Consider the following 115343-nt stretch of genomic DNA (forward strand, 5'->3'; position numbering starts at 1 on the left):
CACCGTCGAGGCGCGCGCCAAATGGGCGTCGGTGCCGCTGATTGCGGTTTCCGGCGAGCTCACCTCCGAGCAGACCCGCGTGCTGGTGCGCATGAACGCGTCGGACTGGCTGCACAAGCCGCTCGACGCCAAGGAGCTGCTCAACGCCGTCACCTTCCACGACACCGGCAACCAGGGCACCAAGAGCCGCATCATCACCTTCATCGCCGCCAGCGGCGGCGCCGGCGCCACCACGCTCGCGCTGTCGGCGGCGGAATACCTAGCCTCGAAGTCGGCCGAGCGCGCGGCCTCGACCTGCCTGGTCGATCTCGATTTCCAGAGCGCCAATTGCGGCGCCTATCTCAACCAGTTCAACCAGTTCGACCTCTCGGGCATCATCGGCCAGCCGGAAAGGCTCGACGTCGAGCTGATGGACGTCATCAAACTGTCGCGCCCGTCGGGTCTCACGCTCTACTCCTTCGAGCGGCCGCAACTGCCGTTCGAGCCGCATGGCGCCGATTTCGTGTTCCGGCTGCTCGACCTCGTCGCCTACCGGTTCGACGACATCGTCATCGACCTGCCGAACATCGAGACGCCCTGGCACAATTCGGTGCTGCAGACGAGCGACGAGATCTTCATCGTTTTCGAGCTCAACGTCGCCTCGCTCAGGCAAGGCAAGCGGCTCTACAAGAAGATCCGCGAGTTGCGCGGCAACCAGGTCAACATCACGCTGGTGGCCAACAAGCACAAGCGCAAATGGTTCGGCAACCACTTCTCGCGCAGCGAGCTGGAGAAGATCTTCAAGGCGCCGCACATCAAATCGGTCGCGCTCGACAACGCGCTTTTGACCGACGCGCTGAATCGCGCCATTCTACCCTCGGAAGTCGACGGGCGGGCGCGCTTCAACAAGGACCTGAAGCTGATGTTCAAGGAGCGGCTCAGCGATGCCAGCCGCTAGAGCAATTCCAGGAAAAGTGCGCAGCGCTTTTCCGTCCGGAATTGCGTCAAAACAAATAGCTGGGGCGGGTCAGCGTTTCCATGAAACGCTGAACCGCTCCAGGCGGCATATCCTCCCCGCTCTCGCCGGCGCCTGCATCGCCGCGACCGCGCTTGTGTCGGGCCTGCCGGTCGCCGAGGCGCGGTCTGGGCTTGCCGACCGGCCGCCGCTGCCGGCCATGGGCCCCAGCCTGCGCAAAACGGTCGCCTTCCAGACCAGCGAACAGACCGGCACGATCATCATCCGCAAGGACGAGAAGGCGCTGTATCTGGTGACGAACCGGGGCCAGGCGCTGCGCTACCAGATCAGCGTCGGCCGCGACGGCTTCGGCTGGACCGGGACGGTCGAGGTCGGGGCCAAGACCGAATGGCCCGAATGGCGGCCGCCCAAGGAGATGCGCGCTCGCCAGCCCGAACTGCCGGCGATGGTGCCCGCCGGGCCCTACAACCCGCTCGGTGCACGCGCGCTCTATCTTTCACGCGGCGGACGTGACACGCTCTATCGCATACATGGCACCAACGATCCCAAGGGTGTCGGTTTCGACGGCACGTCAGGCTGCTTTCGCCTGACCAATACCGACGTGATCGATCTCTTCAAACGCGTCGCGGTGGGCGCAAAGGTGGTGGTGGAATGACTATGATCAGGGACCCGGACATTCCGGCGATCGAGCTCGGCGCCCAGGAAGTGGCCGTCGGCAAACCCAGCCGCAAAGGCACGATCGGCGTTGTCGTCATCGGCGCCGCGCTGGTCACCGCGGTTAACCTGACCGCAGCCGTCTACCTCTACCGCGGCATCAACGACCTGCGCACGTTGGAAGCGCGGCTGGAGCAGCTCGGCCAATTCGAGCAACGCATCAGCGCCCGTCTCGATACCGTCAACAACGGTTTCCAGAGCCGGTTCGAAAAGCTCGACGATCAGTTGCAGGCGAAGTTCAGCGAGGTCAATGGCGGCTTCGCCAGGCTCGAGCACGACCTGCCCGCCGCTGCCGACGAACGCATGTCGAGCGCTCCCGAGCCCACGGTGGTCCCGGCCGGCACGGAGGCCGAGCCGTCGGCCGTCGCCGAAAACATGTCGGAGGCGGAGTCCGTCGGAATGCCGCAGCTGCCGAGAAAGCGGGCTGCGCCCCCTGCCCCGAACCCCGCCTACCAGCGCATCCAACAAGCTGACGGCAAGGTCTACTACCGCAAAATCAACTGAGGTTGCCGGGCATTTTCGGGTGGCGCTAAGCCCAAAGCCTGTCGCAAAAAATGCGCGGCGCTCGCGGCGCGCCTTAGAGGTCCCGCTTCAGCGCGAGAATACGGATAGCGCGGGCTTCGGCGCGCTGCCTGGCTTCACTGAGGAAGGCGACGTGGCAATAGGCGCATGCAGCGACGCCGAGGATCAGCATCGCGCTGTTCTTGAAGGTGAAGTCGATCGCGAGCGAGAACGGGATTCCGCTGGGTGCGGTGAAGGCGGCGATCGTGCTCGCAGTCTCCGACTGGCTGCCGACGGCGATCATCAGCCCGGCAAACAAAAGCGCGACATGGTTGGACAGGAAGAAGAAGGCTGGCCGCCTTGCCTGGCACGCCATCCAGCAAGCGATAGCAGCGGCGGCGAGGATGGCGGCGTTGAGCGCGATCGAAGCGCCCAGATAAAGATCGACCTGCTGCCAGAACATGGTAGCCAGCGGACGCAGCTCCAGCCAGATCCGCCACATTTGCGGACTGGCGGGATAGGCGCCGAGCAGGAATGTCGCCGCCCGCTCAGCCGCCAGGATGAGCAGCATCAGGGCGGGAAATGCAAAGAGCAGTATCGGTTTGCGCTTCATGTTGTCCTCGACAATTCCGAGACCAGAATAAGCAAGAGAGATTGCGCAAGAATTAACGAAGCTTAACGCGACGCTTGCTTCGGCATCCTTCTTTCCCGTGCTATGTTGGGCCGCCGGGACGCAAACGCGGGTTCAGGTGGCCGAAGCCGTTTCATCGGGGGTTGAAAGGGTGCGCTCAAGCAGTTTGCCAAGTCGGCCTTTTGTTCGACAGCAAGCTCCGGGACATCGCCAATGAGCGGCGGCGACCCTGAGGCAAGGTCTGGCCGGGCGATCGCGTTAGGGAGTGTCGAGCTCCTGGCCGGGGTCCTACTGATCCTTCACGCCGGCACTTTGATTGGGGTCGACCGGGCCACGCAGGCATTGGACGTCGTCAGAAATCAGTCGCCGCCGACGGCATCACCTGTGATCGATGCCGGACCGTGGCAACCGGCACGCAAGATCGCACAGGAGCTGATCGCGCCGCCCGAATTCGGTGCGTCCCGGATCGAACGGGTCGAGCCCCGCCCGCCGCTCGGCGAGCTTGGCCTTGCATACTGGCCAAAGACGCCGATGCCGGATGACTGGCGCGAGATGCTGCTCTACCGGCCGATCGCCACCTCTTCGGCGACATTCGAGGCGATGGGCCGGACGGTGGCGATCAGCGGCACGCTCGCTGTCGGCCCCGACACGAGCTGTTCCTTCCACGAAGTCGCCTGGCCATGTGGCCAGCGCGCGCGGGCGGCCTTCAATGGCTGGCTGCGCGGCCGGGCGCTGAAATGCTTCGTGCCGCCGGATGTCGACCGCTTCACGATCGCCGCGCCCTGCAAGCTCGGCAAGCAGGATGTCGGCGCCTGGCTGGTCTCCAACGGCTGGGCCACGGCGCTGCCCGGCGGCAGCTACGGCAAGGCCGAGGCGACAGCCAGGAATGCCGAGATGGGCATATTCGGACCGCCTCGATAGGCCGACAGTATGTCATCCGGGCGGATCGCTCCAGGCCGCCGCCCGGCCAGCCCCAATTCTCACCGCCGATATTTCTTTTGTTAACCCTTACGGCGCAGCTTTCCTGGCGCGAGCCGGTTTGATCGGTCATTCCGCTGTTTGCATCAAATTGTAAGGGTCCTTGAAACCGAAATTGCAGCACACCGGCCTTATGCCAGCGCATCGGACAGGAGATTGGCCAGTGACGAAACCGACGGCGACCCCCTCTGCCCAAAGCTGGAAAGATGTCGCGTGGCTGACGGTGCTCGGGACGGCCGGCTGCCTCATTCTTTCGCTCGGCCTCAACTATCTGCTTTTGTTCAGCGAGGCGCTGACGCCGTTCGCGCGCAGCGTGATAACGGCAACGCTTCTGCCGCTGGCCATCGGCCTGCCGCTGTTCCTGCTGCTCGGCTCGAAGCGGGCCGAGATCCGCCGCTACCGGCAGGAACTCAACCGATCGGCGACCTATGACCGGCTGACCGGCTGCCTGAACGGACCCGTCTTCACCTCGATGGTGGACAGACGGGCCGCGAGACCGTCCGAGGACGGGCCCCGCTCCGGCGCCTTCCTGGTCATCCATCCCGAGCATCTCAAATCCCTCAACCTGCGCTTCGGCCTGGAGTGGGGCGACGAGGCACTGCGGCTCATCGCCTCGACGATCCAGTCGTCAGTTCGCAAGGAGGATCTGGTCGGCCGGATCGGCACCTCGATGTTCGGCGTCTTTCTGCCCGGCGCGAGCGAAAAGGACGCAAAGGATATCGGCGAACGCATCAAGGCGCGGGTGCGCGAAGTCTATTTCGCGCCCAAGGGAACGGAGGACGTGCTCGCGGTTCAGGTCGGCGGTGTGATTTTCGAGCACGAGCTTGCCTTCGAGGACATGTTCCGGTCGGCGGAAGAACGGCTGTCGGTCTCGCAGGGCCGTCTGGAGCTTTCGCATCTGGGCAATTGACCGCCGACGGCATCGCGGGTCAAACGCGGGCAGACAGCCCCCCTCAGCATTAATCGGACGTTGACTCGTTCGGTGCAATCTCCGCGGGATCGATGCAGCGATCTGCCGAATTCTGATCCTGCGTAGGGTTGGCCTACGAATGTGCGTGCCGTCGCGGGAATGAGCGGACCACTTCGTCACGGCCTGCCGGATGTCGGGGCCATCTCGTTGTTCGTGAGCGAACCATGTCGCGTTTGGTGATGATGCTTCACCCTATGCAACGCCTGCTGTCGCACGCGCTGGCCAAAATCGTCGTGGTTGCGGCTCTGTATTACCTGACCGGCCAGCTGGGGCTGCTTCTGGCCGTGCCGCCCGGTTACGCGACAATCATCTGGCCGGCATCCGGCATCGCCGTCGGGGCATTGATCGCCTACGGGCGCTCACTGTGGCCGGGGATCTTCGTCGGATCGCTCGCGCTCAACGCCGTGATCGGCGGCGGCTATTCAGCTGAGACCGGCTGGGCGTTCGACAAGCTCGCCATTGCCGCCGCGATTGCCGCCGGTTCGACCGCGCAGGCCCTGGTCGCGCGCTGGCTTGTCGGCCGCGTGGTCGGGATACCGATCGATCTCAGGGGCATGCGCGACATCATCGCGCCGTTGCTTGCCGCGGGTCCGGTCAGCTGCGTCGTCGCGCCCACGGTCGGCGTGACCTCCCTGTACCTCGCCGGCGTCGTTCCGTCCGCGGGCGTAGCGCACAACTGGCTTACATGGTGGAGCGGCGATGTTCTGGGCATCGTCATTTTCCTGCCAATCGTGCTCATTGCCCCCGGCGCCGAGCGCCAGCTCAGTTGGCGCGGCACACCGCTGGGCACATTGCCGATCGCCGCGATCCTTACGCTGCTTTTGCCTCTCGGCCTGACGTTCTATGGCTGGAAGGCAACCAACCAGTTCATCTACGATCGCAACAGCGCGATCTTCGCCTCCATGGCTATCGAAAACGAACAGGCGCTGATGCACCGCCTGGCGTCCTACGACCAGGCCTTGCTTGGGGGCGTCGATTTCTTCGAAGGATCAAGCTACGTCAGCGCCGACGAATGGCGCTCCTATGTCGACGTCCTCGACCTCAAGCGCAGCATGCCCGGCGTCAACGGCATCGGCTACATCGAGAACGTTCCGGCGGAAAAGGTATCGGACTTCCTTTTCCGGGTTCAAAAGGCGCAACCGCAATTCACCATCCATCCCGACGTTCCCGGCGGACCTCGCATTATCATCACCTATATCGAGCCGCTGGCGCCGAACCGTCCGGCGCTCGGACTCAACATCGCGTTCGAGAGCAATCGCCTGGAGGGCGCGACACTCTCGCGCGATACCGGCAAGCCGGCCATCACCAGGCGCATCGTGCTGGTGCAGGACCAGACAAAGAGCAACGGCTTCATCCTGCTCCATCCGATGTACCGCAAAAACGTGCCGCTCGGATCGGTCGACGAGCGACGCGCGGCCCTGACCGGCTGGATCTATGCGCCCTTCGTCGCGCAGAAATTCATGAGCGGGCTGACGACGAGCGAAGACCGTTCGCTGACATTGCAGGTCTATGACGGCGACGGCGAGGACGCCGATGCATTGATCTACCAAAGCGGTGAGCCCAACGCGTCCGCGCCCGCGCCTGCGTTTTCGATACGAAAGCAGGTCGACGTGATGCAGCAGCGTTGGACACTTTCGTGGCACAGCACGCCCGCGTTCGAGCAGAGCGTCGCCAGCCAGGAGCCGCTCCTCGTGCTCGCAAGCGGCATCGTCTTCACTGCCCTGTTCGGCGTCCTACTGTCCTTGTTCGCCCATCGTGCCGAAACCATCAAGGTGCTCGTCGATCGAAAGACAAGCGAATTGGCCGAGCGGGAAGCGCTCTATCGCCTCCTGGCCGAAAACACCTCGGACATGATCAGCCGCGTCGCCTTCGACGGGACGCGGCTCTACACCTCGCCCGCGTGCCTGCGGCTTCTCGGCTACACCGCCGAGGAACTTCAAAACTCAAATGCGTTTTCCGATGTCCATCCAAAGCAGCGATCTCGTCTCCAGGCCGAGTATGCAAGGCTGGCGCGCGGCGAAATCGACGAATCGAAAGGCGTGTTCACGCTGCACCGCAAGGACGATGACTGGGTGCAGGCGGAGATCACCCTGCAGTTGGTGCGCGACCGGGCGGGAAATCCTGCCGAACTGGTCGTCACCGAGCGCGACGTTACGCTTCAGGAACAGAGAGCCGAGGAGCTCAAGCTTGCCAGGGCCGAAGCGGAAGTCGCCAAGATGAATGCCGAGCAGGCGAGCGAGGCAAAGACGGCCTTCCTTGCCACCATGAGCCATGAAATCCGCACGCCGCTCAATGGTGTGATCGGCTATGGCGACCTCCTGCTTTCCTCCAACGAACTGTCCGAACAAAACAGACGCTACGCCGAGCGCATCGGCACGTCGGCCGCAGCCTTGCTGACCGTCGTCAACGATATTCTCGACTTCTCCAGGATCGAAGCCGGTCAGGTCGAGATCGACGCCCATCCGTTCTCGCTTGGCGCCTTGATCGACAATGCGCTCTCGATCGTCGGCGGCGTCGCGACGCGCAAGGGTCTTGCACTGGTCCGGCAGGTCGATCCGACCTTGCCGCCTCGCCTGGTCGGCGATCAGGACAGGCTGAGACAGGTCCTTCTCAATCTTCTGAACAATGCCGTGAAGTTCACCGCCACGGGAACTGTCACCCTGGCCGTCGACCGCATCGGCGACTCCGGTGCCGGACCGGTCGGGCTGCGCTTTGCCGTCCGCGACACCGGCATCGGCATCTCGGCTGAACAGCAGGATCGTCTGTTCCAGCGCTTCTCGCAGGTTGACGGATCGATCCGTCGCGAATTTGGCGGCAGCGGTCTCGGACTGGCGATCTCGAAGCGTCTTGTCGGGCTGATGGGTGGGCGGATCGGCGTTGACAGCACGGCCGGCGAAGGGTCGCTGTTCTGGTTCGAAGTCGCGCTTGCCGAGGCCACCTCGGACGCGGAACCCTCGCGATTTGTCGAGGCGATGAACGAGACGAGGGCGCCTGCCCGCATCCTGCTGGTCGAGGACATGGAGATCAACCGTGACATCGCTAGCGCGGTGCTTCGATCCCACGGACACGAAGTCGACATCGCGGTTGACGGCACGGAGGCCATCGCAGCCATCCAGAACCGGACCTATGACGTCGTGCTGATGGACGTTCAGATGCCGGTCATGGACGGGCTCAGCGCAACCCGGCATATCAGGGCGCTCAATCCCCCCGTACGGGATATCCCGATCGTCGCGCTGACCGCCAATGTGCTGCCGTTCCAACTCGCCGAGTTGCGGGCCGCCGGCATGACCGACCATGTCGGGAAGCCTTTCAAGCAGGCCGAACTGCTGGCGGCGATCGTCCGCAACACCGGCAGCGGGCCGGATCGGCACGTCGGCGAACCGGGTCCGGCCGCTACCGGCGGGCGGGACTTCAATGCCGATGTCTTCGGAAACCTCGAAACGGTGCTCGGCAAGAACAGAGTGGAAAAGCTGCTCGACAAGCTGGCCGACGTGCTCAGGACCCGGCTCGTGTCGATCTCGCCTGACACGATAGAGCTGGACGTCGTCCAGAGAGATGCGCACTCGCTGGTGTCGTCGTCGGGCATGCTCGGCTTTGAAGCCCTGTCCAATCTGTGTCGCGACATCGAGACGTCCTGCATCGCCGGCACCGACCTGATGCCCGCCCTGCAACGTTTCGAGCGCGCGCGTGACGCCGCCCTGAACAAGATCGAGGCGCTCAAATCCGCTGTCTGACCGTCTGGTCCGTCATTCGGCCACGCGCCTCCTGACGGCCAGCGTCGCGAGGACCTTCCTCGCGCAGCGTCGGAGCCGGTCTCAGATCACCGCTTCCTCCAGGAAGGGCTCGTTGCGCGGAATGCGCTCGTAGCAGAAGGGCGACAGGTCGAGCGTCTGGAAGGCGCCGTGGATGATCAGCTCCGACACCGCCCGGCCGACCGCCGGCGACTGCTGCAGGCCGTGCCCGGAGAAGCCGTTGGCGAACATGAAGTTCCTCACCTCGGGATGGAAGCCGACAATGCCGTTGTGATCGAGCATGTTGTATTCGTAGTGACCGGTCCAGCTGGTCTGGACCTTCAAGGCGTCGAAGGCCGGAATGCGGTGCCAGAGCGCCGGCCAGATATAGTCGTCGAACTCCTCGAAGTGCATTTCGAAATCGTCATAGTCGGCCGGGCCGTCGCCCTGAGGCGTGTTGCCGGTGAGGAAAAGCTCGCCTTCCGGGCGCACGAACGTGCCGGAAAGATCGATGACATTGGGCATGCGGCCGGGGATCGGATTGGCGCTGGCGAAGACGAAGCTGTAGCGCTTGTAGGGTGCGACGGGGATGGAAAGTCCGGCCATGGCGGCGACCTGCTGGGCCCGCGGGCCCGCCGCGTTGACCAATGTGCCGCAGGCGACCGTCTGGCCGGTCGCGAGGCGGACCGAGACGACCCGCCCATCAGCGAGATCCAGTGCGGTCACGGCGTTGTCGATATATTCGACGCCGCTGGCGCGGGCGGCGCGGCGGAAGCCGTTCATCATGCCCATGGAATCGAACCAGCCTTCCTCGCGCGATCCCCAGGAGCCGCCGCCGAGATCGTCGACATTCAGCCATGGAAAGCGCTCCTTCAGCGGGCCCGGCTCGAGGAAGACCGTATGGGCGCCGAGGCTGCGCTGCAGCTCGACGCGCTCGCGCGCCGCGTCCACGCCCTCGGGCGAGCAGCAGTAGAGATAGCCGTGCTCGCGAAAACCGAGATCGGGCGCCGGCTCGTCCTTGTAGAAGGGCTCCATGCGTTCCTGGAAGGTGCGGATGATCTCGATGCCGAACTGGCTGATCTTCACATTGATCGGATTGGAATATTGCTGCCGGATGGCGCTGGTCGAGAGCGCTGTCGAGGAAAACTCGTAGCTTGAGTCGCGCTCGACCACGAGGATCGAGGCGCCGCTGCCCAGCGCCTGGCTCAGCCAGTAGGCCGTCGACGAGCCGATCACGGCGCCGCCGACGATGACGATGTCGTAGGCCGAGCGCGACGGCGCTTTGTAAGCAGGGATTGCCACAGTCTGTCTCCGGTTTACTGGTTGAACGAAGCGATCAGGGCATCCGAACCCCGCGCCAGCAGGCCGAGGTCAGAGCCGACGGCAGCCATGGTAAAGCCGTCGGCGAGATAGCGGTCGGCGTCGGCCTTCACCGGCGCCAGGATGCCGCCGGCCTTGCCCGCCGCGGTGGCGGCCCTGCGCACCGAGGCAATCGCTTCTTGCACATGCGCCGCGCCTGGATTGCCCATCGCCCCCATGTTGGTCGAGAGGTCGCCGGGGCCGACGAAAAGCACATCGACGCCGTCGACCGCGGCAATCGCGGCGGCGTTGGCGACGCCGGTTTCGTCCTCGATCTGCACGGCAAGCAACTGCTGTTCGCGCGCTTTGGCGTGATAGCCGGCGATACGGCCGAAGGCGTTGGCGCGGTGACCGACCGAGAAGCCGCGAAAACCGCCAGGCGCATAGGTCATTGCGGCGACGTTTGTGCGCGCCTGATCGGCCGTCCGCACGTTGGGGATCATCAGGCTGCGCGCGCCGATATCCAGCGCCTGCTTGATCAGATTTGCATCATCTGACGGCAGGCGCACCACAGCTTCACAGGGAAATGCCGCCGCGACCTGCAGCTGCGCCATGATGCTGCGCAGATCGTTCGGGCTGTGCTCGCCATCGACCAGCAACCAGCCTGCTCCCGAGCCCGCGACGATCTCGGTCGTGAGGGCCGAAGCCAGCGAGCACCAGATGCCAATGTGAGCCCGGCCGGCCTGAATAGCGGCCTTCAGCGAATTGACGCGCTCTTGCATTTTGCCATCGATCTCCCATGAGAAGAAGGTGCATTGAAATTTGTATGATGTCCTATATCATATGGGTAGATTGAGCTGCAAGACGCTTGAACGCCGCACAGGAGTTGGCACATGAAAATCGGTGCTGGCGCTGACCCAGATCCTGGCGGCCGAGCTCGGCCCGCATGGCGTTCGCGTCAACGCGGTGGCGCCAGGCTACACGCTTTCCGACGGGCTAAAGGCCAGGATCGCCAAGGGCGAGCGCAACCCCGAAGCCATCCAGGCGACCACGGCGCTACGCCGCTTCGTCGAGCCTCGTGATGTCGCCGAGGCCGCCCTGTTCCTCTGCTCCGACCGCGCCGCCTCGATCACCGGCGTCACCTTGCCGGTCGATGCCGGCTGGCTGGTTCAGGCGCCTTACGCGCAGTACCTGCAAGGCAATCCCATTCGGCAGGCGCCGGCGATCTGACAAGGAAAATCCAGTGAGCGACATCCAGCGCTTTGACTTCGATACCCGCATCCATCACGGCGTCATCCACAACGGCACGCTCTACCTCACCGGTCAGGTCGCCAGGCCGGGCCAATCGGCGGCCGACCAGATGCGCGAGGTGCTTGGCAAGATCGATGCGCTGCTCGCCAGGGCGGGCACCGACAAAACCCGCATCCTTCACGTCCAGATGTGGCTGGACGACATCCGCGACTTCGACGAGGTCAACACGATCTGGGACGCCTGGATGCCAAAGGCACATGCGCCGGCGCGCTCTTCCGGCGAGGGCCGGATGGCGAAGCCCGGAATGCTGGTCGAGCTGATCGTCACCGCGGCGGTTTGAATGGTCTTGCCGGTTCGGGCATCATCCCGAATCTGCGGAGGGGAACTGATGACGAAGCGCAAGCCACTTTCGACAGTCGTGGCCGAAAGCTTGTCCGAAAAGATCCGTTCCGGTCGGCTGCCTCCCGGCGCGCAACTGCCGACCGAGGCGGAGCTTTGCGCGGAGTACGACGTCAGCCGCACAGTTGTGCGGGAAGCGGTGGCGCGCTTGCGTTCCGACGGCATGGTGGTGCCGCAGCAGGGACGCGGCATGTTCGTCAGCGAGACGCCGGCGCCGCGCAATTTTTCGATACCGGACGAGGCGCTCAGGACCTTGCCCGAGACGATCGCCCTGCTCGAGCTCAGGCTGAGCGTCGAGGTGGAGTCGGCCGGGCTCTGCGCGGAACGGCGGAGCGACGCCGAGGCCGGTGAAATCCGCGCCCTGATGGAGCAGGTCGACGCACAACAGGCGGATCCGGCCGTCGTCCAGATCCACTACGACTATGATTTCCATCTGGCGATCGCCAAGGCCGCGCGCAACGAATTCATCCACGGCTTCCTGGCCTATCTCCGGCCGATGATCGTGCCGCGCTTCCAGCTCGGCTATGTGGTCGAACCAGCGCTCAAGGACAGCTACTACGCGCGCATCCACAACGAGCACAAGACAATCGTCGATGCCATCGAAAGGCAGGACGGCCGCGCCGCCCGCCAGGCCATGCGCAAGCACCTGCACAACAGTCTCGGCCGGGTGCGCGCGCTCGCCCGTGCCTCGGGCGTCGAGGCGACGGAGGCCGAGCAGAAGGCGGCCGCGGCCTCGCTGTTCACCGAGATGAACAAGCCCGCGCCGACAGCCGGATAGGCTCCGCCGACTTCGACGCGGTCCGCATTCGTCGAGCACGGCCAGCCGGGCGTTCGCGAAAGCCATTTTTTTGCTCGACCGGCGGCCGAAAGCCCAAGTCCACACGCCGAAAGCTTTTCTTTGCCCAGGTTTGCAGCTTTCGTGGCCGCGCAGGCGTGCTGGAACATTCCAGCAGCCAAAAAGGCTTTCGAAAGTTTATCTTTCCTTTTTGCTGGTTTTCTTGGTTTCGCGGCATCGGTCGAAGCCGCACACTGGAAGCCAGGCAATCGGGGAAGCCCAGGTGACGACAGCCTTCATCACAGGTGCGACGAGCGGCATAGGGCGGGCCATCGCGGTCGCGTTGAGCGACGCGGGTTACGACGTCTATGCCGTCGGGCGCAGCCAGGCCGCGCTCAAGGAACTGCAGGCCGAGCGGCCCGGCATCGTGCCGATTGCCGTCGACGTTACCGACCGCGAGGCGCTGGAATCGGTGGTGGCGGATCTCACCATCGACGTGCTGATCAACAATGCCGGGATCATGCCGCCGCTCGGCAATTTCGCCGACATGAAGATCGCCGACATCGACACCGCGCTGGAGGTGAACGTCAGCGCCGCGATCCTGCTTTCCCGCCTCGTCGTGCCGCAGATGCGCGAGCGGCAGTCTGGGCACATTCTGTTCACCGGCTCCTCCGCCGGCCATGCGGCCTTCCCCAACGTCGCCGTCTATTCCGCCACCAAGGCGGCGATCGCCGGCTTTGCCGCCGCACTGCGCGCCGACCTGTCTCAATACGGCATACGCGTCACCGAGATCGTGCCCGGCCGCGTCGAGACGCAGCTCTACAAGGACATACTCGACGCCGAGACGCGGGCGGCCATGTATGCCGGCAATGCCGCCGTGCAGCCGGACGACGTGGCCAAAATGGTCGTCACCCTGCTCGGCCTGCCGGCATGGGCCGACGTGACCCGCTTCGACATCATGCCGACCCGGCCGACGAGCCCAAGCGGCAGCAAGCAAGGAAAATAGGATGAAGGATCTTTCCGTTCTCATCGTTGGCGGCGGCGCCGGCCTCGGCGCGCTTTTGGCTCGCATGGCTGTCGAGGCCGGCGCGGCAAAGATCGGCATCATCGACATCAACCAGGAGGCGGCCGAATCCGCGCTCGCGCCAGCCAAGGCCAAGGGCCTGCCGACCGCCGCCGCGACCTGCGACATCCAGGTCGGCCCGCAGTGCCATACCGCGTTCGACGCCATCGTTTCGAAGCTCGGGCGCATCGACACGCTGATCAACTGCGCCGCGATCTATCCCCGCCGCCCGCTGCTCGAAATCAGCGACGCCGATTGGGATGCCTCCAACGGCATCAACATCAAGGGCACCTACCACATGATGGTGGCGGCCGTCCGCCACATGCAATCGCAGGAGCCGAAAGCCCAGGTGCGCGGGCGCATCGTCAACCTGACCTCGGTCGACGCGTTCAAGGCGCATCCGCAGAATGCCCACTATGCGGCGACCAAGGCGGCCGTCGTCAGCCTGACGCGCTCCTTCGCCCATCACGTGGCGAAGGACGGGATCCTGGTGAATTCGGTGGCCCCGGCCGGCATGGCGACGGAGAAGGCAAAAGCCCTCGGCTTCCTCGAGGAACTGGCCAAGGCGAGCCCGCTCGGCCGCGGCGCCGAGCCCACCGAGATCGCCGAGTGGGTGCTCATGACCGGCGGTCCGAAGAATACCTACATGACCGGCGAAAACGTAATCGTTTCAGGCGGTTATATCTACGCCTGAGGTGACTTCCCGCAGCCGATGGCAGCGGCGATATGGCAGTGCATGATCGACGGAGTCCCAAGCAAGAGGAGGCGGAATTCACGATGACCGGCAAGCTTCGCCTTCCCTCGCTCAATGCGCTCAGGGTCTTCCACGCGGTCGCGCAGCACAAGAGCTTCAGGCAGGCGGCCGACGAACTGCTGGTGACGCCGCAGGCCGTCGGCCAGCAGATCAAGCTCCTGGAAGACACGCTGCAGGTGACGCTGTTCGAGCGCAAGGGGCGGTCGATCGAACTGACCGAGTCGGCGATCCTGCTGTCGCACTACGTCAAGGCCGGCTTCGACGAGTTTTCGGAAGGCGTCCGCCGCGTCACCAAGTCGAACTACCGCGACCGCATCAACCTCAATGCGAGCCCATATTTCGCCACCCACTATCTGCTGCCCAGGCTTTCGCTGTTCCGCGAGATCCTGCCGGGTGCCGACCTGCGCCTGACGACGATGGTCGACCTGCCGGATTTCGGGCGCGACGACATCGATATGACGGTGCAGTGGGGCTACGGCAGCTGGCCCGACTACGAGACGACGCTCCTGGTGCCGGACCCGAAGATCATCTGCTGCACGCCGGCGATCGGCGAGAAGATCAAGTCGGCGCAGGACCTGACGCGGTTCACGCTGCTCGACACGGTCAAGTCGAAGCGCCTGTGGCCGGACATATTGCGCCACCTCGGGGTGGAGCTGACGGATGGCGACCGCAGCATCAGCTTCGACGACGCCGCAACCATGCGCCGCGCGACCCTGCAAGGCATCGGCGTGGGCCTCGTCTCCGTCATCGACGCCGAGGAAGACTTCCGGTCGGGCGCGCTCGTTGCGCCGATCGGCCGCGACGCCATAGCCGACATGAAGCCGGAGGAAGTTCCCGGCTTCTACCTTGTCGTCCCGCGCGGGCATCTGCGTGTGAAGGCCGTGGCCGCGCTGCACCGATGGCTGGCCCAGCAAGATTGGCGGAGCGACCTCAAGATTTCCCTGCCGAAACCGACCCCGCTTTCCGACTAGGAGGCGGCTTGGCGACCGAGTTCCGAACGTTGTTTCGGACTCCAACAAAAACAAGAAACGGAACAACCTCAACAGTGGAGACAACAACATGAAAATGATGCAATGGGGGGCTGCGGCCCTGGCCGTTGGCCTGGTTCATTTCGCAGCGCCTGCCGAAGCCGCCGGCGGCAAGACGCTCGAAACCGTCAAGGCACGCGGCGTTCTGAACTGCACCGGCCATGACGGCTCCTATCTCGGCTTTGCCGAGGTGGACGACACGGGCAACTGGAAAGGCATGGACATCGACCTCTGCAAGGCGGTGGCCACGGCCGTGTTCGGCGACCCGGCAAAGCTGAAGGTCGTTCCGATCAGCTGGGCCCAGCGCTGGCCGTCGCTGCAGTCCGGCGATGTCGACATCATCATCAAGGCCTCGGGCGGCACGCTCAGCCGCGACACCGAGCTCGGCCTGCAGTTCTCCATGTCCTATTACCTCGGCACGACCAAGGTGATGGCGCACAAGGAACTCAATCTCAAGTCGCTCAAGGACGCCGATGGCGGCTCCATCTGCATTCCCGCCGGAACGACCATCGAGCAGCAGGTTGCCGCCTATGCGCAGAAGGTCGGGATCAAGCTGGAACCGGTCGTCATCGAAAAGACGGAAGAGCTCGAGCAGGCATACTTCTCGGGTCGCTGCGACATGTACGCCCAGTGGGGTCCGGTCCTTGCAATCGCGCGCGTCGCCAAGGGCAAGGTCGACGACCACGTCATCCTGCCCGACGTGCTTGCGGTCGAGCCCGAAGTCATGATCGTGCGGCAAGGCGACGACAACTGGGTCGACGTCGCCAACTGGACGCTGACCGCCCTGCTCTTCGCCGAGCAGGAAGGCATCACCTCCAAGAATGTCGACGAGATCAAGGCCAAGCCAACCTCGCCGGCGGTCGCCAAGTTCCTCGGCGCAGCACCTGGCATGGGCAAGGGTCTCGGGCTTGCCGACGACTGGGCCTACAACGTGATCAAGAAGGTCGGCAACTACGGCGAAATCTTCGATCGCGACCTCGGCAAGGACTCGCCCTACAAGATGGATCGCGATCTGACCAACCTGTGGAACAATGGCGGCGTCCTGTTCCCGCTGGTGATCGACTGATCCGTTCTTAACGCGTCCCGCTTTTAGCTCTGCCCGGCCTTTGCCGGGTGGAGCAAGCGGCAAATTCGGGAAGGTCGGTCAATGAGCAGCCTGCTGAGAAATCAGAAGGTCCGCAATACATTGTTGCAGGTCCTTTTTGTCGGTTCGATCGCGGCACTTGTGCTTGCCGGCGTCGCGATCGCCCGGCGCAACCTTGCTGAGCAAGGGATCACCTCGGGATTCGATTTTCTTCACAAGTCGACGGGCTGGGACGTAAGCTTCTCGCTGCTGCCCGCCACCGCCAATGATCCCTACTGGTGGTTCTTCCTCATCGGGATCATCAACACGCTGTTCCTGGGAAGCGTCGGGCTGATGCTCGCAACGACCGTCGGCACGATCGTCGGCCTGGCGCGCACCTCCTCGAACGAATTGGCGCGGCTGCTCGGCCGCACCTATGTCGACATCTTCCGCAACATACCGCTGATCCTCCAGGTCTTCTTCTGGTACGCCCTCATCACGCATCTGCCTCCGCCGCGCAGCGCACACGAAGCCTGGGGCATGCTGCTGACCAGCCGCGGACTCTATGTCCCGTTCCCGAATGTCGGCGGCGCGGCGATGGCATTGGCCCTGGCTGCCTTGATCGCCGCTATTGCGCTGCCTGTCTGGCTGGGTCGCACGTCACGCCTCAGCCAACCGGTCGGCGAACGGCTCACCTTCCAGCTTGCCGGCACGGCGGCGGCGCTCGCCTGCGCGGCCCTCATCCTGATCGTTGGTCGTTTGCCTGATGCGCCACTGATCGACTTCCCTGCCCTGCAAGGCCTCAACCTGAGGGGCGGCCTGCGCATTCCGCCCGAGTTTTCCGCGCTCGCCGTCGCCATCGCCATCTATGGCGGCTCCTACATCGCCGAGATCGTGCGCGGCGGCTTCAAATCTGTCGGCAAGGGTCAAGTCGAGGCGGCGCTGTCGCTGGGACTCAGCCCCTGGCGGGTCTTCACGCTGGTCAAGCTGCCGCTGGCGCTGCGCGCCATGCTGCCGATCCTCGCCAACCAGTATGTCTGGCTGATCAAGGCGACGACGATGGGGATCGCGGTTGGCTTCACCGATTTCTTCATGATCGTGGCGCTGACCATCAACCACTCAGGCCAGACGCTCGAGGCGATCGGCATCCTGATGGCGGGTTTCCTCACCATCAATCTCAGCCTCGCCGCCGTCTTCAATCGCATCAACAAGGCAATCGCCCTCAAGGGCAACCAACTGAGGGGATGAAAGATGGAGATGGTCGTTGTCGCGCCCCCTGCCCCCGGAAGGATCGAGGATCTGAGACGGCGTTTCTTTGCGACGCCGCTTCAGGCCTTGTTGTCGCTGGTCTCCCTGGCGGTCATGGTTTTTCTCGCCTGGAAGCTGCTCAACTGGGCGATCTTCTCGGCTGTCTTCACCACCAGCGGCGGACCGGAAGCCTGCCAGGCGGCGGCCGGAGCCTGCTGGTCGGTCATCGCCGCCAGGTGGCGCATCATCCTGTTCGGGCTCTATCCCTTCGAAGAGCAGTGGCGCTCGGCGCTGGCCTGCGTGACCGTGGTGGTGATGACGGTGCTGAGCTGTATCCCGGCCTTCTGGACGGGTCGCCGCATCGCGCTGGTTTGGGGAGCCGGAACAGCCCTCTACTACGTGCTGATGAAGGGCGGCGTGCTTGGCCTTGCCTATGTCGGCGAGGAAGCCTGGGGCGGACTGGCGCTGACCCTGTTCATCTTCGTGACCACCTGCCTGATCGGCTTCCCGCTGGCGATCTGCCTGGCCCTGTTGCGCCGGTCGGAACTGCCGTGGATATCGCGGACCACCGGCATCATCATCGACTCGGTCCGCTCGCTGCCGCTGATCTCGATCCTGTTCACATTCGCCATCGTCCTGCCGTTCGCGCTGCCGCAGTGGCTGGCAGGCGACAAGCTCTACCGGGTGATCCTGGGTTCGGCGCTGTTCTTCTCCGCCTATCAGGCGGAGATCGCCAGAGGCGGCATGCAAGGCGTTCCCGGCGGTCAGGAAGAGGCCGCTATGGCGCTCGGCATGAGCTATTGGCAGCGCATTGGCCGCATCCTGCTGCCGCAGGCCATGCGCAACGCGCTACCAGCGACGATCAACCAGTTCGTGATCTCGTTCAAGGAGACCTCGCTCGTGGTCATCGTCGGCTTCTTCGAGATACTGGCTTCCGGCAATGCCGCCTATGGAACCGGCGAGTGGCGCTTCGCCTATGTCGAGGTCTACGCCTTCATCGCCTTCATCTATTTCGTCTTCGTTTTCAGCCTGTCCCGCTACGGCGCGTTTCTCGAGCGCCGCATGTCGGTCGGCGAACGATAGGGAGGCCCGCTCGTGATCTCAGCCAATCCGGGCCAGTCCAGCGACCCCGCGGTGCGCATCGAAAACCTGGACAAATACTACGGGACATTCCACGCACTGCGGAGTGTGAACCTTTCCGTGAAGCGGGGCGAGAGGATCGTCGTCTGCGGCCCTTCCGGCTCAGGCAAGTCCACCATGATCCGCTGCATCAACCGCCTCGAGCAGCACAATGGCGGACGGATCACCGTGCTCGGCACCGAACTCGACGACGATGTCGGCAACATCGATGAAATCCGGCGCGAAGTCGGCATGGTGTTCCAGCACTTCAACCTGTTCCCGCATATGACGGTGCTGGACAACTGCATGCTTGCGCCGATGATCGTGCGCAAGCAGCCGCGCGCGGAAGCCGAGGCAACCGCGCGGCGCTATCTGGAGAAGGTCCGCATCCCCGAACAGGCGCTGAAGTTTCCCGGCCAACTCTCCGGCGGCCAGCAGCAGCGGGTGGCGATCGCGCGTGCCCTTTGCATGCAGCCGCAGATCATGCTGTTCGACGAGCCGACCTCCGCGCTCGATCCGGAAATGATCTCGGAGGTGCTGGACGCCATGGTCACGCTTGCCTCCGAAGGCATGACGATGATCTGCGTGACGCATGAGATGGGCTTCGCGCGCCGGGTCGCCGACCGGGTGATCTTCATGGATGCCGGCGAGATCGTCGAGGAGGCGCCGCCGGAGGAGTTCTTCGCTTCCTCGCGCAACGAGCGCACGCGGCAATTCCTGTCGCAGGTGCTGGGTCATTGAACGGCATTCTGGAAGATGCAACGTTTCGAAGCAGCACGCCGCCAGGTTCTCTCCCAGGTATCCCAATGACTAATCCCACCGCCAAGCTGAGCGAGATTCTCGGGCCGAAAGGGTGGCTTTCGGGCAGCGACGCCGAGCCCTATCGGCGCGATTGGCTCAACCGTTACGGCGTTGCCCCCCTGGGCGTCGCCCGGCCCGCCAACACCGCCGAGGTGGCGGCGGTCGTCAAGGTGTGCCGGGAGGCCGGGCTGGCGGTGGTGCCGCAAGGCGGCAATACCGGCCTTTGCGGCGGCGCTGTCGCGGAGCAGCCGAACGCGGTGATCGTCTCGCTGTCGCGCATGGCGGCGATCGGCGAAGCGGATCCGGACAGCGGCTCGATCGTCGTCGAGGCGGGCGTCGTGCTCGCCGCGCTGCATAAGGCGCTGGAACCGCGCGGCCTGATGTTCCCGATGCATCTGGGCGCCGAAGGCAGCGCCAGGATCGGCGGCCTGATCGGCACCAATGCCGGCGGCAGCGACGCCTTCCGATACGGCATGATGCAGGATCTGGTCCTGGGGCTCGAAGTCGTGACTCCTGACGGCGCCGTATGGGACGGGCTGCGCGCGGTGCAGAAGGACAATGCTGGCTATCAGCTCCGCAAGCTGTTCTGCGGCGCGGAGGGAACGCTCGGCATCGTGACGCGCGCCGCGCTGCTGCTCTATCCGACGCCAAGGCAGCAGGCAGGCGCGCTCCTGGTCCTACCGGACTTTGCCGCCGCCGTCTCCTTCGGCGCCTTCCTGCGCGGCGAGGCCGGTGAATTCCTGACCGGGCTCGAGTTCTTCTGCGATCTCGGCCTGGAGCTGGCGCTCAAGCATGTGCCCGATCTCGCCTATCAGTTGGAGACGCGAGGCGCTGTCTATCTGCTTGTCGAGCTGGCTTCAGGCTCGCCTCGGGTTCCCCTCGACGAGATCCTGAACTCGGCGCTGGAGTGGGGCATGGAGCAGGGCCTGGTCCTGGACGGCGCGCTGGCCACATCGGGCGCTCACCGGGCGCAGTTCTGGCGGCTGCGCGAGGAACAGCCGGAGGGGCAGCGGCTGGAGGGCGAGCAGCTGAAGCACGACATCTCGGTGCCGCCGGGCGCGATCGCCCGTTTCATCGAGGCGGGCGCCAAAGTCTGCCACGACATCCTGCCCGACGTGCGCATCAACCCGTTCGGGCATCTCGGCGACGGCAACATCCACTACAATCTGTCGCCGCCGCAAGGCCGTGGCGATTTCGACGGCAAGGCCGGGCAGTTCGCCGAGGCGCTGTCGGCGCTTGCCACCGAAATGGGCGGCAGCTTCGCGGCCGAGCATGGGCTTGGCCGCGCCAAGATCGCCATGGCCGATCGCAATCGCGGCGCGGTGGAGCGGGACCTCATGGCGCGGCTGAAGAGCGCGCTCGATCCAAAGGGCACGATGAACCCCGGCGTTCTGGTCCGCTCGCTATTGTAAAGAAAAACTTTCGAATGGACCGCATTTCTTGATTTCGTCCCGGCCTGCCAGCGTGCAGGTATAGATTTGAAAAGGCAGGCTCGGTCCGCTTGCCGCCAATCGTGAGGATGCCGAAGCATGATCCGCAATGGCGGTCGCCTTCTTGTCGAGTGCCTGATCGCGCTTGGCGCGACCAAGAGCTTCGGCGTTCCCGGCGAGAGCTATCTCGCCGTCCTCGACGCGCTGCACGACACCTACGGCAAGCTCGATTACGTGCTCTGCCGCAACGAGGGCGGCGCGGCCTTCATGGCCTCGGCCTACGGGAAGCTGACGGGATCGCCGGGCATCTGCTTCGTGACGCGCGGCCCGGGCGTGACCAATGCCAGCATCGGCGTCCATACGGCGATGCAGGACAGCTCGCCGATGATCCTCTTCGTCGGCCAGGTCGGTACCGACATGAAGGGACGCGAGGCCTTCCAGGAGATCGACTACCGGGCGGTGTTCGGGACTGTCGCCAAATGGGCGGTCGAGATCGACGACGTCTCGCGGTTGCCGGAGATTGTCGCGCGCGCCTGGACCACCGCCGTGACCGGACGGCCCGGCCCAGTCGTGATCGCGTTGCCTGAAGACATGCTCACCACCCTGACCGAGGCCGCGCCGCTCAGCGGGCCGGCGGCGATCTTCGAGCCGGCCCCATCAGCGGACGCGCTCGCTTCGGCGCTCAAGCTGCTGGCCCGAGCCGAAAAGCCGGTGCTGCTTATGGGCGGCGCCAACTGGACGACGGAGGGGGGCGCGGCGCTCCAGGTATTCGCCGAGGCCTCCGACATCCCCGTCGTGGCGGCCTTCCGCTATCAGGACCAGTTCGACAACCATTCGCCGGCCTTCGTCGGCGAGGCCGGTGTCGGCATGGTCGCGCATGTCAAGAAGCTAATCGGCGACGCCGACGTGATCCTGGCCATCAACGTGCGCTTCGGCGAGATGACCACGGATGGCTACACGCTGCTGTCCGTGCCGGTGCCGAGGCAGAAGCTGATCCATGTGCATGGCTCCGACCGCGAGATCGGCAAGATCTATGTGCCAACGATCGGCATCCATGCCGGCCCGAACGCCTTGGCCAGGGCGCTGAGCCCGGTGAAGGGCGGCTGGGCGGACTGGCGCGCGGCGGCGCGCAAGGCCTATGAAGGCACATTCTCAGCACCCGTCCAGCCCGGTCCGGTCGACATGGTGCAGGTTACCGCCTGGCTGCGCGAGACCCTGCCCGCCGACGTCATCCTCACCAACGGCGCCGGCAATTTCACGGTGTGGCCGAACAAGTTCTTCAAGTTCGGGCCGCAGGCGCGGCTGCTTGCGCCGCAGTCCGGCGCCATGGGCTACGGCCTGCCGGCGGCGATCGCCGCCAAGGTCGCGTATCCCCGGCGCACGGTCGTCTGCTTTGCCGGCGACGGCGACTTCCAGATGAATTGCCAGGAGCTCGGCACCGCCATGCAGGCGGGCGCGCAGCCGATCGTGCTGATCCTCAACAACGGCATCTATGGCACGATCCGCGCGCATCAGGAGCGGCACTATCCGGCCCGCGTTTCGGGAACCTCGCTCGAGAACCCCGACTTCGTCACCCTGGCGAAGGCCTATGGCTTCCATGCCGAGCGGGTCGAGTCGACAGGGGATTTCGCCGCCGCATTCGGCCGGGCGCTCAACTCCGCGACGGGCGCCGTTCTCGACATCGCCATCTCGCCCGAAGCGCTCACGCCCCGGCAGACCCTATCCCAGATGCGCGACGCCGCGCTCGCTTCCCAGAAGGCCAAGGCATGACCTCCAGAACAGACGACATCCGTCTCGGCGCGGACATCGGCGGCACCTTCACCGACATCGCCCTCGACATCAGGGGGGCGCTGTTCTCGACCAAGGTGCTGACCAACTACTCGGCGCCCGAACAGGCAATCCTCGACGGCATCGCCATCGTCACCCGCGATGCCGGCATCTCCCCTTCCGAGATCGGCATCATCATCCATGGCACGACGCTGGCGACCAACGCGCTGATCGAACGCCGCGGCGCGAGGACCGCGCTGGTCACGACCGAGGGGTTCCGCGACGTGATCGAGATGCGCACGGAAAACCGCTTCGAACAGTATGATCTCAACCTGCAACTGCCGACGCCGCTGATCCCGCGCGAGGACCGCTTCACGGTCAAGGGCCGCATCGGCGCCGAGGGGCAGGAACTGCAGCCGCTCGACGAAGCCGCTCTCGAAGCGATCGCAGGAAAGATCGCCGGTGGCGGCTTCGGCTCGGTGGCGATCGGCTTCATCCATGCCTACGCCAACGCCGACCACGAGCGGCGTGCCCGCGAGATCCTCGCCCGCAAGCTCAGCATCCCGATCTCGATCAGCGCCGAAGTCTCGCCACAGATGCGCGAGTTCGAGCGCTTCAACACGGTCTGCGCCAACGCCTATGTGCGTCCGCAGATGGCCGACTACCTCGCCCGTTTGCAGATCCGCCTGAAGGAAATGGGCGCCGACTGCCCGGTGTTCATGATCCATTCGGGCGGCGGCCTGATCTCGGTGGAGACCGCCTCGGAATTCCCCGTACGGCTGGTCGAGTCCGGTCCGGCGGGCGGCGCTATCTTCGCCGCCGACATCGCCCGGCGCTTCGGCCTGGAGAAGGTCGTCTCCTATGACATGGGCGGCACCACCGCCAAGATCTGCCTGATCGAGGACTATGCGCCGCGCACGGCAAGGACCTTCGAGGTGGCCCGCACCTACCGCTTCTGCAAGGGCTCGGGCATGCCAATCTCTATTCCGGTGATCGAGATGATCGAGATCGGCGCCGGCGGCGGCTCCATTGCCTGGGTCGACGCCATGGGGCGCATCCAGACCGGGCCTGAAAGTGCGGGATCGGAACCGGGGCCGGCCTGCTATGGCCGCGGCGGCAAGCGTCCGGCGATCACCGACGCCGACTTGGTGCTTGGCAAGCTCGATCCCGACAATTTCGCCGGCGGCGCGATCAAGCTCGATGCCACCGCATCCGAGCAGGCCATCCTGCGCGATGTCGGCGAGCGCCTGTCGCTCAATGCGATGTCGACCGCCTTCGGCATCTGTGAGGTGGTGGACGAGAACATGGCCAATGCCGCTCGCGTCCATGCTGTCGAGAACGGCAAGAACATCTCCGACAATCTGATGATCGCCTTCGGCGGTGCTGCGCCCCTCCATGCGGCAAGGCTCTGCGAGAAGCTCGGCATCGACCAGTGCATCGTCCCCAAGGGCGCGGGCGTCGGATCGGCGATCGGCTTCCTCAAGGCGCCATTCGGCTATGAGGCGCTGGCGTCGAAGCTGACGCGACTGTCGCGGTTCAAGCCAACCGAGGTGAACGCCCTGCTCGCCGATCTCAAGGCGTCCGCCGAAGGTTTCGTGCGGACCGGCGCCAGCGGCAGGATCGTCTGCGAGATCACCGCCTTCATGCGCTATGCCGGCCAGGGCTGGGAAATCCCCGTGCCGATGGCGGACGAGCCGTTCGGCGACGATGCCGCCGAGAAGCTCAAGGCGCTGTTTGAGACCAACTACCAGCGCTTCTTCGGCCGCGCCATCGAAGGGCTCGACGGGCTGGAGATTGAAATCGTCACCTGGTCGGTCAAGGCGACGGATGTTCGCCCCGCAGTCGCCAGGCACGAGCTCACCCCCGGCAAGCGGACCAGTGAGGCGGTCACGACCCGCGCCGTCTTCGATCCGGCCAACGGCGCGCCGCAGACCTATGGCATCATCGACCGCGAGACGCTTTGCGCCGGCGACCGGGTGGCCGGGCCGGCGGTCATCGTCGAGCGCGAGACATCCACCGTCATCACCACCAGCTTCGACGCCGTCATCCAGAGCGACGGCGCAATCCTCCTGACCCGCAAAGGCAGCCAGGCATGAGCGACATTGGCGAAATCCGCATGCAGGTGATGTGGAACCGGTTGATCTCGGTGGTCGAGGAGCAGGCGTTGACGCTGCTGCGCACCGCCTTTTCGACTTCGGTGCGCGAATCCGGCGACCTGTCGGCGGGCGTGTTCGATCCGCGCGGCCAGATGCTGGCGCAGGCCGTCACCGGCACGCCCGGCCACGTCAACACCATGGCCGAGGCCGTGCTGCATTTCATGAACGAGATCCCGCGCGAGGAGATGTACGAGGGCGATACCTACGTCACCAACGATCCATGGCAGGGCACGGGCCATCTGCACGACATCACTATGGTGTCGCCGTCCTTCCTGAACGGCGAGCTCGTCGCGTTCTTCGCCTGCACGGCGCATGTCGTCGATGTCGGCGGGCGCGGCTTCGGTGCCGACGGCAAGTCGGTCTACGAGGAAGGCATCCAGATCCCGATCATGAAGTTCGCGGAAAAGGGCAAGGTCAATCTCGACCTGGTCAGGATCCTGCGCGCCAATGTCCGCGAGCCCAACCAAGTGGTCGGCGATTTCTATTCGCTCGCTGCCTGCAACGAGGTCGGCCATCGCCGCCTCGTCGACATGATGAAGGAGATCGGCCTGGCGTCGCTGGACGGGCTGGGCGACTTCATCTTCTCGCGCACTCGCGACGCCATGCTCGACCGTATCAAGGCGCTGCCCAAGGGAAGCTGGTCGAACGAGCTGGTGACCGACGGCTATGACGCGCCGGTGAAGCTCGCGGCCAAGGTTTCGGTCCGCGACGACCACGTCGAGGTCGATTTCACCGGCACCGACCCGATGAGCCGTTGGGGCATCAACTGCCCGATCATCTACAGCAAGGCCTATGCCTGCTATGCGCTGAAATGCGTGGTTGCTCCGGATATCCCGAACAATGCCGCTTCGCTGGCCTTCTTCACTGTCTCGTCGCCGGTCAACATCCTGAACGCCGTGCGGCCGGCGCCGGTGGCGCTCAGGCATATCTTCGGCCACATGGTTCCGGACCTCGTGCTGGGCGCCATCTCCCAGGCCCTTCCCGGCAAGATCCTTGCCGAAGGTGCGGGCGCGCTGTGGAACATCCACATATCGGCGCGTCCGGTCGCCGGAGCATCCGGCCGCCGCGCCGAGGTGCTGATGTTCAATTCCGGCGGCATGGGCGCCCGCCCCGGCCTCGACGGCCTGTCGGCTACTGCTTTCCCGTCGGGCGTGCACACGATGCCGATCGAGGCGACGGAACATACCGGCCCGATCGTCATCTGGCGCAAGGAGCTGCGCCCGGACTCCGGCGGCGACGGCGAGTTCCGCGGCGGCCTGGGGCAAGTCATCGAGATCGAGGCGACCGACGGCCATGAATTCGACTTCTCGGCCATGTTCGACCGCGTCAATCACCCTGCCCACGGGCGCAACGGCGGCAAGCCGGGCGTCGCCGGCGTGGTCAAGCTCGACGACGGCACGAAGATGCGGCCGAAGGGCTGGCAACACGTTCAGGCCGGCCGCCGGCTGATCCTGGAATTGCCGGGCGGTGGCGGCTATGGCGATCCGTCCAAGCGCAGCCCTGACGCGCGGGCGAACGACCGGTCCAAGGGTTACATCTCGGAGAACGACCAATGAGCTATGTTGCCTCGCGCCTGTCAGCGGTGAAGCCTTCCGCTTCGATGGCGGCCTCGCAGGCGGCCAAGGCACTGCGCGCCAAGGGCATCGACGTGATCGATCTCGGGCTCGGCGAACCGGATTTCCCGACGCCCATGCACATCATCGATGCCGCCCATTTCGCGGCGAAGGCCGGCCAGACGCTTTATACGGGTGCCGCCGGCACGCCCGAGGTGCGCGAGGCCATTGCCGGCAAGTTCCGGCGCGAGAACGGTCTCGACTACACGGCCGACGACATCGTCGTCGCCAACGGCGCCAAGCAGATCATCTTCAACGCGCTGATGGCGACGCTCGAGAGCGGCGACGAGGCGATCCTGCCGGCGCCGTACTTCGTCTCCTATCCCGAAATGGTGAAGCTGCTCGGCGGCACGCCTGTCGTCGTCGAGTGCCCGGAGACTACAGGCTTCCGGCTGACGCCGGCCTTGCTGGAAAAGGCGATCACGCCAAGAACCAAGTGGCTGTTCCTCAACATGCCCGGCAACCCGTCAGGCGCCGTCTATTCGGAACCCGATCTCGAGGCGCTGGGCACGGTGCTGGCAAGGCACCCGCAGGTGCTCGTGCTTTCCGACGAGATCTACGAGCACATCCTCTTCGACGGGCGCGAATTCGTGTCCTTCGGCAAGGCCTGTCCCGACCTCAAGGACCGCACGCTGATCGTCAACGGCGTTTCGAAATCCTATGCGATGACCGGCTGGCGTGTCGGCTATGCGGCTGGCCCGGCGCCGCTTCTCAAGGCGATGTCGACGATCCAGAGCCAGTCCTGCACCTCCGTCTGCTCGATTGCGCAGGCTGCGACGGTCGCGGCGCTCAACGGCCCGCAGGACGAGGTGGCCCGCTTCCGCGGGGCATTCGAAGCGCGCCGCGACCTGGTCGTCGACGGTATCCGCAAGATCAACGGGCTCACGCTGTCGCCGCCGGACGGCGCCTTTTATGCCTATATCGGCTGCGCCAGCCTGATCGGCCGCAAGACCCCGAAGGGCGTCGTGCTCGAGGACGATGCGGCCGTGGCGAACTATCTTCTCAACGAAGGCCGGGTGGCGTCGGTGCCGGGCGTCGCCTATGGACTGTCACCCTATTTCCGCATCTCGACCGCGACCAGCGAAGAGGTGCTGACCGAAGCGATCGCGCGGATCAATGCCGCCGTCGCGCAAGTGGAGTAAACGATGCCGCACTACGAACGTATCCTGATCACCGGCGCCGCCGGCCGCCTCGGTTCGGAACTGCGCAAGGGGTTGGTGCCGCTGGCCAGAACCATCCGCCTGGCGGGGCGCGAGCCGTTCGGTGATCTGGCGACGCACGAGGAGGAAGCGGTCTTCGACCTCGCCGACATGGAGGCGACGATCGCGGCGACCAAGAACTGCGACGCGATCGTGCATTTCGGCGGCGCGCCGCTCGAATGCGAATGGCAGACGATCCTTGATTCCAGCATCCGCGGCTCCTATCACATCTATGAAGGTGCCCGGAAACACGGGGTGAAGCGCGTCATCTACGCTTCCTCGGTGCATGCCATCGGCTATCACGAGGTCGAGGCGCATATCGGCGTCGACGCGCCGGTGCGCCCGGACAGCCTCTATGGCGTGTCGAAGAATTTCGTCGAGAGCCTGAGCCGGCTCTACTGGGACAAGTTCGGCATCGAGACGGTGTGCCTGCGCATCTTCTCGTCTTTCCCGGAGCCGGCCGACCGGCGCATGCTGTGGTCCTACCTCTCCTTCGCCGACTGCGTGCGCCTGGTCGAGGCCTCGCTCACCGCGCCGCGCGTCGGCCACACGATCTCCTTCGGCATCTCCGACAACAAGGTGAAAACGGTCGACAACAGCGGCGCCAACCATCTGGGCTTCATCCCGCAGGACAGCGCCGAGCCGTTCCGCGCCGTCGTCGAGGCGAAAACGCCCGTTCCCGACCCGAAAAGGCCGTCGGTCAGATATCTCGGCGGCTGGTTCTGCGAACTCGGCCATCCGGACGACAAAGCCGAATAACGGTCAGCCGGGCCAACTCGCATCGGTCAAAGCGGTCTTGCTGCTCCTGAAAGGTTGAAGACCTTTCGAACAGCGAGCCGCGCAGGGCTGTTCCCACCAAGGCGATTGCGAACGCGCCGGGGCGTTCGCGCCTGTCCGTTTGTCGCGGGATCTTGTCGCGTCGGAACGGTCAGAAGACCTTGCCTGCCAAGGGTTTCGGCGATTTCAAGGAGATAGGCTGGTGCTGCGAGAGAGGATTGAACTCTCGACCTCTCCCTTACCAAGGGAGTGCTCTACCACTGAGCTACCGCAGCCGATGGCGGGGCTTCTGCCATAACGAACCGGCGAGCGCAAGGCCAAGAAAAACCTAAAGTGTCGCGTTTCATTGTCGCAAAACCGCTGGGCTGTTTTGGGCGGCATGCACGGCAGCGCCGCGGCTGTGGAAGCCGCCTTGCAACGGCTTTCCCGGACATGGCCGCGCCACAATGTTGGCTATCCCTCAACAGGGGTTGGCGGTCAGCCAGCCGGGACAGGACGATGATCGACAAGGCAAATCCACCGAAAAAAGGCGGCAGCGACCGCAAGGACCGGCTCGCCGAAGCGTTGCGCGCCAATCTCGGGAAACGCAAGGTGCAGTCGCGCTCGCGCCGCACAGGCGGCGCCGACGAGCGGCGCGCCGGCGAGCCCGACCAGCGGCCGGAAGGATTGCCGACTGCTGGAAAAATGCACAAGGACTAACCCAAACCGGCCACACTGCCCGGCCACACTTGGCCCAAGGGACCAAAAATCCTATTTCTTGAACCAAGCCGGCCAATGGTCTAGACGGGCCGATACTCAAACGATTGAAACCGGCCGTTCTGGCCGAGGGGACATTCTCTCATGGATCGCATCAGAATTGTCGGCGGCAACAAGCTGGCCGGAAGCATTCCGATCTCCGGCGCGAAAAACGCAGCATTGCCGCTGATGATCGCCTCGCTGTTGACCGACGACACGCTGACGCTGGAAAACGTGCCGCATCTGGCCGATGTCGAGCAATTGATCCGCATCCTCGGCAATCACGGCGTCGACTATTCCGTCAACGGCCGCCGCGAGAAGCAGCAGGAAGGCTATTCGCGCACCATCAATTTCTCCGCCCGCAACATCGTTGATACCACCGCGCCCTACGAGCTGGTGTCGAAGATGCGCGCCTCCTTCTGGGTGATCGGACCGCTGCTTGCCCGCATGGGCGAGGCCAAGGTGTCGCTGCCGGGCGGCTGCGCCATCGGCACGCGCCCGGTCGACCTGTTCCTGGAAGGCCTGCAGGCGCTCAGCGCCGATCTCGACGTCGATACCGGCTATGTCATCGCCAAGACCAAGAACGGCCGTCTCGTCGGCAACCGCTATGTGTTCCCGAAAGTGTCGGTCGGCGCCACCCATGTGCTGATGATGGCAGCCTCGCTGGCCAAGGGCGAAACGGTGCTGGAAAACGCCGCTTGCGAACCCGAGATCGTCAACCTGGCCGAATGCCTCAACGCCATGGGTGCCAGGATTTCCGGCGCCGGCACGCCGACCATCACTATCGACGGCGTCGAGGCGCTGTCGGGCGCCCGCGTGCGCGTCATCCCCGACCGCATCGAGACCGGCACCTATGCGATGGCGGTGGCGATGACCGGCGGCGACGTCGTGCTCGAAGGCGCCCGCCCCGAGCTGCTGCAGACGGCGCTCGACGTGATTTCGCAGACCGGCGCGGAGATCACGCCGACCAATTCCGGCATCCGTGTCCGGCGCAACGGCGCCGGCATTGCGCCGGTCGACGTGACGACGGCGCCCTTCCCGGCCTTCCCGACCGACCTGCAGGCGCAGTTCATGGGCCTGATGACGATGGCCAAGGGCAAGTCGCGCATCACCGAGACCATCTTCGAGAACCGCTTCATGCATGTGCAGGAGCTCGCCCGCCTCGGCGCCCACATCACGCTGTCCGGCCAGACGGCGATCGTCGACGGTGTCGCCAAGCTCAAGGGCGCGCCGGTGATGGCGACCGATTTGCGCGCCTCAGTGTCGCTGGTCATCGCCGGCCTTGCCGCCGAAGGCGAGACGACGGTCAACCGCGTCTACCACCTCGACCGCGGCTTCGAGCGGCTGGAAGAAAAGCTTTCCGGCTGCGGCGCGGTGATCGAGCGGATTTCCGGCTGACGGCCGCAAGCTGACCAATTGGAAGTCGACGCTACCATTGCCCCCTGCCTTCCGCGGTGGTGGTTGGCGAAGCCTGAAGCGGCATCTGATCTCCCCCTTTGCGGGGGAGATGTCCGGTAGGACAGAGGGGGGTGTGAAGGATCGCCAACCTTCGACCTAACCCACTACGAACGGGAAACTCGGGCGAGGACCTAGCTCCGATTGACGACAAGCCGGAGGGACAGCACCCCTCTCTGTCCTGCCGGGCATCTCCCCCGCAAGGGGGGAGATTGGCAGTTTCGCCGACGGCGTCTGTCTACTGATTGCCTTGGGCAGTATCCGTGTCGAGGTTGCACGGACCAGAAAGACCGCCTAACAGGAAGCTGAAACCAACCTTAGGTACAAATTCCGCATGGCTCTCAAGCTCATCGCGCTCGACGACCAGGACCTGGGCATCGTCTCGGCCCATGTCCAGGATGCCGTGATGAAGGTCTCGGACCTCGAATACCTGCCCGCGGCCAAGCGCTTCGTGCTGACCATGAACCGTTTCGTCTGGGAGGCGAAATCCGGGCTGTTCCGCCAGCACAATGAGCGGCGCCAGGCGGTGCTGCATTTCGACCGCGTGCTTGGCGCCAAGACCAATGGCATCCCCCGCGGCAAGCCGGCCGAAGTGCTGTCGCTTTTGGCGATCAGCTTCGTCGAAATCAGCAAGCCCGCCGGCATCGTCGAGCTTATCTTTTCCGGCGGCGGCACAATCATGCTCGATGTCGAATGCATCGAGGCGCGGCTTGCCGACATAGGCGGCGCCTGGGAAGCTTCCTCGCGTCCCGTGCACAGGGCTTGAGCGCAGCAGATGGCCATCACACTCAGCCAATCCGACGCCGATTTCGAGCAGCGTTTCGCCGCCTTCCTGACGACCAAGCGGGAGGTGTCGGCCGACGTCGACGCCGCGGTGCGCGAGATCGTCCAGCGCGTGCGCGCCGAGGGCGACAAGGCCCTCATCGACTATACGCTGAAGTTCGACCGCGCCGATCTCACCAGGCTCGGCATCGCCGTCTCCAGGGATGACATCGCCAAGGCCTATGCCGAGGCCGATCCGCAGACGGTCGAGGCGCTGCGCTTCGCCCGCGACCGTATCCGCTCCCACCATGAGCGGCAGAAGCCGAAGGACGACCGCTATACGGACGCCGCCGGCGTCGAGCTCGGCTCGCGCTGGACGGCGATCGAGGCGGTCGGCCTCTACGTGCCCGGCGGCACGGCAAGCTATCCGAGCTCGGTGCTGATGAACGCCGTGCCGGCCAAGGTCGCCGGCGTCGAGCGCATCGTCATCGTGGTGCCGGCGCCGGGCGGCGTCATCAACCCGCTGGTGCTGGTGGCCGCCGACATCGCCGGCGTCTCCGAAATCTACCGCGTCGGCGGCGCGCAGGCGATCGCGGCCCTCGCCTATGGCACGGAGACGATCAGGCCGGTCGCCAAGATCGTCGGCCCCGGCAATGCCTATGTCGCAGCGGCCAAGCGCCAAGTGTTCGGCACGGTCGGCATCGACATGATCGCCGGACCGTCGGAAGTGCTGGTGGTGGCCGACGGCAGCAACGACCCGGACTGGATCGCCGCCGACCTCCTGGCCCAGGCCGAGCATGACGTGTCGGCGCAGTCGATCCTGATCACCGACGATCCCGCCTTCGGCAAGGCGGTGGAGGAAGCCGTCCAGCGCCAGCTGCAGAGCCTGCCGCGCGCCGAGACTGCCGCCGCAAGCTGGCGCGATTTCGGCGCCATCATCCTGGTGCCGACCATCGAGGCCTCGCTGCCGCTGGTCGACCGTATCGCCGCCGAACATGTGGAACTCGCCATCGACGACGCCGAGGCCTTCCTTGCCAGGATGCGCAATGCCGGCGCCGTCTTCCTTGGCCGCCACACGCCCGAGGTCATCGGCGACTATGTCGGCGGCTCGAACCACGTGCTGCCGACGGCGCGCTCGGCGCGCTTTTCGTCGGGGCTTTCGGTGCTCGATTTCGTCAAGCGCACATCGATCCTCAAGCTCGGGCCGGAGCAGCTGCGCGCGCTGGCGCCGGCGGCGATCGCGCTCGCCAGGGCGGAAGGGCTCGATGCGCATGGCCGTTCCGTCGCGATCAGGTTGAACATGTAGCGATGTCCGACTACGACCGAACCCGCGCCAGGCTGATCGATGTCGAGCTCGACGAATCGATCGGCCGTTCGACGCCCGATGTCGAGCACGAGCGGGCGGTGGCGATCTTCGACCTGATCGAGGAAAACAGTTTCCAGCCGGTCAATGACGACGGCGCCGGACCCTACCGGCTCAAGCTGTCGCTGGTCGATTCCCGCCTGGTCTTCGCGGTGACGCGCGAGGATGGCGCCGGCGTCGTCACCCACATCCTGTCGCTGACGCCGCTGCGGCGGATCGTCAAGGACTATTACCTGATCTGTGAAAGCTATTACGACGCCATCCGCTCGTCGACGCCGAGCCACATCGAGGCGATCGATATGGGCCGGCGCGGCCTGCACAATGAGGGCTCGCAAACCTTGATGGACCGGCTTGCCGGCAAGATCGACATCGATTTCGACACGGCGCGCCGGCTGTTCACGCTGGTCTGCGTGCTGCACTGGCGGGGCTAGGCCCTGGCCTCGCTGCCTCATTCGATCCTGTTTCTGTGCGGCATGAACGCCGTGCGTTCGCCGATGGCCGAGGCGCTGGCGCGGCGCATGTTGCCCTCGGCCATTTTCGTCGCCTCGGCCGGCGTGCGCGCGGGCGAGCGCGACCCGTTCGTGGACGCGGTGCTGACCGAGGACGCGCTGTCTCTGGGCGAACGCCAGCCGAGGACCATGGACGAGCTGGAGGACGACTACTTCGACCTGATCGTGACACTGGCGCCGGAGGCGCATCACGCGGCGCTGGAGCTCACCCGCTCGCTCGCCGTCGAGGTCGAATACTGGCCGATGCCCGACCCGACGGATGCCGGCGGCACGCGCGAGCACATCATGGCCGCCTATCGCGACGTTCGCGAGCGGCTGAAGGCGCGCATTGCCAGACGTTTTCCTGCATCCGAGGCAAAAACGCCCGTGGATTAAGCGTGTTCACAAGCGGACGATTATCATATAGGTTCCGCCGAAATTCCGGCCGGGGCGCCGGAACCGAAATCCAAGCAAAGGTATCGAATGCCGAAGGAAGAAGTCCTCGAGTTTCCGGGTGTGGTCACGGAGCTGCTGCCCAACGCGATGTTCCGGGTGAAGCTCGAAAACGAACACGAGATCATCGCCCACACGGCCGGCCGCATGCGCAAGAACCGCATCCGCGTGCTGACCGGAGACAAGGTCCTGGTCGAGATGACACCCTATGACCTGACCAAGGGCCGCATCACCTACCGTTTCAAGTAACAGCCCGGCGCGACCCCAGATGAGCATCCTGCAGAAGCTCGTGCTTGCCTCGGGTTCGCCGCGCCGCATCGAGCTGTTGCAGCAGGCCGGCATCGAGCCGGACCGCGTGCTGCCCGCCGATGTCGACGAGACGCCGCTGCGCGCCGAGCATCCGCGCTCACTGGCCAAGCGCCTTTCCAAGGACAAGGCCGAGAAGGCGTTCGCCTCGCTGAAGAGCGAGGAGGATTACGCTCCGGGCTTCGTGCTGGCCGCCGACACGGTGGTGGCGGTCGGACGGCGAATCCTGCCCAAGGCCGAGACGATCGACGACGCCGTCAACTGCCTCGGCCTGCTTTCGGGCCGCTCGCACCGGGTCTACTCCGGGCTCTGCCTGATCACGCCTGGCGGCAAGCTGCGCCAGAAGCTGGTCGAGACAAGGGTGCGCTTCAAGCGATTGCCGCGCGAGGAGATCGACGCCTATGTCGCCTCCGGCGAATGGCGCGGCAAGGCCGGTGGCTATGCCGTGCAGGGGCTCGCCGGCTCGTTCGTCGTCAAGCTGGTCGGCTCCTACACCAATGTCGTCGGCCTGCCGCTCTACGAGACGACGGCACTGCTTGCCGGCGAGGGCTTCAAAGTGCATGCGAGCTGGCTGACCCCGCGACCATGAGCATGGACGACAAGGTCACGCCGCTGCGCCCCCGACGCCCCTGCCCCGAATGCGGCAAGGCGTCGGCGCGCGAGCATTATCCGTTCTGCTCGGTCCGCTGCAAGGACATCGACCTCAATCGCTGGCTGAAGGGCGCCTACGTCATCCCCGGCCGCGAGAGCGAGGAGGAGGAAAACGATGGACCGGGCCATGACCCGTCGCCCGGGAACGAGCCGTAAGCGCGCGACAAGCACGGTTTTCCAGCGGTTTTCTTTTCCCGGCTGAAATCCGTGCTTAGGCGCTGGACAGGCTGAATTCCCGTGCTATAACCCACGCGCTTTCAAGGGGCGCCGGCGGCGTCTTCTAGAAATCCGGCCTGCGAAATCTCGTTTGCCGGCGAGGCCCAGATAGCTCAGTTGGTAGAGCAGCGGACTGAAAATCCGCGTGTCGGTGGTTCGAATCCGCCTCTGGGCACCATCCCCTCTTCTCCCGACAGTCCCTTTCGCCGAAGCTTCTACTCTCCTGTCTCGGCAACTAGCTGAAATACTTACTGATTTCGCTGCCCAAAGCGCGGATGGTCGGGTTTCGTGGAATTTCGGCGCAGTTGGTCCAACGAGGCGGGGGGCTGGTATTTTCGCTGGTATTGGAGATCCTGATGGTATCGATGCAGCCAAATGGAGGTCCCGAAAATGGCTCTTTCCGACGTAAAATGCCGTAATGCCCGACCCGCTTCCAAGCTCGTGAAATTGTCTGACGGTGGCGGGCTCCAGCTTTGGGTGCAGCCTACCGGATCTCGCCTATGGCGCCTCGCCTATCGTTTTGGCGGCAAGCAGAAGCTTCTGGCGTTGGGCAGCTATCCCCTCATCTCCCTCGCTGAGGCACGCGAGGCGCGCGATACCGCCAAACGTCTCCTCCTACGTGGCATCGACCCCGCACAGGAGCGTAAGTCGCAAAAGGCTTCGGCGGAGGACACCTTTCGCTCAATCGCGGAGGACTATGTCGACAAGCTGAAGAAGGAGGGACGTGCCGACCGGACCATCACCAAGGTCAAATGGCTGCTCGACTTTGCCTATCCAACGTTTGGGGACAAAAGCGTTCGGGAGATCGATCCGGCCACAATTCTTGCCGCTCTCCGCAGCGTGGAGGTTCGTGGTCGATACGAGTCGGCCAGGCGAATGCGCTCCACCATCGGCAGCGTGTTTCGATATGCAATCGCAACCGCACGCGCCGATGTAGATCCGACGATCGCCCTGAGGGGCTCACTCGTCGGTCCGACGGTCACGCCCCGTGCCGCGGTTACCGATCCTAAGGCCTTGGGAGGCTTGCTGAGGGCGATTAATGCATTTGACGGACAGCCTACAACCCGAGCCGCTCTGAAGCTGATGGCCCTGCTATTTCCCCGCCCCGGCGAGCTGCGCGCGGCCGGATGGGACGAGTTCGATTTCGAAAGCTCGGTGTGGAGCATCCCTGAAGGACGCATGAAGATGCGACGGCCGCACCGCGTACCTCTTTCCACGCAGGCCGTCAGCGTCCTGACCTCACTTAGAGAAATCTCTGGTGGTGGATCGCTGTTGTTTCCTAGTGTTCGATCGGGTTCGCGTCCGATTTCCGACAACACGCTTAACGCCGCCCTTCGCCGTATGGGCTATGGCAAAGAAGAAGCTACCGCGCACGGCTTTCGAGCAACGGCATCAACTCTGCTAAACGAATGCGGCAAGTGGCACCCGGACGCCGTAGAGCGGCAGCTGGCCCACATTGAGAACAACGACGTTCGGCGCGCCTATGCCCGGGCAGAGCACTGGGAAGAGCGCGTCAGGATGATGCAATGGTGGGCCGATTATCTGGATGAACTCGAGAGCAAAAACTCGCGGGTGGTCTCAATCGGGGGACGCGAGGCAAGCCTGCTGTCCATACATCCTCGCGAGGGTCTAGTTTGGAAGCCAACAGCGACGGTTCGCCAAACGACGAGACGAACCTCCAATCTCCGAAAATCACACTGAACCCCGTCGAAAACACCGAAACTGGGCGACCAATGTTGCAGGCCCGGAGGGTCATCGTTTTCCACAGGAAATCAATTGGCCACACATTTCCTTCGTATTCTCTCGTATGGTCTGGCGAACCTAAGAGCCTGACCCGAAACTCTGGTTTGAGCGGGGAACTGGTTGAGTGGCCCCGTCCGTTGTGATTCGCTTGAGTTGTCTAGACTTGAGCGAGGTCACAACATGGGTTGGACGGAGGCCACCCGCCGGCAATATTGCCGCGCGGGGCAGCGGGATGCAAATGCATTGACGGACAAGGAATGGGCGCTGATCGAGCCGTTCCTGCCGGGAGCGAAGGCGACGGGACGACCGCGGACGACCGAATTGCGGGCGGTCGTGGACGCGCTCCTCTTTATCGCCTGGACGGGTTGCCAGTGGCGGGCATTGCCTGAGCGGTTCCCGCCGGTTTCGACGGTTCAACGCTATTTCTATGCCTGGCGGGACGATGGGCTGTGGAAGACCATCAACTTTCACCTGGTGGCGGCGGCTCGCGTCGCCCTCGGTCGCGAGGCGAGCCCCAGCGCCGGCGTCATTGACAGCCAATCGGCAAAGGCCACGGACGTTGCCGGTTTGCGTGGCTACGACGCCGGCAAGAAGATCAAAGGCCGCAAGCGCCATATCATCACCGACACCGAGGGGCACCTGGTCGGGCTGACGGTGCATACGGCCGATATCCAGGACAGGGATGGGGCAGTCGGCGTCATCGCCTCCATTCGACAGCTTTACCCGTGGTTGCGCCATCTATTCGCCGACGGCGGTTATGCCGGAGAAAAACTGACGCAGGCTCTGGCCGATTTGGGCACGTGGACCATCGAAATCATCAAGCGCTCCGACACGGCCAAAGGCTTTGAGGTGCTGCCGCGACGATGGGTCGTCGAGCGAACTTTCGCCTGGCTGGGACGTTGTCGCCGGCTCGCCAAGGACTTCGAGGCGACCATCGCCAGCGCCGAGGCGTGGATCTTCATCGCGTCGATCCGCCTCATGCTTCGCCGCATGGCAGCTCCGCGTCGTGCCTAGCCGGGTTTCGAGTCAGGCTCTAAGGACCAGGAGGAGGACTAGTATTCCCTCCGCGGTGTCTCGTCGTCCACAAGAAGGGTCGATTAACCCGTGACGAACGTGGCTGGTTTGGGGCCGTGTCCAGACGGTCCGGTTGCGGCAAACTCGCGGCAGTAAGCTGCCATTCCGCAGCCGACGCCATTGCGGTCATTTGCTCTTCTTCGGAACAACGACCGGGCCTAAAGTTGCCCCTTACATTGGGATTTGAGAAGTCGAAGGGTGTGAGAGCTGATGTGCCTACCTTGGCGCTGATCCTCGTGACCCGTCCTGACAATGGACAAGATTGCAGTCTTACAAATTTTTCTACAATCAGTCGTACCGAAAAACTATTGGATGCACTATTGGGAGATGCACTGCTAATGAGGATCATTTTTGCCTGCGACGAGTCAGGTGCGAAGGGGTACGCGGATCGCGACGAGGCATTCGACGGTGAAGTTGGCCTCTTCGCAGGTGTCATGGTGCCCGAAAGCCATCTTGCAGCGGTAGAGGCCGACCTGCAAATCGTCGTGCAGAGGTATCAGACTGACGCTCAGAAGCTGCATATCGCCGACTTACCGCCTGACCGACAGGGAGCTCTGCGCGATGACATCTATGCGGTCATTCGCAAACATCAACTTCCTTGCTTTTGGTACGCCATCCACGTCGCCGGCTTTCATGCCTGGCACCTCAGCCAGATCGAGGCACGCAAGCAGGCGAAGGCCCTGCCCGCCGCCGCTTCAAGCCAACCTCCGCGCTATAAGGGAGGCAGTCCAAGAGAAACCCCGGATTCGTTGCACGTCGCGATTTTTGACGGTCTCTACGCCCATCTTGTTGCCTTCCTCGAGGAGCGCGGCTGCAAGGATGTCGAGATCGAGGTGCGGACCGACCGTGTGGACAATCCTATTGTTAAGGATTTCATCGCGGTCGCCGAAAGACTATTGGGCGACATGACTTTCACTAGGACGTCCCGCCGCTTCGATACGGTTACCAAGACGTTGGTCGATAGGCAAATCCGCATCTGTACAGTTCTCCCTCCCGAGTTGCAGATTGAGCTGCAGGTGAGGAGCCTCGAGATCAACGCTGTCGATCACGACAGTGACGGTCTGGTGCTGGCTGCAGACGTGCTGGCAAACAGTCTCGCCTACCTTTTCAAACAGCGCATCGGCACCGAGAAGTACACTAGGCTGAACTGGCCCGATGCCGTGACCGGCCACCCCTTGGAGGAAAATCTACTGACCTTCAACAACTGGGGCGACGGCGACCTCGTCGGGGACGTTCTCTACCGGCATCCTAAGGCGGTTGCTGGCTAGACCTGCCACGGCGCGGGGGACCGCTACTGGCGCGCAGCAGTCGCTAATGCCTCTACATAGGACTCACCCCAGTCCGGCCGTAGGCGTCCGGCCGCCTTGCTGCACATTGGGAAATGGACGCTTCGAGCTTCCCGAGCGCTCCGATCGAAACTGAAGGATCTCAAACTGTATCAGCCGGCAGCGCCGTGAGGCTCGCGAACTTGCATCTCCACTTGCAAGCCGGCGGCAGCAGCCATGTTGACCAGTGCGTCGAGGCCGAACAGGTCGACTTTGCCGCGGGTAAGGTCTGAGATCCGCGGCTGGGTCACCCCAAAGACTTTGGCCGCTTGAGACTGACTTAAATGCGTGCGGGAAATATGCTCTTTGAGCGCCGTCATGAGCACCGCGCGTAACTTTGCGCTCTCGCTCTGTTGCGGGCTCGGCTCGGCAGGTGCCGCCGGCTCCAGATCCTTCACCGGGCCTGCAGACGATTCGCTATTCGCACCGATGTCCAGCAAGAATTGCTCGTTGGCGATACTGGCGATTTTCGCGGTGAGGCCGATCTTCTCTTCCGCCTTTGCGCGAGCATGATCCGACATGAAGGCGAGAAGGCGCTCCAAGCCACCCTTGTCCGATACGGTTACAAAATCCTTGTTCTTGTTCACGAAGACCACGGACTTCTTCTTTTCTCGAAGAAGCTCGATGACATTGCTTAGTGTGCCGGTGCTTTTGCAATCCCAGACCATGAGGCCATAGTCGCTGTTGCGCGCCATCTCCAGGTCTTTGGCGGTAAAATAGGCGCGCGTGCCAGCCTTCGCCTTCGAGACGACCCTGTGGACCGGCCATTCTGCGACATTGTTCCGGGGCGAATCGCCGGTGCAATACACAGTCACCTTTCTGGCTTGGTACTGCTGGAGGCATTCTTGAATTGAGGTATCGGCACCATCGGCATCTCCGACCACGACGTCGAAGTCTGAAGATACGATCTTGTTGATCCTATCCGCCACCTTCTCATGCAGGCGACTGATGGAGATTGATCCGGCGATGAAGACAGTGGTCATGGCATTACTTCCATGTGATCGAAGCGGCGTAGATATGGTTGATTTTCTTGTACGTGCGCAGCGTTTTGCAGACGGCGTCCATCGTGGCGCCCGTGTCGAAAAGGTCATCAAGGACAAGCGCGTTCCAACACCCTTCGTTGGTGATGGACGGGTTGATGCTGAACCGTCCCTCCAATGCGGCGTCCTTAGCCTCGCGGCCATGCAGATTCTTGAGCTGCGGGCTACCTTCCGGCGCTGGCGCCTTGACGATGATATCATCGAACACCGGCGTTTTCGTCAGTTTGCCGAGTTCGTTGGCGATCTCATTGACCGGCTGGCGCGCGCGCACCGTGGAGGCCGGCATCGGGATAATAAGGCCAATCTTGCCGAACAAAGGCAGCAAGGATTGCTGCACTTGCGCTGCGAGCGCTTGCACCTGATTCCAATCGGCTCGATATTTAAGCTGGTATAACGCCTCGCCGGGCTCTGAGCGCGTCGTGTCAAATCGAGGGTGGCCGTATTCGTCGTCGCCCAGGTAGACGCTCGACAGCGTATGCTTGTGCAGCGCGTAACCGAGATCCCAACTGCCTTCGAGCTTTCGAACCTGAACCTTCATGATGATGAGTATTCCTTGCAGGCCCTGGGAACGCCAACTGCGCGCCCACCTTATATATACAAAATATTGTATGAGACGCAATGGCCCCGGGGCGGCTCGTCAATGGCATCCGGAGCTCACGGCGCCAGCGTAGTCACGTCGGGGATTGACCAATTGCGTAAGGTTGCATAATGTTGCCGTATGTCACAGAATGATGCCCCCGATTTCCTGACCCTTGCCGAGGCCGCAGAGTATGTTGGCGTCTCGAAGGACACGCTTCGACGGTGGGATGCCTCGGGCAAGCTCAAGCCCGTGCGCCGTCCAGGGAGCGGCTATCGCTTCTATCGCCGGCCTGACCTTGAGCCCTTCCGCCTCGAGTACCGGCGCGCCGAACAGGCCGCCAACGAGCCGGACCATATGTTTCAGACCCTGACCGCAGATATTGAAGCGAACCCCAAGATACGCGAGCCGCAACAGGGCGCGCACCGGGCAGTGCGGACCCACTTCGAAGCCTCGAACGAGCCGGTGATCCTGCAGATACCCGTCGGATGCGGAAAGACTGGCGTCATCGCGACATTGCCCTTCGGCGTCGCCAAAGGGCGCGCGCTCGTCATCACACCGAACCTGACGATACGGTCGGGTGTCGCGGAGTCGCTCGACATCAGCAACCCGAAGAATTTCTGGCGGCGGACAGGGGCGCTCCACGATTTTTCCGCGGGGCCATTCCGCGCTGTTTTGGATGGCGTTGATGCCAATCTCCACGACTGCAACGCAAGCCAGTTCGTCGTGACCAACATCCACCAGTTGGCCAGCTCGGCCGATCGTTGGCTCCCGCAGTTTCCGCCGAACTATTTCGACATGATTATGATCGACGAGGGCCACCACAACGTGGCGCCGAGTTGGGCGAAGGTCTTCGACCGCTTTCCGAACGCCAAGGTCGTCAGCCTGACGGCGACGCCGTTCAGGGGTGACGGAACGCGGCCGGTCGGCAAGGTGATCTATCGCTACCCGTTCACTCGGGCGATGGTGAAGGGGTACATCAAGCAGATTCACTCTCGGAACGTCGCGCCGTCAGAGCTGTCCTTCACCTACCGTGACGACATGAAGCGGCACACACTGGAAGAGGTGTTGGCCTTGCGAGAACATGCCTGGTTCCGGCGAGGTGTCGCGTTGGCGCCCGAGTGCAATCGTCACATCGTTGATGCCAGCATCAAATATCTCCAGGAGCTGCGAGAGCGCAGCGGTGTCCGTCACCAGATCATCGCCGTTGCCTGTTCCGTCGACCATGCCCGCCAAGTGCGAGGGCTGTACGAAGAGCGGGGCCTGAAGGCGGCCGAAATCTATGGTGAGATGGATCGTGAAAAGCAGGACGTCGTTCTTGCCGATCTGCGCAGCGGCAAGCTCGATTGTATCGTGCAGGTGCAGATGCTCGGGGAGGGCTTCGATCATCCGCCTCTGAGTGTCGCGGCCATCTTCCGGCCGTACGCGAGCTTGTCGCCTTACATCCAATTCGTCGGGCGCGTGATGCGCGTCGTCCACGAGGCGAAGCCGGACCACCCGGACAACCACGCATTCGTGGTCTCCCATGTGGGCTTGAACACCGACGCCCATTGGGACGATTTCCGGGAGCTCGACTTCGACGATCAGGCGATGGTCAAAAAGTGGCTGGAGGCCGGTGACGAGAATGGCGATGGCGACGGCTCAGGAGAGCCCCGTCGCTTCGATATCGGTATGCTGGTCGATAACGAGATCGTCGGCTCATTCATCAATCGGTCGTTCCTTGATCCCGAAGACGATCGCGTCCTCGAAGAAATGCTGGATCATGAGATCGGCGCAGGCCTCCGCCTGCGCGACGTCATCGCGAAGGACAAGCTCCGGGAGACGCTGCGCCGAAAGCAAGCGGAGCTGTCCCAGGTCAGCAGTTCCGGTGACCTTCCGGTGCAGCCGCAGGCGCGGCGGGTCGGCGCGCGCAAGCGGCTTTCCGAACGCACAGGCTCCGTGGTCGCCCGCATTCTCAAGGACCTGAAGCTCTCGCCCGCCGGGCGCGAGGTCGGCCAGCGAGACAAGACCGTCGCGGGGCGTGACAACCGGGCCGCCGTTACATCGCTGCTGAACAAGGCGATCAACGAACATCTCGGGATCAAGTCCGGGAGCCGCAAGGCACCCGACGCGGGCGACAATGAGGACGCTTTGGCTGCGCTCGATATGCTGGGAGACAACGTGCGCGACGCCCTGAAAGGGAAGAACGATGGCTAAAGTCAGGGACATTCTAATCGACGTGAGGATCGAGCAGGCGCAGCGCCAGCGCAAATGTCGAAGGAACAGCTCCCACGTCATCCCGAAGGGCGAGTGGTGTCTCGTTGTTCGAACCAACGCGACCAACGATGACTACAGCTACAGCCGAGACGCTGCGAAACCCATGCTCGATGCGGCTTGGGCGAAGCTCAGGACCATCTACGAAGGACTCGGAATGTCACCGCCTGATGGCTAAAGGACGGGGGAATGAGCGACGGATACAACTTTCAGCAACTCAAGGCCGCGATTTTAGCGCTGAGCCGGGCCACTGATTGGGAAGTGGCCAAAAAGGAGTGGCGCCTCGTCGAGATTTCCGAAGCCGACGAGCCCGAGACCTGTCTGTGCGGCCATTTCCCAATCATCGAGTTGTGCACCATCTCCAATGCTACGACCCGAAAATCGGTGGACGTAGGCAACGTCTGCGTGAAGCGGTTCTTGGGTTTCCGCTCCGATTTGATTTTCCAGTCTCTGAAGCGTGTCCGAGCCGACCCAGATAAGCCGATCGGCCCGGATGCCACCGCGTTCTTTCACGAACGCGGGGTCATCAACGATTGGGAGTATCAGTTCCAGCAGAGCACCATGCGGAAGCGCAACCTGTCTCAACGGCAGTTGGCGACCAGGCGTTCGATAAATCAGAAAGTGATTGCGGCCGTGCGGCGTCGTGGTCTTTCATAATCCCGGGGCGACGCCGGCTCCCGGCCTCTCTCCTACGAGCCATAAGAGTGCGGCTGCAGGAACTCCGTCTCCTGCTTGGTCAGCACCCTCCAGAGGCCCGGCCGCGGTCACACCTTAGCAATAAGGTACAGCTCGACGTTGAATCCCAAAAATTGAAAGCCCTCCGCAACCGCGATTGGCGCACCACTCTCAAGCTGGCCGTGAGGTCTGGGCACAAGGGCGACTTCGGTCGTCGAGATGGCGTCGTACACCAAGCTGCTCGGACGGCGGCTTTCAGGATCGCTGGCTGGGGTTGGGAATGAGGGAAATCGAGGCGCTAAGCGGACGCTCCAGATAGGCTGCGCCGCCGTGCTGCAGGCCTGCAATTTGCTCGATACTTCAGTCAGATATGAGCAATGCCAAGAAGATTCTGTGGTCGCGTTCATAAGAATCAGATCAGATATTGTCTGGTGCGTAAGAATTAAGGACAAAAGGAGCACGCAAGCGCAAATGGCGAGGGCTCCCAGATACTTCGGCGCATGGGGCAACGTGCCCGTAGATGATGATGTGCGGCCGTTCAGCATGATCAATCCCGTGGGGAGCAATGCCAACCGGACCAACCGCCGACATCACTTTATCTCGGCCGTCTATATGAACGGCTTCGCGGATGACCGGGGCCGAGTGCTGGCCTATCTTTGCGAGGCGCCCGAAGACCCGCTGCCGCCAATGAATCCACGGGCCATTGGTTTCGAGCGAGACTACTATTCCCAGAAGCTGCCCGGGGGTGGTCAGGAAAACCATTGTTTCGAGGATCTGTGGAACACCATCGAGACCGGATGGCCGGAAACGGTGCGGGCGCTCGCGGCACGCCGCCTGTCGGCCGCCATCTCCTTCAACGTGCTCGGCATGCAAACGATCTTGCGCGCGCGTGTTCCGGCGACGCGCGATCGGCACGCGCTGATGATCGAGGCCAAAATTCGCTGCGAGCACAAGATCGGCGAAGAACTCGGCGTCCTTCCTCCGCCGCTCGAGCGCTATGCGGGCCAGTTCGACACCGTGCCGATAGGCGTCAACCCACATGAAACGCTGCTGGCAATGAAAGGTGAGTTCAAGGATTTCGGCGACCTCTGTTTCCGCCTCGGCTTCGAGGTGCTCCACAACAGGACAAGCACGCCTTTCCTCACATCGGACAATCCGGTCTGCAGCTACGATCCGCGTCAGGCGTTCCATGCGCGTACGCCTTACGAGCATTCCGGCGAGGTCGAGCTGATCTTCCCGGTTTCGGCGCACATGCTTGTGCGCGGTTCCAGCAAGCGCGGGCCGGTGAACATGATCTCGCGCCATCGCGATATCTCCGACAGCCACAAGGTGCGGCAACTCAATCGCACGATCGCGCAGTTTTCCTATCGCATGACCATCGGCCAGGATCGCTCTAGCGACGACCTGATCCGCGCCCATGGCGCGATCGTGCCGACCATCACCACTAGAGTGCGGCGACTTGGGAAAGAGGTGCATATCATCTGCCGGAATGTTTTCGGTCCCCGGCCGAGGTTATCTCAATACATCGACACGCCTGAAAAGGCCGCGCGCCTTGAGGCCAGGATGGCTGCTACATCGAGCCACGCGGACCCGATCCTCGAATGACCGGATTGATGGAAGAGCCTTCCGTTTGCGCGGTGTTTTGGACTGCCGGGGTCAAATGCGACCATTCGCGGCATCACCGGAAGGCGACAGATGGTATTTCCCACCCAACCATGCCCGTAACAATCACGCGGTTTTGTCTCTCACGCGAGAACACCCCTGATGGAGAAAGCGAAGCTCTCCGAGTTGAAAAAGCTGCGACATCTCAACATCGAAACCTTGAATGGTCGGGTCATCAACATGATGCCGCTCTTGGGAGGACCGATCCTGGCACCTCTGGATTCCGAACCTCGATGGCACGCTGATGGAGATGTGTCCGGTTGACGCCGCCCATTCGCCTATTGGGGAAAGAGTGCCGCCCGCGACGAAGACGTGTGCTTCGGCCTGCTCGAGATATTGTGGCAACGCGCGAGCTTTCCAGACGTTGTGCAGGCGTATTTGCTCTTGTCGGCGCGTACCTATTGTGGGTTCAAATCCAGCGTCAAAGACGCCAGTTGCGATTTGAGAGCGAATGGATCGCGCTCAAACGCAAAGGTGAGAACCTGGCGGCCCGCATCGGGCTTCCACACGCGCTCGCAGAGCTCAGCAGATATTGGGCTGCCTCGTTCGAGTCCTCGCGCAGCCTGGTCGCAGCGTCGCGTGCTTCCGCAATCTCTGGAGAATCATTTGGAGTCGCCTGTATTTTCCTGGTCGTATATCCTAGCCGGCGCGACCGGCGAAGTTCGGCCAAGCGATCGGCCAAATCGACCTACCGATCGCAAATTCGTATATGCTATCAATGCGCTAAGCATAGCGAATATCGGCCATCATCGGCATCGGCATTGGCGTCGTCGATCAACCGTCTCGGTGAAGCTGAGGTAGCGCCTAACATCGGCCAAATGATCGGCCAGTTATGGGCGCTCAGCTAAAATTTCTGTTGACATATACGTACTTAGCGCGATCTAACATCGGCCAATCATGGAAGAGACCGTACAGCGCATCGAGCCGGCGCGCCTGGAAGACGTTGCGGAGCCTATCTCCGACGCGCTGGCTGAGCTGTCAGCAAGCTCGGCGGTTCTCGGCGCCAAGCTGCATCCGCGCACGGCCGCGAACCTGGCGGATCTCGTGCGCATCATGAACACCTATTACAGCAACCTGATCGAGGGCCACAACACGCGCCCCCGCGACATCGAACGCGCCCTCGCCGGCGAATTCGACAAAGACCAGGAACGACGCAACCTGCAGGTGGAAGCCGCGGCCCATGTTCGACTGCAGGGGGAAATCGATCGCCTGGCCGCAGAGGGTCAGCTCCCAGAACCGGCTTCGCTTGATTTTTTGCGCTGGCTGCATGCGGAATTCTACCGTGACGCCGATGAGGCGATGTTGCGCATTCGCGGCGCAGACAGAGAATTCTTGATGGTTCCGGGTCGGTGGCGATCACAGCCCGAACATGATGTCACTGTCGGCCGCCACCAGCCGCCGTCAAGCGATCGCGTCGAAGCGTTCATGGAGCATTTCGCTAGCCGGTACCGCTTCCAACGTACGGGCAAAGCGGCTAGGATATTGGCGATTCCGGCCGCGCATCATCGGTTCAATTACATTCATCCCTTCCCAGACGGCAATGGACGCGTCAGCCGCTTGATGAGTCACGCCATGGCCCATGAGGCAGGAATCGCCGCGCATGGGCTGTGGTCGATTTCCCGAGGCCTGGCGCGGGGTCTGGAAAGCCGCGGCGACTATAAACGCATGATGGATCACGCCGACATGCCACGCCAAGGCGATCGCGACGGCCGCGGTAATCTTTCTATGCGGGCGCTGCCGGATTTTACCTTATGGTTTCTACGCGTATGTATCGACCAGGTCAGTTTCATGTCGAGCCTGTTCGATTTGAACCAACTAGCCCGGCGCCTGCAGCGGTTCGTTCAACGCTACGACCTGAAGCCCGAAGCTTTCCGGCTGATCGAGGAGGCGCTTCTGCGCGGCGAGTTCGATCGCGGTGAGGCCTCACGTATCGCTGGCTTGCCGGAACGTACGGCCCGCCGCGTGTTTACCGAGGTGCTCGAGCTTGGCCTGCTTGCGTCCGATACCCCGAAAGGACCGGTATCGCTACGCTTCCCGGTCGACACGTTGGACGAACTGTTTCCTAAGCTATTTCCGGAAACTTAGCGTCGCATAACTGCGCCTACTGTTTCCCCGCCCCGGCGAGTTGCGAGCCGCCGGATAGGAAGAGTTCGACTTCAAAGGTTCGGTGTGGACCATCCCGGAAGCACGTATGAAAATGCGGCGGCGGCACCGCGTTGCACTTTCGAGGCAGGTCATCAAAATCCTGACCGATCTCAGAGACATTTCCGGCAGCGAGGCGCTGCTGTTTCCAAGTGTGCGATCGGGTTCTCGTCCGATTTCCGACAATACACTTAACGCCGCCCTGCGTCGCATGGGTTACAGCAAGAAAGAAGCAACGGCTCACGGTTTCCGAGCAACGGCATCAACTCTGTTGAATGAATGCGGCAAGTGGCATCCAGACGCAAGAGAGACAGCTGACCCATATTGAAAAGAACGACGTTCGGCGCGCTTACGCCAGGGCAGAGCATTGGGAAAAGCGCGTCAGTATGATGCAGTGGTGGGCCGATTATCTGGACGAAATTGGGTGCACGAAACCTGCAGTTGAACCCAAACAAGTGTAACTGCAACCCCGTGTCCGCACCTATCGTGAACATGAACATCAGCTTTGCGTACGTTATGACATTGGCCGCGTCTATGTTGGGGCGGAACCGGCGACGCAGTCCTTCGAGGGACAGGGGCTTTTCAAATCTACGTCAAGCGGCTTAACTGGTTGTGGAGCTTCAATCGTTTTTCCGAGTCGGCTGACGGGAGGCGTCAGCACAGCGTCAGGAACAGCGGTCTGGCTCAGCGTTCCGGCTTGTCGTCCCGGAGGATGCGCTCAGCGGCTCCGTCAAGATCCTCATATTGGCCACTCTTCAACGCCCACAGAAAGCCAGTCAGCCCCAGTGCGCCAAGAAATAGGGCGACTGGCATGAGGTAGACGAGTATCGTCATGATGACCGCGCTGATGGGTGAATGCCGGAATGCGTTGCCGAAGAAGCCCTCGTCAGCTCGGCGAGCCTAAAGCCCTGCAGGCGCAGCGCGTTTCCGATGACCAGCAGCGATGAGGCCGACATCGCGATCGCCGCGATCAACGGCGTGACGTGCCCGAGAATGGCAATCGGCACGGCGACAGCGTTGTAGACGATCGCAATGGCGATATTCTGCCGGATCAGCCTTCCCGCTTGCCGCGAGACATCCAGCGCCAGGGGCACCGCCAGCAGGCTTTCGCGCAGGAAGACGAAATCGGCGGCGTTGCGGCCGACATCGGCGGCGGTTGCCGGCGCGATCGAGACATGCGCGGCAGCGAGGGCCGGCGTGTCGTTGAGCCCGTCGCCCACCATCAGAACCTTGTGGCCCGCCCTGGCCAGCACCTCGATCCGCTCAACCTTGCCGGAGGGAAGCAGCGCCGGAACGAAACTCTCGATATCCAACGTCCCGGCAACCTCGCCGCAGGCATGGGCTATATCCCCGGACAGCATTTCGACCGACACGCCGGCATCCTTCAATTGCCCGACCGCCGCCTTGGCGTCGGCGCGCGTAGCGTCCTCGAACGTGAAGGAGGCGACGATCCTCCCATTCTTCGAGAGCACCGTCCCGCCATAGCCGCCATACTTGCCTTCGCCACCGGACCGGGCTTTCCATCCGGCCCAGCCGCGCCGGCCAAGACGCCAGGTGCTGTCCGCGGTCGTCGCTTCGATGCCGAGACCCGGGTGCTCGCTGACGGCTTCCAGCTTAGGCTGGCCGGCAAAACCCGCGAATGCGGCGATGGCCTTCGAGAACGGGTGACGGGAGTACGCCGCCATGTCGGCTGCGATCGCCAGCATCGCCGGATCGATGGTCGACGCGTTGACCAGCCTGGGCTGACCGAGCGTTAGCGTGCCCGTCTTGTCGAATACCGCCACGTCTATCGCGGCCAGGCGCTCCATGGCCGATCCGTCCTTGACCATCATGCCGGCTTCGAACAAGCGGCGCGCCGCGACCACTTGCACGATCGGCACGGCCAGACCGAGCGCGCACGGGCATGTGATGATGAGAACGGCGATCGCGATCGTCACTGCCCGGTGCCAGTCGCCGGTTTCCGCCATCCAGCCAAGGAACGTCACGAAGGCGGTGAGATGGACCACCGGCGCGTAGAGCGCCGAGACACGGTCCGCGATCCGCCGATAGTGCGCACGACCACCTTCGGCGGCTTCCATCAGCCGAACCATTTCCGCCAGGAAGGAGTCCTTTGCGGCAGCGGTCGCTTCGATGGTCAGCGGGCCGGTAAGATTGAGCGTGCCGGCCTGAACCTGTTCCCCGGACGCCACCGTTTTCGGTGTGCTCTCGCCGGAAACCAGCGAGCAGTCGAGATCCGACGCGCCGCGAATGACCCTGCTGTCGACAGGCACCCTTTCGCCGGCGGCGACCAGCAGTTGCATGCCCGGTTCGATCTCGCCAACCGGCAGGTAGTCGCGCGCGCCATCGCCGCGCAGCACCATGGCGCCACGTGCGGCCAACTGGGACAGGCCTTTCACGGCGGTCCGTGCCCGTTCGCGCATGACGTGATCCAGGGTGCGGCCGATCAACAGGAAAAACAGCAGGGATACGGACGCGTCGAAATAGGCGTGATCGCCATGATTGATCGTCTCGTAGAGGCTCATGGCATAAGCGAGCGACACCCCAACCGCGATCGGCACGTCCATGTTCATGCGGCCGTGGCGCAGTGCATTCCAGGCCGAGCGGAAGAAGATGCCGCCGGCAAAGGTGAGCGCCGGGATGGCGATCAATGCAGAGACCCAGTGAAACAGGTCGCGGGTAGCACCTTCGGCGCCGGACCAGACCGAGACCGAAAGAAGCATGATGTTGCCGGCGGCGAACCCGGCGACCGCGACCGCGCGGATCAGCTCGGCAAGCGTCTTGTCCTTCTTATCAGCGTCGGCTTCGAACAGGTGCGCCTGAAAGCCCAGCCGTCCCAGCGCGGCGACAAACGGAGGCACAGAGTCCCCACGCCACCGGATCGCGACCCGTTTCGTCGACAGGTTGACACGAGCGCCTTCGACGCGATCGAGCCTTCCGAGAGCCGTCTCGATGGCCTGGATGCACGCCGCGCAGTGAACCGTCGGCACTGAAAGGTCGGTCTGCCAAAGATTGTCGCCAAGCGATCGGCTCGCCAACCTGATCTCCTGGCTAGACGGCAGGACCGATGTGGTACTGGTCAGATCCAGCGCCAGTTCCGCGCTGGGTGCACAACAGCTCATTGCAGCGCTCCTTGCGAAATCATGATCCGGCGAACGTCGCGATAGGGCTCTGTCAGACCGGCATCGGCGTCGACTTCGACGATCCAGACGCCATCCCTTGGCAAGTGCTGCGCGGCAAATTCCTGGTCCGAGACGAGGGCGAGAGTGACGGCCTTGTCCCCAGCCTCGTAGGCGGAATGACGAAACAGTATCTTGACGCCATGCAACGGGACCGGCTTGCCGGTGGCATCGCTCAAGCTGTAGCGGACCTCACCCCGAGCGATCGTCAGTTTGCCGGTCCAGCCGAGTGCCGCCTGCGCGCGCCCTTCCTCGGCCTTTCGGTTGAATTGCTGGCTGGCCACATAGGTGTTCTCGACGACAAGGCCGGTCCAGCTCGTACTGGCGAGTGTCGCCATCGTGAGATTGACCGCGATGATCACGCCGAAAAAGCCGAGAATGGTGAGCAGCATGTGCCTGCCGGTGAACTCACGCGTCTTTTGCGTATTGGTGCTCATCTGGCGATCTCCGGTGCGTTGAAGGTGGCGGTGTATTCGTCCGATTCGAAGCTCGCTCTGTCCTCGACGCGGAACTTGAAGGTTTGTGCAGCGTGCCGAACCTCACCCGCTGGCTGGCGCACGAAGACCTTCAGCATGTTCAGCCGGTCGGGTTCGACCGCGATGGCGAACAAGCGAGCTGCCGGCAGATCACTGCCGACGACGCTCATTTCGGCTCCCTGCAAGCCCTGCATCGTGACGACGATCGTCCTTGGCTCGGGGATCATGTTAAGCAGCTTGACGGTGTAACCGTTGCGGATCGAGCCGTCGGACAGGGTCACGAATTGCGGATTGCGGTCGTGCAGGACGTTGATCTCGAGTCGGTCGCGCGTCAGCAGCGAATAGATCAAGGCAAGCCCGACCGCCGTCCACGCGCCCATGTAGAAGAAGGTCCTCGGCCGGAAGATCTTGCTAATATGGAAATGCGCCAACCTGTCGGTGAACTTGCCGTCATCCGTCCTGACAAGGGAGGGGGTCACCGGGGAGGAACCGCCGGCGGTCGCCACCGCCATGTTGGCGTTGTAGTCGGACAGCGTCGCATAGGAGATCAGCCCGCGCTCCTTGCCGAGCTTGTTCATGACGCCGTCGCAGGCATCAAGGCACAGCGCGCAAGTGATGCATTCGAGTTGTTGGCCGTCGCGAATGTCGATCCCCATCGGGCAGACTGCGACACAGGCATTGCAGTCGACGCAGTCACCGACCGGCTGCCCCGCAGCCTGGACCTTCTTGGCGTGCCGCGAACGAGGTTCGCCACGCCAGTCATTGTAGGTCACAGTGAGCGAATTCTCGTCGAGCATGGCAGCCTGGATGCGCGGCCACGGGCACATGTAGGTGCAGACTTGCTCGCGCATCAGCCCGCCGAACGTGTAGGTGGTCGCCGTTAGCACCGCGATGGTGACGTAGGCGACCGAAGCGGCGGTGCCGTTGAATACGTCGCCGATCAGCGTCGGCGCATTGGCGAAATAGAGGATCCAGGCGCCGCCGGTAGCTGCCGCTATGACCAGCCAGATGGCGTGTTTCGACACACGCAGCACCAGTTTGCGCGCGGTCCAGCGGCCGGCGTCGAGCTTCATGCGAGCGTTGCGATCGCCTTCGATCGCCCGCTCCACGACTAGGAAAAGATCGACCCATACCGTCTGCGGGCAGGTATAGCCGCACCAGGCGCGGCCGACGGTGGACGTGATCAGGAAGAGGCCGATGCCGGCCATCATCAGAAGGCCGGCGACATAGTAGAATTCCTGCGGCCATATCTCGATGAAGAAGACGTAGAAACGGCGGTTGGCAAGATCGATCAGCACGGCCTGATCAGGAGCAAACGGACCTCGATCCCAGCGCAACCAGGGCATCAGATAATAGATGCCCAGCGTGATCGCCATCACCAGCCATTTGAAGCGGCGAAAGCTGCCCGAGGCGCGTTTAGGGAAGATTTTCTTGCGCGGAGCATAGAGCGGCTGTCGTGTCTTGGCGGAGTTGACCGCTTTTGCCTCGAGCCGCTCCATCTGCGTCTTATCCAGCACGTGCATCTCCACTCGCGCGCGGCCTATGACATCGTTGTGCGACGGACTTGTCTGCTTCGACAGACGTCCGGTCTGCAGTGAGCCCGCTTCGCCGTGTGGGCCGCGCCGCCTTGCTGCAGGTCAATCGCCGCATGCCGGAATGGTGTCGGGGCCCGACTCGTGCCGGGCCCCGTCGCTTGGCGGGGAGGGCCGAGAATAGGCTTCCGTTCCTATTCTCCGCCGCCAAGCGAATGGACATAAACCGCAAGTTCCTTAACCTTGGTCTCGCCGAGACGCCCGATCCAGGCCGGCATGACACCGTGCTTCGGCGCGCGGACTTGGACGGCGATGGCTGTCTCGCCGGGTGCGTAGAGCCAGATCGCATCGGTCAGATTGGGCGCGCCAAGCTCTTTGTTGCCTTTCGCATTATCGCCATGACAGGCGACGCAGTTTTCCGCGAATACCTTGGCGCCGGGCTCGATAAGACTTGCATCCTGGACCTTGCCCGAGAGGCTGGCGACATAGGCGCCGACCTGTGCGATCTGTTCGGGCGTGATGATGTCACCGAAGGGGGGCATTTCCGACTGCCGAGTATCCGGGTCGGATGCGAAACGGATGCCGTGCGCGATCGTTTGCTGGATCTGCTCGGTCGTGCCGCCCCACAGCCAGTCATCGTCGTTCAGGTTTGGAAAGCCCTTCGACCCTTGGGCGCCCGAGCCGTGGCATTGCACGCAATTGACCTTGAAGGTAGCTCCGCCGGCCGCTACCGCGAATTCACGCAGCGCGTCGTCGGCTGCAATCTCGGATACGGTCTTCTGCTGGATGGCCGCGAAATATTTGCCCTTGGCGGCTTCGGCAGCCGCCAGCTCAATCTTGACAGCGTTGCGGCTAGAATAGCCAAGCACACCCTTGGTCGCGGAAGACAGCATCGGCCAAGCCGGATACGCAATTGTATAAGCCACCGCCCAAGCGACGGTGATGTAGAAGGTTATCACCCACCATCGGGGCAATGGGTTGTTGAGTTCCCTTATCCCGTCCCATTCATGACCGGTCGTTGAGATGCCCGAGACTTCATCGATATGCTCGCTGCTCATGATCAGTCGTCCTTGAGTGGAATCTGGGCGGCTTGATCGGCCTGTGTTTTGCCGCCGGGACGCAAGGCAAAGGCAATGCAGCCGACGTAGAAGAGCGCCATGGCAAGCAGACCCCAGCTGTCCGCGAATTCCCGCATCAAATTATAGCTCATTGCGTCCCCCTCAGCGGTAGCCGGCTGCATCGTCATAGGTCTTGAAATCGACCAGTGTTCCCAGCATTTGCAGATAGGCGACGAGGGCATCCATCTCGGTCACCTGCTGCGGATTGCCGTCCAGATCACCGAGTTTGGCTTTCGGATAGCGTTTCTCGACGCCGGAGGCATCGGCATTCGGGTCGGCCTGGGCCATCAGATCGGCATTGGCGTGCGCGATCATGTCATCGGAGTACGGGACGCCAACACGCGCGTTCGCAACCAGATGCGTCGAGAAGTCCTTCACCTCGATCGGAGCGTCCTTCAGGAACGCATAGCTCGGCATGATCGATTCCGGCACCACGGAACGTGGATCGGAAAGATGTGCGACGTGCCATGCGTTCGAATAGCGGTCACCGACCCGGGCGAGATCGGGCCCGGTGCGCTTCGATCCCCATTGGAAGGGATGATCGTACATCGACTCGGCGGCCAGGCTGTAATGGCCGTAGCGCTCGACCTCGTCCCGGAAAGGCCTGATCATCTGGCTGTGGCAGAGGTAGCAGCCCTCGCGCACATAGATGTTGCGTCCGGCGAGTTCCAGTGGCGAGTAGGGCCGCATGCCTTCGACTTTCTCGATCGTGTTGTCGAGATAGAAGAGCGGCGCAATCTCGACGATGCCGCCGACGGTCACCACAAGAAGAGAGCCAACGAGAAGAAGCGTGGCGTTCTTCTCGATGATCGCGTGTTTGTCCATCAAGCCCATTGTCTGGCTCCCTATTCGGCAGGCCGGAGGGCGGGCTCGGAACCTGGCATTGGTTGCTCTTCGCGCTCGTGGCCAAGAATGGTCATGGTCACGTTCCAGGCCATGAGCAGGGCGCCGGTGAGGTACATCGCACCGCCGATGGCGCGCATGACGTAGAAGGGATGCATGGCGGCGACGGTTTCGGCGAAGGAGTAGACGAGGAAACCCTGCTCGTCGTATTCGCGCCACATCAGGCCCTGCATGATGCCGGAAACCCACATCACCGCGGCGTAGACGACGATTCCGAGCGTCGCCAGCCAGAAGTGCCAGGTGACGAGCCGCAGCGAATAGAGACGTTCACGATTCCACAGTTTCGGCACCATGTAGTAGATTGCGCCGAACGAGATCATGCCAACCCAGCCGAGCGCGCCGGAATGGACATGGCCGATGGTCCAGTCCGTGTAGTGCGACAGCGAATTGACCGTCTTGATCGACATAATCGGACCTTCGAAGGTCGACATGCCGTAGAAGGCGACTGCCATCACCATCATGCGGATGATCGGATCGGTGCGCAGCTTGTCCCAGGCGCCAGACAGCGTCATCAGGCCATTGATCATACCGCCCCATGACGGCATCCACAGCATGATCGAGAACGCCATGCCGAGCGTCTGCGCCCAGTCGGGTAAGGCGGTGTAATGCAGGTGGTGCGGGCCGGCCCAGATGTAGAGAAAGATGATCGCCCAGAAGTGGACGATCGACAGGCGGTAGGAATAGACCGGCCGGTTCGCCTGCTTGGGCACGAAATAATACATCATGCCGAGGAACCCGGCGGTGAGGAAGAAACCGACGGCGTTGTGGCCATACCACCATTGCGTCAAGGCGTCCTGGACGCCGGAGAAGGCGGAGTAGCTCTTCGAGCCGAGGAAGGAGGCCGGCATCGACAGGTTGTTGATCACATGCAACATCGCGATGGTCACGATGAAGGACAGGTAGAACCAGTTGGCGACGTAGATATGCGGCTCCTTGCGCTTCAGGATCGTGCCGAGGAACAGGATGAGATAGGCGACCCAGACGATGGTAAGCCAGATGTCCACATACCATTCGGGTTCCGCGTATTCGCGGCTCTCGGTGATGCCGAGCAGGTAGCCGGTCGCGGCCATGACGATGAACAGCTGGTAACCCCAGAACACAAACCAGGCCAGTTTGCCGCCAAACAGCCGGGCGCGGCACGTGCGCTGCACGACATAGAGAGACGTGCAAAGCAAAGCGTTGCCGCCGAAAGCAAAGACGACGCCGGATGTGTGCAGCGGCCGCAGCCGGCCGAAATTGAACCAGGGTTGGATGTTGAGGTGAGGGTATGCCAGCTGCAGGGCAATGATCACACCGACGAGCATGCCGACGACGCCCCAGAATACCGTTGCAATGGCTCCGTAGCGGATTGGGCCATCCATGTAGGCGGAGGTGTCGACCGGAGCCGCCGGCTTGAAATCTGTGTTGCGCAGCAGGATCGCGGTAAAGCCAGCCACGGCGACGAACAAAACCCCCATATGCTGGCGAAAAGGTCCTTCTACGCCGAAGCCGGCAGCCACCAGGGCCGCAAAAGCAAACAGGCTTAGAACGACGATCTCCGTGCCGAATTTCATGACATGTCCCCGACCAGGATTCCAATGCGCGGACGCCAAATCCGCGGTGCATTAATTCCGTAGTTGCCGCCTGCTCGCCCTGATCCATGTCAGAGCCGCACGATTTTGCTTCGGGCAGCATCGAGTTCGGTGCAATCAGAAGGTGGCGATTTGAACAAGGAAACGCAGCACGGGCCAACCCGCTCATGGACAAGTGCGGCTTTCTCGCGCCAGGCCGGCACAGAGGCGATTCCGGGCGAGGTCATGAAGCTTGCCCATCGGGAAAAGCTGGAGCTCTGCTTCTCGCTGGAAAGCATTGCCGATGCACTGCCGAACGTCGACCGCCTCAAATGTCTTGGAACGGCCAAGAAGATCGTTCCGCTGCTCCGTGACATTCATGGGTTTGAGGAGAGGGTGATTTTCCCTGCGTATGAGGCGCACTTGACCCCGGCCGAGGCCAAACTTGCCTCTACCAGCCGGTTGCGCATCGAGCACCTTGAGGATCAATGCTTCGCTGGCGAGGTGGCCGAAACGCTCCTAGCGATCGGTCATGGTGATCCGATAGAGAGCGCGGAAGCTGTCGGATTCATGCTACGCGGCTTCTTCGAAGGCTTGCGGCGACACATCGCTTTCGAACGCGAGCATGTCCTGCCGCGGATCGTAATAAGCGACGAAGGCCCCGACGCTTAGGTCTCATTCAAAGGCCGGTTGCCGCGCGCCTCGGCCGCCGCAGCGCTGCTCCAGCCGGCTCATGCTGTCGACCGTTACATGGCGTTTGCTCTCGATCCGGATCACGCCGTCAGCCCGCAATCGCGTAAGCTGGCGGCTCACGGTCTCGTTCGTCAGTCCAAGGAAATCAGAGATGTCGGCACGTGTCAGCGGCAGATCGAAGCATGCCGACCCAGCCGCCGGGTCGATACTGGAATCCATATTCCGGGCGATCATGAGGAGAAAGCTCGCCACCTTCTCCGGTGCGGTCTTGCGCCCGAGAGTCACCATCCATTCAAGTGCCTCGTCGAGTTCGTCCAGCGTCTGCTTGAGCAGGCGATGCTCGAGTCCCGGTGATTCCTTCATTATCCGTTCAACGGCCGCCTTCGGAAACGAGCACAGCGAGACGGAGGTTGCCGCTTCCACATTGATCGTGCTTTTCACCTTGAAGGGCCGTCCCAGAAAATCCGGTGCGAACCGAAGACCGACAATCTGCTGGCGGCCGTCCGAAAGGCACTTCGTCAGCTTCACAACGCCTGAAAGCAAGTTTGAATAGCTGTCGACGGCCTCGGCGTCGGCGATCAGTTCGACCCCCGGCTCGAGCTTGTGCCGCGACGAAGTTTTGGCGAGCCCAACCAAATGGTTTGGATCGAGCGCAGCGCAGACGCCGCGAAGTCGTGCTGCGCAAGACAGGCAAAGAACGGGAATGCCGGAACTGTGAATGTCTTGCCGTACTGTCATTACGCTCGCGCTACCGATCCCAAGTTTCGACAGGATAGCAAGCGATGGCAGAGAAATCCTTGCGGCAGTTTGTCCGTGCTGGAGGCTGACCGAAATCAGGGCATTGGCTCTTCGACGCGTCCAGACTTCCGGCGAGGCAAAAACGGCGGACCACCAAATGAGACCGGAATTAGCTGCCAGGCTTGGCGAGAACGTCCCGCGTTATACCAGTTACCCGACCGCGCCGCATTTCCATCCTGGCGTCGACGCTGATCTCTATCGAAGCTGGTTGAAGGCGCTCGAAAGCGGTGACGAGGTCTCGCTCTACCTGCACATCCCTTATTGCGACCGGCTGTGCTGGTTCTGTGCGTGCCATACAAAGCAGACCCGCCGCTACGAGCCGGTGGCTTCGTATCTCCGCTCGCTTCACGCGGAGATCGCGACTGTCGCCGGTCTTGTCGGCGGCAAGGCCCATGTCCGCGCCGTGCATTTCGGCGGCGGCTCGCCGACCATGCTGAAGCCCGAGGATATGACAGCCTTGGGAACTGTCCTGCGGGATAGCTTCGATTTTCTTGCCGATGCGAAGATCAGCGTCGAAATCGAACCCAACGACATGGACGAAGCCCGCCTTGATACACTTGCCGAGATCGGCATGGCGCGGGCGAGCCTCGGCGTTCAGGATTTCGATCCGAAGGTGCAGAAGGCGATCAATCGCGAGCAGAGCTTTTTGCAGACCAAGGCGGTTGTAGACGGCATTCGCTCTCGCGGCGTAGGGTCCGTGAACCTCGATTTGCTTTACGGCCTGCCGCATCAGACCAGGGAGAGCGTCTGTTCCACCGTGGCGCAGGCGCTGACTCTGGAGCCGGACCGGATGGCGCTGTTCGGCTACGCGCATGTGCCCTGGTTCAAGAAGCATCAGACTATGATCGACGAGGCATGGTTGCCGGGTCCGGCCGAACGGTTCGCTCAGTGGCAAATTGCCGCCCGTCTGATCATGGGCGCCGGATACGAGGCGATTGGAATAGACCATTTCGCCAGGCCGGATGATGCGCTTGCAGTCTCGGCTCGCGCGGGAACAATCCGCCGCAATTTCCAGGGCTACACCGAGGATCGCTGCGAAACACTGATCGGGCTCGGGCCGTCATCGATCAGCCGGTTTCGACAGGGCTATTCGCAGAACATGCCGTCGACAGCCGAATATGGACGCATGGTCGAGGGGGGACATCTGGCCACGGTCCGCGGCATCGCGTTTTCCGAAGATGACCGTGTTCGCGGCTGGATCATCGAGCGCTTGATGTGCGATTTCGGCTTTTCAGCAGCCGATCTGGTGGAACGCTTCGGGGAAGCCGGACAAAAGCTTCTTTTCCAAGCAAGCTCCATCGCCATTGGCGACCCTGCTCGACCGCTTGAACTCCAAGGTGACAGTTACGTCGTATCGGCGGAAAGTCGTCCCTTTGTAAGGAGCATTGCAGCGAAGTTCGACAAATATTTCGAAAGTGGAACGGCCAGGCACTCAGTGGCAGTCTGAGTGCCACAGACGAACGTCACCGTCTTCAGTCGATCGCGAACCTCCTCAAAATCGCCGAAACCAGCAGCTAACAATTCGATAGTGCATATGACGCCACTTTACGATGCTGTGACGACGCGGGTATTTCCCAAAGGGGGTCGCATGGCAGAGGGCTGGGACCCGCCGGAACCCTGCAGGCAGGGCTCCACTTCGTATCCGCCCAAGCAGGTTGGATTGTTCGGCCCAGTCTTTCACTGAATGTCAGCGACGCACCCCATTGCGGCTTCCGCTACTCAGCGCTGCGGCTCTTGAATGCCCCTTTGAGATGAGCTCATTCTGAGTAACAACCGCACGGCGTTCCCACGGGTCTGAAACCATGCATCAGTGCGGCTAGCACGCCCTGCGCCTGTTCGCGGTTTCCGGGCCGCCCAGGCACTTACTTGACCTCCAGCTGCTCGAAGTTCGCGCATAGGCCTTACATGACGGATCGGTAGGCCGCGACCGCCGGGAAATTAGGCACCCGGGCGGCTGCGCCAATTGACCAACTTTATGCTTCGATTACTCGGAATCTGAACCTGACACGCGTCGCGATTTCTCTGACATGCCGGCGGGCAAGCTTTCCTTTCTGGCCTTGGCAAACGCTCTGTCACCTTCCAGAAACCCTGCCAGCATGAAAGGTATGAGTTCCGCTACCGTTTCAGACTCGCCATAGGTCTGGCGGTAAAGCGCCGCATAGTCCTTGAGTGCTTGGTTCAGGTCCGCGCTAACGGTGATGGTCATCTTCGAAGGTGTCCGGTCCGGAAGCTTTCCAAGTTTCAGATCTGCCATGATTACTCCTGTTCAAGTCGGGTATGGGCGCAGCACAAGATCCTTGTGTACAATCACGCGTAGGGGCCAACCGGGGCGGACGATAATGGTGGGTTGAATATTCAGGTTCTTTTCGGTGATGCGCTGGCCGGCTTGACTGATGTTTTGCTGAGTGGATTCCCGGATCGCCTTAACTAGGTCGCTTTCGTTTTCCCCAAAGCTCAACTCGGTACCAACGCCCAGTAGCGTCGCTAGAGCAACTCCCTTGATCAGCTGCCAGGTGTGAAAATCGACCTTGTCTTCAAGCCCAGCATAGCCGGCAGTATCCGTCGCTGGCAGATTGTCGATTTCGATCGAGGAACCGTCGGGCAGGATTATTCGCTGCCAGACCAGCAATGCGCGCCTCTGCCCAAAAGCCACGACGCTGTCATAAGTGCCGATGAGGCGTGAGCCTTGCGGAATGAGCACAATGCTGCCGGTGACTGTGTCGTGCACATTCTCGGTGACCTGCGCGACGACAAGGCCAGGCAAGTCGGAATTTATGCCGGTGACGAGACTGGCCGCGATCACGCTGCCGGCCATCAGTTGGTAGGGCGAGGCCGGCGTCTGCAGCGCATGCGGATTGTAGATCCCGCTTGTGTTTCGCTGACTGACAAAATCGAGCTTGCGCTGTTGGTTGTTCTGGTCACCCTCGGCTGGGGCAACGGAAGCTGACGTGCGCGTCGCTCCGGATTGCGGAAGCGCCTCAGACGGCTGCTGCGCACTCGGCCCGCCGCCGGCGACATCTCTCTGTCTGGGTCGATTGTCGATCCGGAACAAGACTTGCGACTCGCGCGCCTCAATTGCTTGCTGGGCAAGGCGCTGCTCCTCGGCGGAGATATCCTGCCCTGGCGCGATGCCGAGCTGACGTTGGCGTTCAAGGATGGGGCGACCGAGGTCGCCGGGCAGTGGCGGTCCGAGCACAGGGGCCTTCGGCATGATCCCGGAATAGTCCTTGGGAAGCGCTTCTAGTCCCTCGGCGGGTGGCTTGCGCTCGGTGTTATAGCGGTCCTCTGCCTGGTGCTTGATACGCCATGCCGGTCCTTGAAGCGCCATCATCGTGACGCCCAGAATGGCACCGGATCCGACTGCAGCGATGGCGATGATCACACCGCGCCTGAATCGGACAGCGCGGCGGGGCGAGGCTCGCAATTGCAGCTGCTCGGGATCGAGTTTCGGCGGCGCATCGGATCGGGAAGTATCGGTCATGAGCGCTCCCCTCACCTGCTGGGCCGCGCAAAGAGCGGAATCCGCCGCGGCGGTTGCCGGCCGTCAGTCCTGGTGATGCGCACCACCTGCTGCTGCTTGCTGCCTAGACGCAGTTCTGCAGCGCCAAAGAGGCGATCGACGATGTAGTAGTTGCCGCGCATGCGATAATTGACGAGCTGGCTGTCCCCATCGGCACCGACGATGAAGAGAGGAGGCGCTTCACCCTGATCAATGCGACGGGGGAATTCGATATAGACCTTGCTGCCATCGTCGAAAGCGCGCGTCGGCCTCCAGGGTGGTGTTTCGCCGGTGATTGAATACCGAAAGCGGATATTCTCGAGCGCCACATTCGACGCCACCGGCGTGGCAGCCTCGGCTTGGGCGTTGCGCTGGCGTAGCGCGATGATCTGGTCCTCGCTATAGGTCCAGGAGATCGCCGCCATTGAGGTCTTCTCGGTGCTTTGAAGCTGCAAATGGTAGGTGCGTCGTTCCGTGGTGATCACCAGATTTGTGTTAAGTCCCGGCGCGAAGGGTTTTACCAGCACATGGGTGCGCTGATTGTCACCGGTGCCGCTGACGGTATCGCCGATCACCCAACGCACCGTGTCGCCGGCCGACACGGCTGTTAGCTTCTCGCCCGGCTGGAGTGCGATATCGGTAACGCGCTCCGGCGCGGCATAGAGCTGATAGAGTGCGCCATCGGCGAATGGATAGACCTGAACCGCATTCACGTACCCATACCTGGTGGGTTGCTGCGTCGCTGCTTTATTGGCATCGGAGACCCGTTCTTCAGGAGAGCGCTTGTCATCGGCCACCCTGCCCGGATCGGGCTGTAGCTGACCTGGCAACGGCAGCGGCTTTGGCACTTCGACTATCTTGACCGGCTTCTCCGGCGGCTTCTCGATTGCGGCTGGTTTGAAATCGGCAGCATCATAGGAAATCTCAGGCGGCGGTACCGGCTTCGACGCGCAGGCGGAGAGGACTGCTGTAGAGGCCGACAGGATCAGCACGGCACGGACCGACGACATTCTATTCTTCATTGGTGGACTCCTTTTGGGGAAACGGACGTCGGCGCAGCACTGTCGAGCTCGCGCGACCAGTCGATCGCATTGATGAAGACGCCGAGCGGGTTGTTGCGCAGTTGGTCAGTATTACTTGGCGGGCGGATCACGATGGTGAGGATCGCGGTCCAGCGCGTCGTGCTGGCAAGGCTGCCGCGCTCAAAAACCTGCTCGGCCCATTTGACCTGGAACGAGCTGTCGGAAGCCCTGACCACGCTGGTCACTTGCACCGACACGCTGCGTGTGCCGATCTGGCCGAAAGGATCGTTCGCCTTGGCGTACTCGTTGAGAAAGAGCGCCGCGCGGTCGGTGGCGAAGTCATAGGCCGAAAGCCAGTTCTGCCGCACCAGCACCGGATCGGTGGAAACGGAACGGACATTCTGAATGAAGCGGCCGAGATGCCACGCGATCTGGGCATCGGAGGGCTCGTAGCCCCGGATTGCCGGCGCAACGGCGCGTGCCTCGCCGAAGCCGTCGACCTCGACGACGTAAGGCACGACGCGGCTCTGCATCGACTGCCACACGAGTCCGCCGGAAAGTCCGGCCGCCAAGGTCAGACAGCCAAGAGCCATGAACCGCCAGTTGCGGGCCTGCACTCGAGATGAGCCTATGCGCTCGTCCCAGAGCTGCGCGGCCTTCTGATACGGCGTGACCGGCTCGGGCGTCTTGCCGTAACGTTGAATGGGTCGCTTGAATAGCATTTAGTCGTCCTTGTCGTTGAGAGAGGGATTGGCGCTGCCTCCCGGCCTGTCGCCTTCACGGACGGCCTGCATGGCGGTGTGACGGTGGGCACGGGCTGTCTGTTCGGAACGCAGGCGCCTGGCCCAGCCGGGCGCGGCATCAGCGACCGGACCAGTAGGGCTTCCGGTCATGGATGCGGTCGGCGCACCACCGGTCGCGGTCCAGGCAGCTTCGCGCCCGGCATCAACGCTGCGCCCGAAGCCTCCTGCGGCAGATCGTGCCGCCCGCATTGCGGCGCCGCCGGCGGCGCTGGTCACACCATGCATTCCAGCAGCTACACCGGACAGGCCGGACTCGGGCGATGTTGCGCGCCCGATCTGCCAGGCCGTAGAAGCCGCTGACCCCATGGTCGTGCCGGCACGGAGTGCGGTGAGACCGCTGCCGGTTGCCGTGCGCGCGCCGGCAAATGCTGCGCCTGCGGCAACGAGCGATGCACCGGCTGCGGCTGCCGTGGTTCCAAGTGCGGCGCCCGCGCCAAGCTGCGGCGCGCCCGAGACAAGACCGGAGGCTATCCCAGGTCCGAAAATGCCGAGACCAAGGAGCGCCAAGGCGCCCAGGACCTGTGACATGGCGGCGGCCAGATCCGGCTCCTTGCCTTGCAGCGCGGAAGCGAACTCGCCAAAGAGCGTGGAGCCGATGCCGATGATGACGGCCAACACCATCACCTTGATGCCCGACGAGATGACATTGCCGAGCACGCGCTCGGCGAGAAACGCTGACCGGTTCCAAAGCGCGAAGGGCACAAGAATGAATCCGGCCAGAGTGGTGAGTTTGAATTCGAGGATGGTGATGAAGAGTTGGATGGAGAGGATGAAGAAGGCGATGATGACCAGGAACCAGGCCACGAGCAGCACGAAGATGGTGAGCGCGTTGCCGAAGATTTCTGGGAAGCCGAGAAGCTGGCTTGCCTGATCGAGAAGCGGCCAGGCGCCCTCGAAACCGGTTGCGGCAATGCGGCCCGGATGCAGGAGATTGTCGGCGGAGAGATTGCCTGAGGACGCATTGATGCCGAGGCCAGCGAAGGACCGATAGATGATGTCGGCGAGGTTCTTGAAGTTATTCAAGATGAAGGCAAAGACGCCGACATAGAGCACTTTGCGGATGAGCCGGCCGAATATGTTGGGTTCGCCGCCGAATGCCCAGGCGAGGCCGGCAAGTGTGACGTCGATGCCGATCAGGGTCGTGGTAAGGAAGGCGACATCGCCCGAGAGCAGACCGAACCCGCTATCGATGTAGCGGATGAAGGTCTCCATGAAGCGATCAATGACCCCAAGGTCGTTCATGCCGCCTTCCTCGTCGTCAAGAGATTGGTGATCAGTTGCCGGGATAGGCCGTGCCTGTGCCGAGGAAGCGCTTTGTCGTCTCGCGCGCGGCCTCCTCGGACTGCGCCTTGCGCGCCGCATCCTCGGCCTCAGCGCGGAACTGCGTTGCGAGCAGCGTCTGGATCTGCATCTGCTGCTTGGTCGAAAGCGCAAGGAGCTGGTTAGTGGCCTGACTTGCCTGAAGCGCACCGGCCGCGCCTTGGCTGCGGTTGACGAGATCGGCAAGCAGGTCGCCATCACCGCGAACATTCTCGACGATCTGCGACTGAACACCCATGGTCTGACGGAATGCCTGCATTGCGCTTTGCCAGCGGTCACGTGCGGCGCTCGCTACATCGCTGACCTTGATCGTGGCGTCGTAGCTTTCCGGATATTGATTACGCCACTGGTCCTGAAGCTTGTTGAGATCAAAGCTCAGGCCACTTGCCTGGTCCATCAGACCGTCGATCCGTTGGAGCGAGCCGGTAAGCTGACCCACGGAAGAAAAATCCAGACTCTGAAGATTGCGTGCCATGTTCTGCAGCACGGTCGCCTGGTTCTGGAGCGACTGGATCTGGTTGTTGATCTGCTCCAGCGAGCGCGCCGCCGTGAGCACGTTCTGAGCGTAGTTCGACGGATCGAACACGATGAGCGCGTAGGCCGGCTGCACGTAGTCGGCCATCGGCTTGGCGATCAACGAAAGGGTGATCAGGCCCGAGAGAAAGCGGCGCCGCATCATGACGATTGCTCCTTGGTTGGTTGAGGGAATTGCTGGAGAAGCTCGGCCGCCCAATCGAGGCCGCGGGCGCCGAGGAAGCGAAAGACAAAGCTGTCCTGCCCGTGCTCGGACAGGACCCTGTCGATCAGGCTTTGCGCGGCTGGACCCGAGGCGCCGCAAAGTGCAAGCGCGATGGGGCCGAGCCCGAGCTCGAAGAGACGGTTGCCGCAGCGCGACTGCAAATAGTAGTGCCGCTTCGGCGTGGCCCGGGCGATCAGTTCGATCTGCCGGTTGTTGAGACCGAAGCGCTCATAGGCAGTCCGTGCCTGCGGTTCCACGGCACGATCATTGGGGAGAAAAATGCGCTGTGGGCAGCTCTCGATGATCGCCGGCGCTATTGCAGAGCCGGCGATGTCGGCAAGCGACTGCGTGGCGAAGATCACCGATACGTTCTTCTTTCGCAGCACCTTCAGCCATTCGCGGATGCGGGCAGCAAAAAGCGGATTGTCGAGATAGACCCAGGCCTCATCGAGCATGAGCAGCGTCGGTCGCCCGTCGAACCGCTCCTCAAGGCGATGGAAGAGATAGGTGAGCACAGGCAGCACAGCGCTTTGGCTATGCATCAGCTCCTCGGTCTCGAAGCACTGCACATCCGACAAGGCCAGCCGATCGTCATCGGCATCGAGCAATCGGCCGAAGGGACCGTCGAGCGTGTAGGGCATTAAGGCGGACTTCAGTGCATTGGACTGAAGCAGGACCGACAGACCGGTCAGCGTGCGCTCCTGCGCCGGCGCGGTGGCGAGGCTGTTGAGCGCCGACCAGATCGCCTCCTTCACCTCCGGCGTGAGGGTGACGTTCTCATGGGCAATCAGGCCGGCGATCCATTCAGCTGCCCAGCTGCGCCTACCCTGATCACCGATATTGCGCAGTGGCTGGAAGGCAAGCGCACCGTCCGAACCCAAGACATGATGCTCTCCACCCATGGCGAGCGTTGCCGCGCGCGCCGAATTGCCTTTGTCGAAGACATAGACCTGCGCGCCGGCATAGCGACGAAACTGCAGGGCGATCAGGGCAAGCAGCACCGATTTTCCGGCGCCGGTCGGTCCAACGATCAGCATGTGGCCGACATCTTCGACATGGGAAGAAAGCCGGAACGGAGTCGACCCGCTGGTTTCGGCGATGAGGAGCGGCGGGGCCTCTCGTCCAGTGACTCCAGCCAGATGCTCGTTCGCCGCAGGACCGGCCCACACCGAGGAAAGCGGCATGAGATGGGCAAGGTTCAGCGTGTGAACGAGCGGCTGACGAACGTTGGCATAGACATGACCCGGCAGCGAGCCGAGCCAGGCTTCGACCGCATTGACGCTTTCGCGGATGGTGGTGAACCCGAGCCCATTGATGATGCGCTCGACCGCGCGAAGTTTCTCAGCGGCGGCTTGGCGATCCTCGTCCCATACCGTCACCGTTGCAGTGAGATACCCGAAGCCGACATGATCGCCGCCCAACGCCTGAAGTGCTTCATCGGCGTCGAGCGCCTTATTGTCGGCGTCGCTGTCGACGAGCGGAACGGGTTCGTTGCTTACAACCTCGCGCAGGATTGCGACGATCGATTTGCGCTTGGCAAACCACTGCCGGCGCAAGCGGGTCAGCGTCTTGGTGGCCTCGGTCTTGTCGAGCGGAATGAAGCGCGTCATCCAGCGATAGGCGAAATCCTGATGATTGAGGGCATCGAGGATTCCGGGCCGGGTGAGGTTCGGAAAGCCGAGGATGGTAAGTGTGCGAAGATGTTGCTCACCCAGCATCGGCTCCAAGCCGCCGGTAAGCGGCACATCGACCAGGATGCCGTCCAGATACATTGGCATTTCCGGCACGGCGACCGGATGGCGGCGGGTCGAGATCGTGTCGTGCAGGTATGTCAGCGTCTCGGCGTCATCGAGCGGACGCACTTCGGGCATGAAGCCCGACAGAAGATCCAGCACACGGTCGGTCTCGTCACGGAACCGCGCCATCTCCTGGCGCCAGTCTCTTTCGCCTTCTGAATGATGCGAGTCGACGAGCGCGCTTTCCGCCCGCGCCTGGGCGTCCGGTGGCGGCATGGACAGCAAGGTCAGGTGATAGCGGCTCTCGAAATGCGCGACCTTGCCTTCGAAGGCAGCACGCCGTTCTTCATCAACCAGCCATGACGCCGCGTCCGGGAAACGCGAGGACGGATAGCCCAGCGCTTCGATGCGCTCGGCCTCGAAAAACAATGTCCAGCCGGAGCCAAAGCGTCTAAGCGCATTGTTGGCCCGGGCGCAGATGCCGATGAGTTCGGCTTCGGTCGAGCTTTCCAGATCGGGCCCGCGAAACCGAAGAGTCCGCTGAACGCTGCCGTCCTTGTTGAGCACGATGCCGGGCGCCACCAGTGCTGCCCAGGGCAGATGGTCGGCAAGCCGGTCGGCCTTGCCGCGATATTCCGAAAGGTTCAGCATGCGAGCCATCCCCTCAGGCGAAGGTGACGGACAAGCACGCTGGCAAAGTCGGGATCGCGCCTTGCGGCAAAGACCGCGAGCGTGTGGCCGCCAAGCCAGAGCACTAGCCCGGCAATCCATTGCTGCAAGCCTAGTCCGATGGCCGCAGCCACCGTGCCGTTGAGGATCGCCACCGCCCGCGGCGCGCCGCCCAGCAGGATCGGTTCAGTCAAGGCCCGGTGAACGGGAACCTCGAAGCCCTCGATATGTTGCACTCCGGCGGCCATCAGACGAGCGCCCCGCCGCCGAAGGAGAAGAACGAGAGGAAGAAGCTCGATGCGGCGAAGGCGATCGACAGGCCGAAGACGATCTGAATCAGCCGGCGGAAACCGCCTGCAGTATCGCCGAAGGCAAGGGTCAAGCCGGTGGTGATGATGATGATCACCGCGACGATTTTGGCGACCGGTCCCTGCACCGATTCCAGGATCTGCTGCAGCGGCTGTTCCCAAGGCATGCCGGAGCCGGCAGCGTGCGCCGGAACTGTGAGAAGAAACGCGAGCGCGGCAAACGAAAGAAAGCGGAGCTTCTTGCGCATAAGGGGCCTTTCAGAGTTGCTGGAGTTGCGGAGGCGTGAGTGGGGTGAGGGCGTAGTCGCCGCTGCCGTCGAGACCTGTGACCTCAGCGATTGCATCGATGCGGCGCGACGAGCCGCGCCCCGCGATGAAGACGATGAGATCGATGGCATTGGCGATGAGGCGGCGCGGCACGGTGACGACAGCTTCCTGTGCAAGCTGCTCGATGCGATAGAGGGCAGAGCGCGCCGAATTGGCATGAACCGTGGCGATGCCGCCGGGGTGCCCGGTGTTCCATGCCTTGAGCATGTCCAGCGCTTCCGCGCCCCTGACTTCACCGACGATGATGCGGTCGGGGCGGAGCCGGAGCGTCGAGCGCACGAGATCGGCGAGTGTGACCGAGCCCCGCCTGGTTCTCAGGGCAACGCAGTCCTTTGCTGCGCATTGCAGTTCGCGGGTGTCCTCGATGAGGATCACTCGCTCGTCGCATTCGGCGACTTCGGCCAGCAGCGCATTGGCAAGCGTCGTCTTACCCGACGACGTGCCTCCGGCGACAAGGATGTTGCGCCGTTCTCGGACTGCCTTTATCAACGCATCGGCCTGCAGCGGCAACATGATGCGATCCGCAACATAGTTGGCCAGCGTGTAGAGCTTTGCGGCTGGTTTGCGGATGGCAAAGCAAGGCGCCAGCACGACAGGCGGCAGCAGTCCCTCGAAGCGTTCGCCCGATGGCAATTCGGCGCTGACAATCGGATTGTCCGCATGCGCCTCGGCACGCACGTGGGAAGCGACCAGGCGGATGATGCGTTCCGCCTCGGAAGGATGCATATGCACGGCCGTATCGATTCGGCCTTCTCCCAGCCGGTCGAGCCGCAGCGCACCATCGGGATTGACCATCACCTCGATGACCAATGGATCGGCCAGCGCCTCAGTGATCGTCGGACCCATGGCGGTGCGCAGCATGGCGCGGCGTCGGTGGTCGGCCTCTGGATGAGCGCTCATCCTTCCCCTCCTCCGCCATTGTCTTTGCCAAACGAGCGTTTCCCCGATGCGATCTGGCGACCGACCTGCTCGACGAATTTGTCGAAACGCTCCTGAGCAATCGCCTGCGTCGCCTTGTCCGGAACAGGCGTGTGGGCATGAAGCGTGATCGAAAAGCGGATGAAGAGCGCCAAGCTTTCCAATGTCATGTCGACATCGCGCCTGACGTGACTGAGGTCGCGGGAAAGACGGTCCAGCCTCATGCCATAGCGCCGATCGAGTTCATTCTCGCCACGCCGCTCGATGAAAGCTTCTACGGCCTTCGCGACGACCGCGGATTTTGTGGTCGAGGGATCGCGGCTGAGGTTGTCCAGCTTCTCGCTCAATTCCGGTTCGAGCAGAAACTGGTGACGAATGCGGTGGGGCTTCATGCGCTTGTTCCAACTGGCCGGCGCTGGCGGGCCGGCGGCGGAACAAGCATTATCGAGATGCCCAAAATTGCTTACGGCCGTTATCTACGCTGAGATACGCCCGAGCTGCGGAAAGCGTTCAGAAGCCGGGGACGATATCCTTATCATCGTCCCTTCCCTCGTTGATGCCATAGGCACCTGCGACGGTGGAGATCCGGTCCATGACGCGCTTGTCCGCCATCGCCTCGCTATCATCGTCTGCGGGTCTGGACAGATCGTCCTGGTCCGGTTCCTGGGTGACGGCGGTATGTTCTTCGGGTAGGCCAGGATGGCGCTGCTGCTGAATCCCTCCCTCGTCCGCAAGCGCGGCGCCAGCGCTTTCATCGTCGGACGCAAGACGACGGTCGACGCCGCGTACTTGCCCAGTCCAATCGTCCGGCCGCGACATCGGGCAGTCCGCGTAGGGTCCGTCGCGCAACACCGGCGAAGGCAGCACCCGCTCGGTGAAATTGTGATCCTCATAGTATCGCAGCTTTTTGGCCCGGATGGGGGGCAGTCCCGAAACCAGCACCAGTTCGTCCGCGGGCGGCAATTGCATCACCTCGCCCGGTGTCAGCAGCGGGCGGGCGGTTTCCTGGCGGCTCACCATGACATGCGAGAGCCAAGGTGCCAGCCGGTGGCCCGCATAGTTGCGCATGGATCTGAGTTCCGTGGCCGTGCCAAGCGCGTCCGAGATTCGCTTGGCCGTGCGCTCATCATTGGAGGAAAAGGCAATTCGCAAATGGCAGTTGTCCAGAATGGCGTTGTTGTCGCCATACGCTTTGGAGATCTGGTTCAACGATTGCGCGATCAAGTAGGCACGAATTCCGTAACCGGCCATAAACGCGAGCGCGGTCTCAAAGAAGTCGAGGCGACCGAGCGCCGGAAACTCATCCAGCATCATGAGCAGTTGATGCTTGCGGCTCTTCTTTGGGTCACCCTCGAGGCGCTCCGTCAGCCGCCTGCCGATCTGGTTCAGGATCAGTCGCACCAAGGGCTTGGTGCGCGAGATGTCCGATGGCGGCACGACCAGATAGAGCGACATCGGCCACTCCGCATCCATCAGATCGGCAATGCGCCAGTCGCAGTCCGATGTTACCGCCGCCACGGTCGGATCACGGTAGAGGCCGAGAAAAGACATGGCGGTCGAGAGGACGCCTGAACGTTCGTTCTCCGATTTGTTCAACACCTCTCGTGCCGCCGAGGCCACGACGGGATGGACCTCAGGCTTATTGACCGAGCCGAGATGGTTGGTCGTCATCATTCGCCGCAAAGTCGCGGCAAACGAGCGTTGCGGGTCCGACAGAAAGGTGGCGACGCGGGCAAGAGTCTTTTCCTCTTCGGCGTAGAGCACGTGCAAGATAGCGCCGACGAGGAGTGAATGACTGGTCTTCTCCCAATGATTCCGCCGCTCCAGCGCGCCTTCCGGATCGACTAGAATGTCGGCGATGTTTTGGACATCGCGAATCTCGTCCGAACCTTTGCGTACCTCCAGCAGCGGGTTGTAGCGGGCCGATCGCGGATCAGTCGGATTGAACAAAAGGCAATGCGAGAACCTCGACCGCCAGCCGGAGCTCAGCTGCCAGTTCTCGCCTTTGATGTCGTGAATGACGGCCGAGCCGGACCAGGAGAGAAGGGTTGGGACAACCAGTCCGACGCCCTTGCCGGAACGTGTCGGCGCAAAGGCCATGACGTGCTCAGGCCCGTCATGACGCAGATACCGGTCCTTCAGTTTGCCGAGGAAGACGCCTGCCGGCTGAAACAGCCCTGCTTTCTCGATCTCCCGCGTCGCCGCCCATCGAGAGGAGCCATAGGTGGTGACCAAGCCGCGCTGGCGCGCGCGCCAGAGGGAACCAGCGATCGCAGCGGCACAGCCCATGAATCCACTGGTGCCCGCAAGCATGCCCGCCTTGTCGAATACCTCGGGCGCATAGGCATCGAATTGGAACCACCATTCCAACAGTTTCCACGGCTCGTAGATCGGCCAGCCAGCCGCGACAAACCATGGCGCGCCGAGTTGTTCCTGAAAGGCTAGCATATGAGCGCACCATTGCGTGGCAGCCCACACGCCGAGGAGAACGATGGCGAACACAATGGCGATCTGCCCAATCAGAAGCTTCGTGGGCGTCACTGGCTTGCTCCGCTGTTCTGGAGAGATGGATCGAGCATCGCCCGGGACGGCCGGAACAGGAATGCGCCCTATGTACGACTTGGTGCGATGAGAGGCTGTTTGGCGCGCCGTTTGCTCTCCTTCGAGGTGTATCAATATTCGCGCATTCCCGAGGACTGCTACGTCGGAGGGGACTCATATCGGTCGTGCCTATCGTGAGCACGTGGTCGGCGAGCTGGCGGTGGCGTGCGGGCAAGCCGCTGAGGAAATTCTGAACATCGAGTCCGGTCTGAGGTACAACAAGCCTATCGAGATCGGATCGCGAGGTAGCCCTGCCCGCCATGGGAATTCCTCAGGCGAGTACCGACTTATTGGGCGCTGCCTTATAAGTGGAAGGCGCCTTCCCGTTGCCTCTATCGCAGATAAGTTACCTTCCGGCCTTCGCGCTGGGTTTCCCACCTGGACTGCGTTTCAGTCTCAATTCGCTGTGCTTCTTGTGAGCCAGACACCATTTCTCGGACGGTGGATTGACGACATTCATTGTCCGACAAGCCCTCGCCGGCGATCTGTTGGGCAGAGGCGGCTATCACCCCGGCCGTGGCACATCCGCGCGCTGCAGAACCTCGATGAGCCGCCGGCTCAAACGCCCAGGCGGATGCAAAGATCCACAGATGCGTTCCGCCAGCCCTAGTTGCCAAGCATATGACCGGCATTTCGCAACGCGTCGAGGAAGAGGCCGGCATGGTGAGTGACATCGAATTTGGCCTGCATTGACACCGGCATGCTGGTCCAATTCTCCAACGGTGCAATGAAGCGGGAGAAGGTATCGTCGATGACGCAGTAGCGGCTAATAAGGCCTTGTCTGTCCAACGCCAGCACACCAATCTGCCCGCCTCGATATCGGATGGCTGCGAGCCGTTGGACCTCGGCGTCATCATCGATCCGCACATCGAAAAGCAGGTTTCCGCGGCTCCTCGCGGCTATCTCCGCCGCTTTGTCATTGAAGCTCAAGCAGAGTGAGCGGACGCTTTCCACTGCCATCTGGAAAACCAACAAATCCAGTTCATTCACGGCCATGTGGGCAGTTGAGCCAATAAATGGATGATTGCAATGTCGCACACGGCTTGTTCACAGGTGTCGGCGACTGATTGTTCGTGGCTTTCTGTCCGCTGCCGGCGATGGAATATTTGAAGGACGGCGGGTCCCGTATTTCCTGTCGCGTTGGCAACCGCGGCGGCCACCTGCCGGGCGGCAGCGGCAGAGACAATGTCATAGACAGGTGGAAGCGTGGGCTTTCTGCCCTTCAATAGTTCCCTGACCATACAGATTTGCACGCGCGGCCGCAGCTTGCCGCCCGCCTCAACTTCGGCTTCTCTGGCAGCACGTTCCATTGCTGCGGTCGCCTTGTTGAGCGTCACCAGAACGCCAAGCTTCGTGGCTGGCAAGATCGCCAACTCGCTCAAGCTCACGACCTCTATTCGATGGACGGGCACGGCCGTGCATCGCCGCGGCAGGGGACAACATCGTCGTGACCGACCCTCAAGCCCTATATCGTGTCGGCGGGATCGTTCAGCAGGAACGGCGAGATCGCCGTGGAGGGCAAGCCCTTCTACATCGTGGCCGGCGGCGGGAGCGGCAAGATCCACGATCAAGCAGCTGAGAAAGATCACGCATATAGCCACGATCCCGCGGTCCAGCCGATCTACATTTGAGGACGACCAGATCAAGCAGCGCGCCCTGTCGAATTTGGGTCCGGGATTGGCAGTTGGTCTATCCCTTCCTGACGATGGAACGCTCGATCCAGTCATGGCTTATAAGGCGGAGAGCGGCGACCAGAGCGCAGATGAGTACGCGCCTACTACGAGATCGGCTATCGCACCAATTCGAGCGGATCACGATCGATGGCGACACCGTGGCATTCTTCGAGGGCGGGAAGCCGCTTGAGGCCTGCTTCCCTGGCGACGGCTGTGAAATCCTGACCTCGAAGAAAGGAAACCGCATGGGCGTCAAATTCCGCTTCGGCGTCGCCTTGGCCTCCTCACACTTGGTTGGCTGACTCAGCGGGCAACCCGGTCGAGAAAAGCGTCGAATGCGGCAGCGACAACGCGCATCGCAAAGCGATGCTGCCGCCGTACGCGGACAAAACCCTTTTCGATGTCCACAATCCCGTCCTTGGCAAGCATCGCCAAGCGTTCAGCTGAATCGAGAAAATGGATCGGATCAGATCCGTGGGCGGCACAGATTGCCGGCACATCGGCCTCGAGATCGCACATTAGTCGCTCGATAATTGCGGCTCGCGCGCGGTCTTCGTCGGTGAGACGGTAGCCCTTTGACGTCGCCAGACGGCCAGCCGCGATGTGCCGGCAGTAGGAATCCCGTGTAACCTCGTTCTGAACGTAGCCCTCGCCGACACGCCCGATAGCCGACGCGCCGAAACCGATCAGGGTTTTGCAGGTGTCGGCCGAGTAGCCCAGCGAGTTGCGCCGCAGGCGACCGGTTTTCTGTGCCAGCGCGAGATCGTCGTCCGGCAAGGCGAAATGGTCGAGCCCGATCTCTCGGTAGCCGGCGGCAATCAGCGTCACGGCAATGGCCGCATCCTGTTCGGCGCGGGCAGCGCTGCCCGGAAGCGATGCCTCCTCGATGAGGCGCTGATTCTTAATAAAGGACGGAATGTGCGAGTAGCCGAACACCGCAAGCCGGTTGGGGCGCATGGCGACCGCCGCCCTCGTGGTCTCGACGCAAGACTGCACCGTTTGATGCGGGAGACCAAAGATGAGGTCGAAGTTGATGCTTGTCACTCCATGCCGACGCAGCATTTCGACGGCAGCCGCCGTCTGCGCCTCACTCTGGACCCGGTTGATCGCTTTTTGAACAATGGGATCGAAGCTCTGCACGCCGAGGCTCGCGCGGTTCACGCCGGCTGCTTGCAAGGCTTCGGCCATATCGGCCGTGAACGTGCGTGGATCGATCTCGACGGCGATCGTAGCTGTTTCCGCAAGCGCAAAGTGGCGGCGCAGGAATTCCGTCAGGGCGAGGAACTCAACTGGCCCCATGAGAGTTGGCGTTCCGCCGCCGAAATGCACATCGCTCACGGGCAGCGCCTGCGGCGCGTGCTCCGAGACCAAACGTATCTCGTCACGCAGCGCCGCCAGATAATTAACGATCGGCGCATCATGGCGGGTGATGGTGGTGGGGAAGCCGCAATACCAGCACTTTGATCGGCAGAACGGAACGTGCAAGTAGAGTGACGCCGGATCGTTAGCCGGTAGGTTCCTGAGCCATTCCTCATAAGCGTCGGCGCCGACCGCCCCAGAGAACTCCGCGACAGTCGGATAGATGGTGTACCAAGGCAGGTGGGCTTCGCGATGTTTTGTGGTCTGCAACAGTTACCGTCCCATGTTGTTGCCTTCCATCCTTACCACTGCGCTCTCCTGTGTCTTTGCGCTATATCAGTCCGGTCCGCTTTGGGCCCGATTATTTCGCAGCGATAGCCCCATTCAGCCTTGGCTGGACAGCGATGGTATGAGCACGCGCTGGTCAGCGACAAGCGCCGTGGGTTTCCCGTCGAGACTTTCCCGCACACCGTTTGGTGCTACTATCCTATCCTATCCCCTCCCTTCAGCGTCCGATGGAACGCAGCATGCCCCGTCCGACCAGTCGATTCGGCGTTGGGACCAGACTTTTGCTCGCCGGCTGGTGCGTAAGACGGCGTCACGTAGCGATACCTGGCATCTCGATGAGTTCGTCGTATTAATTGCCGGCACGAGGCTTTGGCTGTGGCGCACCGTCTGTCAGAGCGGGAATTGTGCTCGAGGAGACCGTCCAGGTCCGCCCCTGCCAAGGCTGCAAGCCTGATGAACCAATTTAGAAAGTAGCGCTACGCCAGGCGCATGATCACCGACAAATCGCGCTCCTGTGGCCCGGCAAAGCGCCGGAGTGAAGCGCAACTCAAGCATCGCTCGCAGCTGACAATCGAGCGAATTCGCATGTGCTTCCGTAAAAACAAAAATGGCCCATGCACGGCTTCCGATTCAGAGAGGGGCTTACAACGGCTCGTCTCGACCTTCCCGCCTTTCGGAACCACTTTGTCCGGACTAGCTGGAAAGCTGGTGCACCTCGCCACCGCCGAGGTGTGGCCCTTCGCCCTAACGAGGACGCTTACGCCTAGGCATGTCGGCATCAGTGGGGCATCTCGGCTGACGTACCGAGCGGTGCACTCGCATGATGTCAACAATGTCGAGGCTCAAAACAAACAAAAGCTATCGCCATTGAACGATACTGTCGCGAACCGAACAGACGAACCATGTCCGAAACATTTGCTTTTCGTGCTCAGCTTGACCCTCAGAGCAAAAAAAGGAAACGCAAGCCAAGGTCCGACGGCAAACTTGAGTGTCAATCGTAGCTTGGTCGTGAGGTTGGCACGTCGCTTGCGGGGTGATTTTCTGAAGCCGGTACGCCCGCAGCTATCGGAGATAATCATGGCGATCGACCCAGAAGTGTTTGATTCCTCCCCCGGGCATTTCAAGCAGGTGATATGAGAACAACATCTTATCGCGTGGAAGTATGATTCAGATTCATCGCCTCTGTTGTTGAATCATTATTATGACCCGTGCGTCATACTGCGATGGGCGCAGCGCGATGTGCATCGTTTTCGATTGTGGGACAGGAAGGGCTGGCTCGTTCGTTGACGTCCCCTTCTTTAATATTTGAACGGAGATCAAGAATGAACATCAGGAGCCTCCTGCTCGGCTCAGCTGCGGCCCTGATCGCCGTTTCCTGTGCCCGAGCCGCCGACGCCATCGTCCTGGCCGAGCCTGAGCCCGTTGAATACGTCAAGATCTGCGACGTTTACGGCGCTGGTTACTACTACATCCCCGGCACCGAGACCTGCCTGCGCATCGGCGGCTATATCCGTTACGACATCGGCCTCGGCGATGTCGTGTCGCATGACAAAGCTAGAACCACGGATGTGAAGACTGGCGAGGCCCAGGGCATATGGCAAAACCACACGCGTTTCACATTCAAAACTTGGACCGGGCAAGAGACCGAACTCGGTACATTGCAGACCTACATCGAGACCCGCATGAACTACGGCAAGCACACGGCCTATTCCGGTTCGGACAGTCCTCGATACCATGCCTTCAGCCAAGGCATCACGTTGACTTTCGCCTGGGTTCAGCTTGGTGGCCTCCGAGTTGGCAAGGACTGGTCCGCCTTCGACATGTTTATTGGCTACGCGGGCGACGTGCTCAATCAGATGCTTATCCCGTACGGCGCCTTCGATACTAATGTGGTTCAGTACTACTTTGACGCCGGTAACGGCTTTTCGGCTGTGGTTTCACTCGAAGAAGGCTCGGGCCTGGTCGGCACCATCGACAGCTACGTTCCGCACCTAGTCGGCGGAGTGAAATACACACAACACTGGGGCGCGATCACCGGCGTTGTCGCTTATGATAGCAACTACGAATCGGTCGCGGGCAAGGTCCGCATCGACGTCGATGTTACCGACCAACTCTCGCTATTCGGAATGTTCGGCTACGGCTCCAGCGGCAAGCTCAACGATGACGTCACTAACGCAATCGACGCTCATGGTCGCGGGTTCTACAAAAGTTGGGGCGGTAACTGGGCTTTCTGGGCCGGCGCCACTTACAAGCTCAATGAGACAACTTCGTTGAATCTTCAGCTCTCGGGTGATCAGCTCAGGAACTATGGTGTCGCTGCAAACGTCGCCTATACGTTTCTTGCAGATTTCACAATTACAGCCGAACTCGACTATGACCGCTACGGCGACTTCGCCGTCGGCAAGGTCGACCCTTCCATTAGCTGGGCGAATGCCAACAAAAAGAGCAGTGTCGGCGGCATCCTCCGTTTCGAACGTTCATTCTAACGGGAGGAAGAGCTTCATCTCGGTGCCTCAGGCGGCGAATGACGATTATGCGGGGGACCTGCCACGCCTGCGGCAGATAAGCGCTGGCACGTTTGCAATCGGATACAGCTGCGATTAGGGCGCGGCCGATGCCCCGCCTGCCGGGATGTGACAGCTGGCAAAGCGTTGCGGCAGGTTTGCTGGCGGTCCCGGCACTTGCGCTGACGCGTGCGGCGCAGTCCGGCGACACGGTGGAGGCCGCCGGCAGATGGGTGGGCGCGTGATCGCCGAAGCAATCGCCGAACTCGCCTAGTATCCCAGCTTCGATAACGACTGAATCGGCGGCGACTCAATGCAACCTTGGCTTCCGGAGACCGCGCTGACCGCCGCCGGCCTGACCGCGCTCGCCGCGCAGGATGCTTCGGACAAGCAAATCACCTGCGTCAAGGCGCCCTTCAAGTCGCTGATCGACCATGTCTTTATCTCGCCCAATCTCGTGCCGTGCGGCCACGATTTCATGATCCTCGCGCTCGACCGAACCATCGAGCGGTTCCTGGAAGTGTCCGATCATCGCCCGGTCCTCTTGCGACTGGCCGGGCCTATCGGTGAGCGTTAGATCCAGAACGAGGTTACACGGGATTCCTACAGCCCGCACATCGCAGTTGGCCGCCTGGCAAAGTCAAAGGGCAACCGTCTCACCGACGAAGACCGCGGCGAGCCGCAATCATCGAGCGAGGACGAAATAGGGACAGCGAAGGGTTTTATCCGCATGCGGCAGGAGGATCGCTTTGTGGTTAGCGCTATTGCTGCGTATTCGATGCTTTTCTCGACCGGGTTTGCCAGTAGGCACAGCCAAGCAGCGTGAGGGGAGGCCAAAGGGATAACCAATCGTCGCTAAACGGCATGCTCCAGCAAATAACGGCAAGGCGGTAGCGGCGCGCTTGAGCCCCGGTTGAAGTGCTTGGAGTTTTTTCCGAATGGGCGAGCGTTGCGACTAATGAAGGCGTCACATCATTCGACGGTGACTGATTTTGCCAGGTTGCGTGGCTGGTCGAGATCTGTGCCCATGAAGAGCGCCGTGTGGTACGCAAGAAGCTGTATCGGCAGCGAGAAGATCAGCGGCGCGATAATCTCGTCGGTGGCCGGCAGCACGATCGTGTGCATCGTATCGAGTTTCGATGCGGCTGCCCCTTTTCCATCGGTGATGAGGATAATGCGCCCTCCGCGGGCGGCCACTTCCTGCATGTTGGAGAGGGTCTTGTCGAAAAAGCGATCATGTGGCGCGATGACGATCACTGGCATGTTCTCGTCTATCAATGCGATAGGACCGTGCTTCAATTCACCCGCCGCATAGCCTTCGGCGTGGATGTAGGAAATCTCCTTGAGCTTCAGCGCCCCCTCCATCGCCAGCGGGAAATTTGTGCCACGGCCGAGATAAAGGACATGATGACACTTTGACAGTTCGCGCGACAGAAGCTCAATCTCCGGCTGGATGCTGTCCAGTACCTGCCTCATGAGGCGCGGCATTTCGGCGAGGCTCTCGACGAGCGCCTGCACCTCATCTTCGGTCACGGTTCCGCGGGCCTTGGCTGCGTGGATGGCGAGTGCGGCAAGAGCGGCTAGCTGGCAGGTGAAGGCCTTGGTGGAGGCGACGCCGATCTCTGGGCCGGCAAGGATCGGGAAGACCACATCGGCCTCCCGAGCGATGGTCGATTCGCGCGCATTGACGACAGCGCCAATTTTCAGCCCAAGCTGCTTGCAGTACCTCAGCGATGCCAGCGTATCGGCGGTTTCGCCCGACTGTGAAATGAACAGAGCCGCAGACTGCGGCGACAATGGAATCTCGCGATAGCGGAATTCGGATGCAACATCTATTTCGACCGGCAGGCGCGCATAGCGCTCGAACCAGTATTTTCCGATCAGCCCGGCGAGATATGCGGTGCCGCAGGCAGAGATCGCCAAGCTCGGGATCTTGGCGAAGTCGATGCCAGAAACCGCATCGGCACCATTTTCGATGAAATTGATATAATGACCGAGCGCATCGGCGATGACCTCGGGCTGCTCGAGGATTTCCTTCTCCATGAAGTGGCGATGGCTGCCCTTGTTGGCCAGAGTGGCCACGGCCACGGAGGTCTGGCGCGGACGCGCGACGGGGTGGCCGTCGTAATCAAATATATCAGCGCCCGTCCTGCCGACAACGGCCCAGTCACCGTCGATGAGATAGGTGATTTCATTCGTGAATGGAGCAAGCGCGATCGCGTCGGAGCCCAGGAACATCTCGCCGTCGCCGTGACCGATCGCCAGCGGTGGTCCATTGCGCGCCGCGATGATGGTCGACGGATCATCCTCAAAGAGGATGGCAAGCGCGTAGGCACCCCTGACGCTTTTCAGCATGGCATGCACCGCCTCACCACGCCTCATGCCCTCCCGGCGGTGCCTTGCCAAGAGATGCGCAAGGACCTCAGTGTCGGTGTCGGTCTGGAACTCGGCTCCCGTCGCCGCCAATTCGTCCTTCAGTTCGGCGAAATTCTCGATGATGCCGTTATGGACGACGGCCACACCATCCGTGAAGTGCGGGTGTGCATTGCGTTCCGTCGGTGGCCCATGGGTTGCCCAGCGGGTGTGGGCGATGCCGATGGTACCACCCAGCGGCTCTTCCTTGAGTCTCCTCTCGAGATTGACGAGCTTGCCCTCCGCGCGCCGGCGGTGCAAGGTGCCATCGGTGATCGTCGCAATGCCGGCCGAATCATAGCCGCGGTATTCCAGACGCTTCAATGCGTCGACCAGGCGTTCCGACACCGGCTGTTGCCCAACGATGCCAACAATTCCGCACATGTTCTTCTCCGAAGTCTTCCCGGCAGCCTTAGCCGACGCAGACGAGGGACGCCGCCCGGCATGCGCTCAGTTAGAGTCTTCTAATGGAATCCAGTCAGTTCGGTAAAATTGATTGTTGGGATAGCCATCATCCACGCCATGGATGAACTAAATCTCAGTCCAATGCGGGTGATGTGAACCGGGGCGTACGCTTCCGCCTTCAACGGGCTGCGCATATCATGGCCGGCGCCCTCACCTGCGTTAATAGCATGCAAGCCGGCCGGAGGAGACGGGGAATACTTGGGCCGAGTGCGAATGGGTAGCCCCAGCGCACTCTTTGATCTCGCCGTTCAATTGTGCGGACGCTGCTTCATGCATCATTCCTCGGTTTGCTTCTCCAGGCCGGACGCAATGACTCCTTTCGGCGACGAGAAGCAAACCCTCTCTTCCGATCCCTGGGGCCACGCACCACGTCTTAGCTACCGCATGGGCCGTGCGGCAGGCCGAGAATCGGTCGCCACAGTACCGGCCCATTCAGACGTCCCCTCCAGCGGATGCGCAACAGGCTGGCGTGAGAGATCTCGAGAAACCCGGCCACCGCCTCCGTTTTGCCGACGGGCTGCGGCTTTCCGATGCGCGACAATGGCCACGTTGCGAGGCGAAGGATCCGTTCCATACGCGTATCGGTCACCGTCACGATCCGGGTGAGATTGTTGGCCAAGCCGAATTCGATCATGCCGGCGAAGAGCTCGTAGGTTGCTTGGGCAAGGCCGCCTGCCGCCTTGGGCGTTGATGGGGGCAAATCGAGCGCGAAACGGCTGCTTTCCCATATGTCGGGACTCGCGGGCGCCACAGCTTCACCCAGCAGCGCCGGGAATGTGTCGCGCAACATGGTCGGCCCAGTGGTTGGCAAGAGGCGCACGCAGCCACGAATTCGCCAATCGGATCCCTTGAGCAGCAGATAGACAGGCTTCAAGTCGTCAAAGGTGTCTGTTTCCATTTCGCCTCCGGTCTGAACTTCCCAATCGAGCCTCTCCTTGAAAACCCGATATCTGAGCCCGTGCATCTCTTTGAGCTCGCCTGCGAATTCGCTGTAGAGGCCAGGTGTGATCAGCTGAATCATTCGTCGCCTCCGTGCGGGTTGTGTTCCCGCCATCGAAGGGCAAAGCGCACAGCGATGCAGCCTGTGGACGTTTACAGCTATCCTCGCGGAAGGATCCGGATCTCGCCTGACCGGAGGCAGCCAGCCTGGCAACCGCATGGATCGTCCGAACGCGAGCTTTGCTTGGCATTTTCCAGATGGAAGGTCCCCTTGCCCTTTGAGACCTGCTTTCCAAGGCGTATTCGCGAGTTTTATCCATGCCTTTATGGTCTTGGGAGCGTGGCGGGCAGGCTACACAGTGGGTGGCCGAGAGGTCGGGAATCAGTTGGAATGGAGGAATTCGTCTCGCCAAAGAGGGGATCCTTTGCAATGCACTGCCTGCCCGACACTCCCGCTTCAACGTTACGCGCCACATACCGCCGAGTAACAGCCGGACCGGCGACGCCGGCTGTGCTGGTTGTTGGCCTGATCAGCGGCGGCACGGTGAATCTGAGCCACGTCGCCAGCCATTTCCACGGACCGGCGAGCGTAGCCTCCAACGATCGCCGGCGGCGACGCTTCTTCCAGTTTACCAGTTCGACGAGGACTGGCTGGCGTGTACGCTGGTGGCGCGGCTCAACCTACGCCCGCCCTTGCGGCTGTGCCTTGACTGCACCAATTGGAAGCAAGGACATAAGGTTCGCATCAAGGAGCGAGGCAATATGCATCGTCGTAACCTGATTAGAGCATTCATCGCGCTGGGCGTGTGCCCGATCTGCGCCCAGACCGCGCGTGCGGCCAGCGCCCATTGGGGATATGGCGGCTCGGTCGGGCCGGAGCATTGGGCCGATCTGGACACGAGAAATTTCGCCTGTTCGGCGGGCAGGCAGCAGTCACCCATCGACATCGCCGGCACGGTAAAGGCGGATATACCGCGCATCGACATCAGTTGGCTCAAGGGCGGCGGCAGGATGGTGAACAACGGCCACACCATTCAAATCAACATGCCGGAAGGCAGCACCTTGACCCGCGGGGATCGCGTCTACCAACTGGCACAGTTGCATTTCCACGCGCCGAGCGAGCATCACGTGGCGGGCATGAGCTTCCCGATGGAAGCGCATTTTGTCCATAAAGACACAAAGAGCGATACTCTGGGTGTGCTGAGCGCCCTTCTTATGCCTGGCGCGACAAATAACAGCTTTGCCGGTCTCGCCAAGGTCTTTCCGGCCCGGCCCGGCGAGGAGATGGCAGTTGACGAGTTCGATCCCAACGGGCTTTTGCCGGCCTCGCTCGGCTATTGGACCTATGAGGGATCATTAACGACTCCGCCCTGCACCGAAAACGTGGAGTGGATGGTTGCAATGGAACCGGTCGAGGTCGACACCGCAGACATCAAGCGGTTTACGACGCTTTACGCATCTAACGCGCGGTCGATCCGTCCCTCCAATCGGCGCTTCATCCTAGGCCTCAGCTAAGGTCATCGCGCGCGTCAAGCAAAACCGCGGTAACAATCGGGGGGTTTCGAACAGTACGACGGCACCCTGGTGGCGCTGGCATCGACCATAATGCCCTAGAGCGGGATGAATTTGGATTGAATCGAAGGGGATTCCCAAGGGTCTGCAAATCAGATTCAAGATGCTGGCTGGGAGAAGGAGGCCGGCATGGATGGGCAAGCCATATTCAAACGATCTTCGGGACCGGGTTGTCGCTTCGGTTGAGCAGGAGGGGCTTTCGCGCCGGCAAGCAGCGGCGCGTTATGATGTCGGCATCAGCTCGGTAATCAGATGGGTGGGGCGCTTTCGAGAAACAGGCAGCGTCAGCCCCGGCCAGATCGGTGGACACAAGCCCAAGAAGATCCGCGGCGCCCACCGCGACTGGTTGGTTGAGCGCTGCCGCAATGAGGCCTTCACCTTGCGTGGGCTGGTCGCGGAACTGGCCGAACGCGGCCTGAAGGTGGACTATCGCTCGGTCTGGGCCTTCGTTCGCGAGGAGAAGCTTAGTTATAAAAAAAGACGCTGGTCGCGGCCGAACAGAGGCGTCCCGACATCGCGCGCCGGCGTCAGCAATGGTTGAAGTATCGCGCAGCGATCGATCCTTCACGCCTGGTGTTCATCGGCGCCGTTGCGCGGCTGGGCGCCGGTCGGGGAGCGGCTCTATGCCGAGGTCCCGCACGGCCACTGGCAGACCATGACTCCTGGCGGCACTGCGCCATGATCGGCTGGACGCGCCATGGCTGATCGACGGACCGATCAACGGCGAGCGGTTCCGGCTCTATGTCGAGCAGGTTCTGGTTCCGACCCTTAAACCCGGTGACATCGTGATCATGGACATGTGTGGACGCCCCCGTTGGTGCAAGAAGAATCTTTCGAAGAGCACGGAGCGTGGTCGGGTGCTGACATGTGTCCGGCCTCTGTTGCGGCTGTCACATGCCGCGGGCCTGTATGGGAGTTCGCGGAGCGGGTCCAATTCAATCTGGCGCGCTCAAGGCGCGTATCCATGATCTGGTTTTCCCGATCCCGTCTCGTTGACCGTTGCGCCATACTCTCCGTTTGACCTTCTCACACTTTCGAGGCCTTCTGGCCGAGCGGAACTAACCCGCCACGGCTGGAGCCCGATAAGTTCCGCCTTTCGCCATCAGTGCCCAGACGATGCGTGCAGTCTTGTTGGCAAGCGCGACGATCACCAACATGGGCGGCTTGCGGCCCAAGATGCGCATGAGCCATGGGTCCGCAGATTTCCCCTTCCGCATTGCCCAGCGTACGGCCGCGCTGGCCCCTATGATCAGCAGCCGGCGTAGCGTTCGCTCGCCCATCCGAGACGTCTCGCCGAGCTTCTGCTTTCCGCCCGTGGAGCGTTGCAGCGGCGTGAGGCCGAGCCAGGCCGCGAAGTCTCGCCCCCTCTTGAAGGTTGTCGCCGATGGAGCCAGAGCAGCAAGTGCCGTCGCGGTGATCGGCCCTATGCCGGGAATGGTCATCAATCGCCTGGCTTCTGCATCCTCCTTGGCACGCCGGGCGATCTCGCGGTCGAGCACGGCCACTCTCTCATCCAGCGACCGCAACTGTGCAACGAGCAGAGACAGGATCGGACGGGCAGCTTCGGGGATGGCGGTACCTTTGTCCTCAATCGCCGTGACAAGCTTGGCGGCATGGAAGAGACCCTGTGCAGCCACGAGTCCGAATTCGGCAAGATGGCCCCGTATCGCATTGATGGTCTGGGTCCGCTGACGAACCACAAGATCGCGAACGCGGAACACCATTGCCGCAGCTTGCTGCTCTTCGCTCTTCACCGCCACGAACCGCATGGTCGGCCTCTGGGCTGCTTCGCAGATCGCCTCAGCGTCAGCGGCATCGTTCTTCTGCCGCTTCACGAAAGGCTTCACATATCCCGGAGCGATTAGCCGGGCATCGTGCCCAAGCTTCGCAATCTCCCGCGCCCAATAATGACCGCCGGCGCAGGCCTCCATGGCCACCGTGCAAGCAGGCTGCGCGGCAAGAAACTTGAGCACCTGGTCACGACGCAGTTTCTTGCGGAAGGCCACGGCTCCCGATCCATCCGCGCCGTGCATCTGGAACACGTTCTTCGCCAGATCCAACCCGATTGTGCTAACTTCCAACATGGACGCCTCCGTTCAAGTGATGATCAACGACACCACTTTGGCACAGCGATGCCGTGAGGGGGCGTCCACCCCATCAATCTCGGCTCGCACAAGGGCAAGGCAATGCGCCGCGCCATTCGCGGCGTCGGTGCCAGACTCCTGCTCCTGCCGAAATATTCGCCCGATCTGAACCCGATCGAGCAAGCTTTGCCAAGCTCAAGCACTGGCTCAGAAAGGCGGCGCGCCGAACCGTCGATACTGTCTGCAGCGCGATCGGCGAACTCCTCGATGGCCTCACCGCAACCGAATGCAACAACTACTTCGAAAACGCCGGATACTGTTCAACCTAAAATCATCCCGCTCTAGTACTACAGTTGCGTATATCCTCGGCGTTTATAGTGACTGATCGCGGCGGCGGCCTGATGTCGTCGTCGCCATAGCGACCAGGCGATGATGAAGGGCTCTTGTGTTGGCGGGAAGATGAGGATGCGGGCGAGGAGATAGCGGATCTCGGGAACGCTCGGGACGAGGGCCGCCATCCGGATCAGGCGGCGATTGGCTCCTTTGGACTCGTTTCGTTCGGTTTGCTCCATGCGCTGCGGCGAAGATCAGCCGATAGCTTGGAGAGGAACGCCAGGGCGGCCATGCACAGGCTCATATGGCGATGCCATCCGTGCCAGGACCGAGCCTCGCAATGATCAAGTCCGAGATCATCCTTGGCGCGCTCAAAGCACTCCTCGACCGCCCAGCGCAGGCCGGCCACTGCCGCCAATTCGGCCAAGGAGGAGCCGGGCAGGGCGAAGACCAGGTAGTAGGCTTTTTCTCCGGATGTCGGTCGCTTGCGGCGAACGAGAAGCCAATGCTCGAAGCCGCCTTTTGACGTCCAAGGGCGGCGGATGCGTGCCCAGTCGTAGAGCCGGGGCCCTTTGGCGCCCTCACCTGCCGCATGGCAGACCCAGTCCTCGGGCGCGAGTTCGCCAGCCAGTTCCTCGGGCGAGGTTTCCTCAAACCGATGATCGCCTCCACGGCGCATGAAGTGAGCGCCTCGGACCGCCAAGACATAGGGCTGCTCGCGAGCTTCCAGCATTCGGCGAAGGCTACTGTCCGCCCCGTAGACGGCGTCGCCCAGAACGTAAGCGCACGGGATCCCGGCATCGAGCGCCGCCTCGATCATGGCGCGCGCCATCTTCGGCTTGGTCGCAAACTCGACCGTCTCCGGGATCGACGCCTTGGCACATCGCACCCGATCCTTTGTCCAGCTCTCCGGCAGATAAAGGCGACGATCGACCAGCGCTTGGCCGTAGCGGCTCGCGTAAGCCAAGAACACGCCGATCTGGCTGTTCTCGATCCGCCCCGCCGTTCCCGAGTACTGACGCGCGACACCGGCGGAACGATCGCCCTTCTTCACAAATCCCGTCTCGTCGACGATCAGGACGCCATCCTCATCGCCCAACGCCTCCACCACATAATCGCGAACCTCGTCTCGGAGCCGATCTGCGTCCCAGTGGCTGCGCCCCAACAGCGACTGCATCCGATGGGGCCGCTCCGCCCCGGACTGCTCCGCCATCAGCCAGCCGGTCTTGCGCTCAATGCCGGAAAGAAGGCCGTCAAGGAAATCCGCGCCCGTCTCCCGCAATTCACGACGAGGAAGCACCCGCCCAACCCGCGCCTTCAGCGCTGTGAGCTCCTGCTCCCAAGCCAACAACGATCCCGACCACGAAGCGACAGACATGGTTCCCTCCATAACCTGTCCTACGGAATCAGAAAATCAAATGATCCGCAACTGTAGTACTAGGGTTCACAACAGCATGACCGGATCATGGGGAACTTGTGGGCCGCTTGCTTGCGGAGAACTGGGTGGCGTCACCGACACCCGTACGCTCCGGCCTGGATCTGCTTGATCAGGGATTGATAAATTCGACGCGTCGCTCCCGTGCTGCGAGAACCCTCCTCATACTGGACCAATTAAAATCTCCAAAAGTGGCAGTTTAGTTTGGACCAGTGAACTGCAATATTGGCTTGCAGTCAGGGAAGCGATCGTGACTGGTCGCGCCGGTCATGGATTGCTTGCGCTCGAACTGATGGAGTTGCCTGGATGTTTGAGGGTCCCATCATCGACGCTCGAATTAAGAGTATTGCATCGGGATTTAGAGCCGTGAGCGTCTACGTCGATGCCACTTCAGCTGAAGAAGGACGTTTCGATCCCCGATTGCTTGGTGAAGCCTGCGATTGCGCGTTGGCGGATGGCCCGGCTTGGGCAGAAGCTCATCTGGCGAGTTGGTCCGACGCCTACGCCGTCTTTGGCGCGAAGCCTAACCGTACGCCGTGCTCAGCCCAGGCCCTCAGAAAGCGGGTTCTGAAAGACGGCACTCTTTCGACGATCAACCCGATCGTCGATCTCTACAACGCCATCAGCCTGAAATACGCAGTCCCGGTGGGTGGAGAGAATTTTGACGCCTATGTCGGAAGACCCCACCTGACGATCGCTGACGGGAGTGAGACGTTCGACACCATGGTGAATGGAGAGGCGGTCAACGATCCTCCCTTGCCCGGTGAGGTCATCTGGCGCGACGACATTGGCGTCACCTGCCGACGCTGGAACTGGCGACAGGGCACTCGAACCCGCCTGAAGACCCTAACAGGCCGGATGTGGTTCGTACTGGAGGCGTTGGAGACCATGCCGGACGATGCATTGGCAGAGGCGACGGATGCCATGGTCGGAGGGCTGAATGCCTTGATGCCTGGCTGCAAAATCGCGAGCCAAGAAATTGCCATCGCCGGATGAGGTTTCCGGTCGAGCGAGTGGATCCATGGCCGCCCGGGGCATCCGGCGCGATCGATCCGATCGAGATTATCAAGGGCTGAGAGAATGAATGTCGATCTCCATCAGTTGCTCATCGTCTTTGCTGCATATGTCATTGCCGCGGGGAGCCCCGGCCCGAGCAACATGCGCATTATGGGGGTTGCGATGGCGCGCGGCAGAGGTGCTGCGCTCATGCTCGCCTCCGGCGTCGTCAGCGGCTCGATCTTTTGGGGTTTTATGGCCTCCACCGGCATCTCCGCCCTGTTGGCCAGGTACGCCCAGGCACTGCTCGTTCTGCAGGTTTTCGGGGGGCTTTACCTGCTATTCCTCGCCTTCAGGGCGGGACGGTCGGCGCTTACGTCGAACGAGAAGCTGGCGGTGCGCGCATCGACCGACCAAGTCGCTCTTTCGCGGGGTGAGCTCTATAGGAAGGGCCTCTTGATGCATTTGGCGAACCCAAAATCCGTGCTGGCATGGATCGCGCTCGTCACGCTGGGGATCGGTCCGAATTCATCGTGGCAAAGCATCGCAGCGATATTGGGTGGCTGCGCCATCCTAAGTGTCACGATATTCTGCGGCTACGCCATTGTCTTCTCCACACCGCCTATGGTGGCTCTATATCGCCGCTGCCGCCGCTGGATCGAAAGTCTGTTGGCGATGTTCTTCGCGTTCGCCGGGCTGCGTATGCTGCTTTCCCGTATGTAGTTTCGAAAGGAATGGATGATGACTTTGTTTCGCGGCCTGTCGGCGTTCCCCCTTACGCCAACCGATGCGGAAGGGCATGTCGACACTGAGGGTCTGGCTCGTTTTCTCGAGCGTATTCAACGCGCCGGAGCGGACTCCATCGGCCTTCTGGGGAGCACGGGCGGTTATGCTTACCTCACCAGGGAAGAACGCAAGCGTGCCGTTCAGGCTGCCGTGGAATGCATCGGCGGCAAAACGCCTCTTGTCGTGGGTGTGGGTGCATTGCGTACCGATGAAGCTCAGGCTCTGGCGCGCGATGCCAAATCCGCTGGCGCTGACGGCCTGCTCCTGGCACCGATGTCCTACGTTCCCCTGAACGAGGACGAAGTCTTCCAGCACTTCGTCGCGGTGGCCGAGGCGGGGGAATTGCCTTTGTGCATATATAACAATCCAAGCACCACGCGCTTCACATTCAGCGACGCATTGATCGCCCGGCTGTCAGAGGTGTCCAACATCGTCGCGGTGAAAATGCCTCTGGCGGCGAATGACGATTACGCGGGGGAACTGGCACGTTTGCGGTCGATGACGCCTGACACGTTCACAATCGGATACAGCGGCGATTGGGGCGCGGCGGATGCCCTGCTTGCCGGATGTGACACCTGGTACAGCGTTGCGGCAGGTCTGCTGCCGGTCCCGGCGCTTGCGCTGACGCGTGCAGCGCAGTCCGGCGACGCGGTGGAGTCCACTCGGTTGAACCGCGCTTTCGGGCCGCTCTGGACCTTGTTCAAACACTACGGCAGCTTCCGCGTTATGTTCGTCATCGCCGACTACCTCGGTCTGGCGCACGTCCAGCCACCGCGCCCTATTTTGCCGTTGCCGGAGGACGCCGGAGATGACATTAGGCAGGCATTGGAGAAGCTCGAATAGCCGAGCACAGGGCATGCCCAGTGCAACTGCGTGCGGGCGAAGATGTCGAGCGGGAACTGCCGGTCCTCTCGACCTTTCTCGGCCACGCCAATGTTCGCGACACCTACTGGTATCTATCCGCCGCGCCGGAGCTAATGACCCATGCCGCGCGACTGCTGGATGAGCGGTGGGAGGTTCGCTCATGAGTGCCTCGAACGATCTGGCCGTGCTGATCGAGCGGTGGTTCACCGATCGGCTCATGCGACATCGAGGCGTAAGCTCCAACACCATCGCCTCCTATCGCGACACCTTCCGGCTCCTGTTTGCATTCGCGCAGACACGCCTTGGCAGGTCTCCGTCGCAGTTGACACTGCGGGATTTGGACGCGCCTTTCATCGGTGCATTCCTGGAGGACCTTGAGACACTGCGATCCGCCTCAGTGAGGACCCGGAACCTCCGCCTCACGGCCATTCGGTCTTTCTTCAGATATGCGTCGTTCGAGGAGCCGGCCCATAGCGCCCAGATTCAACGCGTGCTCGCGATCCCGAGCAAGCGATGCGACAAGCGACAGCTTCAGTTTCTCACCAGGCCCGAGATTGAAGCGATCCTGGCCTGTCCGGATCGCAGCACATGGCTGGGACGGCGTGATCACACTCTGCTGTTGCTGGCCGCGCAAACGGGGTTGCGGGTCTCGGAGATCATCGATCTCGACCGGGACTCGGTGATGCTGGGGCACGGTGCCCACGTGCGATGCGTTGGCAAGGGCCGCAAGGAGCGAAGTACGCCGCTCACCAAGGTTGCACAGCAAGCCCTTCGGGGCTGGCTCAACGAGCCCAGGAAGCGGGGCGCAACGGCTCTCTTTCCGAACACGCACGGCGGCAAGCTGAGCGCCGACGGCGTGCAGGCGCTGCTGAACAAATACCCAAATAGAAGGGCGTCTCAAACCAAAAGGCACGGACATCAAACGCCATCAGAGCCTCGCCGCTACCCCCGTGGCGGAAGGTTGCGTACAGACTTGCCGCACAGAACCCCAAGGCGAGTGAGCACGCGATGCTAATGGCTATGTTGGGGGACGTCGTTTTTGTAGAAGACATTGTTCCATGGCCGAATTAGCCGTGCTGATGCTGCGCTTGCTTCAGACACCGAACCGAGGTCGCGATGCCGACGCTCGACAGATCGATGCCGCAGCGGGTGGTGCGATGCTTGCATCGCGCCACCCGGCAGACGTGGATTTTGAAAGTTTCACTAAGCAGCTACGTCGACGGCCAGGGAATTGGAAACAGCAAGGCCGTGAACGGAATTCGGGAGAGGAAGCGTTACTGCCATGGCCGAGACCTCAACGGCCGGTGCGATCTCTGCTTCTCCTAGCCTCCATTAGATCCTCTCGGGCGTGATTGTAGGAGTGGCTTATGTCCCGGCCGACTTGACCACCCCGCTGCAGCTGTTCGTGGGAGGTTTGCGGGCCAACTGTATCACGGACTGCAGCCCCAATACCTGCTATGTGGGCGTCCAGATCCGCACTGCGTTCCTCTGCTGCATGCCGCGGAGGAGGCATCTGCGGCAAGATGTCTTGCATGCCGGGAATTGAGTGAGCTTGGCCCTGTTGATTTGGATCTAACTGGTGATACATCGCGTACATAGCATTGGATGCTGTCGACCTGACGTGGCCATCCGGATCGGTAGCCAATTCAGCGGCCTGATCAAAAATGCGAGCTTTATTTTCAGCGTTAAACTTGCTGAAGTTTTGCGCAGCGTAAAGCGCTCCGATAGCTTGCGAAGATGGATCCATGTTGCCAATGCGATTAACAATACTATCTTGTGTCTCTGGCCGAAGGTAATGAGACACATTACTGACTGCTCTGAATTGCTCCAATGCTACTTCATCCGAGGTGTGTCCCAACCCGGCAGTCAATTTATCTCCCAGATCGACGGCTGATCGTCCAAGCTGATTGGTCCGCGTTTCAAACTTCGCGAGGTCAGTTTCTGGCTCGGTTCGAGTGCCCCGAACGGCTATGCGCTCTCGCCTCCCGAGTTCTTTGAAGGTCCCAAGATTTCGCGCTGTATCGCGCGGGTTTAGCGCTTACCAGCCGTTCTGCAACATCGGTCAATGGTCCGTATGGAAGGTCACGGAGGGTACTGCGATTCCCCACGTCTTGGGATGAACTTGCAGCTGCGCGTGCCCGTTTGTTATCGCGATCCATTGCTCGGCCTCCAAAGTCGTTAAGTTACCCAATCAGGGTACCACCGACGCTTGACCTGCTAAACCGATATGAGGTTACAGTTGTAGTCTGGCAGAAGCTTCTCCCAACTCTGGGATACGCCGAGAGCCGTAACCGGGGCAGATTTCCGGGCGGAAGGGGTTTGCGGCGAGAGCGTTCGTGATTCACCGTTTGCGTGACGCATCAGGATCGTCTCGTAAAAGAGAGTCCGTCGCGATACGCCCCGCGAATGACGATGGTACCTTCGGCTTGACTTATCCTTCGCGCTCTGCGGGTCCGACGAGAAAATCAGCCTACCCTTGCTGAGACTACCTGCGGAGGACTTGCCGCTACGGCGGTCCTGCTCGATCTCGTACTTGATCTTCTGCCCATCAACGAGGTTTGAAAGTCCAGCCCGTTCTACAGCTGGAGTATGGGCGAAAACGTCCTGACCGCCGTCATCGGGCTGGATTAAGCCAAAACCTTTGGTGCTGTTGAACCACTTCACTGTTCCGGTCGCCATATCTGTGTATTCCTCTGTGGCCAGTGCGAACCAGACGGGCCGTGAAGCCGATCCTGTTCATATTTCGTAGAGTTAAACCCAGCAAAAACCAGAATTACCCACCTCGGGGTTGCGGCGCGAAAAGCCATTGCTCTGTTTGGGAACGCACCGAACAGGTGCCGGTGAGCTTGAGCGCAACGCGCTGCAAGACGCTCGAGTGCCGAGGAATCTCTCCGACAAGGATACGTCTGAGCCGCCCAGTATGCCGGCTCGGCAACCACTCGAATGGATCGAAGCCGATCTGCAAAACGGATGGTGAGAGCGGTGGCTCGTTTCCAACCCATCCTGTCTCACCAGCGCGGACGCCTGGACGGATGTCAACGCCGGAAAAAGAACCGCATCGATTGGTCCCGCTTGCGGCCAGCTCCAGTCGGCCGCTCGATCGCAAGCGTGGTTCGAGGAGGAAGCTCTCCCAGGTGCAATGCGAGGAGACGCTGGTCCAACTCCTTGTCGGCTGCCGTAAGGCGGTGGTTCAGGCGAAGGTAGTCCATCCAGGTCGGGGTGCGGAAGGTTTCTGTCCAACGCGAAGGCTGCTGGAGGTCGCGCTGGAGATTCCAGTGTCGCGCACCAACGCCGCTTTGTACTCGCCGCCGTTCCCGCATCTGCTCCAGGAACGCTTCGACATTTGCTTCGGGTATTGAATATTCGATCTTGGCGACGATCGGCCCGCTTCGGGGCTTCAAATCCAGGGCAACCTGAGGCGTTTCGAAGCCAAGAGGAGCCTGATCGGAATCTTTCCATTGACGGATGGGCAGCAGGAAGCCGGTGCCAGCGACCAGCAGCAGCGCGCCACCTGAAAGCTCCAGAGCCGAGCTCAGCGAATAGCTCTCGGCCACCGTACCCCACAGCCAGCTGCCAGCCGCGATGCCGCCGGATGAAAGGGCGTAATAGATCGAGAGCGTGCGACCAACGACCCACCTTGGACTCGCCAACTGGACGCTTACGTCCAGCCCGGTCCATGTCACGACCCAGCCCGCGCCGCCGAGCGCCAGCGCGATAGCCGCCACCGCCACCGAGGGGGTGAAAGCAAGCGATAGACAACAAGCCGCACAGGCGATGCACGACAGTGTCGTCAAACGTTCCTGGGACAGCCTCCGTCTCAGAATGTTGTTGCAGATGCCGGCGAACAAGGCGCCGGTCCCGAAGCCGGCCATCAGGATGCCGTAAACGACTGGCCCTCCCCCCAGCTGATCGCGGGCGACGAGAGGCAAGAGCGCTAGTATAGAGATGCTCGTCAGCCCAAAGAGGGCACCGCGGGCAATTGCTGCCTTGATTTCGGATGACAGGGCAGTGAAGCGCGCTCCGTCATGGATCGCCGTGGTCAATGGTTCACTCGGCAGCGGTGACGGGCGAACTTGCCATTTGCAGCGCCCTATGGTCCACAGCAGCATCAGATATGTAAGCGTCGCCACTGCGAAAGCCGTCAAAGGGCCAAAGGAAGCAACGACGACTCCACCGAGAGCGGGACCGATGCTTCGGACGGCGTTATATCCGACCGAAATAAGCGTGACGGCGGCCGGAACATCGCGCTTTCGCAGGATATCGCCAACCGACGCGTGCCAGGCGGGGTCGGTGAAAGCGGCGCCTACTCCGGCCAAACAGCTGAATGCAAGAACCATCCATGGATTGAAAATTCCGAGACCTGCAAGAACAGTCAGCATCGTCGAGGACGATGCTATCACGCACCAGCCAGCGAACATGAGATTGCGGCGGCTGTAATTGTCCGCTAGGGCGCCGGCGATAATTGACAGGAGGAATGTGGGCAAGGTTGTCGAAGCCTGCACCAAGGCGACCATCACATCCGATGTCGAAATGGTCGCCATCAGCCAACTGATGGCAACCATTTGAATCAGCCACCCTAGACTGGATACCTGTGTGGCAATCCAGATCGGACGGAAAGTTGAATTCTCGAGCGGCGCGAACGTTGCCGATGACACCGGATTAACTTCTTCACGCGCCACCCCGCTCATTGGGCCGAGCCTCCCTTCGCTGCCAGTTGTATGAGATTTCTCCCCGCCCACGTGCCCATGGAGGAATGGCAGGATCAGGGCATTTTATCTGCGCAACGCAAGTTATTTTTGCCTGGCCGATGCTGTGGCAGAACCGAATGCTTCCGGTGGAGCTATCGTTCCGCTATGCGGGACGAGACCGGTTCGATCCTGTCGCTCTCGATCCCCGACCACGTTACAAGAATCGTCAGTTTGACGTTCCTTAGCGTCTCCAACCAAGCCACGTCCTGGGCATCGACTTCCCTTCTGGTGATCACGAGCTCCCGCGCATTGAACCGCCTCGCCAAGGTGGATCAGTAGTCATCTTTGGCGTAGGTATTCAGCAGCCTGCTAGGCGCCCGCCGCCACGTGCGGGCGACGCCGGCATCAACCGGCGGGCAGATGCGCCGAGGGCAACAACCGCGCCTGACGCAACGCCGCCAGATCAGCCGAGCCGGTGCAGAAGCAGGCAACGGCCAACTGGCGGATGACGATCTCGAAATGCGCGACAACCGCCTCGGTGGACACCGTCGCCGCGCGCAGCACGCCGGCCGCCTGCCCGGCGATGTCCGCGCCCAGGCGGATGGCCTTGGCCACGTCGACGCCGTCGCGGATCCCGCCCGACGCGATCAGCTTCACAGTTGGCAGCGCCCGACGTACCGCCTGCACGCTGGCCGGGGTCGGAATCCCCCAGTCGGCGAACGCCATCGCCACTGCACGGTCGGCGGCATCGCGGGCGCGCTCGCCCTCCACCGCGGCCCAACTGGTGCCGCCGGCGCCGGCGACATCGATGACCGCCACGCCCGCCTTGACGAGCGCGCAGGCCACCGAGGCGGACAGGCCCGACCCCACTTCCTTGGCCACAATCGGCACGTCCACGCTGCGCGCGGCGCGAGCGATCTGCGCCAGGACGCCGCGCCAGTCGCGGTCGCCCTCCGGCTGTACCGCTTCCTGCAGCGCATTGAGATGGACGATGAGTCCATCGGCCTCCAGCGCATCCACCGCCCGGCACGCCAGGTCCAGGCCGTCGGCCTCGCGCAGTTGCGCGGCGCCGATATTAGCCAGCAAGGGAATGTCTGGGGCCATGCGGCGCAGCGCGCGCGTCAGCCCCTGGGAGTTGCGGGATTGCAGGCTCACGCGCTGCGAACCGACGCACATGGCGATCCCCAAGGCTTGTGCTGCCTCGCTCAGATGCCGGTTGATGGCCTCGGCGCGTAGCACGCCGCCGGTCATGGAGCTGATCAGCAGCGGCGCGCGCATGGTCTTGCCCAGCAGCGAGGCGCGCAGGTCGATCTGCGTCAGGTCCAACTCGGGCAATGCGCAGTGTTCGAAACGGATGTACTCCCAGCCGGCGGCGACCGTGGCCGGCGCCGTTCGCCGATCCAGCACGATGTCCAGATGGTCGTCCTTGCGCCGGCTCGGGATGTTGTCGCTATCGCTCATGCTCGCTCCATCCGTCGCATCGGGGGACGGCGTTGCATCGGATCGGACCGACGGCAGCGCGCGCACGCAGCCGCATCCCGCCGTTCAGGCGGGCGCACGCTGGCCTCCCCCCGCAGCGTCGCTGCGGTAGCGGCTGGTCGAGGTCTGGTAGTATTGCGCGCGGATGGCCGCCATGGCCTCGATCAACGCTCCCCACGGCGCGGGAAAGCGTTCTTCCGCCATCACCCGGTGCAGCATGCGCGTATGGCCGGCCAACTCGTCGTTGAGGAACTCCACCACAGGCATAGCCGGATAGCGCTGCCGCAGCAGGATCGCCGCGTTGTCGGCCTCGCCCGCCGACCTGTCCTTGTCGCGTCCATGCAGATCGTTCTGCAGGCGCCCTATCGCGGAGATGAGCCGCAGGACCTGGCGAAACGCCGGACGCGCGCGCAAGGTCGCCATGTCCAGCCCCCACAGCAACGACAGGCAACAGAACACGTTCGTGTAGGCGATCGAATCGATGCCGTTGTGCAGGTACTCGGCGTAGGACCAGCGTTCCGCCCCTACCGCCTGCGCGTGTCCGGCGCGCAGCGCCGCGCAGTAGCACCGAGTGTCGTCGAGCAGCCGAGCATAGTCGCGACGATCGTAGGCGAGCGCGGCCAGCGAAGCGCGCAGAGCAGCGCAGCCCTCGAATCCGGGGAGCGCGCACGGCACGCCCTGCCCCAGCGCCTGCTCCACCGCGGCGAGCTCCTCCGGCGCGATCAGGCCAAGGTCGTTGCAATCGTCGAGCCAGAACAGCAGCGCCAGTTCGCGATAGAACGTCACGATCAGCGTTTCGGCCTGCGGATCGCGGCCAGTGCGGGCGCAGGTGTCGCGCAGGCTCGGGTGGATGCGCTGCAGGATGTACTGGCCGCCCCTGACCGCTTCCACGGCATGCTCGTCGGCGAACCCTGTCAGGGAACGCCCCCACTCCAGCACCTGCTGCAGCGCGCGTTCGGTCTGGATCATGGCGCCGCTCCTGCTCCCTCGGCCAGGACGCGCCGCCCCCAACGAAGCGCCAGCCACAACCCGGCGAGTTCGGCCACCCGCACGACCCGGGTGGGGCAATACAGTTCCTTGCCGATCCACAGCGCCGTCTGCGGCAATGCATGCGCCACATGGCGAGCGAGCATCCACTCCAGCGCACGCGCCACCGCCTGCGCGATGCGCCGGCGCCCTGTCGGCTCTTCGCTCCCGTCCATGACGTGCAACGCGAACAGCGCATAGGCGGTTTCCTCAAATGAGGACGCGCGACCGGCGCCCCAGCCGCCGTCATCGCGCTGCGCCTGCAGCAGCGCCGCCAGCGCGCGCTCGTCGCGCCACTGGGGCTTGCCTTGCGCCAGCGCAGCGACCGCATGCGCGGTGGGATACAGCCACGAAACGTGCCATTTTTCGTTGTCCCATAGACCGTGCGGGTTGCGATTGGCCTCGACGTAGTAGCTGGTGCCGGCGGCGGGCTTTCCCAACAGTCGCAACGCATGCAGGGCATGGATGTTGGTCGACACCGAGGCATTGCGCTCGCCGGGGAAGGTGACGAATAGCTCGCCGATTTCGAAATCGCGCAGCGCATCGACCGGCGGGTCGCGACCTGCAAGGCGCAGGACGCACAACGCAACGGAGGTGTCGTCGGCATCGGCTGCGAAGTGCAAGGCCGGGCCCAGACCGCGCACGCCCATGCGGGCGTCGAGCTGCGCGACGATCACGCGCACGGCATCGGCGAACGCGGGATGCGCGAACAGCCCGGCCAGATGCAGGGTGTACAGCGACCAGCATGGCTCGAACACATTGATCGGCCAGACGTTGGGAACGACACCTTCGATGCCGCTGCGCGTCGCCCGCGATGCCGCCTGCAGATACGCGTCGGTGCGCCCGACCTGCGGCGTGCTCCCATGTGTTACGGCGTGCGCACGCCACGCGGCGGTGGCCGCCGGACTGATGCCAATGCTGCCGTCGTCGTCGGGGCATGCGGTGGTCGGCGACGTTCCCCAGGCTTCCCAGGAGTGCAGCAACGGATGGCCGCTCGGCAACGTCGCCACCGCCCCCAACTTGACAAGGCACGCCTGCCGCAACGGCAACAGCGCCGGGTGGCGCGGAAACCCCACGCCGCCCAGCAAGGATGCGGCCTCGCCGCACAACTGCGGCAGGATCAGCTCCGCGCCGATCGGCGCGTCCTCCGGCACCGAATGCGCGTAGGGATCGGGCTGGCGCTCGAGGAACCGGGTTGCAGCCTGGACTGCGTCGGCCGCGCCGGGAAGAGGATCGGCACGCTGCAATGTCAGCAACGTCGCCCAGGTGGGCGCATGGCGGAACAGCGGGAAGTCCGCGCTTCCCCATCCGCCATCGGCCTGTTGTTGCGCGATGAGCCACGCGTATGCGTCCTGCCGATCGGTGACGTTGCCGTGGAACTGCAGAGCTCGCGCCGTGTCGTAGACGGACGGACCGACGCTGCCGCCGTCGCTCATCTCGATCAGCAGGTGGCGCAATTCGGAAAGGATCTGTTCGGACAGCGCGTTCACGCGGTATGTTCCTTCTGCAGACAGTTGACGGGAACCTGGATCGGGCAGACGCCGCGCACGTCGCCGCAGGCCCGTCGCGGCCCGGCGCACGGGCAGCGCCGGACGGCCGCCCTGCTCCGGCGCGGCGACGCGCCCCATGCTGGGGCCGGTCCGCCGCATAGGCTTGCGCGCAGCGCGCCGCGTGAGCCGCGGCTGTGCTGGGCAACCGCTGCGATCGCCGCCGCCGACTTGGACACAGTGCAGCATGCACCGCTCACGCCGGCCGATCGATCGCAGCGGCACAGGGGCGACTCCATGCGGACGGGCGCGCTCATGCGCATGGCGCGTGCTTGAACAGATACGCGTTGGCCCGTTGCAGCATCTGCGCCAACCGTTCCGCACGCGTTCCCAGCGGGGGGATGGCCTCCCCGGCGTCGCGCAACAGATCCAGCGCCAACTGGCGCGCTGCCTGCAGCCCCATGATCGACGCACAGGTCGGCTTCTGCGCCGCCGCGTCCTTGCCGGGGGTCTTGCCCAACGTCGCGGTATCCGCTGTCGCGTCGAGAATGTCGTCGACCACCTGCAACGCCAGGCCGAAACAGGCGGAGTAGCGATCGAGCGCACAGTACAGCGCAGCGTGGGCGGCATCCTCCGCGATGGCGCATAGCGCGCCCATGCGAACGGACGCGCGCACTAGTGCTCCGCTCTTCATCCGGTGCATCGCCACGATCCTGTCCAGCTCGACGTGCTTTCCTACCAGCGACAGATCCATGGCCTGCCCGCCTGCGGCACCCTCGGCGGACACCGCCTGCGCCAGTTCGCGCACGAGCGCGATACGGTTGTCGCTCGGCGCATCCAGGCTCGCCAGGGTCAGGAAGGCGTGCGCCTGCAGCGCATCGCCGACCAGGATCGCAGTGGCTTCGCCGAACTTGACGTGCACGGTCGGAAGGCCGCGGCGAAGCACGTCATCGTCCATTGCGGGCAGGTCGTCGTGGACCAGGGTACAGGCGTGCATCATCTCGATGGCGGCGCCGACATCGTCGAGCATGGGCGCCGGCGTGTCGGCCAGTGCGCCGGTAGCCAGACAGAGCAAGGCGCGGGTGCGCTTTCCGCCATGCAAGGTGGCGTAGCGCATCGCCGCCATCAGCTCGGTCTCACCGTCGTCTTCGGCGCAGAGAAGACGCGCCAGCGCCTGTTCGACCCGCCTTACGCCGTCCTGCATCCAGATCTCCGACGGCAGCCTGCCGGATGCGCCGCGCGCCTGCGCGTCGTCGTGTAGCGTGGAATCGGTCTGCATGTCGTTCATGTCCTTGTATCTGGCACGGCCACGGCGAGCGTCCGAGCCGCCGCGGTGTTGGCGGGGTCGCACCGAGCGCGCGCGCCGAGTAGCTGCCTCGCCACACGGGGCATGCGATGCCAGCTCATGAGAATCCGATGCGGATTTTCATGGACGGATGTGCGGTCGGGAAATAGCGCCGACCTTTTTCGACGGCGCTCAGCAACCGCGGCCGCACCCCGGCCTTGTGCATGGTCAGTGCCAAGGCGATGCAGAACTGCACCATTTCCAGCCATACAAGGTGGTAACCGATGCAGACGTGTGGGCCGGTACCGAACTGCAGCATGTCCACCGGCCGGATCGGCTCCGTGCGTTGCAGCCACCGTGCCAGGCGGAACTGATCAGGCGCCTCGTGCAGCAGCGCAGAGGTCGAGAAATGCAGCAGCGGGATGCACAGAGGGGTGCCCGCAGGAATGCGCCGTTGGCCGAGTTGCAATTCCTGCAGCGCGCGACGCGGCAGGAGCGTGGTCGCCGGATGCACGCGCAGCGTCTCGCGGAACAGCGCCTCGGCGACCGGACACTGCGCCAGGTCCGCGTGCCGGGTCGGCACCGCGCCCACGCGTTGCGCCTCCTCGACCAGGGCGTCCCATAGCCCAGGCTGCCGCGCCAGCTCGATCACCATCCAGGCCATCGTCGAGGCGGTGGTGTCGTGACCGGCAAGCAGCAGCAGGCGGATATTGGCGACCAGGACGTCGTCGGAGAGCGCATCGTCGCCGCGATCGAAGGAGCTCACCATGTCATTGATCAACCCAGTGCGCGCGGCATGTGCGCGCGCGTCGCGGACGAACTGGCGCAACTGCGCGTCGATCCAGTCGCGGGCGGCGCGGCCGCGCCGCAAGGGCAGTCCAGGCAGGTCGACCGGGGGCGCGACGATCAACTGCAGCAGTTGCCGGTATTTGCGATGCCATCCCGGCAGGTCCTGCGCTGGGATTCCCATGAGGCTGAAGATGAGCTTGAGCATCAGGTCGCCGGTTTCGCGCAGGATGGTTACGTCGCCGCGGTCGCGCCACGCCTGCACCCGCGCCTGGATGACGGGCGCGAACAGGTTGCCGATGCCGGCTTGGGTCAGCCCCTTGGGCAGGAACGCCGCCTTGATCGCGTCGCGCGCCTGCCGGTGCGCGCCGCCGTCCTGGGCGACCAACGTTCCGCCAAGCAATTCGGGCGCGATCTCTTCGATCAGCGCCGAGGACACGTCCTTGTGCCGGAGCAGTGCAAACGCATCCGGATCCACGCAGGTCATCAGGTGTCCGGCAGGGCCGAAATCCAGCCAGAAGTGGCTGCCCAACGTCCGTTCCGCGCGCCGCAGCAGGCGCGGCAGGTCGCATACGATGGCGGGAAGATGTCCGACCAGGGGGAAAGCGCCGGGCACGACCGGGATGTCGTCCCGCAGCCGGTGCCGACGGTCCAGCGGGTTGAGCAGCATGTCCATCAGCAGCGCGGCCCCGCGGCCGCTTTGGCGGTGTCGCCGGCAGGCCGCGCGGCGCGGCTGTTGCCACCGTCGGCGTACGTCGGCACATGCGCCAGCATGCCGCCGTCGATGCACAGGACCTGGCCGGTGATGAACGCAGCATCGTCGGAGAGCAGGAACGCCACCAGCGCGGCCACGTCCTCGGGGCGGCCGACGCGCTGCAGGAGTTGGTGCCGGCTCAGATGCCGTTGCATGCACTCGTCCAGCTTGGCGAGGAGACGCTCGGTCATGATGAGACCCGGCGCAACCGCGTTGCAGCGGATCTGCGCATGACCGTACTGGGTGGCGAGCGAGGCCGACAGCATGTTCATCGCCGCCTTCGACGCGGCGTAGGACGTCTGCGCGGTGTCACCGCTGAGCCCCTGGCACGACGACATGTTGACGATCGCGCCACCGCCGCGGGCGATCATTCGTGGGATGGCCTGCCGGCAGCAGAGCAGCGTGCCGCGCAGATTGGTCGCCATGGTCTGATCCCAGACCGCCAGGTCCAGGTCGAGGATCGTGCGGTCGCGCGGTGTCAGATGCATGGCGCTCGCGTTGTTCACCAGCAGGTCGACCCCACCGAAGTGCCGCTCCGCCGTCTCGAACAGCGCTGCCACCGCCTGCGCATCGGCGATGTCCATGGCCAGGGCCAGCGCGTGGCCCGCTTCGGCCGCGATCTGCGCGGTGCAGGCGACGGCCGCCGAGCCATCAATGTCGGCCACCACCACTCTGCCGCCCTCGCGTGCGATGGCGAGGGCGCATGCCTTGCCGATGCCGGCGCCGGCGCCGGTCACCACGGCCACCTTGCCTTCAAACCGTCCTCCTGGGTTGCGTTGGTCTTTCGCGGCATGCCGCTCAGCCTGCGCCGGAGAAGGCGCAGGGTCGGCGCTGGCGCGCTCGCCAGCGTCGCTTTCGATGACCCGAATGGCGGCGACCGGACACTGGCTGGCCGCGAGCCGCGCGGCGGCGTGCAGCGCCTGCGGGACCGTCGCCACGCACACTTCCGCCACGCCGTCCGGTTCGCGCTGGCGAAAGGTGCCCGGCAGCGTCAGCACACACTGCCCGGTGGTTCCGCATAGATCCTGATCGATCACGACGCGCATCTCAGCCCCCCTGAGCATGCAGTCGCACCGGCAGCGCGCGGAACGTCCTGAGGAACGCGGATGGCTCCCGGGTCGGCTGCTCGGCCAATGCCAGCGTGGGGAAGCGCGCCTCGATCCGCGGCAGGCTCTCGGCCAACTGCACCCGGGCCAGTTGCGCACCGAGGCAGAAGTGGATGCCGTGGCCAAAGCTCAGCATGATCTTCCCGTCGGTCGACATGCCAGGAGTGGTGCCGTAGAACCGCGCGGGATCGAAGCGGTCGGGATCGGAGAAGGCGTCCGGGTCGCGATTGCCGGCCGCGATCAGCACGCGCACGTCCGCGTTCTTCGGGATCACCACGCCGCCCAGTTCGATGTCGCGCTGGGCGATACGCGGGATGGAGCTGAACATGGCAGGCGCGTCGCAGCGCAGGACTTCTTCGACGAATGCCTTCACCCCCACGGCGTCTCCCTGCAGCCAGTGCCGCTGTTCGGGATACGCCAGCATCGCTAGGACCGCATGGTCGATGGTCGCAGCAGTGGTGGCGAAGCCGCCCAGCAGCATGCCCCACAGCATGCTGATCAACTCCGCATCCGACAGCGTGTCGGCATCGTCGTCGTGTGCGCCGACCACCATCGACACGATGTCGTTGCGGGGATCGGTGCGCTTGCGCTGTATGAGGTCGCCGAAGTAGGCCTGCACCCTGGCGCTGGCCGCGTCCGCCTCGGCGAGCTGGGGATCGCTGGCGTGTGGGCTCAGGCCTTCCAGAATGGCGCCGATGCCGGCGGCGAGCCCGAACATGTCATCCTGGGGCATGCCGAACAGTTCGGCGAAGACCAGAATGGGCACAGCCAGCGCGAATTCCCAATGCAGGTCCACCGCCTCCCCGCGCTCCAGCGCGGGCGCCATGCCGTCCAGGCGCGCTGCGACGATGCGTGCGATGCTCGGCCGCAGGTTGTCGATCTGGCGTATGGTGAAATCGCGCGAGATCAGCCGGCGCAGACGCGTATGCGTCGGTGGTTCCTTCATCGCTAGCGTGGACGCGAGGAGATTGAGTGACAGGCTGGTCTCCGCACGCGGGAAATAGCGCGCCAGTTCGCCCGGCGCCGGTCCCCGAAACACATCGCCCGTGGCCTTGAGCGCCCAGTAGATGTCGGCGTGGCGGCTCAACAGAAAGAGGCCCGACGCCGCACGATGCACCGGATCGTGCTCGCGCAACCACCGCATGAACGTATACGGGTCTTGGATACACGCTGGCGACGCAAGTTCGGCGAAGGCGTCCCGGCATGCTGCCGTGGTTTCTTGCACGTCCATCTTGGTTACCTGTTGGCTGGCTGATCTGACCGGCGCGCGCTGGGCGCGCCGGCAAATTGCGGAGTAGATCGCGATTCCGGGCGGCGTCCGCGCGTCACCAGAGCACCGGGAACTCCTCGAACCCGCCAGTGATGATCTCCTTGCGCAACTTCAGTTCTTCGGGCGCCACGGCCAGGCGCAGCGCGGGAAAGCGCTGGAAGATCGAGCCGACCACCACCTTGAGTTCCAGCCTGGCCAGCGCCATGCCGATGCAGTAGTGCGGCCCGTGCGAAAACGTCAGGTGCGGATTTTCGTCGCGTCCGATGTCGAAGATTTCCGGGTCGTCGAAATGGCGCGGATCGAACGACGTCGCCGGCAGGCCGACCAGCACCTTGCTCTCCGCGGGAATATGCACGCCCGCGATAGTCACGTCGGTCCTCGGATAGCGCATGATGCCGTCCCAGCCCGCGCCCGGCGGGTACATGCGCAGGATTTCCTCCACCGCCTTGTCCACCAGGGATGGATCGCCGACTAGGCGTTCGCGCTGTTGCGGATGGCGGAACATGGCCAGCAGGCCGAATTCGATCTGCGCGACGGTGCTCTCGTGCCCCGCCACCAGCATGCCCGCCGCCAGGCCGATCGCCTCTTCCTCGGTCGCATTGCCCTGCTCGACCGCCGCGAGCAGATCCGTCAGCAGGTTGTCGCCCGGATCCTGGCGCTTGTCCCACATCTTGCCGCGAATGTAGGCGCGCAGTTCTTCCCAGGCCAGGCGCGACGCGCTGCGCGGGCCGCTTTCATGCTGGTGCGTCATCACTTCGTCGGACAGCCCGGCGAAAAAGGCGTGATCCTCGTAGAGCACGCCCATCAGCGCGCTGATGACCATGGCCGGCAGCGGAAAGGAGAGGTGGCGCCTCAGGTCGGCGGGCTGGGGCTGGGCCGCCAGCGTCTCGAACAACTGCGCGGCGATCGCCTCGACCTGCTGCGCGAGCACCTTCACCCTGCGGTTGCTGAAGGCCGGCGCCACGATCGTGCGTAACCGGGCATGCTCGCCCCCCTCGTGCGAGACAAGCCACCCCGGCGAACCGAGAATCACCGAATCCGGGGTGAATGCCGCCGGCGGCATTCCCGCGGGCCGGAACGCCGCGTCGGACAGCGCCGCCTTGGCCTCGTCGTAGCCTGTCACCCACCAGCCTTCGTGCCCGGACGGGAAGCGTACGTGGTGGATCGGACCGTTGGCGCGTAGCGCCAACATCTCAGGCGAGGGCTCGATGTGATCGACGCGCCACATCGGCAGCGTCGGCAAGGGTTGTTCGGACATGGTGGCACTTCACTCTCTAAGCGATGGAAGGGCGGAAGGCGCTGCGGGCAGCGAATGATTACGACGGCACGTAGACGTCGTCCGGGGAGTAGCCCGACTCGATGTCAAGATCGGCCAACGTGTAACTGTCTAGGCATACCGCGCGGCGAGATGCAGAACTTTATCCTGCGCCTTCGAGTTCAGGATTAAGGCGAGTGTGGTGGGCCCTTGAGTCGCAGCCGGCCATCAAGATTTCCTGCGCAAGCGTCGACAAGGTTGGCAGCCTGTTTGGGTACGGGCGGTTTCGCCAAGGCCCCCTTGCCATAGGATGCTATCTGATGCGGATTTGACATTATGCTTTTCTTTCTTCGTTCCATCGATCGCGGTGTCATCCACGAAATGAAGATCGGTCGTCGGCTCCCGGCTCCCAACGAAGGAGTCTCAAAACTCGTGCCAATTTGGCCGACCCAGCAGAAGAAAAACATTGTGATTGCTTTTCAGGGGATTAGCCTGAGGCAGACAAGAGCTCGATGAAATAGCCCGGTGTCGCGGACCCAACAAAGGCGACAAAACAGTGTCGGATAGTATACGGTGGTCAGACGCCAGACCGGCGACACCTTCTTTATTAGTTGTCCTGTCGTGGAATGATGGCAGGCGACCTGACCGTATTGAGCCATAGGAGGGCTCCTGGTTGGCTCAGGGGTCACGTGCTTGCTCCGGGCGCGCTCGAGGCGGCTTGCGGGCTCGTTGCCAATGCAACACAGGCGATCCGCAACACCGCCATCTGGGGCGAAGCCGGCACGGCCCAAGAAGTTCGGCGCTTGGGACGGCAACCTGATGACGGAATGGCATGTCCGCTATGGCGGTCGCGCGTGATGATCTACTGGCATGTCGAAAAGGGCTCGACCTGCATTTTCTCGCAGCTCAAGCGCTGTTCGTCTTCGGAGGTCGCGGCGATGACCAAGGTCTTGCTGCGACATTACACCAACGTGGAGATCCAGCGCTTATATGTCGGCAGCCATGGCCAGAGCGCCCTCGGCGTCCCTTTTGCCGCCTGCTCGGGTTCAACCTGCCGCCACGCCTGAGGGCGATCGCCTGGCAGAAGCTGGCGCTGCCAGGCCTGCGCGCTGAATTGCCAAATGCTTCCCATTCTTTCCAAGGTCCTCACTTGGGAGGAGGTCGAGCAACAGTATGGCCACAGTCAATCTGGGCCGGCCAGAACGACATCGGAATAGTCCGGCCGGCACCGTAAAGTTAACCGACGGCTGATGAAGATGTGCGAACATGGGCCATGTCAGAAGTTGCTCGTGATCCGCTTTATCGTTGCCACCGCTTTCCCGCCGAGATCATTGCGCACGCGGTATGGCTCTACTTTCGCTTTCCGCTCAGCCTGCGCATGGACATGTTGGCGGCCCGCGGCATCATCGTCACGCATCAGACCATTCGAAGCTGGGCGGAGAAATTCGGGCGGCATTTCGCCCGGGAGATCAAGCGACGGTCAGCCGGCTGCCTGGGCGACAAATGGCATCTCGACGAATGTGTGGTGGCCATCAATGGCAAGAAGCAGTGGCTCTGGCGTGCCGTCGATCAGGACGGCTTCGTCCTCGAAGTGCTGGTGCAAAGCCGCCGAAATGCCAAGGCGGCAAAGCGTCTGATGCGCAAGTTGCTGAAGGCTCAAGGGCGGACACCACGAGTCATGATCACCGACAAGCTCCGGTCCTATGATGCCGCCAGGCGCGACCTCATGCCCGGTGTCGAACACCGGTCGCACAAAGGCCTCAATAATCGAGCGGAAAATTCGCACCAGCCGACCCGACGACGCGAAAGGACCATGAAACGCTTCAAGTCGGCACGCCAGCTTCAGCGGTTCGTTTCCATCCATGATCCGATTGCCAACCTGTTCCACTTTCCCCGCAATACGCTGTCATCGGCTCAACATCGAGACCTGCGTAACGCCGCCATGCAAATCTGGAACAAAATCGCGTGTCTCGCCGCAGCGTGACAGCCGTCCCGGCCAGCTATCGCTGCATCAATCCGCTGATAACTTTACAGTGCCGTGGGATATATTAGAAAGCGACTGAGCGTCGGCCCCCGTGGGGCACAGGTATGCGTGCAGGGCCTTCAGACATGGGCCCGCGTTCTGTTTATCGTTTTTGCGGGGTGGGACAAACCTGACGTTAGCTTGTTCATAGAACGGCTTGCGCTCGTCCATGAGTTGGGGAACCGTCTGATCCCGGTCGGAGCCCCGCAGCAGCGGGCGGGTGGTATCGTTCCTGAGGCGGCGTCGTAGCACCCGCGGGTCGGTATTTATCCAGATCGAGACCGCTTTGTCGGCGATGAGTCGCCGGGTCTGCTCATCGTTCAACGAGCCGCCACCGGTCGCGATGACCGCGGGCCCTTGCTCGAGCACACGCGCGATTGCCTCCGCCTCAAGCTTCCTAAAATAGCCCTCGCCATTTGTATTGAATATCTGCGTTATCGATTTCCCGGTCTGCTTCTGAATTTCTTGGTCGGTATCGATGAAGCGCAGCCCCAGTCGCTTGGCGAGTGGCGCGCCAATCGTGGTTTTCCCGGCGCTCGGCATACCGACAAGCACGACCGGCCGATGGCCGAGGGCAGCGACAGTCTCCTTTGCCTCCGGTGACTTGGCGATCTCCGACTCTGTTGATCGTCCGACAGCTCGCAATCCAGGTGCTGCAGCAGCACTATCCTTACCATCCCTCCAGTGTGCTATGCTGAGCACGTTATCGGGTCTGTCAACTGCCTTATTGCCTTCTCTTACCTTCTGCTCGAGTTTCTCTGCCTTCTGCAAAGCATCACGGCGCTTCAGCTCCTGCATCTCTTTATAGGCGTCGTGATTGTCAACTTTGGCGCTGTAGCTGGCTGGCGTATGGAATTCCACCTGGAAACGGTAGCCTTCTGTGGTGGCGAGCACAGTGTGTATGCCGAGATAACTCGGACGCTCGAATTTGAACCAGTTGGTCACCTCGATTTCGGTGTAGTGCTGCTCCTCGAAGGCCAGAATGGCTGCCTTGAAGGCACGTGTAAAATCGTTGTCAGGAATTTCGAAGACGTGGCGTACGGCGCTGCTGATCAGCTGTGGAGTGCTGCCGGACGAGATGCTCGTGCCGGTGAGCTGCTCTCTTATGGAGCGTTCCGATCTCAACCGGCGCTCCAGATGAGGCATTTTCACCTGGATCTCCATTTTCCTGAGGCTTGCGGCGACGCTGAGTGCCGCTGCGGTGATTTTCCCCTCCTCTTTTGTAGCGCGCGCAACCTCAATTCGGGCGCGCTCTGAGGCCTCCTCGGGGGTCAGCGGGATCATCTCGGCAGCTTCGGCGGTGGGCCGAAGGCCGGAGGGTCTGCGCAAAATGCCGTGCTCCGCAGCGAGATTGATCGATGTTTCCATGACTGAAGCCGTCAGCGTGGGGTTGTCCTCCAGGTCCTTCAAGGCTGCATCGACATCAAACCTTCCATGGTTGAGAGACGCTGCCAGGCCCTTGACGTAGGGCACGGACCTCAAGCCAGGCGTCGTATGCAGCAGCCGCTGAAGATCTTGGCTTTTCCTGGAAAAAAGCCGAGCGCCAGTGTTGGATTTGTAGGCATCGGTGCCGACCTTGATGCCGAGGCTCAGGAGATTGTTTGCGCTTTGCACGAGGTCATCCGGGTTGTAACCGTCCGGGCGAGGATCGATCCGCGCAGGATAGTTGTCGATCAAAGCCCGGATGCGGTCTCGTGGCTGATTTGTTACCGGATAGGCATCCGCCAGATCCGGCAACAACTCTGAGACTGCTGCGCTCAGCGTCGTGCTTTTTGCATCGTTCACGGGCCCGACTGTTTCGGGCAGGCGTTCCGGCTTCTGTGCCCACGCCTCAAGGTCGGCGACCAGCAGCGCGGCCATTTCGCGAGCAACCGGATGCCGGGCGACCTCGATCTCGCGCCGCGCTCTCGCAAACACGGTCTCGATATCCTGGCCACTCACCTCCTCTTCGCGGCCCAACAACTGACCGATGTCTCGCCGAAGCTCGTGGTGAACGCCTTCGTAGGTGCCAAAGATGGCACGCTCGGCAAACCAGCCTCGCGCTTCATGGGATTGAGCCAGGAAGTTTCGCTGCAGACCGCTATAGGTTTCCAGGACATCCTGGGTGGCGGCGAGAATCTGGCTGGCGCGACCAAACTGGTACTTGTCGCCGTCAAGCGCCGGAGTATGCGACTTTGGCGGCTTCAGCGATGGAAGTCCGAGAGCTTGCTCCTTTTCATCGAACTCGCGCACATGCTCATAAAGCTGCGGCCGGTCGCCGATGATGATGACGGTGTCGCCATCGAAGTCGCCGTCAAGCTTTTTCTGTTCACCGGTCGGGACGGCAACCAAGGAGCCCGGAGCGAACACCTCGGTGGCCTGCAGGATGCCGAGGCAGTCGAGCGGCGTGTCCTCCTTGACGCGGTCCTTGCCTGTCGTCCAGTGCGAATGGGACTTGACGTCCTCGGCAGACAAAACCAGCCCTCGGTCGGCGTGGGCGGCCGGCCACATCTCGTCCGGCACGACGATCAGGATGCCTTTGGCAAAGAAAGTCGGATCGTCGGCCGCGAGTTCCTCCCCCGACTTCTGGGCGACATTAAAGCTGTATTGGATAGCAACGCAGGTGTCGAGGAACGCTGCCGTCGGGTCCCCATCAACTGCTGACTTGACCAGATCGGCGGAAAATGGGCGCAGGTTGGGCTTGTCGTAAGGCGACCGCCCGATCAGCACACCGCTTTTGCCCGTCAACGTCTCGCTCTTGAGCGTCGGCACATGGAGACACTTATCAGCGGACGGTACCGCGACTGCGCCAGGACCGTCGATATGTCCGACAGTCACCGTTCGAAACAGCTCCTCGGCCGTCAGCTCTTTCCCCTCTCTGCTCTCGAGCCAGGTCTTGGCCTTCTCGTGCGCCTCATCGGCCACTTGCTCGCTGCGCGGATAATGTTGCAGCGCCGAGGCAGGCAAGGACGATCTCCTTCCCTCACCAAAAGCAGGAACCCGATCAGGTCCTTCCTGCCGACCGGTCCGGCGAACAGCTGGCATACGCGTGGCCAGCGAGGCCTTGATGAAACCGCAGCCGTCATACGGTCGCAAGGCGATCGGGCCTTCCGGCCCAATCAGCTTGAAGGGACGTTCCTGGTTGGCAGGGCGGTCCGGCAGCAGCGACAATTTGAAGGCGCCTTCCAACGCGTAGTCGCGAGGCCCCAGACCTTGTAAATTCGGTGGCGCTGCAAACCCCCTGCGCTGAGTGTAGTAATATGCCTCTTTGAAAGGCGCCCAAGAGCGCGATAGCTGCTCGAACGCAGTGCCCGGTGCGGTTTCGGCATAGGGAATGGCCAGCAGCTTTCCGCCGGAAGATGCTGCCTCCACCCGACCTGGAATGCGGGCGGCGACCTGCGAAAGCGTCTTCGGCGGCGGCTTTAACTTGCTGCCGCCGAACAGGTCCATGCGGTATGGCACGCCCTCGACGGTCAACGTGCGCGCCAGCATGAACGGGCTCGGCTTTCCGGGCAGTTGCACCGCGACCATCTTCACCGCCCCCGAGGTCAGGCGATGAAAGATCGAATAGCGTGTCTCGGCCTCCGTGGCCAGTTGCCGGCCCTGCATGTCGACCACCGGCAATCGCATCAGCCCCGCCTCGCCCTGGGGCGGTCTGGGCTCGTGGTCCATGGCTCGCAAAGTCTGATGGACGTCGAAGACGGACGCTCGATTTTGGGCCTGCACCGTCGCGGCGTTCTGCGCCATGAACGTGTCCAGCGCATCGGTCGGACCCTCCGCTTCGATCTGCGCGATCAGGTTCCAGCTCATGTTGGAAAGGTCGCGTTCGACGAGCTCGCGCGTGCTGTCCAGGATTTCCTTGGTCTTGGACTGCAGCTCGTCGCGCCTCGCACGCAAATCGGGCTTGTTGCCCTCGACATAGGGCCGCCGCAGCAACCCTGCCAGGCTCGCACGGGCCTTGAGCACTTGATAAATCGACAGGGCCAGACAACGGGTCGAGTACGGCCCGCGGGCCCGCTCGGCATCGCTTGCCCTGAGATGGGCTTCGATCTTGTGCTCCACGATCGGTTGAATATCGTTCAGCAAGTTCAGAGCCGGCCGCCGGTGCCAAAGCAGCTGCTTGCGCGGACTGCGAGCCAGCGGCAGCAGAGCGGCGCACAGATTGCCCATGGTTTCGAGGTTATTCTCATGGGCAAAGCCAGGGGCACGATGCAATTCCGCGAGCCGATTTAAACCTGCTCCTGCGAGCGAACCGAGATCATCATACAATTGAGCCTTGGCCAACGCCTTCAAGATGCTCGTGACGCCCACCGCGTCGGCCTCCTCCAGACGATCACTGGCATAATGAAGATAATGAGCCAGTTTGTGCAGCCGATCTTTCAGCAGAGCGGCCTCTGCAATCTCTCCGGCGTCCTCGCTCCTGAGGATCCCCCGCGCCAAACTGTTGGCGATACTGGAGAGCCCGGGCGCGGCAAAATGACGGAATGGTTGACCCGCCTGGCCGAGTCTGCGCGCGATCTCCAAAATCGCCTGGCTGCACGCCTCTTCTTCCGCAAACCTGTCGAAGCCGTTGAGCAGATTTGCCAGTTGCTGCGGATTAACCCCGGAGAGTCGCTCGGCACCGCGAAGCACCTCACCGGCGATCGCCGCGGTGGCCTGACGTGATTTCTCCTCCTGCGGCCACTTGCTAAAGCCGTTCACCAGGTTCGCCAGGTGCTGCGAGGTAAAATCAGGGAGCCGGTTAGCGCTGCGAATCACCTCACCAGCAATCGCCGCGGCGGCTTGACGTAAGGCCTCCTCTTCCGGCCATTTGCTGAAGCCGTTCACCAGGTTCGCGAGGTACTGCGAGCTAAAGTCAGGGGGCGGGTTTGTGCTGCGAAGCACCTCACCAGCGATCGCAACGGTGGCCTGACGTGAGTTCTCCTCTTGCGGCCATTTACTGAAGCCGTTTACCAGGTTCGCCAGATCCTGCCCATTGAATCCCGACAGCCGGCCGGCGCGGCGAGGCACCGCCCGGGCGATCGCAACCATGGCCTCGCGGCAGTCCAAAGGCCACTTGCTGAAACCGTTCACCAGGTTCGCCAGATCCTGCCCATTAAATCCCGACAGCCGGCCGGCGCGGCGAGGCACCGCCCGGGCGATCGCAACGATGGCGCCACGGCAGTCCTCGGGCCATTTGCTGAAACCGTTCACCAGGTTTGCCAGCTCCTGCGGTTCGAACCCAGACAGCTGGTCGGCGCGGTGACGGACCTCACCGGCGATCGCAACTGTGGCTTGATGTGAGTTTTCCCATCGCGGCCACTTGCTGAAGCCGTTCACTAGGCTCGCCAGGTGCAGCGGAAGAAATTCAGAGAGTGGCTCGGCGCAGCGAAGCACCTCGCCGGCGACCACATTGGTGGCGTAACCCAAATTCACCTCTTGCGGCCACTTGCTGAAGCCCTTCACCAGGTTCGCCAGGTGCTGCACATCAAAATCAGAAAGCCCCTTGCGGCGGCCGGCGCGGTGACAGACTTCACCGGCGATTGCAACGGTGGCGCGTGAGCACTCCGCCGCTTGCAATTTGCTGAAGCCGTTCACCAGGTTCGCCAGGTGCTGCGGATCGAAACCAGAAAGCCCGGCCTTTGGGAGGTCCGCGAGGCGACAGACTTCAGCGGCGATTGCAATTGTAGCGCCGCGGCAGTCCTCTGGCCACTTGCTGAACCCGTTCACCAGGTTCGCCAATGCCTGCGCATCAAACACAGGCAGCTTGCCGGCCCCGCCAGCGACCTGACGCGCGATCGCAACTATAGCGCCGCGGCAGTCCAAAGGCCACTTGCTGAAGCCGTTCACCAAATTCGCCAACGCCTGCGGATACCACCCAGTCCGGCCGGCTTTTTCATCGGCGAGGCGACCGATCGAATCGGCTATGACAATTTCATCGGCGAGGCGACAGACCGCATCGGCTATGACAATGGTCGCCTGATGTGAGTTCCCCGGTTCCCGCGCCTTGCTGAACCCGTTCACCAGGTTTGCGAATGCCTGCGAATTAAACCCAGACAGGCCGGCTTTTTCACCGGCGCGGCCACAGACCTTCCCGGCGATTGCATCGATAACGCCGCAACACTCCTCCTCTAGCGGCCACTTGCTCAACCCGTTCACAACGTTACCCAGGTTCTGCGGATCAAAATCAGAGAGCCCGGCAGGGCGGCGGCGAATCTCGGCGGCAACTGCTACCGTGGCCTTACGAGCGTTCTCCTGTTCCGGCCACTTGCTGAATCCGTTGACCAGCAGAGCGAGACTTTGACCGTTGAGCTCCGACAGCGCTCCGGGTTGCTCATGAAACAGCTTGGCGATTGTGATCATTCCATTGCGACATTCCGCCAATCGGGGATGTCGACTGAACGACAATACGAACAGCGAAAGCGTTTTGCTTTCGACATCGTTCAGCGCCCTGCCGAGCCTCGACACCTGAGCTGCCATGGCCCTGCAAGCTTCCATGCCTGCCTGACCTCCAGGCTCCCGGCTCGTCGCGTTGCATGAGGTGGCGAACCCCCAGGTATTGCCGGCGCGGACATCGTCCTCCCATCTTGGAACAAAGTGACGGGTGAACTCGGAAGCGGCCTTTCGTAGGAATGTTGCCCGATGCGCCTGACTCTGCAGCCTCTTGTCGTTCTCCACCACAGCGTATGAGAATTCATTGATGTCGTGTGCGAAGAAAATTTTGTGCAAAGCGTCATTAAGTAGTGCATCGTCGAAGCTCTGTGCAGCTACATGGTCGAAACGCCGCCGTTCCGGTCCTGCAACCGGCCTGGACTGGCTTTGGTCATGGCGTGCGAGCGTGTCCGGTTGCGACCTACTCGGTTCTTGATCGCCGAGCCAGGACCTCTCTAAACGCAAAGAGCTTTCTTGCCTACCCATCGCTTCGCCGTGCCGACCTTGGGGAGAACCATGCCGCGGCCCACTGGTTGCGCCTCGCGAACCTGCAAGGGCTCCGCGGGGAGCTATGGAGTAATCGGCAGATTTGTCGCCAAGGGCTTCGTCGGCCCCTCGCACGACGCGAGCATAGGACATTCTATCTTGGGGCCCAGAGTGCGTCCGCTCCACGCCGGCATCGGACGATTGGCTGGATTGCCCAGGGGCATGACTTGATTGCGAGTTCAGAGCTTTGGCCAGTTCCTGCGCCTGGTTCAACATTCCTTTGAGCCGGACTGTTTTGTCTTGCACTTCGGGCACCTGTGCAGGCGCAAGCAGGCCTGGTCGACGAGGCTCATCCAACGCGGCCGGACAGGCCCGCATCTCGGCGGGCTGCGTCTGCAGGCGCTCGACCACGGTTTCCGCGACGTAGCGGGCGTCCTCGGGTTTCACCTGGCGCTCTTGCGTCAGTGCTTCCATGGACGGCGGCGCCTGCTTTGCCGACTGTGCGCCCGCCGACGCACTCGCACGCGCCTCCTCCGCGCTCACAAGCTTCGTACCCATATCCGAGAGCACTAGAACCTTGTCTGCTGGCGCCGTGTCGCTGTCGACGGCAGCGACTTGCGACGCCCGCCCGGGGGCTGAACTCCCGGCGCCAACGGCCGGCTTGCCCTTGCCTTTCCGCTTCCTACGCGCTGCGGCGCCTGCCACCGCAGCCTTGCCGGCAGTGTCGGCCGGTATTCCAGCGCCCATATCGGCTGGTGGTGCTATGTTCGCTGGCCAGTTCGGCTGCAGTGCCAGAGTGCCTTTGGCCACTGGAGACTTGCCGACAGTGTCGATCTGTATCGTAGCGCCAGCGTCGGCCGGCGAGGCAATGAGCGCTGGCGCCTTCGGCTGCAGTGCCAGAGTGCCTTTGGCCACTCGAGACTTGCCGGCAGTTTCGGCTGGTATCGCAGCGCCAGCGTCGGGCGGCAGTGCAACGGCTGGCGGCTTCGGCTGCAGTTCCAGCAAGTGCATGACCTCGTGCCCGACGATCCACGCGCCTTCCACGATCTGGCTCAACAGTTCCAATGGGAGGTCGGCACTTGTTTGGTGATCGTTTAGGTTGGTCCGGATGACTTGCAACTCGGACGCAAACTCCGAAAGCCGCTCGATGACTCCTTCCAAAACGGCGCAGTGATCTGCGTCGAGTGGGTGCCCACCGCTGCTCAGAACAGCGTTCTGTGTCGAAAGGAATGCCGGTAAAACGTCCCCGCTGAAGGCTTCCAGCAGACGCACTCGCCCATTCTCAACCATGAGGATTTCCCTGACGGGTGCGTCGAACGTGCTCGCCTGCGGCTCAATCTTCGCCCGCGCGAGATCGATCCGAGATTGCAGATACACGAGCTTGCTATGCATTACCGAGCCGGTTGCCAGCCGCAGCGTGGCCTCTTCTTCCTGCCGCATCTTGGCTGTTGCACTTGGCAAGCTGGCAGTGGCGCGCCAGGCGGCTCGCCCCCGTTCGCAGTGCCCTACCTTCTTTTCCCACCATTTCACGCAGGCCGCATGCGCCTCCACCACACTCTCCGGGGTAGCCGTGGATTGAGTCAGCCCGATCGCTTCTTCCTCAGCTTTTTTTTTTTGCAATTTGTGGATAGTCGGTTCGGCAAGGCGGCTATATTCTTGCACCGCATCCCACACGAGGTAGCGGCAGGTAATCAACTGGTTGTCGTCCACAATGGTCCGCGCCAAAGCCGGGGATAGGCTCTTGTAGTGGTGCAGAGCTGCTGAGCCTGCATTGATGACCTGATCGAGCAGCTTTTCATCGCCCGGGTCTTGCCTGGCCGCGTTAAAGCGCATGCCCACTAGCGTAAGCAGACTGTCCATTCGTCGCTTTTCCTTGATTTCGTCGCCTGACAAGCAAATGGGCGCTGCCACACCCGAAGTTGGCGGCTGGCTGGCGACCGGGGCCAGGGTTTCACCCTCCAACATTGACGGAACACTGCGCCGCCGCGGACCGGCTGCACGTGGCGCGGCGGCGGCATGCCGCGCAGCGTCCAGGGTTCCGTGTATACCAACGGAGGGGCCGGACGGCCTGTCGTGCAGGGCGTCATCGGCACCGCGCTCCATTGGCACGGCGGGCGTCCTTCTATTTATCTCCACAGAGCGCATCTGCTCCACGACGGTATCGAACGACTGGCTGCCTGCCCCAGGCGCAAGACTTGATTGCGAGCGCGAACTGCTCGCCTCCCCCGTCCTGCCGACTCTCTTTTCAGTCCGCGATCTCCCAGATCG

The 115343-nt window shown here is 62.5% G+C and carries 96 protein-coding genes, 2 tRNA genes and 6 pseudogenes (2 of these 104 only partly in view); 57 read left to right on the forward strand and 47 right to left on the reverse strand.

The features are described from left to right. The 3 genes from JG743_RS29330 to JG743_RS29340 form a co-directional block, all read left to right on the forward strand. Positions 1–937, forward strand: partial view of an AAA family ATPase gene (locus JG743_RS29330; RefSeq protein ID WP_202295723.1) — the 3' portion only. The gene continues 227 nt to the left of window position 1, outside the view; only the last 937 of its 1164 coding nucleotides appear in the window; its start codon lies off the left edge, out of view; the stop codon is at positions 935–937. Positions 938–1091: 154 nt separating this feature from the next. Next, on the forward strand, positions 1092–1610 hold the full coding sequence (locus tag JG743_RS29335; RefSeq protein ID WP_244672967.1) for a L,D-transpeptidase: 519 nt from the start codon (positions 1092–1094) through the stop codon (positions 1608–1610). After that, entirely contained in the window at positions 1607–2173 is a 567-nt protein-coding gene (locus JG743_RS29340) for a hypothetical protein (protein ID WP_202295726.1), read from the forward strand. Before JG743_RS29335 ends, JG743_RS29340 begins: the two co-directional genes overlap by 4 nt. A 73-nt stretch (positions 2174–2246) precedes the next feature. On the opposite strand, the gene JG743_RS29345 is transcribed toward JG743_RS29340, so the two are convergent. After that, the gene (locus JG743_RS29345; RefSeq protein ID WP_202295728.1) at positions 2247–2783 is read right to left on the reverse strand and encodes a hypothetical protein; all 537 of its coding nucleotides are present in this window, start codon (positions 2781–2783) and stop codon (positions 2247–2249) included. A 231-nt stretch (positions 2784–3014) separates the two neighbouring features. Here JG743_RS29345 and JG743_RS29350 point away from each other — a divergent pair, with 231 nt between their 5' ends. From JG743_RS29350 to JG743_RS29360, 3 genes are all read left to right on the forward strand, one after another. Beyond that, positions 3015–3722, forward strand: a complete 708-nt coding sequence (locus tag JG743_RS29350) for a thermonuclease family protein (RefSeq protein WP_202295731.1) — start codon at positions 3015–3017, stop codon at positions 3720–3722. A 220-nt stretch (positions 3723–3942) separates the two neighbouring features. Further along, positions 3943–4689 (forward strand): GGDEF domain-containing protein, encoded by a 747-nt coding sequence (locus tag JG743_RS29355; protein ID WP_244672968.1) that lies wholly within the window; start codon positions 3943–3945, stop codon positions 4687–4689. Between the two features lie 224 nt (positions 4690–4913). Next, complete coding sequence (locus JG743_RS29360; RefSeq protein WP_202295737.1) at positions 4914–8483, forward strand: CHASE domain-containing protein; 3570 nt, start codon at positions 4914–4916, stop codon at positions 8481–8483. Between the two features lie 81 nt (positions 8484–8564). Here JG743_RS29360 and JG743_RS29365 read toward each other — a convergent pair whose 3' ends face one another. After that, positions 8565–9782, reverse strand: coding sequence for an NAD(P)/FAD-dependent oxidoreductase (locus JG743_RS29365; RefSeq protein WP_202295740.1), 1218 nt, complete (start codon positions 9780–9782; stop codon positions 8565–8567). A gap of 14 nt (positions 9783–9796) precedes the next feature. Beyond that, entirely contained in the window at positions 9797–10561 is a 765-nt protein-coding gene (locus tag JG743_RS29370; RefSeq protein WP_202295743.1) for an HpcH/HpaI aldolase family protein, read from the reverse strand. 121 nt (positions 10562–10682) lie between these two features. On the opposite strand from JG743_RS29370, the gene JG743_RS29375 reads away from it, so the two are divergent. The 16 genes from JG743_RS29375 to JG743_RS29450 all read left to right on the forward strand — a co-directional run bounded on the left by JG743_RS29375 (position 10683) and on the right by JG743_RS29450 (position 28204). Then, a complete protein-coding gene (locus JG743_RS29375; protein WP_244672969.1) occupies positions 10683–11009 on the forward strand; it encodes an SDR family NAD(P)-dependent oxidoreductase in 327 nt (108 codons plus the stop codon). Between the two features lie 13 nt (positions 11010–11022). Next, a complete protein-coding gene (locus tag JG743_RS29380; protein WP_202295746.1) occupies positions 11023–11370 on the forward strand; it encodes a RidA family protein in 348 nt (115 codons plus the stop codon). 48 nt (positions 11371–11418) lie between these two features. Next, positions 11419–12207 (forward strand): FadR/GntR family transcriptional regulator, encoded by a 789-nt coding sequence (locus tag JG743_RS29385; protein ID WP_202295749.1) that lies wholly within the window; start codon positions 11419–11421, stop codon positions 12205–12207. A 280-nt stretch (positions 12208–12487) separates the two neighbouring features. Next, positions 12488–13210, forward strand: a complete 723-nt coding sequence (locus JG743_RS29390; RefSeq protein ID WP_202295752.1) for an SDR family oxidoreductase — start codon at positions 12488–12490, stop codon at positions 13208–13210. Between the two features lies 1 nt (position 13211). Further along, positions 13212–13961 (forward strand): SDR family NAD(P)-dependent oxidoreductase, encoded by a 750-nt coding sequence (locus JG743_RS29395; protein WP_202295755.1) that lies wholly within the window; start codon positions 13212–13214, stop codon positions 13959–13961. Between the two features lie 83 nt (positions 13962–14044). Beyond that, on the forward strand, positions 14045–14992 hold the full coding sequence (locus tag JG743_RS29400) for a LysR substrate-binding domain-containing protein (protein ID WP_202295758.1): 948 nt from the start codon (positions 14045–14047) through the stop codon (positions 14990–14992). 88 nt (positions 14993–15080) lie between these two features. Further along, positions 15081–16115, forward strand: coding sequence for an amino acid ABC transporter substrate-binding protein (locus tag JG743_RS29405; RefSeq protein WP_202295761.1), 1035 nt, complete (start codon positions 15081–15083; stop codon positions 16113–16115). Between the two features lie 81 nt (positions 16116–16196). After that, positions 16197–17360, forward strand: coding sequence for an ABC transporter permease subunit (locus tag JG743_RS29410; protein WP_202295764.1), 1164 nt, complete (start codon positions 16197–16199; stop codon positions 17358–17360). Between the two features lie 3 nt (positions 17361–17363). Next, positions 17364–18443: an amino acid ABC transporter permease gene (locus JG743_RS29415; protein ID WP_202295767.1), complete on the forward strand. Its 1080-nt coding sequence runs from the start codon at positions 17364–17366 to the stop codon at positions 18441–18443. 12 nt (positions 18444–18455) lie between these two features. After that, the gene (locus tag JG743_RS29420) at positions 18456–19220 is read left to right on the forward strand and encodes an amino acid ABC transporter ATP-binding protein (protein WP_202295770.1); all 765 of its coding nucleotides are present in this window, start codon (positions 18456–18458) and stop codon (positions 19218–19220) included. A 65-nt stretch (positions 19221–19285) separates the two neighbouring features. After that, on the forward strand, positions 19286–20692 hold the full coding sequence (locus JG743_RS29425) for an FAD-binding oxidoreductase (RefSeq protein ID WP_202295773.1): 1407 nt from the start codon (positions 19286–19288) through the stop codon (positions 20690–20692). A 117-nt stretch (positions 20693–20809) separates the two neighbouring features. After that, positions 20810–22480 carry a thiamine pyrophosphate-dependent enzyme gene (locus tag JG743_RS29430; protein WP_202295776.1) on the forward strand — a complete coding sequence of 557 codons (1671 nt, stop codon included), beginning with the start codon at positions 20810–20812 and terminating at the stop codon, positions 22478–22480. Continuing rightward, the gene (locus JG743_RS29435) at positions 22477–24573 is read left to right on the forward strand and encodes a hydantoinase/oxoprolinase family protein (RefSeq protein WP_202295779.1); all 2097 of its coding nucleotides are present in this window, start codon (positions 22477–22479) and stop codon (positions 24571–24573) included. Before JG743_RS29430 ends, JG743_RS29435 begins: the two co-directional genes overlap by 4 nt. After that, positions 24570–26189 (forward strand): hydantoinase B/oxoprolinase family protein, encoded by a 1620-nt coding sequence (locus JG743_RS29440; RefSeq protein ID WP_202295782.1) that lies wholly within the window; start codon positions 24570–24572, stop codon positions 26187–26189. The genes JG743_RS29435 and JG743_RS29440 overlap by 4 nt, the downstream gene beginning before the upstream one ends. Next, a complete protein-coding gene (locus JG743_RS29445; protein ID WP_202295785.1) occupies positions 26186–27388 on the forward strand; it encodes a pyridoxal phosphate-dependent aminotransferase in 1203 nt (400 codons plus the stop codon). Before JG743_RS29440 ends, JG743_RS29445 begins: the two co-directional genes overlap by 4 nt. Positions 27389–27391: 3 nt before the next feature. Further along, positions 27392–28204, forward strand: coding sequence for an NAD-dependent epimerase/dehydratase family protein (locus JG743_RS29450; RefSeq protein ID WP_202295787.1), 813 nt, complete (start codon positions 27392–27394; stop codon positions 28202–28204). Between the two features lie 218 nt (positions 28205–28422). On the opposite strand, the gene JG743_RS29455 is transcribed toward JG743_RS29450, so the two are convergent. Continuing rightward, positions 28423–28497, reverse strand: a tRNA-Thr gene (locus JG743_RS29455). 223 nt (positions 28498–28720) lie between these two features. Here JG743_RS29455 and JG743_RS29460 point away from each other — a divergent pair. From JG743_RS29460 to JG743_RS29520, 13 genes are all read left to right on the forward strand, one after another. Beyond that, positions 28721–28921, forward strand: a complete 201-nt coding sequence (locus JG743_RS29460) for a hypothetical protein (RefSeq protein ID WP_244672970.1) — start codon at positions 28721–28723, stop codon at positions 28919–28921. A gap of 141 nt (positions 28922–29062) precedes the next feature. Continuing rightward, the gene (gene murA / locus JG743_RS29465) at positions 29063–30355 is read left to right on the forward strand and encodes a UDP-N-acetylglucosamine 1-carboxyvinyltransferase (protein WP_202295793.1); all 1293 of its coding nucleotides are present in this window, start codon (positions 29063–29065) and stop codon (positions 30353–30355) included. A gap of 391 nt (positions 30356–30746) precedes the next feature. After that, complete coding sequence (locus JG743_RS29470; protein ID WP_202295797.1) at positions 30747–31178, forward strand: DUF2948 family protein; 432 nt, start codon at positions 30747–30749, stop codon at positions 31176–31178. Between the two features lie 9 nt (positions 31179–31187). Beyond that, the gene (gene hisD, locus JG743_RS29475; protein ID WP_202295800.1) at positions 31188–32480 is read left to right on the forward strand and encodes a histidinol dehydrogenase; all 1293 of its coding nucleotides are present in this window, start codon (positions 31188–31190) and stop codon (positions 32478–32480) included. 2 nt (positions 32481–32482) lie between these two features. Continuing rightward, a complete protein-coding gene (locus JG743_RS29480; RefSeq protein WP_202295803.1) occupies positions 32483–32968 on the forward strand; it encodes a UPF0262 family protein in 486 nt (161 codons plus the stop codon). 42 nt (positions 32969–33010) lie between these two features. Then, positions 33011–33421, forward strand: coding sequence for an arsenate-mycothiol transferase ArsC (locus JG743_RS29485; RefSeq protein WP_244672971.1), 411 nt, complete (start codon positions 33011–33013; stop codon positions 33419–33421). 87 nt (positions 33422–33508) lie between these two features. After that, positions 33509–33727, forward strand: coding sequence for a translation initiation factor IF-1 (gene infA / locus JG743_RS29490; protein WP_006200926.1), 219 nt, complete (start codon positions 33509–33511; stop codon positions 33725–33727). Between the two features lie 19 nt (positions 33728–33746). Then, positions 33747–34373 (forward strand): Maf-like protein, encoded by a 627-nt coding sequence (locus JG743_RS29495; RefSeq protein WP_202295806.1) that lies wholly within the window; start codon positions 33747–33749, stop codon positions 34371–34373. Continuing rightward, entirely contained in the window at positions 34370–34591 is a 222-nt protein-coding gene (yacG, locus tag JG743_RS29500) for a DNA gyrase inhibitor YacG (RefSeq protein ID WP_202295809.1), read from the forward strand. The genes JG743_RS29495 and yacG overlap by 4 nt, the downstream gene beginning before the upstream one ends. Positions 34592–34753: 162 nt before the next feature. Next, positions 34754–34829 (forward strand) — tRNA-Phe (locus JG743_RS29505). A 212-nt stretch (positions 34830–35041) separates the two neighbouring features. Continuing rightward, complete coding sequence (locus tag JG743_RS29510; protein ID WP_202295812.1) at positions 35042–36352, forward strand: tyrosine-type recombinase/integrase; 1311 nt, start codon at positions 35042–35044, stop codon at positions 36350–36352. A 222-nt stretch (positions 36353–36574) separates the two neighbouring features. Then, positions 36575–37408 (forward strand): IS5 family transposase, encoded by an 834-nt coding sequence (locus tag JG743_RS29515; RefSeq protein WP_199202778.1) that lies wholly within the window; start codon positions 36575–36577, stop codon positions 37406–37408. 281 nt (positions 37409–37689) lie between these two features. After that, positions 37690–38736 (forward strand): hypothetical protein, encoded by a 1047-nt coding sequence (locus JG743_RS29520; RefSeq protein WP_202295815.1) that lies wholly within the window; start codon positions 37690–37692, stop codon positions 38734–38736. A gap of 170 nt (positions 38737–38906) precedes the next feature. On the opposite strand, the gene JG743_RS29525 is transcribed toward JG743_RS29520, so the two are convergent. Then, positions 38907–39776, reverse strand: coding sequence for a helix-turn-helix domain-containing protein (locus JG743_RS29525; protein ID WP_202295819.1), 870 nt, complete (start codon positions 39774–39776; stop codon positions 38907–38909). A gap of 4 nt (positions 39777–39780) precedes the next feature. Further along, complete coding sequence (locus tag JG743_RS29530) at positions 39781–40371, reverse strand: ComF family protein (RefSeq protein ID WP_202295822.1); 591 nt, start codon at positions 40369–40371, stop codon at positions 39781–39783. 180 nt (positions 40372–40551) lie between these two features. On the opposite strand from JG743_RS29530, the gene JG743_RS29535 reads away from it, so the two are divergent. Both JG743_RS29535 and JG743_RS29540 read left to right on the forward strand, forming a co-directional pair. Continuing rightward, a complete protein-coding gene (locus JG743_RS29535; protein WP_202295825.1) occupies positions 40552–42606 on the forward strand; it encodes a DEAD/DEAH box helicase in 2055 nt (684 codons plus the stop codon). Between the two features lie 246 nt (positions 42607–42852). Further along, positions 42853–43320 carry a hypothetical protein gene (locus JG743_RS29540; protein WP_202295828.1) on the forward strand — a complete coding sequence of 156 codons (468 nt, stop codon included), beginning with the start codon at positions 42853–42855 and terminating at the stop codon, positions 43318–43320. Between the two features lie 107 nt (positions 43321–43427). Here the strand turns inward: JG743_RS29540 and JG743_RS29545 are convergent, their stop codons facing one another. After that, positions 43428–43883: a hypothetical protein gene (locus JG743_RS29545; RefSeq protein WP_202303182.1), complete on the reverse strand. Its 456-nt coding sequence runs from the start codon at positions 43881–43883 to the stop codon at positions 43428–43430. On the opposite strand from JG743_RS29545, the gene JG743_RS29550 reads away from it, so the two are divergent. The 4 genes and pseudogenes from JG743_RS29550 to JG743_RS29565 all read left to right on the forward strand — a co-directional run. Further along, positions 43882–44943, forward strand: a complete 1062-nt coding sequence (locus JG743_RS29550) for a DUF4238 domain-containing protein (protein ID WP_244672972.1) — start codon at positions 43882–43884, stop codon at positions 44941–44943. The genes JG743_RS29545 and JG743_RS29550 overlap by 2 nt on opposite strands. A gap of 159 nt (positions 44944–45102) precedes the next feature. After that, the gene (locus JG743_RS29555) at positions 45103–45264 is read left to right on the forward strand and encodes a hypothetical protein (RefSeq protein WP_202295834.1); all 162 of its coding nucleotides are present in this window, start codon (positions 45103–45105) and stop codon (positions 45262–45264) included. A 633-nt stretch (positions 45265–45897) separates the two neighbouring features. Continuing rightward, entirely contained in the window at positions 45898–47085 is a 1188-nt protein-coding gene (locus JG743_RS29560) for a Fic family protein (protein WP_202295837.1), read from the forward strand. 10 nt (positions 47086–47095) lie between these two features. After that, positions 47096–47603 (forward strand): annotated as a pseudogene (locus tag JG743_RS29565) (tyrosine-type recombinase/integrase); the annotation flags it as partial. 223 nt (positions 47604–47826) lie between these two features. On the opposite strand, the gene ccoS reads toward JG743_RS29565, so the two are convergent. From ccoS to ccoN, 8 genes are all read right to left on the reverse strand, one after another. After that, positions 47827–47976 carry a cbb3-type cytochrome oxidase assembly protein CcoS gene (ccoS, locus tag JG743_RS29570; protein ID WP_006329249.1) on the reverse strand — a complete coding sequence of 50 codons (150 nt, stop codon included), beginning with the start codon at positions 47974–47976 and terminating at the stop codon, positions 47827–47829. After that, complete coding sequence (locus tag JG743_RS29575; protein ID WP_202295840.1) at positions 47973–50261, reverse strand: heavy metal translocating P-type ATPase; 2289 nt, start codon at positions 50259–50261, stop codon at positions 47973–47975. The genes ccoS and JG743_RS29575 overlap by 4 nt, the downstream gene beginning before the upstream one ends. Continuing rightward, positions 50258–50755, reverse strand: coding sequence for a FixH family protein (locus JG743_RS29580; protein ID WP_202295843.1), 498 nt, complete (start codon positions 50753–50755; stop codon positions 50258–50260). Before JG743_RS29580 ends, JG743_RS29575 begins: the two co-directional genes overlap by 4 nt. Further along, positions 50752–52317: a cytochrome c oxidase accessory protein CcoG gene (gene ccoG / locus JG743_RS29585; protein ID WP_446720450.1), complete on the reverse strand. Its 1566-nt coding sequence runs from the start codon at positions 52315–52317 to the stop codon at positions 50752–50754. The genes JG743_RS29580 and ccoG overlap by 4 nt, the downstream gene beginning before the upstream one ends. A 203-nt stretch (positions 52318–52520) precedes the next feature. Beyond that, complete coding sequence (gene ccoP / locus JG743_RS29590) at positions 52521–53384, reverse strand: cytochrome-c oxidase, cbb3-type subunit III (protein WP_202295850.1); 864 nt, start codon at positions 53382–53384, stop codon at positions 52521–52523. A 2-nt stretch (positions 53385–53386) separates the two neighbouring features. Then, positions 53387–53536 (reverse strand): cbb3-type cytochrome c oxidase subunit 3, encoded by a 150-nt coding sequence (locus JG743_RS29595; RefSeq protein WP_202295854.1) that lies wholly within the window; start codon positions 53534–53536, stop codon positions 53387–53389. A gap of 10 nt (positions 53537–53546) precedes the next feature. Further along, positions 53547–54278 (reverse strand): cytochrome-c oxidase, cbb3-type subunit II, encoded by a 732-nt coding sequence (gene ccoO, locus JG743_RS29600; RefSeq protein ID WP_010914031.1) that lies wholly within the window; start codon positions 54276–54278, stop codon positions 53547–53549. An 11-nt stretch (positions 54279–54289) separates the two neighbouring features. Beyond that, entirely contained in the window at positions 54290–55900 is a 1611-nt protein-coding gene (gene ccoN, locus JG743_RS29605) for a cytochrome-c oxidase, cbb3-type subunit I (RefSeq protein ID WP_202295857.1), read from the reverse strand. A gap of 129 nt (positions 55901–56029) precedes the next feature. Here ccoN and JG743_RS29610 point away from each other — a divergent pair, with 129 nt between their 5' ends. Beyond that, positions 56030–56569 carry a hemerythrin domain-containing protein gene (locus JG743_RS29610; protein ID WP_010914029.1) on the forward strand — a complete coding sequence of 180 codons (540 nt, stop codon included), beginning with the start codon at positions 56030–56032 and terminating at the stop codon, positions 56567–56569. Between the two features lie 3 nt (positions 56570–56572). Here JG743_RS29610 and JG743_RS29615 read toward each other — a convergent pair whose 3' ends face one another. Further along, positions 56573–57328, reverse strand: a complete 756-nt coding sequence (locus tag JG743_RS29615) for a Crp/Fnr family transcriptional regulator (protein WP_202295860.1) — start codon at positions 57326–57328, stop codon at positions 56573–56575. Positions 57329–57485: 157 nt separating this feature from the next. On the opposite strand from JG743_RS29615, the gene hemN (JG743_RS29620) reads away from it, so the two are divergent. After that, the gene (gene hemN, locus JG743_RS29620) at positions 57486–58835 is read left to right on the forward strand and encodes an oxygen-independent coproporphyrinogen III oxidase (protein WP_202303087.1); all 1350 of its coding nucleotides are present in this window, start codon (positions 57486–57488) and stop codon (positions 58833–58835) included. 537 nt (positions 58836–59372) lie between these two features. On the opposite strand, the gene JG743_RS29625 is transcribed toward hemN (JG743_RS29620), so the two are convergent. The 14 genes from JG743_RS29625 to JG743_RS29690 form a co-directional block, all read right to left on the reverse strand. Further along, positions 59373–59642, reverse strand: a complete 270-nt coding sequence (locus tag JG743_RS29625; protein ID WP_010914026.1) for a DUF2274 domain-containing protein — start codon at positions 59640–59642, stop codon at positions 59373–59375. Positions 59643–59654: 12 nt separating this feature from the next. After that, entirely contained in the window at positions 59655–60869 is a 1215-nt protein-coding gene (locus JG743_RS29630) for a TrbI/VirB10 family protein (RefSeq protein WP_202295863.1), read from the reverse strand. 11 nt (positions 60870–60880) lie between these two features. Beyond that, entirely contained in the window at positions 60881–61909 is a 1029-nt protein-coding gene (gene trbG / locus JG743_RS29635) for a P-type conjugative transfer protein TrbG (RefSeq protein ID WP_202295866.1), read from the reverse strand. Beyond that, a complete protein-coding gene (gene trbF / locus JG743_RS29640; RefSeq protein ID WP_202295869.1) occupies positions 61906–62631 on the reverse strand; it encodes a conjugal transfer protein TrbF in 726 nt (241 codons plus the stop codon). Before trbF ends, trbG begins: the two co-directional genes overlap by 4 nt. Next, a complete protein-coding gene (gene trbL, locus JG743_RS29645) occupies positions 62632–63954 on the reverse strand; it encodes a P-type conjugative transfer protein TrbL (protein ID WP_027033454.1) in 1323 nt (440 codons plus the stop codon). It abuts the gene before it with no gap. A gap of 31 nt (positions 63955–63985) precedes the next feature. After that, the gene (gene trbJ / locus JG743_RS29650) at positions 63986–64711 is read right to left on the reverse strand and encodes a P-type conjugative transfer protein TrbJ (protein ID WP_065004902.1); all 726 of its coding nucleotides are present in this window, start codon (positions 64709–64711) and stop codon (positions 63986–63988) included. Then, positions 64708–67158 (reverse strand): conjugal transfer protein TrbE, encoded by a 2451-nt coding sequence (gene trbE, locus JG743_RS29655; RefSeq protein ID WP_202295872.1) that lies wholly within the window; start codon positions 67156–67158, stop codon positions 64708–64710. Before trbE ends, trbJ begins: the two co-directional genes overlap by 4 nt. Continuing rightward, on the reverse strand, positions 67152–67424 hold the full coding sequence (locus JG743_RS29660) for a VirB3 family type IV secretion system protein (protein WP_006329217.1): 273 nt from the start codon (positions 67422–67424) through the stop codon (positions 67152–67154). The genes trbE and JG743_RS29660 overlap by 7 nt, the downstream gene beginning before the upstream one ends. Continuing rightward, a complete protein-coding gene (locus tag JG743_RS29665) occupies positions 67424–67732 on the reverse strand; it encodes a TrbC/VirB2 family protein (protein WP_010914020.1) in 309 nt (102 codons plus the stop codon). The genes JG743_RS29660 and JG743_RS29665 overlap by 1 nt, the downstream gene beginning before the upstream one ends. Positions 67733–67742: 10 nt before the next feature. Then, positions 67743–68711 carry a P-type conjugative transfer ATPase TrbB gene (gene trbB, locus JG743_RS29670; RefSeq protein ID WP_202295876.1) on the reverse strand — a complete coding sequence of 323 codons (969 nt, stop codon included), beginning with the start codon at positions 68709–68711 and terminating at the stop codon, positions 67743–67745. Continuing rightward, positions 68708–69121 carry a hypothetical protein gene (locus tag JG743_RS29675; protein ID WP_006329210.1) on the reverse strand — a complete coding sequence of 138 codons (414 nt, stop codon included), beginning with the start codon at positions 69119–69121 and terminating at the stop codon, positions 68708–68710. Before JG743_RS29675 ends, trbB begins: the two co-directional genes overlap by 4 nt. 118 nt (positions 69122–69239) lie before the next feature. After that, a complete protein-coding gene (locus JG743_RS29680; protein ID WP_202295878.1) occupies positions 69240–71270 on the reverse strand; it encodes a conjugal transfer protein TraG in 2031 nt (676 codons plus the stop codon). A gap of 666 nt (positions 71271–71936) precedes the next feature. After that, complete coding sequence (locus JG743_RS29685; protein ID WP_172352291.1) at positions 71937–72326, reverse strand: hypothetical protein; 390 nt, start codon at positions 72324–72326, stop codon at positions 71937–71939. Further along, on the reverse strand, positions 72317–72712 hold the full coding sequence (locus JG743_RS29690; RefSeq protein WP_202303184.1) for a hypothetical protein: 396 nt from the start codon (positions 72710–72712) through the stop codon (positions 72317–72319). Before JG743_RS29690 ends, JG743_RS29685 begins: the two co-directional genes overlap by 10 nt. A 245-nt stretch (positions 72713–72957) precedes the next feature. Between JG743_RS29690 and JG743_RS34335 the strand changes: the two genes are divergently transcribed. Further along, positions 72958–73305 carry a ZinT/AdcA family metal-binding protein gene (locus JG743_RS34335; protein WP_244672973.1) on the forward strand — a complete coding sequence of 116 codons (348 nt, stop codon included), beginning with the start codon at positions 72958–72960 and terminating at the stop codon, positions 73303–73305. Between the two features lies 1 nt (position 73306). On the opposite strand, the gene hemN (JG743_RS29700) is transcribed toward JG743_RS34335, so the two are convergent. Further along, positions 73307–74632 carry an oxygen-independent coproporphyrinogen III oxidase gene (gene hemN / locus JG743_RS29700; RefSeq protein ID WP_202295898.1) on the reverse strand — a complete coding sequence of 442 codons (1326 nt, stop codon included), beginning with the start codon at positions 74630–74632 and terminating at the stop codon, positions 73307–73309. Between the two features lie 507 nt (positions 74633–75139). Between hemN (JG743_RS29700) and JG743_RS29705 the strand changes: the two genes are divergently transcribed. The 3 genes from JG743_RS29705 to JG743_RS29715 all read left to right on the forward strand — a co-directional run bounded on the left by JG743_RS29705 (position 75140) and on the right by JG743_RS29715 (position 77731). Beyond that, positions 75140–75787 (forward strand): hypothetical protein, encoded by a 648-nt coding sequence (locus JG743_RS29705; RefSeq protein WP_202295901.1) that lies wholly within the window; start codon positions 75140–75142, stop codon positions 75785–75787. Positions 75788–75972: 185 nt separating this feature from the next. After that, on the forward strand, positions 75973–77136 hold the full coding sequence (locus JG743_RS29710) for a porin (RefSeq protein WP_202295904.1): 1164 nt from the start codon (positions 75973–75975) through the stop codon (positions 77134–77136). A 331-nt stretch (positions 77137–77467) separates the two neighbouring features. After that, positions 77468–77731 (forward strand): hypothetical protein, encoded by a 264-nt coding sequence (locus tag JG743_RS29715; protein WP_006329192.1) that lies wholly within the window; start codon positions 77468–77470, stop codon positions 77729–77731. A gap of 395 nt (positions 77732–78126) precedes the next feature. On the opposite strand, the gene glmS is transcribed toward JG743_RS29715, so the two are convergent. Continuing rightward, the gene (gene glmS, locus JG743_RS29720; protein ID WP_202295907.1) at positions 78127–79950 is read right to left on the reverse strand and encodes a glutamine--fructose-6-phosphate transaminase (isomerizing); all 1824 of its coding nucleotides are present in this window, start codon (positions 79948–79950) and stop codon (positions 78127–78129) included. Between the two features lie 454 nt (positions 79951–80404). Next, entirely contained in the window at positions 80405–81052 is a 648-nt protein-coding gene (locus tag JG743_RS29725) for an acyl-homoserine-lactone synthase (protein WP_044549225.1), read from the reverse strand. Between the two features lie 680 nt (positions 81053–81732). Between JG743_RS29725 and JG743_RS29730 the strand changes: the two genes are divergently transcribed. Both JG743_RS29730 and JG743_RS29735 read left to right on the forward strand, forming a co-directional pair. Continuing rightward, entirely contained in the window at positions 81733–82485 is a 753-nt protein-coding gene (locus JG743_RS29730) for a carbonic anhydrase (protein WP_010914007.1), read from the forward strand. 190 nt (positions 82486–82675) lie between these two features. Beyond that, a pseudogene (locus JG743_RS29735) lies at positions 82676–83348 on the forward strand (IS630 family transposase); the annotation flags it as partial. Positions 83349–83600: 252 nt separating this feature from the next. Here the strand turns inward: JG743_RS29735 and JG743_RS29740 are convergent. Next, positions 83601–84626 carry an IS110 family transposase gene (locus JG743_RS29740; RefSeq protein ID WP_202295910.1) on the reverse strand — a complete coding sequence of 342 codons (1026 nt, stop codon included), beginning with the start codon at positions 84624–84626 and terminating at the stop codon, positions 83601–83603. Positions 84627–84701: 75 nt separating this feature from the next. On the opposite strand from JG743_RS29740, the pseudogene JG743_RS29745 reads away from it, so the two are divergent. Beyond that, positions 84702–84955 (forward strand): annotated as a pseudogene (locus tag JG743_RS29745) (transposase); the annotation flags it as partial. Between the two features lie 194 nt (positions 84956–85149). Here JG743_RS29745 and JG743_RS29750 read toward each other — a convergent pair. Then, positions 85150–86337 (reverse strand): IS701 family transposase, encoded by a 1188-nt coding sequence (locus tag JG743_RS29750; protein WP_202295913.1) that lies wholly within the window; start codon positions 86335–86337, stop codon positions 85150–85152. Between the two features lie 363 nt (positions 86338–86700). On the opposite strand from JG743_RS29750, the gene JG743_RS29755 reads away from it, so the two are divergent. The 5 genes and pseudogenes from JG743_RS29755 (at position 86701) to JG743_RS29775 (ending at position 90055) form a co-directional block, all read left to right on the forward strand. Then, positions 86701–87390, forward strand: coding sequence for a B3/B4 domain-containing protein (locus tag JG743_RS29755; RefSeq protein WP_096453950.1), 690 nt, complete (start codon positions 86701–86703; stop codon positions 87388–87390). Between the two features lie 84 nt (positions 87391–87474). Next, complete coding sequence (locus tag JG743_RS29760; protein ID WP_010914002.1) at positions 87475–88113, forward strand: LysE family translocator; 639 nt, start codon at positions 87475–87477, stop codon at positions 88111–88113. An 18-nt stretch (positions 88114–88131) separates the two neighbouring features. Then, positions 88132–89019 carry a dihydrodipicolinate synthase family protein gene (locus tag JG743_RS29765; RefSeq protein ID WP_069093303.1) on the forward strand — a complete coding sequence of 296 codons (888 nt, stop codon included), beginning with the start codon at positions 88132–88134 and terminating at the stop codon, positions 89017–89019. Positions 89020–89048: 29 nt separating this feature from the next. Next, positions 89049–89204 (forward strand): annotated as a pseudogene (locus JG743_RS29770) (tyrosine-type recombinase/integrase); the annotation flags it as partial. Beyond that, positions 89201–90055 (forward strand): tyrosine-type recombinase/integrase, encoded by an 855-nt coding sequence (locus JG743_RS29775; protein WP_244672974.1) that lies wholly within the window; start codon positions 89201–89203, stop codon positions 90053–90055. The pseudogene JG743_RS29770 and the gene JG743_RS29775, both read left to right, overlap by 4 nt. Before the next feature lie 1460 nt (positions 90056–91515). Here JG743_RS29775 and JG743_RS29780 read toward each other — a convergent pair. From JG743_RS29780 to JG743_RS29825, 11 genes and pseudogenes are all read right to left on the reverse strand, one after another. Next, a pseudogene (locus tag JG743_RS29780) lies at positions 91516–91719 on the reverse strand (cold-shock protein); the annotation flags it as partial. Positions 91720–92075: 356 nt separating this feature from the next. Then, positions 92076–93728 (reverse strand): MFS transporter, encoded by a 1653-nt coding sequence (locus JG743_RS29785; RefSeq protein WP_096453949.1) that lies wholly within the window; start codon positions 93726–93728, stop codon positions 92076–92078. A 405-nt stretch (positions 93729–94133) separates the two neighbouring features. Next, a complete protein-coding gene (gene fni, locus JG743_RS29790; protein ID WP_010913998.1) occupies positions 94134–95189 on the reverse strand; it encodes a type 2 isopentenyl-diphosphate Delta-isomerase in 1056 nt (351 codons plus the stop codon). 84 nt (positions 95190–95273) lie between these two features. Further along, the gene (locus tag JG743_RS29795; RefSeq protein WP_202295916.1) at positions 95274–96176 is read right to left on the reverse strand and encodes a terpene synthase family protein; all 903 of its coding nucleotides are present in this window, start codon (positions 96174–96176) and stop codon (positions 95274–95276) included. Further along, positions 96173–97723 (reverse strand): hypothetical protein, encoded by a 1551-nt coding sequence (locus tag JG743_RS29800; protein ID WP_010913996.1) that lies wholly within the window; start codon positions 97721–97723, stop codon positions 96173–96175. The genes JG743_RS29795 and JG743_RS29800 overlap by 4 nt, the downstream gene beginning before the upstream one ends. A 310-nt stretch (positions 97724–98033) precedes the next feature. Further along, positions 98034–98999, reverse strand: a complete 966-nt coding sequence (locus JG743_RS29805) for a polyprenyl synthetase family protein (protein ID WP_010913995.1) — start codon at positions 98997–98999, stop codon at positions 98034–98036. A 124-nt stretch (positions 99000–99123) separates the two neighbouring features. Then, positions 99124–100467, reverse strand: coding sequence for a cytochrome P450 (locus tag JG743_RS29810; protein WP_006329090.1), 1344 nt, complete (start codon positions 100465–100467; stop codon positions 99124–99126). Next, positions 100467–101291, reverse strand: coding sequence for an SDR family oxidoreductase (locus tag JG743_RS29815; RefSeq protein WP_027033417.1), 825 nt, complete (start codon positions 101289–101291; stop codon positions 100467–100469). The genes JG743_RS29810 and JG743_RS29815 overlap by 1 nt, the downstream gene beginning before the upstream one ends. A gap of 18 nt (positions 101292–101309) precedes the next feature. After that, positions 101310–101591 (reverse strand): annotated as a pseudogene (locus tag JG743_RS34715) (ferredoxin); the annotation flags it as partial. A gap of 1 nt (position 101592) precedes the next feature. Next, positions 101593–102882 carry a cytochrome P450 gene (locus JG743_RS29820; protein WP_010913993.1) on the reverse strand — a complete coding sequence of 430 codons (1290 nt, stop codon included), beginning with the start codon at positions 102880–102882 and terminating at the stop codon, positions 101593–101595. Between the two features lie 94 nt (positions 102883–102976). Next, positions 102977–104179 (reverse strand): cytochrome P450, encoded by a 1203-nt coding sequence (locus JG743_RS29825; protein ID WP_010913992.1) that lies wholly within the window; start codon positions 104177–104179, stop codon positions 102977–102979. A gap of 626 nt (positions 104180–104805) precedes the next feature. On the opposite strand from JG743_RS29825, the gene JG743_RS29830 reads away from it, so the two are divergent. Further along, positions 104806–105243: a Tn3 family transposase gene (locus JG743_RS29830; RefSeq protein WP_202379377.1), complete on the forward strand. Its 438-nt coding sequence runs from the start codon at positions 104806–104808 to the stop codon at positions 105241–105243. Positions 105244–105449: 206 nt separating this feature from the next. After that, positions 105450–106160: an IS6 family transposase gene (locus JG743_RS29835; RefSeq protein WP_202295920.1), complete on the forward strand. Its 711-nt coding sequence runs from the start codon at positions 105450–105452 to the stop codon at positions 106158–106160. Positions 106161–106187: 27 nt separating this feature from the next. On the opposite strand, the gene JG743_RS29840 is transcribed toward JG743_RS29835, so the two are convergent. Then, a protein-coding gene (locus JG743_RS29840; protein ID WP_010913990.1) for a shikimate kinase crosses the window boundary here: on the reverse strand, positions 106188–115343 show its 3' portion. It continues 15 nt past the right edge of the window; the window shows 9156 of its 9171 coding nt (coding positions 16–9171); the start codon falls outside the window, past its right edge; it ends in the stop codon at positions 106188–106190.

The sequence above is a fragment of the Mesorhizobium sp. 131-2-1 genome, from assembly GCF_016756535.1.
Taxonomy (GTDB): domain Bacteria; phylum Pseudomonadota; class Alphaproteobacteria; order Rhizobiales; family Rhizobiaceae; genus Mesorhizobium.

What these genes read in the sequence shown, in the direction of transcription:
- JG743_RS29340 (WP_202295726.1), top strand. Translation starts at nt 1,607, where the DNA reads ATGACTATGATCAGGGACCCGGACATTCCGGCGATCGAGCTCGGCGCC.
- JG743_RS29345 (WP_202295728.1), bottom strand. Translation starts at nt 2,783, where the DNA reads ATGAAGCGCAAACCGATACTGCTCTTTGCATTTCCCGCCCTGATGCTG.
- JG743_RS29350 (WP_202295731.1), top strand. Translation starts at nt 3,015, where the DNA reads ATGAGCGGCGGCGACCCTGAGGCAAGGTCTGGCCGGGCGATCGCGTTA.
- JG743_RS29360 (WP_202295737.1), top strand. Translation starts at nt 4,914, where the DNA reads ATGTCGCGTTTGGTGATGATGCTTCACCCTATGCAACGCCTGCTGTCG.
- JG743_RS29370 (WP_202295743.1), bottom strand. Translation starts at nt 10,561, where the DNA reads ATGCAAGAGCGCGTCAATTCGCTGAAGGCCGCTATTCAGGCCGGCCGG.
- JG743_RS29385 (WP_202295749.1), top strand. Translation starts at nt 11,419, where the DNA reads ATGACGAAGCGCAAGCCACTTTCGACAGTCGTGGCCGAAAGCTTGTCC.
- JG743_RS29395 (WP_202295755.1), top strand. Translation starts at nt 13,212, where the DNA reads ATGAAGGATCTTTCCGTTCTCATCGTTGGCGGCGGCGCCGGCCTCGGC.
- JG743_RS29400 (WP_202295758.1), top strand. Translation starts at nt 14,045, where the DNA reads ATGACCGGCAAGCTTCGCCTTCCCTCGCTCAATGCGCTCAGGGTCTTC.
- JG743_RS29405 (WP_202295761.1), top strand. Translation starts at nt 15,081, where the DNA reads ATGAAAATGATGCAATGGGGGGCTGCGGCCCTGGCCGTTGGCCTGGTT.
- JG743_RS29410 (WP_202295764.1), top strand. Translation starts at nt 16,197, where the DNA reads ATGAGCAGCCTGCTGAGAAATCAGAAGGTCCGCAATACATTGTTGCAG.
- JG743_RS29415 (WP_202295767.1), top strand. Translation starts at nt 17,364, where the DNA reads ATGGAGATGGTCGTTGTCGCGCCCCCTGCCCCCGGAAGGATCGAGGAT.
- JG743_RS29425 (WP_202295773.1), top strand. Translation starts at nt 19,286, where the DNA reads ATGACTAATCCCACCGCCAAGCTGAGCGAGATTCTCGGGCCGAAAGGG.
- JG743_RS29430 (WP_202295776.1), top strand. Translation starts at nt 20,810, where the DNA reads ATGATCCGCAATGGCGGTCGCCTTCTTGTCGAGTGCCTGATCGCGCTT.
- JG743_RS29435 (WP_202295779.1), top strand. Translation starts at nt 22,477, where the DNA reads ATGACCTCCAGAACAGACGACATCCGTCTCGGCGCGGACATCGGCGGC.
- JG743_RS29440 (WP_202295782.1), top strand. Translation starts at nt 24,570, where the DNA reads ATGAGCGACATTGGCGAAATCCGCATGCAGGTGATGTGGAACCGGTTG.
- JG743_RS29445 (WP_202295785.1), top strand. Translation starts at nt 26,186, where the DNA reads ATGAGCTATGTTGCCTCGCGCCTGTCAGCGGTGAAGCCTTCCGCTTCG.
- JG743_RS29450 (WP_202295787.1), top strand. Translation starts at nt 27,392, where the DNA reads ATGCCGCACTACGAACGTATCCTGATCACCGGCGCCGCCGGCCGCCTC.
- JG743_RS29460 (WP_244672970.1), top strand. Translation starts at nt 28,721, where the DNA reads ATGATCGACAAGGCAAATCCACCGAAAAAAGGCGGCAGCGACCGCAAG.
- murA (WP_202295793.1), top strand. Translation starts at nt 29,063, where the DNA reads ATGGATCGCATCAGAATTGTCGGCGGCAACAAGCTGGCCGGAAGCATT.
- JG743_RS29470 (WP_202295797.1), top strand. Translation starts at nt 30,747, where the DNA reads ATGGCTCTCAAGCTCATCGCGCTCGACGACCAGGACCTGGGCATCGTC.
- hisD (WP_202295800.1), top strand. Translation starts at nt 31,188, where the DNA reads ATGGCCATCACACTCAGCCAATCCGACGCCGATTTCGAGCAGCGTTTC.
- JG743_RS29480 (WP_202295803.1), top strand. Translation starts at nt 32,483, where the DNA reads ATGTCCGACTACGACCGAACCCGCGCCAGGCTGATCGATGTCGAGCTC.
- JG743_RS29485 (WP_244672971.1), top strand. Translation starts at nt 33,011, where the DNA reads ATGAACGCCGTGCGTTCGCCGATGGCCGAGGCGCTGGCGCGGCGCATG.
- infA (WP_006200926.1), top strand. Translation starts at nt 33,509, where the DNA reads ATGCCGAAGGAAGAAGTCCTCGAGTTTCCGGGTGTGGTCACGGAGCTG.
- JG743_RS29495 (WP_202295806.1), top strand. Translation starts at nt 33,747, where the DNA reads ATGAGCATCCTGCAGAAGCTCGTGCTTGCCTCGGGTTCGCCGCGCCGC.
- yacG (WP_202295809.1), top strand. Translation starts at nt 34,370, where the DNA reads ATGAGCATGGACGACAAGGTCACGCCGCTGCGCCCCCGACGCCCCTGC.
- JG743_RS29510 (WP_202295812.1), top strand. Translation starts at nt 35,042, where the DNA reads ATGGCTCTTTCCGACGTAAAATGCCGTAATGCCCGACCCGCTTCCAAG.
- JG743_RS29515 (WP_199202778.1), top strand. Translation starts at nt 36,575, where the DNA reads ATGGGTTGGACGGAGGCCACCCGCCGGCAATATTGCCGCGCGGGGCAG.
- JG743_RS29525 (WP_202295819.1), bottom strand. Translation starts at nt 39,776, where the DNA reads ATGACCACTGTCTTCATCGCCGGATCAATCTCCATCAGTCGCCTGCAT.
- JG743_RS29530 (WP_202295822.1), bottom strand. Translation starts at nt 40,371, where the DNA reads ATGAAGGTTCAGGTTCGAAAGCTCGAAGGCAGTTGGGATCTCGGTTAC.
- JG743_RS29535 (WP_202295825.1), top strand. Translation starts at nt 40,552, where the DNA reads ATGTCACAGAATGATGCCCCCGATTTCCTGACCCTTGCCGAGGCCGCA.
- JG743_RS29540 (WP_202295828.1), top strand. Translation starts at nt 42,853, where the DNA reads ATGAGCGACGGATACAACTTTCAGCAACTCAAGGCCGCGATTTTAGCG.
- JG743_RS29550 (WP_244672972.1), top strand. Translation starts at nt 43,882, where the DNA reads ATGATCAATCCCGTGGGGAGCAATGCCAACCGGACCAACCGCCGACAT.
- JG743_RS29545 (WP_202303182.1), bottom strand. Translation starts at nt 43,883, where the DNA reads ATGCTGAACGGCCGCACATCATCATCTACGGGCACGTTGCCCCATGCG.
- JG743_RS29555 (WP_202295834.1), top strand. Translation starts at nt 45,103, where the DNA reads ATGGAGAAAGCGAAGCTCTCCGAGTTGAAAAAGCTGCGACATCTCAAC.
- JG743_RS29560 (WP_202295837.1), top strand. Translation starts at nt 45,898, where the DNA reads ATGGAAGAGACCGTACAGCGCATCGAGCCGGCGCGCCTGGAAGACGTT.
- ccoS (WP_006329249.1), bottom strand. Translation starts at nt 47,976, where the DNA reads ATGACGATACTCGTCTACCTCATGCCAGTCGCCCTATTTCTTGGCGCA.
- JG743_RS29575 (WP_202295840.1), bottom strand. Translation starts at nt 50,261, where the DNA reads ATGAGCTGTTGTGCACCCAGCGCGGAACTGGCGCTGGATCTGACCAGT.
- JG743_RS29580 (WP_202295843.1), bottom strand. Translation starts at nt 50,755, where the DNA reads ATGAGCACCAATACGCAAAAGACGCGTGAGTTCACCGGCAGGCACATG.
- ccoG (WP_446720450.1), bottom strand. Translation starts at nt 52,317, where the DNA reads ATGCACGTGCTGGATAAGACGCAGATGGAGCGGCTCGAGGCAAAAGCG.
- ccoP (WP_202295850.1), bottom strand. Translation starts at nt 53,384, where the DNA reads ATGAGCAGCGAGCATATCGATGAAGTCTCGGGCATCTCAACGACCGGT.
- JG743_RS29595 (WP_202295854.1), bottom strand. Translation starts at nt 53,536, where the DNA reads ATGAGCTATAATTTGATGCGGGAATTCGCGGACAGCTGGGGTCTGCTT.
- ccoO (WP_010914031.1), bottom strand. Translation starts at nt 54,278, where the DNA reads ATGGGCTTGATGGACAAACACGCGATCATCGAGAAGAACGCCACGCTT.
- ccoN (WP_202295857.1), bottom strand. Translation starts at nt 55,900, where the DNA reads ATGAAATTCGGCACGGAGATCGTCGTTCTAAGCCTGTTTGCTTTTGCG.
- JG743_RS29615 (WP_202295860.1), bottom strand. Translation starts at nt 57,328, where the DNA reads ATGACAGTACGGCAAGACATTCACAGTTCCGGCATTCCCGTTCTTTGC.
- hemN (WP_202303087.1), top strand. Translation starts at nt 57,486, where the DNA reads ATGAGACCGGAATTAGCTGCCAGGCTTGGCGAGAACGTCCCGCGTTAT.
- JG743_RS29625 (WP_010914026.1), bottom strand. Translation starts at nt 59,642, where the DNA reads ATGGCAGATCTGAAACTTGGAAAGCTTCCGGACCGGACACCTTCGAAG.
- JG743_RS29630 (WP_202295863.1), bottom strand. Translation starts at nt 60,869, where the DNA reads ATGACCGATACTTCCCGATCCGATGCGCCGCCGAAACTCGATCCCGAG.
- trbG (WP_202295866.1), bottom strand. Translation starts at nt 61,909, where the DNA reads ATGAAGAATAGAATGTCGTCGGTCCGTGCCGTGCTGATCCTGTCGGCC.
- trbF (WP_202295869.1), bottom strand. Translation starts at nt 62,631, where the DNA reads ATGCTATTCAAGCGACCCATTCAACGTTACGGCAAGACGCCCGAGCCG.
- trbL (WP_027033454.1), bottom strand. Translation starts at nt 63,954, where the DNA reads ATGAACGACCTTGGGGTCATTGATCGCTTCATGGAGACCTTCATCCGC.
- trbJ (WP_065004902.1), bottom strand. Translation starts at nt 64,711, where the DNA reads ATGATGCGGCGCCGCTTTCTCTCGGGCCTGATCACCCTTTCGTTGATC.
- trbE (WP_202295872.1), bottom strand. Translation starts at nt 67,158, where the DNA reads ATGCTGAACCTTTCGGAATATCGCGGCAAGGCCGACCGGCTTGCCGAC.
- JG743_RS29660 (WP_006329217.1), bottom strand. Translation starts at nt 67,424, where the DNA reads ATGGCCGCCGGAGTGCAACATATCGAGGGCTTCGAGGTTCCCGTTCAC.
- JG743_RS29665 (WP_010914020.1), bottom strand. Translation starts at nt 67,732, where the DNA reads ATGCGCAAGAAGCTCCGCTTTCTTTCGTTTGCCGCGCTCGCGTTTCTT.
- trbB (WP_202295876.1), bottom strand. Translation starts at nt 68,711, where the DNA reads ATGAGCGCTCATCCAGAGGCCGACCACCGACGCCGCGCCATGCTGCGC.
- JG743_RS29675 (WP_006329210.1), bottom strand. Translation starts at nt 69,121, where the DNA reads ATGAAGCCCCACCGCATTCGTCACCAGTTTCTGCTCGAACCGGAATTG.
- JG743_RS29685 (WP_172352291.1), bottom strand. Translation starts at nt 72,326, where the DNA reads ATGGCCGTGAATGAACTGGATTTGTTGGTTTTCCAGATGGCAGTGGAA.
- JG743_RS29705 (WP_202295901.1), top strand. Translation starts at nt 75,140, where the DNA reads ATGATCACCGACAAATCGCGCTCCTGTGGCCCGGCAAAGCGCCGGAGT.
- JG743_RS29710 (WP_202295904.1), top strand. Translation starts at nt 75,973, where the DNA reads ATGAACATCAGGAGCCTCCTGCTCGGCTCAGCTGCGGCCCTGATCGCC.
- JG743_RS29715 (WP_006329192.1), top strand. Translation starts at nt 77,468, where the DNA reads ATGCAACCTTGGCTTCCGGAGACCGCGCTGACCGCCGCCGGCCTGACC.
- glmS (WP_202295907.1), bottom strand. Translation starts at nt 79,950, where the DNA reads ATGTGCGGAATTGTTGGCATCGTTGGGCAACAGCCGGTGTCGGAACGC.
- JG743_RS29725 (WP_044549225.1), bottom strand. Translation starts at nt 81,052, where the DNA reads ATGATTCAGCTGATCACACCTGGCCTCTACAGCGAATTCGCAGGCGAG.
- JG743_RS29730 (WP_010914007.1), top strand. Translation starts at nt 81,733, where the DNA reads ATGCATCGTCGTAACCTGATTAGAGCATTCATCGCGCTGGGCGTGTGC.
- JG743_RS29740 (WP_202295910.1), bottom strand. Translation starts at nt 84,626, where the DNA reads ATGTTGGAAGTTAGCACAATCGGGTTGGATCTGGCGAAGAACGTGTTC.
- JG743_RS29750 (WP_202295913.1), bottom strand. Translation starts at nt 86,337, where the DNA reads ATGTCTGTCGCTTCGTGGTCGGGATCGTTGTTGGCTTGGGAGCAGGAG.
- JG743_RS29755 (WP_096453950.1), top strand. Translation starts at nt 86,701, where the DNA reads ATGTTTGAGGGTCCCATCATCGACGCTCGAATTAAGAGTATTGCATCG.
- JG743_RS29760 (WP_010914002.1), top strand. Translation starts at nt 87,475, where the DNA reads ATGAATGTCGATCTCCATCAGTTGCTCATCGTCTTTGCTGCATATGTC.
- JG743_RS29765 (WP_069093303.1), top strand. Translation starts at nt 88,132, where the DNA reads ATGACTTTGTTTCGCGGCCTGTCGGCGTTCCCCCTTACGCCAACCGAT.
- JG743_RS29775 (WP_244672974.1), top strand. Translation starts at nt 89,201, where the DNA reads ATGAGTGCCTCGAACGATCTGGCCGTGCTGATCGAGCGGTGGTTCACC.
- JG743_RS29785 (WP_096453949.1), bottom strand. Translation starts at nt 93,728, where the DNA reads ATGAGCGGGGTGGCGCGTGAAGAAGTTAATCCGGTGTCATCGGCAACG.
- fni (WP_010913998.1), bottom strand. Translation starts at nt 95,189, where the DNA reads ATGAGCGATAGCGACAACATCCCGAGCCGGCGCAAGGACGACCATCTG.
- JG743_RS29795 (WP_202295916.1), bottom strand. Translation starts at nt 96,176, where the DNA reads ATGATCCAGACCGAACGCGCGCTGCAGCAGGTGCTGGAGTGGGGGCGT.
- JG743_RS29805 (WP_010913995.1), bottom strand. Translation starts at nt 98,999, where the DNA reads ATGCAGACCGATTCCACGCTACACGACGACGCGCAGGCGCGCGGCGCA.
- JG743_RS29810 (WP_006329090.1), bottom strand. Translation starts at nt 100,467, where the DNA reads ATGGACATGCTGCTCAACCCGCTGGACCGTCGGCACCGGCTGCGGGAC.
- JG743_RS29820 (WP_010913993.1), bottom strand. Translation starts at nt 102,882, where the DNA reads ATGGACGTGCAAGAAACCACGGCAGCATGCCGGGACGCCTTCGCCGAA.
- JG743_RS29825 (WP_010913992.1), bottom strand. Translation starts at nt 104,179, where the DNA reads ATGTCCGAACAACCCTTGCCGACGCTGCCGATGTGGCGCGTCGATCAC.
- JG743_RS29830 (WP_202379377.1), top strand. Translation starts at nt 104,806, where the DNA reads ATGGCAGGCGACCTGACCGTATTGAGCCATAGGAGGGCTCCTGGTTGG.
- JG743_RS29835 (WP_202295920.1), top strand. Translation starts at nt 105,450, where the DNA reads ATGTCAGAAGTTGCTCGTGATCCGCTTTATCGTTGCCACCGCTTTCCC.